The following is a 115,343-nucleotide window of genomic DNA, read 5'->3' as shown; positions in this document are numbered from 1 at the left end:
CAGCCGGGAAGGACCGTAGCGGAGCCCATCATGGTACACCTAGGAGGTATGCGCAAGGGGGCCTCTTTTTTCGCGGAGGTACTTGGCGGCGCGTGCTCGCGGCGTTCAATTATCCACCTGCCTCGGCGATCACGTTGAGTACTCGCTCATTAGTTCGCTTCCCCACCCCGGCCCCGTCGCGCGAGAGTCTGTGACTGCACAACGATCCGGCCCCGCCCCCGACCCCGCTCCCGCCCCACCGTTCTCATCGTCGGCACCGTACGCCGCCGACGCGCATGCCGTCGCACTGGTCATCCGTCCATTAGTATCGGCCGCTGACTACCACGCGTGCGTCGAGCTCCAACGCGAGATCTGGGGCACGACTTTCGATCCGGTGCCCGGGACGATCCTGCAGGTCGCGATGCACGTCGGCGGCATCGCGTTCGGTGCCTTCGATGCCCACGCTGAGCTGGATGGCTTCGTCTTCGGCCTAACGGGTATCGACGAGGAGGGAAAGATCATCCACTGGTCGCACATGCTCGGCGTGCGCGATCGGCTCCGCGACGCCCACGTCGGACGCCGACTCAAGGAATGTCAGCGGCAGGAGTTGCTTCGGCGGAACATCGCCGAGATGTACTGGACGTACGATCCGTTGATCGCGAAGAATGCGCACCTCAACCTCAACGTCCTCGGTGCGCGCGTCGTGCGCTACGTGCCGGACATGTACGGTAACACGGGAAGTCCCTTGCACCACGGTCTAGCCACCGATCGTCTCGTCGTCCGAAGCGACACCTCGCAGCCCGCGCACGTCGCGTCGTCGACGCTCGATCCTGCCGATCAGCGCACACCCATCCTCACCGCGCGGCCCCGAGCGGACGATCCGTTGATCGGCGTCGGCGGGGCCACGCCGCCGCGGCTACGGCTCGAGATTCCTTCGGAGTTCGCGCAGCTCCTCACGACGGCACCGGCCGACGCGCGCACCTGGCACGCCGCCACCCGTCAGCATTTTCAATGGGCACTCGATAGCGGCTATGTCGTCATTGGTCTCCGTCGCGACCCCGCGGCGGGGCGGTCCTTTTACTTGCTCGAGCAGGTGGTGCGATGAGAATCCTGTCGGCGTCCAGGCTGGCCTGCTTCCTCTCGATCGTCCTCACTATCAGCGTCGCGGCGCAGGCACCCGCACCGATCGAGGCTCGCTACGCAAAGACCGAAGTGAAGATCCCGATGCGCGACGGGACGCACCTCTTCACCGTCGTGTACGCGCCTCGCGACACCTCGCGGCGCTATCCGATCATGGTCACGCGGACGCCGTACAGTGTCGGACCGTACGGACCGACGGCGTACCCGCGCGCCATTGGGCCCTCGGCGAGATTCGCCGACGACGGGTTCATCTTCGTCTATCAGGACGTGCGCGGGCGTTTCATGTCCGAGGGCAACTTCGTGCACATGACCCCCTGGCGCGGCATGGCCGGCTCGATCTCGGCCGACGAGAGCACCGACGCGTACGACACGATCGATTGGCTCGTGGCGCACGTCCCGCACAACAATGGGCGTGTTGGCATCTGGGGTATCTCGTACGGCGGCTACTTCACGGCTGCGGCGTTAGTGAATGCTCATCCCGCGCTCAAGGCGGCGTCGCCGCAAGCACCCCAGGCCGATTGGTTCCTTGGTGACGACGTGCACCATCATGGTGCCTTCTGGTTGGCGAGTGCGTTCGAGTTCTTTGCCACGAGCGGTGCCGCGAGACCGGCGCCGACGACCCAGCATCCCGGCCGATTCGACTTCGGTACCGACGACGGCTACCAGTTCTTCCTCGACATGGGCCCGCTCTCGAATGCCGACCGCAAGTATCTCAAAGGACGCGCGCCATTCTGGAACGACATGATGGCGCACGGCACCGATGACGCCTTCTGGGAGGCGCGCCGTGTTGGACCACAGCTCACGAATGTCACGCCCGCAGTGCTGACGGTGAGCGGCTGGTATGACGCCAACAACCTGCGCGGCGCCTTGATCGTGCACGAGTCCATCGAGCGGCAGAGTTCCGGGACATCGAATCGGATTGCACTCGGCCCGTGGTCGCACGGTCAATGGAGTCGCGGCACCGGCGATGCGCTCGGCGATCTGCGATTCGGATCCAGCACGAGTGCGTTCTTCCGCGACAGCATCGAATACCCCTTCTTCAGGCACTATCTCGAGGGTGGCGAGGATCTCTCGTTGCCGGCGGCGACGGCCTTCGAAACGGGCACCAACCGGTGGCGGACGTTCGATGCCTGGCCCCCGAAAGAGGCCACGCCGCGCGCACTCTATCTCCATGCCGCCGGCGCGCTGTCACCCGTTGCCCCGTTAGGCAAGGAGGGCGCTGCCTTCGACCAGTACGTGAGCGACCCGGCGGCCCCCGTGCCCTTCCTCGAGCAGCACAACACCGGCATGAAGCCGGACTACATGGCATACGATCAGCGCTTCACGGCGGCTCGTCCCGACGTGCTTGTGTATGAGACCGAGCCGCTCGCCGCAGACCTGACGATCGCTGGCTCTGTGCGACCGACGCTGTTCGTCTCCACGAGTGGTACCGACGGCGACTGGATCGTGAAGCTCATCGACGTGCATCCAGTCGGCGCAGCGGACGATCCAACGACGACCGCGAAGACGGCCGGCTTTCAGGAGCTCGTGCGTGGCGACGTGATGCGTGGAAAGTTCAGGAACAGCTACTCGCGGCCGGAGGCATTCGTGCCGGGCAAGGTCGAGCGCGTGACGTTCGGCATGGACGACGTACTGCACACCTTCAAGAAGGGGCACCGGATCATGGTGCACATTCAGAGTACCTGGTTCCCGCTCGTCGATCGAAACCCGCAGCGGTTCATCGACATCTACAATGCGAAGGCCTCCGATTTCACCAAGGCGACCGAACGCGTGTATCACTCGGCGCAGCAAGCCTCGCGCGTGGAGCTGCCAGTTCTGCCATGAGTCCGGCGCACGGGGCAGCAGCGCGAATCTGTGCGGATCAGCGAACTGCGGACGCAACGGTACGGTTAGCCCTGACTGTTCTGCGGTTCCAACGCAGCAGATTCACGCGAGAAGCCCGAGGTCGGTGATCTGACCTTTCGCTCGCGCCGCGCAGGTGGGACGGCGCCCAGCTCACCGATACATCGGTATCGACCGGCAGCAGCCGGTCGGGAGGAGGCCCATGGGAGGCGCTCCGGTAGTCATCGTGCTGGTCGGGATGCTGTTCCCGATCTTCGCCATCATCCTCGCCATACTCTTCGACGTACTGGTCACGCTCTGGTTGCTTTATCAACTCTGGCATGACGAGTGGTCAGTGCAGTTGTGGCGCGGGATACGCCGTATCGCGCGCGTACCACACTGGCACCCCGTTCGAAATCACTGACGAACGCCTAACGCCGCCTTTACGGCTTCGCGTTCCGGTTGTTGACTGACCAGATGTACGAGGCGACGTTCAGCGCGTCGGTGCGAGAGATTCCGCCGGGATAGGCGACCATCACGGTCGACGGGACGCCGTGCGTCACGACCCGAAAAAGCTCGTCGAGCTGGCCGTTCTTGGCGTCGCGCCACGCGTGCGATTTGAGCGTCGGCGCGAGCTGTGTCCCTTCGAGCTGCGCGCCGTGGCACGCGAAGCACGTTCCTTTTCCGTGAAAGATCGCGCGTCCCTGATCCACGGCTTGCGGCGTGATGGCACTGGTGTCAGGCGCCGTCTGCTGTGCGAGCACTGGACGCGCCCCGATAACCGCCATAACAACGAGCAGCCGCGCGGAAACCTTGCTCGTCCTCATGGCTGCCGGCGCGCCCCCAGCATTCGATCGAGTGACATGCCCCCGGATCCGATCGCGGCGAACGTGAGACAGGCGCCGAGGAGAGTGAACTCGAACTCGAAACCGTAGGGCGCGAAGAAGCCGCCGCTCAGGCGAGCCACGGGAATCGCGACGCACATCTCGATCGCGAGCACCACGCCGGCCCAGCGGGCGAAGAATCCCGTGATGATCGCCATTCCGCCTAGGAACTCCGCGGCGATCACGATCGCGGCCGCGAGAGTCGCGAGTGGAATGCCGAGCTTTCCCATAATGTCGGCGGTACCCGCGAGTCCGAAGACGAACAACTTTTGCGCGCCATGCATCAGAAATACGACGCCGATTACGACGCGGAGCGGTACAAGTCCCCACCGCTCGAGAACAGACCCCACTTGTGCGTCCACAGAGCGCCTCGTAAGTGAGCAGTCGCCGATGAGACCTCTGCGCAAAGCACCCATCGTCGCCGCGTTTCGTCACGACGCTTGAGAGTATACTAACGGCGACCGCTGCCATGTCAGGGTTTCTCTGACAGATATCGCCCGGCTTCCTCACTGCACGACCGGAAACGGGCATCTAGCTTGGTCAGTCGGCCGGCGCGATGGCGCGGCCGCCCAGCCGGACGGGGTTCTCTTCTTTATCTCGAGGACGTCGCATGCGACTCAAGCAGATGTGTGTGAGCCGAGCTCGCGCAGTGCTGTTCTGCGTCGTTGGCGGTGCGATGGCCATCTTCCCCGCGATCGCGCGTGGGAGCAACGGCGATATTGGACATTTGCGCGTTCCCGTCGCCGAGACGGGAGACTCGACGCAGCTCGTGCCGGGCATTGGGCGCGATCGCATGGTCGCGCCGGCATCGCTCATCGCGGCGCTCGTTGCGGTCCACAGGGGCGTCCCGAGCTTCTCGCGGCAGACCAAGCTCGCGTGCAGCGCCTGTCATTATCAATTTCCTCAACTCACACCGTTCGGCCGTCTCTTCAAGCTGAACGGCTACACGCTCACGGGCCTGGAGACGATTGGACAGCCGGCCGATACCACGAGCGAAACGTTGAAGCTCTCCCCCATCCCGCCCCTGTCGGCGATGCTCGTCACGTCAACGACGCACACGTCGGAAGCGCAGCCGGCAACCCAGAACAACACGGCGTCATTTCCACAGCAGTTCAGCGTCTTCCTCGCGGGTCAATTGACGCCGAAAATGGGCGCGTTCACCCAGTTCACCTACGCCGCCCCCGATGGCAGCTTCGGCATCGACAACATCGACGTGCGGTACGCAACGCACACGTCGCTCGCCGCGCGCGACCTGCTGTTCGGCTTGACGGTCAACAACAATCCCACCGTCCAGGACCTCTGGAACACCACTCCGGCGTGGGGCTTCCCCTTCATCAGCTCGGAGGTCGCGCCATCACCGATCGGCAGCACGATCATCGACGGAGCGCTCGGTCAGCAGGTCGTCGGCCTCGGCGCGTACTCGCTCTGGGGAGATCTATTGTACGCCGAGGTCACCGCGTATCGCTCCGCGCCGCAAGGGACCGCCCAGCCACTGGATTCGAGCGCGACCAATGTGACGAAAGGCGTCGCTCCGTACTGGCGCGTCGCCCTTCAGCATCAGACGCCGTCCACGTATCTCATGCTCGGCACCTTCGGTCTCGCCTCGCAACTGTACCCTACGGGAGTCACCGGCCTGATCAACCGTTACACTGATGTCGCCATCGATGCCCAAATCGAGCAGAAAGTCGATCCCGGCACATTGATTGGACGGGTTGCCTATATCCACGAGAATCAAACCCTCAACGCCGCGCGCGCTGTGGTGCCACCGACTGCAGACTTTCTCAAGAATTCGCTCGAGACCCTCCGCGCGAGCGCATCCTATGTCCCCAGCCTTCGGTACGGCGCGAGTCTTCAGTATTTCCTAACGAGCGGTAACATGGACCCGGCGCTGTACGCACCCGCTGCCGTCGCCGGCAGCCGCACCGGAAGTCCGAACACCTCAGGGCTCCTCGGGGAGTTCACCTACAACCCATGGCAGAATACCCGCATTGGAGCGCAGTACGTGCTGTACAACAAGTTCAATGGTGCGACGACGAACTACGACGCCGCCGGACGCAACGCATCGAATAACAACACCCTCTACCTGTATCTCTGGCTGGCATTCTAGACCTCATGAGCGCGGCTTTCGAACACCAACCTCCCCGGGCCCGGTCCGAATAGCCGGTCCAACACGTAGGAACATCCGCTCGTCCGTCGTGATAGAAGGGGCTGCAGCCCGACGTAACTCTGCTCCGCACCCAAACGACGGACCGGTCGTATGCAGATTGTTGCCAGAACGCTCACCGTTGTCGTCGCGCTCGCCCTGGTTGCCGGCGCGAGCCCGTGCTCACTGGCGCAGCAGACCTCTCCCGCCGCCGTCGTACCGGGGAATCACGTTCGTCTGTATCAGAGCGCGAGCGATAGCGCGCCGATTACCGGCCGCTTGCGCTCGATCGGCAACGACTCGATTGTCGTCGAGCCTGACGAGGATGGGGCAGTTCGGATTCTCTTCGCGCGCAGCGACGTCGCGCGCCTGGAGGTTGAGCGTGACGTCGGGTCCCGAGACCAGACGGTGACCGTCCTCGCGGTAATCGGATTGCTCGCGGGAGGGACTGCCGCGGTGATCCGCTGCCTCGATGACAAGCCCCGCTGCGCGGCCGAGCGCGACTCGGCGGCGAGCGCTCAAGAGAACGACGAGCCCTACCTGGATCGCAACCTCCTTCTCGTCACCGCCGGCGGTCTCGCTGGTGCCTTCTTCGGTTATCTCATGGCACCTTCTGCTCACTGGGAGATAACCGCGTTCCCCACGCAAACCGCCCGGCTCGATGGCGCGACGCGCTGGGGCCTCGGCGTCGGCGTGCGCTACAACTTCGGCGGTCGTTAGGCAGCCGTTCTAGTTCGTGCTCGTCGCGACGGACGGCGGTGCCAACACGATCAGCTGCCCTGACATCATCGGCAGGTGCGAGGCGATGGCGCAGACGAATGGGTAGATGCCCGCGCGCTTCGCAACGTATGTCGCGCTCGTCGATTTCTGCGGGGACAATGGCACGGTGAGGTCCGGAAGCACGAACGAATGCACGTCGTCCTCGGGATTGATGAATGTGAAATGGATCGTGTCACCCTCCACGACTACGACATTCGATGGCGAGAACGCGTAAACCTCCTTTCCCTCCAGCACACCCCCCTTTGCGAAGTCTCTCGTCAGGAAGGGGAGCACGCCCTGCTGTTCCTTCACGAGGAGAGGCACAGTCGTGATCGTGATGTTGCGAGTCTGCGGTCGGTAAGGCGCCGCACGCGCTGCCTCTGTGCCTCGAGCCGGCTCCTTGGAACACCCGAGTGCGAGCGCGAGAGTCAGATAGCAGAGAGTCTGCGCAGTGATGATCGTTTTCATGGAGCCTCAGGCCGGCGCCATGGCCGGACGATTGTTTGGGACGCTTTTCGCGTATCGATTCGTATGTCGAGCGCGAGAGTTGCAACAAAGGGCGGACTGATCCCTGAAGGAAAGCTCATGCGTATCGCCGTCCGTCACATCATTGTCCTGGCAGGCATCGTCTTCCTCACTACCGCGTGCGGCCCCTTCCACCGAGGCGCCGAGCCCGAAGCAGCGATCGTCTTCCACAACCAGTCGACCGACCAGGCCGACGTCTACGCGATGGGCCAGGGTGGCGATCCGATGCGGATCGGAACCGTCTTCGCGGGAAAGACGGAAACACTCCGCGTGCCCTCGGCGATCATTGGCGGCGCGAATCGCGTGAACGTCATCGCGCGGATCTTTGCCGTCGGGCGCGTCGTCCGTAGCGGGGCGTTCTCGCTCGCGCCGGGCGACTCGATGGACGTGACGTTGTCGAGTGATGAAAAGATCCTCTCCGTGCTGCCGTCAACGGGAGCGTAGCGGCGCCATCGGGCGGGCACAGCCGACGATTACCTAACGAGTTATTCGGTGTCCATCCGCGCCAGGTCCGGCTCGACGTACTGCCGCATACAGTCGGGACATACGCCGTGGCTCACCTGCGCGTAGCGCGAGACGTACGACTCCACCGTCAGCCAATAATCCTCGTCGTCGCGGACCTTCCGGCAATATGAGCACATCGGCAGGATACCTTGCAGCATCTTGATCTCGGCGAGGGCGGAAGTCAGCTGGCTAACCAGGCGCTCGCGCTCCGCGTCGGCATTCTTGGCCGCCGTGACGTCGCGCGCCACCGCGTAAATGAGCTGTTGTCCAGGGTCCGGCGTCGCATTCCACCGCAACCAGCGGAACGAGCCGTCTTTGCAGAGGTAGCGATTCTCGAATTCCAGTGCCTGCCCGCCGCCCCTGACCCGACCGTTCTGGCCGAGCGTGCGCGCGCGGTCGTCCGGGTGGACGAACTCGATGAAGGGACGCAATCGGAGCTCCTCAACCGTAAAGCCCAACGTGCGCTCCCAGGCCCTGTTCAACCGCCGGAAGTAGCCGTTGAATCCGAGCACGCAGAGCATGTCGATCGAGAGATCGAAGAACCGCTCTTCGAGCATATGGGCTGGTTCGACGGCGCCATTGCCGTCGGCGGTCAACGTCGAATCGATTCGGTGGCTCATTCGTAATCAATGCGTTTTGGCGCAGCGCATGTCCATCAATTCTGCGTTAAGCTAGTCGAGGGAGCGCGAGTGCCTCGGATGTTCGTTCGCCGTGCTCCCTAGACGACGACGGCAACTCGTGAACGAAACCGTCGCACCGGAGAAATTGCGATGCGGAGCATCGAGTCGGACGTCAAGCAAGCCATCCGCGGCTTTCGCCGCGCACCGACATTCACGGCAACGGCCATCGGCGTACTCGCGCTCGGCATCGGACTCGCGACTGCGGTGTTCACCGTCGCGAACGCGGTGCTGCTTCGCCGGCTCCCCGTCGTCGATCAGGATCACATCGTCGTGCTCTACGGCGAGGCACCGAGGAAGGGCCTGGACAATGTCCCCCTCGATTACGACGGCGCGCAGGAGTTCTTCCGCTTCACTCGGACGCTGAGTCGCGCCGCGTACGTTCTGTACAATGGCGCGTCGCCCGTCACCGTTCGTGAGCTCGCCGGGACGTCTCGCCTCCAACGCGCGCTCGTCTCGGGCAATTATTTCGGCGTCCTCGGTATTCGGCCACTGCTGGGCAGAACGCTGCGACCCGAAGACGACGCGCCGGGCGCGGCGCCGGTGCTGGTGCTGAGTCATCGTTTCTGGCAAGAGCGCTTCAGCGGCGCCACCGATGTCCTGCAGCGACAGATCACGACGCTCGAGGATGGCCGAACTTATTCGATCGTTGGAGTGATGCCGCCAGGTCTCGATTTCCCGCGCGGCGCCGATGTGTGGGTCTCGCTCCTCACGGCGATTCCTCAACCATACACTCGTTATGCGAGTCTCGACATCGTCGGCCGCCTGGCACGTGGCTCAACTCCGTCCGACGCGCAGAACGAGATAACCACGTTCTTCCATCGAAATGGAACTGCCGCGTTCTTCGCCGACGTGCGCGGCGTTGCTCACACGCTCCCCGAGCTCGTGTTGGGCGACGTGCGTGCGCCACTCGTTGCGTTCGCTCTTGCCGCTGGTCTGCTGCTGCTCATCACGTGCGTCAACGTTGCGAATCTGTTGCTGGTCCGAGGACTGGCGCGCGTTCGCGAGATCGGCATTCGGTCGGCGCTCGGCGCCAGCCGCGGGCGACTCGTCCGTCAACTGCTGACCGAGCTCGCTGTCCTGGCTCTCGCCGGTGGCGCGCTGGGCGCCTTGATTGCCGCCGCGCTCGTGCGCGGCTTCGTCGCCATCGCGCCGAACGGGATTCCGCGCCTCGATGAGATCGGTGTGAGCGGCTCGATGCTCGGTGCGGCCGTCGCGACCACCGCGATCGCGGCCCTGCTCTCGTCGATCACGCCCACGCTGATGGCGTCCCGGACGGACCTTCAGGGCGCCTTGCGGTCCGATGGACGCCAAAGCGCGAGCCGTAGCTCACGACTACTCAGCGAGTCGTTGGTCGCAGCACAGGTGGCGCTCGCCGTGCTCGTGCTGTCGGCCGCGGGCATTCTCTCCCGCAGCCTCTGGCGCCTGCAGCGAGCCGATCTGGCCTTCATGCCCGCGCATGTCATCGTCGCCGAGTTGGTGCTTCAGCGCGATCACGACCAGTCGGCCGCGAATGGGTTGATTGAGCGACTTCTCACCTCCATCCAGGCGATGCCAGGCATCCTCGCCGCATCTCCCGTCGTGTCCGTCCCATACTCCGACACGAGGAGCTGGGAAGGGCGGCCGAGCGCCGAGGGTCAGTCCGAGGAGGAAGCGGCGCATAATCCGATGCTCGACTTCGAGGTTATCGGGCCGCAGTTCTTCGCCGCGCTCGGTCTCCCCGTCACCAAGGGACGCGCCTTTGCCGAAGCGGATCGCGCCGGCGCGCCGCAGGTGGTCATGCTGAGCGAGGGCGCGGCCCATTACTACTGGCCTAACGCGGACCCGATCGGGAAGCGCATCCAGCGCGGAGCATCCCCGGCTTCAGGATTCATGACCGTGATTGGCGTAGTGCCGGATACACGTTATCGGAATCTGCGCGAGCGTCGTGCGACGATCTATTTCCCGCTGCTGCAGTCACAGTTCCCCTTCGCACCGACGACGCTCATCGTGCGAACGACACGATCTCCCGGCGATGTCGCAGCCACGCTGAGAAACGTTGCCGCCGACGTCGCGCCCGACGTTGCGCTCGCGCGCGTCGTACCGTTCGACGATCTGCTCGCCGGCCCGCTCGCGCAGCCGCGGATGAACGCGCTCCTGCTCATTCTCTTCGGGCTGAGCGCCGTCGTCCTCGCAAGCGTTGGCTTGTTTGGCATTCTGGCCACCATGGTGCGTCAGCGCCGGCGCGAGTTGGGTATTCGCATGACCCTCGGCGCGTCACCGGCCGAGGTCGCCCGCCTCGTCGTACGCCGCGGTGTTCTACTCGCAACGTTAGGCACGGTGAGCGGCATGATCGCTGCGTTGGCGACGAATCGTCTCCTCACTTCGCTGCTCTTCGAGGTTTCGCCGAGTGACGCTGTGACGTTAGGCATCGTGGCCACGATCATCGGCGTCGTCGCACTCCTGGCGAGCGCCATTCCAGCACGGTCGAGCAGCCGTGTCGACCCCGCAATCGCGTTGCGGGCTGATTAGCGCTCGAGCGATGGGCACGGCTTGTTGCGCACTGTTGGGCTGCTCGCTTGCCTAACGCGGATCGGTGCGGCCCAGGATCACCAGCCGAGTTGCTTCCGGGCCGTACGGTGCCCCCGAATAGTCTCCGTACGCGCAAACGTCTGCGAAGCCCGCCGAGAGGAACATCTCCTTGATCTCGCGCGCCGAATAGATCCAGTGACTGAACGGGAATGTCCGCGACGCTCCGTCGCGGATGACCAGCCACTCGTTTTCCATCCGTGACCAATCCTCGACTGCTCGGCGGCGACTCACCATGAGCGCGTCCGCCATTTCGTGTGATGAAGTCGGGGTGAACACCTTCGCCAGAATCTCTTTGCCAAGCAGGTCGAGCACGAACACACCGCCGGGCCGAAGGCTCGTCGCGACATTCTCGAGAACGCGCCGATTATCCGCGTCATCGCGAAAGAATCCAAATGAGGTGAAGAGACAGACCGCCAAATCGAAGCTGCTCGACCGGCGAAAGGCCCGCATATCTGATTGCACCCACTCGATGTCGGCGTCATTCTCACGCGCGCGCACCCGTGCGTGCTCGAGCAAGAACGGGCTCCGGTCGACACCTGTCACCGCAAAGCCGCGCCGAGCGAACGCGATGCTGTGCCGCCCGGGTCCACACGCCAAGTCGAGGACGCGACCGCCGGCGCATTCGGATAGGGCGATAATCTGCTCGACTTCACCGGTTGCGGCCGCAACGCGCTTCTCCGGAAACATGAACGGGTACGTTTCGCGCCAGAACGCTTCGTTCGCAAACCACTCGCTCTCGAATTCGTTCATACGCGGAGAAGCAGATGCCTAACGATCGACCGTCGCCTGCTGGGCAGGCGCATATCTCGGGCCAGAAACTCGCTCGGGTGCCAGTGCCGCGTCGAGCGTGGACAGCTCGTCACGCGTCAGACGCACGTTGACCGCACCGAGATTCTCCTCGAGATACCGGCGTCGCTTCGTGCCGGGAATCGGTACGATGTCGTCACCCTTGTGGAGTAACCACGCGAGGGCGACCTGCGCCGGCGTTGCGCCTTTGCCTTTCGCCAGCTCGCGCACCGCCGACGCTGCCCGCATGTTCGCGTCGAAATTCTCGCCCTGATACCGCGGGTCCCCTCGCCGAAAATCACCCTCGGGGTATTCCTCCGCGCGCCTAACGGTGCCCGTCAGGAAACCGCGGCCCAGCGGCGCGAAAGGAACCAGGCCGATACCCAGCTCGCGCAGGAGCGGAACGATACGCGGCTCGAGATTGCGCTCCCACAGCGAGTATTCGCTCTGGACCACCGAGATCGGATGCACCGCGTGCGCGCGACGAATCGTCTGCTCGCCTGCCTCCGACAGACCGAGAAAGCGCACCTTTCCCACGCGCACGAGGTCCGCCATCGTACCGACGACGTCCTCGATCGGCACGGCGCGATCGACGCGATGCTGATAGAGCAAGTCGATATGATCCGTCGCCAGTCTTTGCAGCGAGCCGTCGACCGCCTCGCGAATGTGCGCCGGCCGGCTGTCCAGGCCGGCGATGACGCCCTGTTCATTGAACGTGAAACCAAATTTCGTCGCGATGATGACACGATCTCTCGCACCGCTCCCGAGCGACTTCAACGCACCCGCAAGCAGCGCTTCGTTCTTGCCCGGCCCGTACGCCTCGGCCGTATCGAGAAAGCAGCATCCGAGCTCGATGGCCCGGTGAATGGTCGCGATCGACTCGCGCTCGTCGCGTTCGTCCGGCGTGCCGTAGGCGTGGCTCATGCCCATGAGGCCGAGCCCGATCGCGGAGACGGTGAGGCCCTGATTACCGAGGTTGCGCGTGGGCAGCATGAGAGAAAGGGCTAGGGTGTGCTCGCGGCGCCGTACTGCTCGTCGGTCACCTTCTCCATCCAATTCACATTTTTGCCGTCGAGCGCTTCCTGAACGGCGATATGGGTCAGCGCGGTGGTCGGCGACGCACCGTGCCAGTGCTTCTCGTTCGGTGGAAACCACACCACGTCGCCAGGGCGGATTTCCTGGCGGGGTCCGCCCTCGCGCTGAACCAGGCCGAACCCCGCGATCACGATCAACGTTTGACCGAGCGGGTGTGTGTGCCACGCCGTGCGCGCACCGGGCTCGAAGGTGACGCCTGCGGCGACAACGCGTGCCGGCGGGGGCGCCTGAAACAACGGGTCGATTCGAACGGTTCCGGTGAACCATTCGGAACTTCCCTTCGCGGACGGCTGCGAGCCCGCTCGCTTGATATCCATGATTGTTCTCCTTCGCGACGCCTAACGACTACATGACCAGACGTCGAGCGCGCACGACGCTTCCGGTCCGTAGCAATGAAGCACAGCAGCACTGTGCAGAGCAAGCGCCTCCGCTTCGAGTCAAGCCCGGCTCAACCACAAAAAAAAGGCGCGCCGCAACGTCCGGCGCGCCTGCCGAGCAAATGGTTGAGTGAGTTTGAACTACTTCCGCTCGACGCGCACCGACACGCCGGGCGCGTCCGACTTCAGCTCGACTTTGCCTTTGCCGTCGGCTTCGCGCAGCTGGATGTGAATCTCCTCCGGTCCGGAGCCGCCGGTCGTCGCTCGGGTGAGCGTCACGTTCGCGCTCTCGGGTTCCAGTCCGTACCAAGAGCCCGTCATGCCGTCGACGAGCACACCGATGAGACCCGTAAGCAGCACGTCGGCGATCACCGTGCCTGTCCCGATGCCGTTATGCAGATTGAACGTCGCGGGATTGTACCCCGGGCTCGTGAACGTCAGCACGTAGCTGTTCTTGCGCTCCAGATTGAGCGTCGTCGGCGTCGTGAACGTCCCCGTCGCCGGCGCGGTTTCGACTCTCGCGCCAGCGGGTGACGACTGCACTTCGATGTTCTGCCGCGCTCCGTGCAGGATGGCACCGCAGCCGGTGAGGAGCATCCCGGCAACCAGCGAAACTGCCGTTCGAGTCGCGTTCATCGTTCGAGCCTCGTTTGGGGAGAGGAGTGGTTTATCGTTTGCGAATCTCGGGGCGCACCAAGGTGCACCGCCTCACGCGCGCGGGCAATACCAGTCCCGCCCCTGAGCACTCACCCATCATTCCTTAGAGCGTTGTGATCGCGCTTGACGATAATGGCCATTATCGGTCGCTCGAGGCGTTCTGAGGGCCCCCGTCGCGCCAACCGCTACGGCTTGACCGTGAAGTTGACCGTGTCACGCCGGCCCGGCATCGGCGAATGATCGCCGTAGCCGATGACCGCGATGATGCGGTGCGGACCAGCGGCGAGCCCCTTGAACGTATAAGTCGAATCGCCCGTACCGATGTGCACGATTTTCTTCGACGTCGGCGGGATCGGAACGTTGTCCGCCGTCGGGATCGTATCCAGAAAGAGATGGTAGTGACCGATGCCCTCGACCTTCTTGCCGTCTGCTTTGGCGATCGTCACTCCCTCGGCGTGCAGCGTGACCGCGACATCCTTGCCCGTCGTAGCGCCTTTCGCTGGACTCGCGATCGTGACGCCGGCGTTCGATGGTGCCGGCGTCGCTGTCGCTGCGGCGGTGGACTGGCCCGCGGCCGGCGCGGCAGCCGATGTGTCCGCGGCGGGAGTACGTTCGCTCTTGCAAGCACCGGCGGCCGCCGTGGCAATCAATGCGCCAACGAATGCGTGTCTCATAATGTTGTGGTCTCAAGGGTCGATTGTGAATTCGGTGCAACGAAGACAGTTGTGCTCTTCAGCGCGGCCACCAGCAACCAACGACCAGCTTTTACTTCGCGGCTGGCTTGAGTCGCCGGCTGTTGACGCTATACAACATCCCCGTGTACTGCATCTCCTGCCACGTCTGATCGCCCCAGTGCACCGTCGCCGAGGGATCGGGGTTGTCCTCGTTGTCCGCGGAGTTGTCGTACCAGGCGCGCGCCACGATGCGCGCGCCCGCCGGGATCTCGAGTGGCTTGGCAAAGAGATAGTAGGTCTGCCAATTGAAGTCGTACTTCGGTACGTCGAGGATCACTTCCGACGAGCCATCCGGTTTCACGAGGGTGTACTGCCACCGCTTGCCGCGAAGGTGTGTGTGAGGGAAGAGCCCATACACCCGCACCGCCTCGTTGAAGCCGACACCCGCGGGCACCTGCACGTCCTTCGCGCCGGGTAAGAGCGTAAACTGTCCGTTGAAGAAATGCGTCGCGTAGATCTGTTCCGACGGCGCCTCCTTCGCGAATCGGAAACCGACCGACGTGCGGTCCATGCGCTCGTGCCCCTTCGCCGTGTAGTGCATTTGGAACGTGAGGATCGAGCCGGCGGCGATGCGGAGCGCGGTACCCTCGGGGAAGACGAGCACGTTGGTGCCCGGCGCCGTCGTACCGATCAGATTCCCGAGGCGGCTCGGCGGCGCGTGGAGGGAGTCCTTGCGCGGCACGTCGTCCTGAAACTGCGTGGAATCGAAGACGACGACGGGTCTTGGACGCGCCGGCGAGCCGGCCGGCGTCACGGCAGGCGCCGCCGCGTTAGGCACTGACTGTTCCGGAGGGCGCGCGAAGACCAGCACGTGATGGACGACGTCGCGCGCACCCGGTTTGATCTCGATCGCCTGAACCCACCTGTCTTCCGTGAAGTTGGTCGGCACCTCGAAGTACATGTATTCGACCGTACCGCGTGCCGGCACGTGGAACTCTTCCTTCATCGTGAGCACCGCGTCGGGCGTGCCGATCTCCCACTCCGAGCTGAACGTCGGCGCCGGTGGCATCTGCGCGGCATCTCCAAACTTTGCGCCAGTCGCGATCCAGCGGAGAATCGTGCGACGCTCCGCATCGGGCAAACGACGCTCGTTGCGGAACGTTCCCGGCGGTGCGACCGCTTGCCACGGCGGCATCTTCCCCTCGCTCAGCACGTCCTTGATGTCCTTGAGGCGGCCGGTCACCGTGTCGAAGTTGAGCATCGAGAATGGGCCGATTCCGCCTGGCCGGTGACACGTCACGCAGTTCCGGTACAGAATCGGTGCGACGTCGGCGGCGAAGGTCACGCTGTCCGGCGCCATATGCGTCGCTGCGTCGAGCGGCATCGGGCCTCGCGCGCCAATCACGACGAGCAGCGTCGCCGCGGTAAGCGTCGACAGGGCCACGAACCGTGTGCGACCAACGCGGCTTCCATCGTTGCGTGAGGACGAGCGAACGCGCTGCATGCGCGATGTCTCCCTTTCTGGGTGAGCGTAACGCAACCGGGGCGGCGTATTATACGACGCTGCCGACCCGATCGCGATAGGGATCGTCTGGCGCGCGCACCAAACTTGCATCTCTTGTTTTGGATTGAGCTCGCGTGCAGCCGTGTACCACCTCCATCCCTCGGGCGTGCCGCTCCCTCCGAACAACGATTCCGTGCGGGCGCAGCCAATGGCTCGTTAGGCGCATGGCGCTGCGCGAATTCGTCGATGCGCGCGGGCGGCGCTGGACCGTGTGGGACGTGTTCCCTACGCTCGCCGAACGGCGCGTGCAGAACGCCGGTCCACCGCCAGGCCTGCGTGAACGGCGGCGCTATGTCGAGTCGCGCACCCGCGTTTCGACGCGCATGGCGAACGGATGGCTCGCTTTCGAAGCACAGGATGGCGAGCGCCGTCGGCTCGCCCCCGTTCCCGAGACGCCGGAAGGCTGGGCGACGGTCTCGGAGGATTGTCTACGCGCTTGGTGCGAGACCGCTGAAGCGGCACCGCCCGTCCGCCGGTTGATCGAATGAGAATCGTAGTGACCGAGGCACGAACCATCTGGCGAGGTCATTGACGTGGCCGACCCCTCGAAGCCCTCGATGCATCTGGCGGAAGCACACAGGAACGCGAGAAGAATCTTCCTCGACGGCGTTTCGTGGCTCGTGTACGAGCTCGCGCCGCTCCCATTCGATCGTCGCTGCACGCCGTCGCTCGTGTTCGAGAGCGAGAGAACAGTCAGGCGCGTGCGAAATTATCCAGCCGATTGGCGTTCCCTGTGCGATCGAGATCTTTTTGCATTGAGCTCATCGACGTGATCGTTACCACGCTCGTTCGACGATGAAATGCTCAAAAGCCGAGCAAGTCCGCTCGTGGCGGCGTCCACGGCGGGACGGCAGTCGGGCATCCCGCCGAATTGCGCGGCACACGCACATCGGTGAATCCGTTCCCCGAGCCGCCACCGAAGCGTGCATCGCCGAGCAGAACGGTCGAGTCCCCAAGAACGCGCCAGATCGGCGCTCGAATAAAGCGCATTGCGGCGAACGCGGGACAACTCGCTCGCCCCAGCGACGCGATATCGGCGACCGGTGCGCTCCACGCACCATCCCATTGCAGCCCCGACGTCGACCGACGCGCGGACGGTTGGAACAGCGATCCGTCTCCCCCTCCCCCTCCTCCTCCCTGGCGCGAGCCGCAGTGCGCCGCCTCGACCAGCGACGGCAGGGCGCTCACACGGGCCGTCGCGATGAGGTACTCAGGTCCCGACCGCTCGAGCGAGATCACCGAAGCGCAGACGGGATTCGCCGGCATGGGCGACACGACGACGTCCAACACCTCCGCATCTGGCGCCGCATCGTGAACCGCTCGCAGCGTCGTCGCGCGCGCTCGTGCCGATCCCGCCGCCATCACGAGCGTCGCAGCGATCCATCCAGCGATCGCGACAGCGGCACGCGCGCCAGGATGCAGTACGAATGCGACCGCAACGGATACCAGAGCGCCCACCGTCAGAGTCGCTGCCGCGCCCCGCGACACGAAATCGAGACGCCAGGCGAGGACAAGGCCGCTGAGCATAACGAGTGACAGCACTACGCGCGGCGTCGACCGCGCACTCGCCGCGATCAATGTCGGTACGGACAACACCCAGAACCACGGTTCGACGATGAACACCGCGTCACCGTAGTGCCATCGATTGTCGACTGGCCAGAACGGATGCACGCCGTAGCTGTTCGTCCAGTCGAGCACGAGGTGGCTGAGCGTGCTCACGAGAAGGAGTCCGAGAAGCCAACGCGTATCCGCTCGAGTCGGCCCTTCGCGCTCGCGCCATCGCCATATGCGTATTGCCACGCCGCAGACCAGCACGGCACCGGCGAGCGCGATCAACACTGTGTGTGAGTGACCGCGGTGGTGCAGCATGTATCGGAGTCGATTGCCACCCAGACCGCTGTAGAGCAGGTCCGCATCTGGCAAATTCGCCGCGATCATCGAGGAGATCGCGGCCACTGCACGGAATTGGCGCGACGGCTCCGACCTCGTGACGCGCGAGCGAAGGCGTATGGCCCCCTCGGCGAGCAAGAGGCCGGCGAGCGAGTGGGTGACATTGTCCATGTGGTCTGGAAAGTATCTGCGTCGCCTCAAGAGCGGACCATCACCTAACGACTTGGCCCGTGCGGATCCCCACGGCGCTAGCCTGCGAGCGGCTGCGCGATTTGCACGAGGTCACCCCAGTTCGACGTTGCTCTTCCCCTGCAACACCTCGAGCGCGGGGACCTCGTTCGCCACGAGCGCGAGGAACCGCAGTTCACCGTCCGCGCTCATGGAGCTGGCGATGAGGTTGGCCGCTCAGCACTCGGTTCAATGACAGGGTCATTGGGCGGCGGCGGCAGCGTTGCGACTCCGCCTGGGCGGGAGGTTTGAGGCCGTCTCGCATTTGCAAGATCAGTGCTGAGGTTGATCGCGCGGCTCGAATCTTCGCTCGTCGAACGCTAAACTTTGCGTGCAGACAATCGTTTGCCGGCCGTTCACCATTCTCTCGTCATCCAGCGATCGCAATGCTCACACGCAAGCTCCGCTTCGGTATGGTCGGTGGCGGTCCTGGTGCGTTCATCGGTGCCGTGCACCGACGCGCCGCCACTCTGGATGGATTGGCGACTCTCGTTGCGGGCGCCTTTTCCTCGGACCGGGAGAAGTCGCGCGCGCAGGGACGCGAGCTCCATCTCGATCCGCGACGCGTATACGACAGCTTCGACGCGATGGCCGAGCGCGAGGCAGCGCTTCCCGGAGACGAGCGAATCGATTTCGTGTCGATCGTGACGCCCAACCATCTGCACTTCCGAGCCGCCTGCGCGTTCGTCGAGCGCGGGATCCACGTGATCTGCGACAAGCCGATGACGACGACGCTCGAGGACGCGGAGTCTCTCTGCCAGCTCGTGCACGAGCACGACGTGGTGTTCGCGTTGACGCACAACTACAGCGGCTACCCGCTCGTGAAGCAGGCACGCGCGCTGGTGCGCGCCGGCGAATTGGGCCAGCTGCGCAAGGTTGTGTCTGAATACTCGCAAGGCTGGCTCTCGACACTCGTCGAGGCCACCGGTCAGAAGCAAGCGGACTGGCGCACCGATCCCGCGCGGGCAGGCGCGGGCGCGCTCGGCGACATCGGATCACACGCCGAACACCTGGCGCGCTACATTACCGGCCTCGAGATCGAGAGCCTCTGCGCCGACGTGAGCACCTTTGTCGACGGCCGTCATATCGACGATGACGCCAACATCCTTGTTCGCTACCAGGGCGGGGCGAAAGGCGTGCTCTTTTGTTCGCAGATTTCGTTAGGCGAGGAAAACCGGTTGAGCCTGCGCGTCTACGGCACCGAGGCGTCGCTCGAGTGGCATCAGGAGGAGCCGAACATGCTGCTCGTGCGGCGAGCCACCAGCCCCACGCAAGTGTACAAACCCGGTCATCCCTATCTCTCGGCGGCGGCGCAATACGCGACGCGCCTCCCCTCGGGACATCCGGAAGCGTTTCTCGAGGCCTTTGCCAATGTGTACGCGAACGCGATGCGCACCATCGCTGCGAGGCTCGCCGGCGAGCAGCCGCAGGTACTCGATCTCGACTTCCCGACGGTGGAGGACGGCCTCGCCGGCGTCCGTTTCATCCTCGGCGCCGTCGCGAGCGGCCGGCGCGCCGACTGGTACGAGTTCCACAAACACTAACCGTCGGCACTCCGATCATGACGCGATCCGTGACGTTGTTCACTGGCCAGTGGGCCGATCTGTCGTTGGAGCAACTTGCGAAGAAGGCTCGTGACTGGGGGTACGACGGACTGGAGCTCGCCTGCTGGGGCGACCATTTCGACGTCGAACGCGCGCTCGCGGAGAGCAATTACTGCGACGAGCGACGCGCGTTACTCGCGCGCCATGGCCTGAAGGTGTTCGCGATTGCTAATCACCTCGTCGGCCAGGCCGTGTGCGACCACATCGACGAGCGGCATAAGAGCATCGTACCACCGCGCGTGTGGGGGGACGGCCGCCCCGAGCGCGTACAGCACCGCGCCGCCGAGGAGATGAAGAACACCGCGCGCGCGGCGGCACGGCTCGGCGTGTCGGTCGTCAATGGCTTTACCGGCTCGTCGATCTGGCACCTGGTGTACAGCTTTCCTCCCGTGTCGCCCGGAATGATCGACGCCGGCTATCGCGATTTTGCCGACCGGTGGCGCCCGATTCTCGACACGTTTCGCGAGGCCGGTGTGCGCTTCGCGCTCGAGGTGCATCCAACGGAAATTGCCTTCGACATCTCGTCTGCCGAGCGCGCCCTCGGCGCGCTCGATGATCACGCCTCCTTCGGCTTCAACTATGACCCGAGCCACTTCGGCTACCAGGGCGTGGATTACGTCGCCTTCATCGAGCGCTTCGGCGACCGGATCTTCCACGCGCACATGAAGGACGTGTGGTGGTCGAGTACACGGCGGCACTCGGGCGTATTTGGCGGCCACCTGCCCTTCGGCCATCGCGACCGCGGCTGGGATTTCCGATCCATCGGCCGCGGTCGCATCGACTTCGAGGAGGTGATTCGCGCACTGAACCGGGTCGGCTACCGCGGGCCGCTCTCCGTCGAATGGGAAGATGTGGGAATGGATCGAGAGTTCGGAGCACGCGAGGCCTGCGCTCGCATCAGGGCGTTCGACTTCGCGGCGTCCGACGTTGCCTTCGATGCGGCCTTTGCGCGCGAGTCATAGATCGCGACTTGCACTCACTTGCCGATGCGCCGTGCCTCCATCATACCAGTGTCTGGGATCCACGTCTTGCCACCGTCACGGCTCTGATCCTGTCGCCAGAGAAAGCGCGCGGGCGTCAGCGCGAAGTAACGGAACCGAACGAGGACATTGCCGTACCACTCGATGCCGTAACGACCGCTCGCGTCCGCCCATGTACGGCCCGGGATGATGCCGCCTCCACGCGAGTTCGCGCCGACGAGGCGCCAAACCTTTTCCTCGGGGTCGAAAACACGATACGTGTATAGGCTCGAGGCCATCGGAGTCGTTGGGTTATCCGGACGCCAATGGTCTTCGATGATCCCGCCCTCGCCTTTCTTCTCGAACGTCCAATGTCCCGTAAACGGGATGCCGAACGATCCGTCGGGTTGCCGTGACTGGAACGTGAACTCCCACGTGCCGATTAGCGCGTCATAATCGCCGATCGTGCCCAGTGCGCTGAGGGAGTCTGCAACGTTGACAGCGGCGCCGAGGGTATCCGGGAGATCGATCGAGCGCGCGGCGAGTGAACCGGGCGCATCGAATTCGAGCTGCCAGAACGGATTGACCCAGCGGCCCTTCTCGCGCACGAACACTTCGGCGGCGAGTCCGGAGCTCGTGTCTGCCTTCGCGCCACGACGGAGGACATAGCGAAACCGCGACCGGACCATTGCGGAGTTGCCCCTGGTGTCGATCTGCGTGCCCAGAAATTCGATTTGCTCGAGCCGGGCGCCGGACGACGCGCTGCGACGTGCGCCATCGAAGACCGCGCGCCGATCGCTCCACTGGAACGTCTCGCGGCCTTCCGCGACCGCGGCCGCGGCCGGAATGAACCGCCGAAGGAGCACGGTGTCGTTTGCGAACCAGGCGCGCCAGACAGTGTCGCGCGCAGCGATGAGTTGTTGTGCGGTTGTCGGCGTCTGCGCGGTGAGCGGAACCGCTATGCAGACGATCGACGCAGCGATGAGTGTTTTCATACGTGCAATGGTGCACCGGCACTCAATGCACGGTCGAGCACCATGCAGCGAACGGGCTACCCGACGCAGCGGACGGCGTCACAATGTTTGCGGCGTCGGTCGCGCGCCACGTCCCGACGTAGTCAGGCAGCTGGCGAGCTGCCGTAGTATGCCTCGATGCACCAGTTGACGACAGTCTCGAGGAGGGCACGCGTCTCTTCCGCGCGTTCCGGATGCGGCACGTGCTCCACCACGGTCTCCTTCACCAGCCGCAGCGCGCGCTCCGGAGGCGTGTCGAGCGTCTTGAGCAACGATGCATAGCGTTGCACTGACTCTTGAAGCATCTCGCGAATGGCAACGATCTCGACGCGTTTTCGGCTCAACACGTCTATTCGGTGCCGCGACGTGGCCAGAATCACCGCGTAGTGTGAGACAGCTTCCGACGCGGCTGCCCGCGCCTGCGCTGTGCGTGCCCGAAGTGCCTGACGCTCGGTCTCGGTCAGGCGTCCTGCTGCGGCGCGAGAGGGAGTGCCGCTTGCTGTATTCAGCGATGGCGAGTCTAGCATGCAAGGCTCCTCGCCATAACATTCACAATCACGTGCGCCCCCGCAATACCAGCCGCATCGGCAAAACTCCGGCTGCCTCAGGATTTTCCCGTACCTCGCTCGGGCTCCTCGGTACGTTGGCGTACAATCGCGGGCCGTGGTCGCGAGGGCGCCGGCCACGGCCATAGGAACGGCGATCCGAGCTAGCGAATGACAGCGGAAAGCCGCGCCGAAGCTACCAGATAGTACGCAGTCACTCTCGTTCCGCCCGTCGTGCCGCCGCCGTCGATCAACCTGGAAGAGTAGTCTCTGAACCACTGGCCATCCGGGCCGCATACCCACTTGTTGCCATTGACGTCCGTGGCCTTCTCGCCGGGCAGGTAGAACTCGTACTGCCCGGGGCCGACCTTCGCCGCGCAGCGTACGCCAGGATCGGTGGGTCCGTTGTCTTGCTGAGCACTGGCGGTGGTCGAGGTTGCGATCAGGGCCACTGCACCGAGCGCGATTGCGACGAGGGCGGTGCGGACGTGTGAAGCGTTCATCGCGGCGCTGTGAAGACGGTCGTTGGTACGCATTGTGTCCTCCGAGATGTAGTGGCTTGCCGATCTGGGAGCCACGATAAGGACATCTCGGAAGCGCGGAAATGCTTCAAGTTCCGTTCTTCGTGTAACCAAAGTTGCATCGAGAAGAAACGCATCGCCCGGCATTGAGTAAGTTAGAAACACAACGCGCCCGGATCGCTTCCGGGCGCGTTTCGCGTTTCGCGGGCAGCCTCACGGCATTAGTAAATTATTACTTGCCACGTCAGAAGAACGTGCCGCTGCTGCGAGGCGTAACGCGGCTTTGCTCGACCTCCTCGACCGCGAAGTCGACGGTCTCCACCTCCTCTCCCGTCTGCTCGCGAATCTGCTTCTTCTGGGCTTCGGTGAGCTCGATGCGGATTGTCTTGCGGCTCTTTCTGGGCATGGCTCCCTCCTGCGACGCGTGGATCAATGATACGTGGTCACGCCACGACAGCGATGCCTCAAGGTCGCGGTGACGTGCAACTAAAGTCACAATCGGCCATCAAGCCGAACGCGTAACGTTCGGCCGTCCATCCGGATCGCCTCCTCCTCCTCGAGCAGCTCCTTGATGACGCGCGACACCACGACCCGCGTCGAACCGACGCGCTCCGCGAGCTCCTGGTGGGTAGGGCGAGGCGCGACGTACTCTTCGCCGTGCACTGCTGTCCCGTTGCTCTGAGCGAATTCAATGATCGCCGCCCGCACCCGACGCTTGACCGGAAGCAGCGTCTGCATTCCGACGCGCTCGTAGACGCTCCTCAGCATGCGCACGAGCGCCGTGGTGATCGTCTGCTGCAACAATGGGTGCTCGGTGATCCACGCTTGAAATCGTTCCCGCGGGACGACGGCAAGGCGGCAGCTCGACAGCGTGATCGCGGTTCCGTTGTTCGGGCCTCCGTCCAACGTCGCGATGAACCCGCAGACATCGCCCGGACCGAAGACTTCGAGGGCGAACTCACGTCCGTCGTCGGAGGCAACCGTAAGCTTCACGCGGCCGCTGATGACGACGTACGCCGCGAAACACGGATCGCCGTCGTGGAAGAGGATGTTGCCCTTTGGAAACGTACGGCAGATGCCGAGCTCCGCGAACGAGCGACGCGTCGCGTCGTCTTGCTCGTGCAGAAAGAAAACTCTCGGCAGAACTTCGAGAAGATCTTGCATGGCGGCGCCCCACGTTGACGCTCACGACCAGCGCTAATGTGCCGCCGACGTGTGCCGGCCGGTAGATCGAACTCTCACACGCACATCGACCTGCCCCCTTACCGACGACGCCCGGAACGACGGCGCCGCGCTCAGCCACATCATCAGCTCGCTCGGAGGCGTCATCCTGGACCGCTTCCGAATCCGGTCGCATCGTTAAGTAGATGACTCGCCAGCAACCTTGCGTCGCCGTACACAACGAGCCAGGGGTGAGATGACCAAGAACATCCTCCTTGATGCGCAAGTCGAGTCCTTGCTGGACCGGCTGTACGAAGAGCATTCAGCGCAACGCGCCGACACGGAGGCTTACTTCGCGGAACGCGCCTCCGAAGAATCGATGGACTGGAACAAATTCGACGACCGGACGAACGCATTCCTCCGAGACAAGTTGGTTGCGCTGGATCGGCCGAAGGCGGAATTCTGTTATCTCGTGTGCCGAGGTTTGCGCGCGCACCGCGTGGTGGAGGCGGGCACGTCGTTCGGTGTGTCGACGCTGTTTCTCGCCTCGGCGCTGCGTGACGACTGGACCGCCCGTGAACGGAATACGGACGCGCCCGTCGTCATCGCGACGGAATACGAACCCGAAAAGGCGAAGATCGCGCGCCGCCACTTTGCAGAAGCAGGAGTTTCGCACATTGTCGATCTCCGCGAAGGTGACTTGCGCGAGACGTTGCGCGACTTGAAGGATTCGATCGACTTCATGCTCATCGACATTTGGACGCCGATGGCGCTCCCGGCGCTCGAACTCGTTTCGCCGCACCTCAGGACCGGAGCGGTCGTCATCTGCGACAACACGCAACAGTTCAGCGACGCTTACCGAGAATACTTTGCCTTCGTCAACGATCCGCAGAATGGCCTGCGTACAATGACGCTTCCATTCGACGGTGGATTGGAATTCACAGTGAAAGTTCGCTGAGAAGAAGCATTCGGCCCCTGCCTCGCGCGCGATCTCGCCCGCCGCCATCTTTGAGATGCCAGATCACACCCGGCCATTTCGGAACCTGAAAATGATCGCCTCTGCTCACCGTTCTCGCCTGATCTGCGCCGCTGTAGGCGCACTGATCTCGCTATTATCGGCACGTAGTTCCCTCCCCGCGCAGCAGCCACCTCGCCGCCAGCCTGCACCCGCACCGCGCACGGCAACATCGGACTCGGGTCGCACGCGCGCCGTCGCAACCGACACGACGAGAAACCGCCGAGCCGCGAATCAGGACACGTCGTCCACCACAAGCGACTCGACTGGAGCACCTAACGGTGGTCGCGGCGCGGACCCATACGCCGGCCTCCGCTTCCGCTCCATCGGACCGGCGATGATCTCGGGGCGCATCGTCGATCTCGCCGTCAGTCCGCGTGACAAGAAAGTCTGGTACATCGGCGTCGCCGCGGGCGGAGTTTGGAAGACGATCAATGCAGGCACCACGTGGACGCCGGTCTTCGATAACCAGTCCACCTATTCGATCGGTGCGATCACCATCGACCCGAAGAATCCCAATACGGTCTGGGTCGGCACGGGAGAGAACAACGCTCAGCGCGCCGTCGCCTACGGAGATGGTGTGTACCGTTCGACGGACGGCGGTCGCTCCTGGCAGAACATGGGGCTGCGCGAATCGGAGCACATCGGCAAGATCCTGATCGATTCGCGCAATTCCGACATCGTGTACGTCGCAGCGCAGGGTCCGCTGAGTCGCGCCGGAGGGGACCGGGGACTGTTCAAATCCACTGACGGCGGTCGGACGTGGACGAAGGTGCTCGATCCCGGCAAGTGGGCTGGCGTGAGTGACGTCGTGCTGGATCCCCGCAATCCCGACGTGCTGATCGCTACGAGCTGGCAACGCATTCGGCGGACGTACGGGTACATTGCCGGCGGGCCGGAGTCGGGCGTCTGGCGGTCCACCGACGGCGGCACGACCTGGCGTCGCTCCCAGGCCGGCTTGCCTAACGACGCTGAGCTCGGCCGCGTCGGCCTCGCGATGTCGCCAGTCAATCCCGACGTCGTCTACGCCATTCTCGAGGCGTCGAACGATCGCGGCGGCACCTTCCGCTCGCGCGACGGCGGCGTGTCGTGGGAAAAGATGTCCAGCTACAACACCGTCGGACTGTACTACGCCGAGCTCTTTGCCGACCCGGTCGACGTCGATCGCGTCTACGCCGTCGACGTGCGGAACATGGTGAGCGAGGACGGTGGACGCACCTTTCACCCTGTGGGCGAGCGCAACAAGCACGTTGACAATCATGTCATCTGGATCGATCCAGCGGACGTCGACCATCTGCTCATCGGCTGCGACGGCGGCCTCTACGAATCCTTCGACCGGGGGCAGACCTACCAGTACTTTGCCAATCTCCCGTTAGGCCAGTTTTATCGGGTAGACGTCGATCAGAACGCGCCTTTTTACAGGGTGCATGGTGGTACGCAAGACAATGGTTCCGTGGGCGGCTACGCGCGCACGCGCTCGGCGTTGGGCATTACGAACGCGGACTGGAGTGTGACAGGTGGCGGCGACGGCTTCGTGTCCAAGGTGGATCCGAAGGACCCGTTCATCGTCTATAACGAGTCGCAGCACGGCAACCTCCAGCGGGTCGACCTTCGCACCGGCGAATCGGTGAATATCGTGCCGCAGCCGGAGCCCGGCGAAGCCGCGTTGCGGTGGTACTGGGACTCGCCGGTGATCATCTCGCCGCACTCGAACACACGGCTCTACTTCGCCGCGCAGCGCCTCTATCGCACCGACGATCGTGGCGAATCATGGAAGGCGCTCACCCCCGACCTCTCGCGGCAGATCGATCGCGACAAAATCAAGCTCATGGATCGCGTTTGGTCGATCGACGCCGTCGCGCGCAACACGTCGTCGTCGTTCTTCGGCGCGATCGTTTCCGTCGCCGAGTCGCCGGTGAAAGAGGGCCAACTCTGGATCGGGACGGACGACGGCACCATCCAAGTCTCGGAGAACGGCGGCCAATCATGGCGCAAGATCGAGCATTTCGCAGGCGTCCCGGACACGACGCAAGTCGCGCGCGTCGTTCCGTCGTCGCACGATGCCAACACGGTGTACGCCGCGTTCGACGGCCACATGTCCGGCGATTTCAAGCCGTATCTGCTCGAGAGCAAAGACCTCGGCCGCAACTGGACGTCGATCGCCGGCAATCTGCCCAACAAGGGCACCGTCTACGCAATTATCGACGATCCCGTCGATCCAACGTTGCTCTTCGCCGGCACCGAGTTCGGCCTCTACTTCACGAAGAACAACGGACAGACGTGGACGCGCCTCCGCGGCGGACTCCCGACGATTCAGGTGCGCGATCTCGTGATCCAGAAGCAGACGAACGATCTGGTCGTCGCGACGTTCGGCCGATCGTTCTACGTGCTCGACGACGTCACGCCGCTGCGCACGATGACACGCGAGACGCTCGCCGAGGAGTCAACGTTGTTTCCAGTCCGACGCACGCCGCTCTATTCTCCTTCCAACTTCGGTGTGCCAGGCGCGAACGGCTCGCAGGGCGGCGGCGCCTTCACTGCCCCGAACCCGCCGTTCGGTGCGATGTTCACCTACTATTTGAATAACACGCTCCGCAGCCGACGCGAGCAGCGTCAGCAAGCGGAGCGCTCCGCGGCGCGACAAGGGCGCGACATCTACCCGCCATCGTGGGACTCCTTGCGAACCGAAGATCGGGAAGAAGCGCCGGCGATCGAGTTGACGGTCAGTGACGCGCAGGGGCATGTCGTTAGGCGACTCACCGGCCCCGTGCAGCAGGGGGTTCAGCGCGTCGCCTGGGACTTGCGGCTGCCTGCGCCCACCGTCACCCTCGCCGCACGCCCCGCGAATCCCGACGACGAAGAAGAAGCAGGCGGCTTCGGTGGTCGCGGTGGCGTCGGACCGTACGCGCCACCCGGCACGTATCAGGTCTCGCTCGCGAAACGCATCGACGGCGCGATCACGCCGTTAGGCACGCCGCAGCGATTCGAGGTCTACCTGCTCGACGGCGAGGAGGACGCCGGCCGCTCGGCGGCCGTGATCGCGTTCCAGGAGCAGGCGTCGAAGTTGCAGCGTGCCATGATGGGCGCGAACGCGCTCGCCGGCGAGCTGTCGACCCGCGTCAGCGCGCTCCGTCGCGCCCTCGAGGAGACGCCCAGCACTCCCACGCAGCTACCTAACGATGTGCGCGCAATCGAACGGGACCTGCGCGACATCCGCGAGCAGCTGAATGGCGACCCGACGCTGAACCGCCGGCAGGAACCCACGCCACCCTCGCTCATGGGTCGCCTGCAGGTGATGACCCAGGGCGCGCGGTCGCTCGAGCCCCCGACAACGACTCAGCGACGGCAATACGAGATTCTCTCCGGCGAGTTTGCGACGGTGCTCACGAAACTACGCGCGATCGCAGATACTCGTCTCCGGACTGCGGAGACAGCTGCCGAGCAGGCAGGCGCGCCGTGGACGCCGGGCCGGATCCCCGACTGGAGGCCGTAAACGCGGCCCAGCCCGGCGCCGATCAGCGTTCTCTCATCGTCATGACGGGCATCTGGGGCGTTCCGGCCGCTGAGAGCCGGAACGCCCCCTCTCAAAAATCGCTGCTAGACACAGATACCTAAGATACAGATCAACGGCTTCTGCTTGACGTTGAACTGCGCACTCCCCGCTCCCGTTAGTCCGGGCGCGCCAACTTGCAGCGTATACCCATTCCCGGCCCGATCGATCTGGAGAGTCGAGAATGTGCCGACGCCGTTCGCCGCGGTGACGGTCTTTGTCCCCGAGAGTGTTCCGCCACTCGGGTTCTGCCCGATCGACATCGTCATCGAGCCGTTGAAGCTCGTAGCCGTGTTGCCGTAAGCATCGAACGCGGTCACTTTCACCGCGGGCGAGATCGCGGTGCTCGTCTGGGTATTGCTCGGCTGCACCGTGAAGACCAACGCGCTGGCAGCGCCCGCAGAGACGCTGAAGGACGCGCTCGTCGCACCGCTGAGACCACTCGCGGCAGCAGTCAGCGTATAGCCGCTACCAACCTTGGTCAGCGTGAGGCTCGAGAAAGTCGCCACGCCGTTCACGACGCTCGCCGTCGTCGTTCCCGATAGCGTGCCGCCACCCGGGTTCGCGCCTAACGCGATGGTGATCGTGCCGCTGTAGCTGCTGGCGACGTTGCCGCTGGCATCGCGCGCGGTCACCTGCACCGCGGGCGAGATCGCGCGACCTGCCGTCGCGTTACTCGGCTGCATTGTGAATGCGAGCTGCGTCGCGGGCGGCGCAACGCAATTCACCTGGAACGCGACCGAAACGCTCCCGCCGGCCGGCACGCTTGCCGTCCGCGAGCTGCCTCCGCTCACGGTGCAGTTCGCTGCGACGCCCGAGACTGTCACCGTATGGTTGCCTGACGAAAGGCCGGTGAACGAGTGGCTTCCGTTGTCAGCGATCGACGTGCTATTCGTTCCGTCGACGGCGATCATGTATCCATCAGGGTCGAGGTTCGCGCCTGTCGTGCTGGTCGCGACGTTCAGCGTCCCCGTTGTCTCCACGCAGCTCACCTGGAAAGCGACGGAGGTGCTGCCGCCGGCCGGCACGGTCGCGCTTTTCGAGCTGCCTCCGCTCACCGTGCAGTTCGCCGCGACGCCAGAGAGTGTCACGGTATGGCTGCCCGAGGCGAGATTCGCGAACGACTGGCTTCCGTTGTCGGCGATCGATTGGCCGTTCGATCCATCGACCGTCACCGTGTATCCGTCGGGATCGAGATTCGACCCCGTAGTGGCGGTGGTGACGTTGAGTGTTCCAGTCGTAACCACCTGCGTGCAGCTCACCTGGAAGGCGACGGTCACGCTCCCGCCGGCCGGCACATTGGCGGTCTGCGAGGTGCCTCCGCTCACGGTGCAGTTCGTCGCGACGCCCGAAATTGACACGGTATGGCTGCCCGCGGAGAGGTTGGAGAATGCCTGGCTTCCGTTGTCGGCGATCGACGCGGTGGTCGTTCCGTCGACCGTGAGCGTATATCCATCGGGGTCGAGGCTCGAACCAGTGGTTGTCGTGCTGACGTTGAGCGTTCCCGTCGTCGCGACGCTGCCACCACTCATGGTGATGTCGCCAGAGCTGAGCGTCCCCGATACGCGGTAGCTACTGCCTTGACCGTCGAGGTCCGGCACGGTGAAGGTAAACGTGTCGAAGCCGGTGCCGGGATTCGAGTTGTCGCACGCGTCGAGATAAAAGGGATACGTGCTCACGCCGTTCACGCGACCGATGCCGGCGAACCGAACGCACGTGGCTGACGTCTGCTGGTAGGAGGTCACGCCAGTGGCGGGATCGTTTGTCGGATCGACGGTGACGTACTGTCCTTGCGTAGTGGTCAATCCGTGCGCCCAGTCCGTGTAGGAAAGGCGGCCGCCGGGCGTCCCGTTCGCGCTAAAATCGAAGTCCTGTCGATTGCTGCCCACCGTCTGGGTGCCATCGCCGATGGATCCCGTACCGCCTATCTGCATGCTAGGCGTCGTCGTCGGCACCGAGCCCGATTTGACCAGGTCGCCTGACGAGAGATTGCCATTGCGATCATAATTCGCGCTGGCCATGTAGAACCGAAAGAAGTCCGCGCCGCTTCCCGATGCACCGTTGTCGCACGCGTAGAGCGTAAATGAAATCAGGACACCAGTATCCAGGCGTCCCGTGCCATCGACCTCCATACCGCGCGTGGCATCGGCACAGGCCGACGAGCCGTCGCGCATTGCCGTAAAAAAGGTTGCCTGGTCGCTCGGCGACACCGTCAGCTGGCCCACCTGCGTCCCGCTGCGCACGACACTCCAATCCGTAAAGCTGAGATGACCCGCCAGATCCGATGTGACATCGAAGTCGAAATCCTGACGCGAGGAGCCGGGGGTGGCCGTGCCGGTTCCGATGCTGCCGGTGCCTTGGATTTCGCCGCTGGCTCCCGATGTTGAGAAGTTTGGGTGAATGGAACGGAGTGTTGGGCTCACCACATCGCGGCAGCCCACGGCGAGTAAGGTCGCTGCGATGGCCGTTGACACTCGAGCGAACAACGGCGTTCGCTGGTTGGGGTACATTTGTGGCCTCGGGGTTGGAAGGTTGCGCGCAAAAAAAAACGCATGCGAGGGGGCAAAAGCTGAGCCCCTAGACCTCACGGAAACCGAGAGTCGATAGGCGAAGCGGAACGCCGAGCCGACATCGCGCGCTGCGCGACCACCAGTCGTTGTTTCGATATTGCTAACACTCGCCGGCATGATAACACCGCTCGCGAGCGCTCTCAGCTGGCGGTGTGCTGGTGGTGAGCAATTGCTATCCGACGCTATCTTCTCGACGTGATGCCACGCGCCAGGAACCGATTCATTCTCGCTCTAGTGTTCGGCGTTGCATGCGTGCGCGCTCTCGCCGCGCAACGTCCGGACACACTGCCTGAGAGGCGAACGCAGCAAGACACCGTTCGCCGAGAGCATGGCCCCGCGCTGCTCGCGCCGCTCGAGATTCGCGCGTCGATCGTCCCTACTGCCGGCATCGACGTTGGATCCGGCGTTCCAAGTCGTGTTACGCAGATCGATCAGGCTTCACTCGGTGCGTGGCATCCGCGCCTTCTCGATCAGGCGATCACCGCGGCACCAGGCGTGTCGCTCTACGACGATCTTGGCTCGCCGAGCAAGGCATCGATCACCATGCGCGGCTTTGCGGCCGGCCCTACGGTTGGCCTCCCTTCGGGAATCGCGGTGTTTCTCGACGGCGTACGAGAGAACGAGCCGGACGCACAGGAGGTCAACTTCGATCTCCTGCCGATGGCCGTCGTGAATCGCATCGAGATTCTGAATGGCCCCGCGTCGTTGCTGGGACCGAACGGTCTCGCTGGGGCAATCAATCTCATCACGAACCGCGGAAGCGGACCGGCACACGGTACGATCGACGTCGAAGGAGGCTCATGCGGCGCGCGTTCGCTCGAGGTGTCGAGTGATGCTGGCGATCGCAACGGATGGAGATACTTCACGACGTTAGGCCTCGATCGCGGTGAAGGTTGGCGCGCGGCCACTTCGCATTCGGCAGGGCACGCATTCGGGAATTTTGGTCGGGCAAACGCGGAACGCGGTATGAACCTGCAGCTCGCTGTCGCGACGTCGCGTGCGCAGACCGCGGGCTCGCTTCCCGAATCGATCTTCGATGCGGATCCGCGCGTGAACTTCACGGCTGGCGACGTCGACGCGATTCGTCTCGGTCAGGTCGCTCTCTCCGCGTTCACGCCTCTCGCCTCCGGGCGCGCGACCGTCACAGTGTACGCGCGACAATCACACGCTGATCGATTCAACGCGAACCAACCACCCGACGACAACGTTCGCGATCTCTCGGCGGCCACGAGCGAGGGTGGGACGGTGGACTGGCGTCGATCGACTCGGCTGTCTTCGGTCTCGCTCGATACTCGCCTGGGTTTGGACGCAGCCTGGGATCAGGTTCGCATACGATTGTTCGACCTTCCACCGACCGGCGCGACGGGAGCGGACAGCCTCACGACCGACGTCTCGAGCCCGCGCACGAGCCTCGCCGGTTACATGTTAGCAGATGCTCACTTTGATCGGTTCACGCTGTCGGCCGGTGCTCGTTACGACCTGATTCACTCGCCATTCGATGACCGCCTGGACACGAGCGATGTCACGACGACGCAGACATTTCGCCGGATCACGCCGCGCGGTGGCTTGAGCGTCGATCTTGGCCACGGCGCCTCCGTCTACGCGTCGACGGCCGCGAGTTTCCGCGCGCCCGCGCTGCTCGAGATCGGATGCGCCGACCCGTCGGCGACCTGCCCCCTTCCCTTTGCGCTCGGGAATGATCCGCCACTGAAGCCGGTCACCGCGACATCGATCGAGATCGGCGGGCAAGCACTCGTCGGTAATATTCTCCTGCGCGCGTCGGCGTTCCGCATGCACGTTCACGATGAGATTTTCTTCATTTCCTCGGAACGCGCATTGCTCGGCGGCTATTTCGCGAACGTGCCGCAAACGCGGCGCGCTGGCGCCGACATCGAGATTGGCCAGGCGGGACCAGGCCGTCTGTCGTGGGATGCGAGCTATGCCTGGAACAGAGCCACCTTCGACAGCTCATTGCCAATCTTTAGCATTCGCTCCAGCCCCGATTTTTCCCAGAGTCCCTATGCCGGTGACAATCACGTTGCGCCCGGGAGCTCGCTCCCGCTCGTGCCACGTGACGAGATCAAGGTCGGGGCGCTGCTTCAGTTGACCACCGGCTTCGATCTCGGGCTCGATGCGCGTCGCACCGGCCAGCAATGGCTTCGTGGCGACGAAGCCAATCAGACAAAGCCGTTGGACGCATATTCCGTCCTGAATGTCCGCGCGAACCTGACTCGCGGAGCGTGGCGAACGGGCATTGTCGTCCGCAATCTCCTGGACTCTCACGCGGCGGTTTTCGGCGGGTTCAACGAGAATCGTCAAACGAATGGCCTCGAGCGCTTTTTGATGCCGGTCGATGCGCGATCGGTCCAGCTACGAGTCGAGCGAACGATCGGACCGTCAGCGAATTGATGCCGCTGCGCTACCGATCCATCCGGATCGGTCGACCCGTTATGCGGGAGAGCGCCATGACCGCGACAGATCCGACATGCGGCAGGACGTAAGTGTTGCCGTCATGCTGGGCTCGCGCGTGCCTGACCGCGATCTCGAGCGTGGCGGCATCATGGAAGGTCGGGAGTACCGTCACGGCTCGTCCGAGCTCCACGGAAAAATGCGCGTCGGTACCCGCAGCCTCCGGGAGACTTCGCGCGCGCACGATCTCGAGCGCTCGGCGGTTCCAGGGTGCATAGAAGGCCCTGCTGTTCCAGACCTCGATGACGTCCACGAGCGGTAGCGCGCGCTCGACGCGTCGCCGGCCACCAGTGAGATACGCAAATGGGTGAGGCAGGTAGACGACGCCGCCCTGGGCACGGATTTCGTCGGTCAGCACCTCGAGCGGGAGCCGCTTCGCGATTCGCTTCGTTAGGAAGAGCCCGATCACGTGGGTGCCCTCACGGGATGTGATCTCCTCGCCGACGATCACGCGCTGCGGATCGAGATCGCGGGCTCGAAGCGCCCCTTCCAGCGTGTGATGATCGGTGACGGCGACACGATCCAGCCCCACTGCGCGGGCCCGCTCGACGAGCTCGCGCGGCGTTTGATGGCCATCATGCGAGAAGCATGTGTGCGTGTGGAAGTCCGCGCGGATCGCTGGTTGCGCGGCGGTGATTGCATCGTCGTCGGAATCCGGCATCTCGCGGTTCGCGTTAGTGCTTGTGCCCATGACGGAACATAGGTATCTCGCGTGGATGACAACCCCCATGCATTCGCACGAAGTTTCCCGGAGCTCACCAGGTGACCGATAAGTCGCCGGTCACGCGGCCTCGAAAGACGTACCGCGCGACGGTCGTTGGGTTGCTCTCCCCACACTGGGGCGCGTTGCTCCTTGCCCTCGTTGCCGTCGGCCTCGAGACGGCGGCGGCGCTCCTCGAGCCGTGGCCGATCAAGGTCGTGCTCGACACCGTGCTCCACGCCAAAGCGTTGCCTCAGTTCCTGGCGCGAGCGATCGCGATGACGGTCGGCACCGGCAGCATGGCGATACTCGAGTTCGCGGCCGCATCGGTGTTGCTCATCGCGATCGTTGGTGCAGTGGGGAGCTACATCGAGAAACAGTGCGTCACCGGACTGGGGCAGCGCGTGACGCACGAGTTACGGTGCCGGCTCTACGCCCACGCGCAGCGCCTGTCGATGTCGTATCATGACCGGAAGCGCACCGGTGACGTCATCAGCACCGTGACGGCCGATGTCGACGCGATCCAGAGCGCGATCTCGTCCGGTGTGCTCGACACGCTCTATTACACGCTGCTGCTGGTCGGCATGAGCAGTCTGATGCTCTATCTCGACTGGCGGTTCACCCTGATCGCGCTCTCGATCCTGCCGGCCCTCGTCGTCGTCGTGTTCACGCTGACGCGGCGAATCAAGAAGGCCTCGCGCGACGTGCGCCGGCGGGAGGCAGACCTCATGTCGACGATGCAGGAGGTGCTGTCGTCGATTCGACTCGTGAAGGCATTTGGGCGAGAGGATCACGAGCGGCACAAATTCGAGCGCGGAAGCGAGAAGATCGTCGCGTCGACGCTCCGTGCCCGCGACGTCAAGGCGAAGCTGGCTCCAGCAGTCGAGGTCATCGTTGCGCTTGGCAGCGCGGTGGTGCTCTGGGTCGGTGCACGCCACGTCCTCGAAGGCGTGCTGAGCGCCGGCGCGCTCGTCGTGTTTCTACTCTACCTGAGCAAGATGTACAAGCCGATCCGCGAGCTGTCGAAGCTCACGGATACGTACTCGCGTTCGCTGGTCGCGCTGGACCGCATCAACAACTTCCTCGACGTCGATCTCGACGTGCGTGATCTGCCTGGAGCGCGACGCGCGCGTCGCTTCCGCGGTGACATCGCGTTCGATCACGTGACCTTCGGGTATGGTCCGGAACGTCCCACGCTCGTCGATGTGGACCTGACGATTCCCGCGGGCTCCGTCGCCGCCATCGTCGGGCCGACGGGCGCCGGTAAGACAACGCTCATCAATCTCATCGCGCGCTTCTACGACCCGGCCTCGGGACGCGTCCTGATCGATGGCGAGGATGTGCGATCCTTCTATCAGGAGTCACTCCGCGAGCGCATCAGCTTCGTGCTCCAGGACACGCTGCTTTTCCGCGGACCCGTATGGCAGAACATCGTCTACGGAAAACCGGAAGCGACGCGCCGCGAGATCATCCGCGCCGCCGAGTTGGCGAACGCGGACGCTTTCATCCGCGAGCTGCCAGAAGGCTACAAGACGATGGTCGGCGAGCGTGGCGTCACGCTGTCGGGCGGCCAGCAGCGGCGCATCGCGATCGCGAGGGCGATCATCCGCGACGCGCCGATTCTCATTCTCGACGAGCCCCTCACCGGGCTGGACGCGGCATCGGAGTCGCTCGTGCTGGACGCGCTGCGCCTGTTGATGCGCGGCAAGACGACGGTGATGATCGCGCACAGCCTGTCGACCGTGCAGCACGCCGACGCGATCTTCGTCATCGACCATGGGCGCTTGAGCGAGCACGGCACGCACGCCACGCTCCTCGAAGCCGGCGGCGTGTACGCTCGGCTCTACGAGCTCCAGATGGCGCGGACTGGCGTGACGCCGAGCTTCGCGCTCGAACGGCCGACGAAGAATACCAACGCCTAACGGCAAACTAAATCTGCTAACCACCCGCGACTAGTCGCTCCGCCGCGGGACACTATTCGTCGCCGTTGCACCGGAAGTACCAATCGATACCTCCGGCGCCTTCACCGGCGGCGCGTTGTTCGAATCGATCCGGCGCACCTGCTGCATCAGCTCATGAATGTTCTTCCCGGTCAGGGACTCGATCAGCGCCGGCACCTGCGCGACCATCTGCGCCATGTCCGCGGTGATTTTGTTGACTCCTGCCGCCCCGTCCCCGCCCGTCGACACAACCGTAATCTTGTCGACCTTGCTCAACGGCTCGGCAAAGGCGCGCACGACCTCGGGCAAGCTGCCGAGCAGCTTGTCGATGACCGCCGCTTCGTTGTACTCCAGGTATGCGTTGGCCTTGAGCTGCATCGCCTCCGCCTCGCTCTGCCCCTTCGCGCGGATGATCTCCGCCTCAGCGGACCCCTTGAGACGAATGACCTCCGCCGCGGCGGCGCCCTCCACCTTCTGTGCGTCCGCGCGACCGCTTGCCTCGAGAGACAACCGCTGTCGCTCCGCATCCGCGAGCGTCTCGATTCGCTTTCGCTGCACTTCGACATCCTTCAACACGGTCGCTGTGAGCTCGCGCTCACGGCGCAGGATTTCCGCTTCCTGAACTTTGATTTCCCCTTCCTTGCGCACGCGATCGACGGCGACTGCTTCGGCGACGGCCTGCTGCTGCATGATATTCGTCTGGATCTCGTACGACTTGTCGGCCTGCGCCTGCTGCTTCTTCGCTTCCATCTCGAACTGCGCGCGCTTCACGGCCAGCTCCTTCTGCGCTTCCGCCTGCTTCGCCTGCGACTGCGTCTCGGCGAGCACACGCTGCTGATCGGCCTCGGCACGCGCAACGGCGGCCTCACGCGCGTACTCCGCCTGCTTCATCGCGGTGTCGCGTTCGGCCTGCGCCGCGGCGATGTCGGCGTCGCGCTTGATGCGCACGATGTCGGGACGACCCATGTTCATGATGTACTGATTCTTGTCGCGCACTTCCTTGATCGTGAACGACACGACTTCGAGGCCCATCTTCGCGACGTCTTCGGCAACGTTGCCACGCATGCGATCGGCGACCATCTCCGGCTGCTTCACGATCTGCTCGACCGTGAGCTGCCCGATGATGCCGCGCAAGTGACCTTCCATAACGAGCCGAATGAGCGACTCGCGTTGTGCGGGCTGCTTCGTGAGGAACTGCTCGGCGGCGGTGCGAATCGATTCCGGATCGTTCTTGATCTTGAGCTGCGCCACGGCTTCGACGGTCACCGCGACACCCTGATTCGTATACAGGTCCTGCTGCGGGGCGACGTCGAACGACATCAGCTCGAGCGACAACTCCTGCGCGCTGTGGATGAGCGGCAACACGAGTTGCGCACCGCCGTGCACGATGTGCGTGCCGCCCAACCCATAACGAATGAGGGCCTGGTTTGGACCGACCTTGCGCAGCATGCGCGAGAACGACACGACGAGCAACAGCACGGCGACGACCGCGAGACCAGCGATCATGACGATTGGTGCGATTTCGGAATTCACAACCTGCTCCGGTAAAGGTGAGATTATTGCGAGGACGGCTCGACCGCGTCGGGTTCAATGCCAGGTAGCTGGTGCGTGCTCGCGAACGTCGCCCACGGTTCGACGTAGGCGATTCCTTTCTCCACTCGCAGAATGACCACCTGCGTGCCGCGCTCGATGGGCTGGCCAGACTCGCTGCGGGCACCGTTCGCGTGTCGCGTGCCGCCTAACGCGTATACGATCTCACCAATACCACCGGGCTGAATACGAGTGGTCACACGCGCGACAGCGCCTTCCAGACGAAAATCGTCAGGATTCATCACCGTCAATCGCGGCACGATGAACCGTGCGATCGCGATGAAGAAGAAAGCACCACCGATGACGCCGAAAGTGAGCGCCATGAGTGTGATGGCGAGCGTGGCGAACGGCGAGTAGCGCGTCAGCAAGTAGCCGGCGCCGCCGAACCACGTCAGGAATGCACTCAGGGTGCTGAGACTGAACGGCGACACGTGATTGCCGCTGTGTCCCTGGTCGTGCGCGGAACCGTGCGATTCCGTCAGTCCGCTGATCAGACCATGCGCACCATGCGAGCCCGTCGAGCCGAACGCGCCAAGGAGAAAGGTCGCGACGGTAAACAGCAACCCGAACGCAAAACAGCCTACGAAGAATGATGTCACTGCGCTGGCTCCAGCGGCCGCTGATCGAGCCGCTATCGTAGCCTACGGACAGCTAGTCGGCAATGTGTCGCACTGGCGTGAGCGGCCCCTATGGCCTTGTCGACTCGGGAGTTGCGGGGCCTGTCTTTTCGCCGGTGGCTCAGTCGGCGCGCAACGCCTCCAGCGCGTCGACCGAGAGCGCCTGAATCACAGGGACAATGCTCGCGACCAGCCCCACGAGCAGCATCGTGCCGCTCACCGCGCCGAACACCAGTGGGTCGTTGGGCGAGACGCCGTACAAGAGTGAGGCGATGAGCCGTTCCGCGATCATCGCCGCCACAATCCCGGCGGCGACACCAATCGCGTCCACGGCGAGCGCCTGCCTAACAACCAGCCCCGCCACGGCCGTACGGCGCGCGCCAAGCGCGATGCGGACGCCGATCTCGTGAACGCGACTCGCCACATTGTACGAGATGAGACCGAAGAGACCGACCGCCGCGAGCACGAGTGCCAGCACGCCGAAGCTTCCGAACAGCATCGTCCCGAGTCGCCATTGCCGAAGCTGCATCATCACCTCCGGCATGTCCGCAATCACCTGCACGGTTGCGTAAGGCAAACCCGGCGCCGCGCTCTGCATCGCCCGGCGCACTGGCTCGATCATCCGCCTCGCCTCTCCCGACGGACGCGCGACGAGATACAGATCGCTCCGCCAGCTCGCTGGCGTCACTTGCGCTTGTGCCAACGGCAGGTACACGAAACTCGGCGCTTCGTCGAGCAGTTGCTGCCGACGGACGTCCTCCACGACACCGACGACGCGCGCGCACGGGGCCGTCTTCTCGCCGACGAAGATGCATCGGCCCAATGCCGTCGCGCCCGGCCACACGCGGCGCGCCATCGAAGCGCTCACGATCACGACGCGCGGCGCCGCCCCGTCATCATCGGCGTCGGTGAACTCGCGTCCCTCGACAATCCGCGCGCCGAGTGTCGCGAAATAGTCGCGGCCAACGAGATTGAGATATGGCCCATCACCAGGCGGTAGCGAGTCTCGGCCCGGCACACGGACGTTGGCCCCAAAGGAGGGGCCAAAGGGAATAGTCAGCGCGACAGCGGCGTGCGCGATGCCGGGAATCGCGCGGACCCGCGCCAGCTCGCCGCGCAGGAGCAACTCCACCTCGTCAGGCTTGTCGCCGATCGCGCTCAGGCTCATCGAGCCGTACAGCACACGATCCACGTCGACGCCCAACCGCAGCGACGAGACATTCCGCAGCGAGCGCAGGAACAGGCCGGCCCCGACCAGTAGCATCGTCGACAGCGCAACCTGGACGACGATGAGGATTCTTCGCGAGCGGGTGCGCTGACCGCCGCCTTCGCGCGCGCCAGCCTTGAGGGCGGTCGTGAGCTCGGACCGCGTCGATTCGAGCGCGGGGAGGAGTCCGGCGAGCGTTGCAATGACGAGGACCGCGATCGCTGAAAAGACGAGCAGGCGGTAGTCGACGACCGCCGACGTCCATGCCACGTCACCGAAGAGCAATCCACGAATCGCCTGACTGCACCAGTACGCGAGGAACACGGCCGCGACCCCGCCGCAGAGCGCCAGAAAGAGACTCTCGGTGAGCACGAGCCTGACGAGCTGCGTTCGCGAGGCTCCGAGCGCGAGCCGGACCGCGATCTCGCGACGCCGGCGCAGCGCGCGAGCGAGGAGCAGGCTGGCAACGTTGGCGATCACGATCACGAGCACGACGAGCGCCATCCCCGCCAGGAGCATCAGCAGTTCGTTCTCCGTGCCGAGATTGATGGAGCGCGACGCGCGCAGGGGCGTGAGACGCGCGCTCCGGTCGCGAACCCACCACGCATCCGGGTACACATTCGCGAGGACGCGATCGGCTTCTCTCGCGGCGTCGGCAAAGGGGACTCCTGTCCGTATGCGCGCGAACACATGCGCATACGTCGCCCGCGCGTTCTGTTGCCAATCGGGGCTGGTGTTGAGGAATGGCTGCATCGCCGCCGTGATCGGCAACCAGATATCCACGCGGCCAAACTCGGTGCCGGTAAAGCCGCGAGGCGCTACGCCGATGACTGTGACGCGCCGATTGCCGACGTCGAGTGTCTTCCCGAGCACGTCGGCGGCGCGACCAAAGTGACGCGTCCAGAAGCCGTCGCTGATAATGACGACCGGAGCGCCGTTAGGCTCGGCGTCCTCGTCGGCCGAGAAGAAGCGGCCCCGCTCCGGCTCGACGCCGAGCATCGGGAAATAGCTCGCGCTCACGGGAAGCCCCAGTACGTTCTCCGCGCCCTGGCCGCGGCCGACCGGAAGCTCCAGCGTTCCATACGCGGCGAGGGCGACGGCGTCGACGGCGTGCCAGTCCGTGCGGAGCGTGCGAAAGACAGGAAAGTTGAGCGTTTGCTGTCCGACGCGATCAGCGGGTACGGCCATCGAGAGCAGGACGACCCGGTCGGGCTCCTTCACGTGCGCCGGTGGACGAAAGAGCAGCTCGTCGATGACCCCGAAGATCGTCGCGTTCGCGCCGATGCCGAGCGCGATGATCAGAATGACGGTGACGAGGAAGCCCGGTGAGCGGCGCAGGCTGCGCCACGTATAGCGAAGCTCGCGCTGGCTCGAGGCGAGGACGTCGCCGGCCCAGACATCGCGGGTACTCTCCTTCACCTGGCCGACCCCGCCGATCTCGACGGCGGCGGCGCGACGCGCCTCGTCAGGTGCATAGCCGCGCCGCTCGTACTCGACGGTGAGGAGCTCGAGGTACGCCCGCAACTCGTCGTCGAGCGACTCCTCGACGTGATCGCGGTGGACGAGATTTGCCCAAAGGCTCCGGAGCCAATGCAGGACGGCCATGGCTCTCCTATCGAGTGTCGATACGGGAGCTTGGGGCTCCCCATATCGGATGTCAATAGGAGGACGGCGTGGGTGCCTACTCCCCTCGCATCGCGATGATGGGATCGATCTGCGTGGCTCGTCGTGCGGGAATGAACGCCGCAGCCAGCGCCACCGCCGCCAGGAAAACCGGCACCGCGGCGAATGTCGCCACGTCGTGCGTTCCGACACCATACAGCAGCGTATCGAGAATACGCACCGAGACATACGCGACAACAACGCCCACGACGATGCCGGCAAACATGAGACGTCCACTCTGAGCGATCACCAGCCAGAGCACATCGCGGCGCGTCGCGCCGAGCGCCATGCGCACACCAAGCTCGCGTGTGCGTTCCGCAACGGCGCACGAGATGACCCCATAGAGCCCGATGCAGGCCAGTACCAGTGACAGCGCAGCAAAGATCGCCACGACGTTCTCCTGCAATCGTGGACGCCAGAGCGACCGCGTGACCGCCTCGTCGAAGGTTTGTACCTCGTAGAGAGCGAGCCGAGGGTCCAGCGCTCGCACCGCCGTACGCAGATCGGGGATTAGTGAATGCGGATCGCTGCGCGTCGTGCGAATCACGATCGTCTGTGTGCGCGCCGGATAGGCCGCGAAGGAGAAATAAACGGCGGGCCCCATCGGGCGGGGGAGTCGATAATGACGGAAGTCGCGGACGACACCCACGACCGTAGCAAAGGGCAGGCGGTCGCCCCCGATGTGGAGGCGCTTGCCGATTGGATCGCGTCCGCCAAAGCCCTTCTCGACCAGCCGCTCGTTCACCAGAACGACGGGATTCAGCGTATCGCGGTCCGCATCGGCGAGCCACCGACCGCGCACGAGACCGACACCGATTGCCTTGAAATATTCTGGCGCGACGAACTGATAGTGCGCCATCAGTTCTTCACCGCGCCGCGGTGGTGGGGTCCCCTCGACGGTGGCCGCGGCCTGGACGTTCCAGCCGCTGAAGGGAATTCCTTGCGCCGATCCGACAACGGTAACGCCGGGTAGCTGTCGCAGTCGGCCGAAGAGCTGGTCATAGAACGCCTTCGCCTGCGAGGGCTCGGGATATTCGGCAGTCGGCAGCGTGAGGTGTGCGGACAGGATGCCCCTCTCGTCGAAGCCTAACGACGTACCGGCGAGCTGGCGATAGCTGCGGACGAGCAGCATCGCGCCGACGAGCAGCACGACCGATACCGCGATCTCGGCCATGACGAGGGCCCCACGCAAACGCGACCGGCGCGTCGAGCCGCCTTCGCCGCGCGAGCCTTCGCGGAGCGTCGCGTTGGGATCGGCTCGGGCGGCGCGAAGCGCGGGAAGCGTTCCGAACATGATCCCCGTGAGAATTGTCAGGGCGGCAACGATGGCGAGGGCGGGCGCATCCAGCGTCAGCGAGATGAAGAAGGGCGGCGATTGATCCGGAAAACCGAATCGCAAGAGACGAACACCCCACCAGGCGATCCCAACACCGACCACGCCACCGAGGCAGGCGATGAGCAGACTTTCGGTGATCAACTGCAGCGTTAGGCGGCGGCGCGACGCGCCGAGCGCGCTACGGATGGCAATCTCGCGTGACCGCAAGGTTCCGCGCGCGAGCATCAGATTGGCGAGATTGGCACACACCAGCAGGAGCACGAGCGCGACGGCGCCAACGAAGACCTTGAGCGGCTGTTCGAGATCACCGACGAGATCCTTGCGCAAAGGAGTCAACTCGGCGCGCCAACCGTAATTCTCGTTAGGGAACTCCCGCACCAGTTCGGCGTCGATGGCGTGCAAGTCGGAGCGCGCCTGCTCGAGCGTGACTCCCGGCTTCAAACGACCGATCGCACCGGCATATCCCCGATTCCCGTGCTCTTCCTCCGACGGCGTCACCGTGAACGGCAGCCAGATGTCGCCGTTGTCCGGGAAGTTGAACGACGGCGGCATCACGCCGACGACGGCGTAGAGTCGGCCGTCGATCGTTATGCGTCTCCCGAAGATCGCGCTGTCCGCCGCGAAGCGGCGCTGCCAGAGCCGATAGCTCAGCAGCGCGACCAACGGTCCACCTTCCTTCTCCTCGTCGGTCGTGAAAGCTCGACCAATCATCGGTCGAACGCCGAGCGTTGGAAACAGATTCGCCGTGACGAACGCGCCGTATACGCGCTCGGCTTCGGTCGCGTCGTCCGCCAAGGTCTTTGTCGTCCACGTCCACATGCCGAGCGATGCGAACGTGCGCGTTCCATCCCGCCAGGAAACGAAGTCCGGCCAGGAGATGTTCACGCCGTGATAGCCGCGGATGGTGTTCTCGCTATACACGGCGACGAGCCGCTCGGCGTTGGGATAGGGGAGCGGCCGAATCAGAATCGAGTAGGTCGCCGACAGGATGGCGGCGGTGACGCCGATGCCTAGCGCGGCGCACAGTATCGTCGAAAGTGCAAAGGTTGGCGTGCGCCAGAGCGAACGCAGGCCGACCCGCGCATCGCGCATGGCGTCGAGCCACCATTCGGCGCGACGGCCGCGGCGGATGATGCGTTGATCGATGGCCACCGTCTCGTCTCGCACGACCCGCGCGTCGCCGAACTCCGCTTCCGCGCGGCGTCGCGCCTCGTCCGGTGAAAGACCTCTCCCCACCAGATCCGCAATGCGTGCTTCGAGGTGAAAGCGGATCTCGTCCTCGACGTCGCGGCGCGGATCGCGCCGCCAGAACTCGAAATAGCGCAATCGGCGCTCACTCATGCGGGCTGCTCCTCCGCCTTGAGCACTTTATAAACGGCATCGACGAACTGCATCCACGCGCTCGCCTCGGCGCGGAGCTGCTGTCGGCCCTTGGTCGTGAGCTTGTAGACTTTGGTGCGGCGATTCGTGCTCGAGAGCTGCCAGCTCGACGCCACCCATTCGCGCTCCTCCAGCCGGTGGAGCGCGGGATAGAGGGAGCCCTCGCCGATGCGCAGCACTTCGCCGGTGAGCTGCTCGATCCAACGCGCAACAGCGTATCCATGGGCCGGTCCCCAGGAGAGCGTCTTGAGAATGAGGAGGTCAAGCGTGCCTTGGAGCAGATCGGTCGGCCGCGTCATATACCCATCAGTCGTCGAGGTATCGACGAACTATGGTGCACGTACCCATCGACCGTCAATGGGTGGGGTCAAGGACCGGAGCGGACATCGATTCCCGCCGATGGCCGCATACCTTTCCTTTCGGCGTTTAACTACGAGTCAATCGCCGAGCTTCTACGACGTCAACTCGCGAGGAGGATCCCGTGCAGAAACTGTCGCCGACTTCGATCCGACGTGTTCTGGTCGTTGGCGCCTCCGGTGGTATCGGCGGAGCCGTCGTCACACGCCTCCTCGACGACGGCGTTGCGGTTCGTGCATTGACGCGAAATCCGGAGCGCGCTGCCATGCCAGCGCGGGTTGACGTTGCCGTTGGCGACCTAACGATTGCGGAGTCGCTCGATGCGGCTCTCCGGGACGTGGACGCGGTCTTCGTCGTCTGGACCGCGCCCCCAGAGAGTATCCCAGCCGTCATTGGCCGAATTGCCGAGTCCACGCAGCGTTTGGTGTTTCTCTCGTCGCCGCATCAAACGCCGCACCCGTTCTTCTTGCAGCCAAATCCGATGGCCCGGCTCCACGCTGCGATCGAAAGCGCGATCGTCGGCTCCGGCGTGCCGGCGACGATCTTGCGGCCGGGGATGTTCGCGTCCAATACACTGGTGTGGTGGGCCGCGCAAATCCGTTCGGGCGACGTCGTGCGTTGGCCATACGCGGCGGCGGTGTCCGCCCCGATCGACGAGCGCGACATCGCCGCCGTCGCCGCGCACGCCCTCGCCGATGAGAGCCGGACAAGCAACGACTATGTACTGACTGGCCGCGCCGCGCTCACGCACGCTGAGCAGGTGAGTGTCATCGGCGACGTGCTGGGACGGCGACTCACATTCGAGGAGCTCACACCTAACGACTTTCGAGAATCAGTAACTGCCAGCGGTGTGCCGCTGGCGGTCGCGGACATGCTGCTGAATGCGTGGGCGGCATCCGTCGGCATTCCGGCGTATATGACTTCCACCGTTCTCTCACTCACAGGTCGGCCAGCGCGCAGCTTCCGGGAGTGGGTGACGGACCACGCCGACCAATTCAGATGACCGCGTCCTCGTTGCTATCCAGCCCGCGCGAGTTATCTTTCGTTCAGCAATATCGTGCGCTCGTCGCACGGACAAATCCGAAGGATTCGGGGGCCTGCCAATGCGGGCCCCTTTTTTATTCGGACAACGACTCTCGACTCCGAGGTATTCATGTATTCCAACACGATTCTCCTCGTACAACCGCAAACCGATTCCAGTCCATATCTGCGCACACGGCTCGAGGACAAAGGCTACACCGTCGTCGAAGCCGCCGATGCTACGTCAGCGATGAACATCGTCAATGGCTCCGAGATCGCGCTCGTCATCACGGAACTGTATCTCCGGATCGGAAAGTCCCGCTGCCTCGCGCGCGTGATTGGCAAATCACCGGCGTTGCGACGGACCAAGGTCCTCGCGTACACGAGCCATGGCAAACGCGCGGACCGCGACTGGGCACTCCGCATCGGTGCCGACGGATACGTACTGACGCGGTCCGGCGAAGACCGATTCCTGTCCGTCGTCGACCACCTCATGGAGGCGCCATCGGTTCCGCGGCGGGCCGGCGGCCGACCGCGCCGAGTGTCCTAGCAGCCTTAATTAGTAGCTCCTCCCTTCCCTTCGGCCACGCCGGCGCCCGCGTCGCGCACGCCAGCGAATCGCACGAGCCGGCCTGCATCTTCATCCCAGAGTGCAAGACGGAGCGCCGAGAAACTCTGTCGGAGAGTCACGACGGTCGCACGATGGAACATGGGGTTCTCGTCGTGACACTGCTGGAGACTGTAGTTCGGGATCCGCGGACCGAGATGGTGCACGTGATGGAATCCGATGCTACCGGTGATCCACTGCAGGACGGCAGGGAGCCGGAAGAAGGAGCTTCCCGCAATCGCCGCCGTGGCGTAGTCCCACTGCTCGTGGTTCTCCCAGTAAGTATTCTCGAACTGATGTTGCACGAAAAAGAGCCACAGCCCCGCAGCGACGGCGACGTAGTATGCGGGCAGATAGATCAGAAAAACGCGCGCGCCGGCGAACGCCGCGAGTAAGCCGCCGACGATCGCGATAGAGGCATTGGTCGTCCAGACGCTCATGATCTGGCGCCTCCCCGCGCTCGGTCCGCGAGGCGGTATTCGCTTGTCGAGCACGAAGAACGCGGGTCCGAGCACGAGAAAGACAACCGGATGTCGGATGATGCGGTAGCGGAGCCTCCCCCACCGCGAACGCGCGAGGTATTCGCGCACCGTCAGCGTATCCACGTCGCCGTGACCGCGGCGATCGAGGTCACCCGCCGATGCATGGTGCAGGCCGTGCTCGTGCCGCCAGTGCTCGAACGGAATGAGCGTCAACAAACCCGTAATCGCGCCGATGATTTGATTCGCCCGGCGCGACGCGAGGAAGGAGCCGTGCGCGCAGTCGTGCATGAGCACGAAGGTTCGCACGAGCAGCGCCGCGGCCGGGAGCGCGAGCAGCAGCGTCCACCAGAAGGAGACGGCGAGCAAGCGATACATCGCGGCGAAGACGAGGGCGAGCGGAATCATCGTCGTCACGAGTTGTAGTACGGCGCGACCAGTCCGCGGGCGTTGATACTGGGCCACGAGCGGACGCCAACTCTGGATATCGGGGACTGCGAGGGGAAGAACGTCCGTCATCAAGGCTCCGCGGGCAACAGGTGGGTGGATGGTATGCGACGATTTCCTCGTCGATCGGTGACACGGCGTCGGCGAGACAGGCTGCTCACGGCCGCCCGGCGCGCAACTGCTTGAGCACCTTGCCGAGCTGCTCGATCTCCCGCCCGTAAGCTGCCCAATCCCCGGCGCGCTGCGCAGTGATCGCGCCGTCGTAATGCTGCTGCGCTTCCTGCAATAGCCCTGCGGGAGGGCTCACTCCCACGTTAGGCGAGCGCACCGCGGCTGCCGTATCGGTCGCGGCGATTGTCGTGCGCGCCGGCGCCGCCCCGCCGAACAGCGCGGCGAGGCCGGCCTCCAGCGTCTCCGCCATCGCAACGCGATTCTCGTGCGCGACGACGACGCGCTTCAACTCGGGGATCGTCCCGCCTTCGGCGCGCAGATACAACGGCTGCACGTAGATCAGCGATTCCTCGATCGGAATGACGAGCAGCTCGCCGCGGATCACGCTCGACCCCTTCTGGTCCCAGAGCGTGAGCTGCTGCGAGATGTCCGTCTCCTGGTTGATGCGATTCGCGATCTGCTTGGGACCGTAGACGAGACTCTGCTTCGGGAAGCGGTACGCGACGAGCTTTCCGTAGTTCGCGCCATCCATCCGCGCGGCCATCCACGCCGCCAGATTGTCCTTTCCGCGCGGTGTGAACGGCGTCATGTAAATGAACTCCGGAGTCGTCTCACCCGGCAGGCGCAAAATGATGTGGCGCATGAAGGGATTCTCGTTAGGCGTTCCCTTCTCTACGCCGGGATACTGCCACTGATCCTCGCGATGGTAGAACGCGTCGGGGTCCACCATGTGATAGGTGGCGTAGAGCGTGGTCTGCTGCCGGAAGAGGTCTCCCGGGTATCGCAGATGCGCGCGGATGTCGCCGGGCATGGCGCTCTGCGGTTTGAAGATCGCGCCGAAGATCGCCGCATAGGTTCGCACGATCGGATCACCCGGGTCCACGAGATACGCGTCCACGGTCCCGTCGTACGCGTCGATCACGACTTTGACGCTGTTGCGCTGATAGTTGACTCCATCCGACGACGGCTCGGAGTAAGGCCAGTTCGAGCTCGAGGTATATGCATCGAGAATCCATTTCAGCGTGCCAGAGTCGGTCACGACCAGATACGGCTCGGAATCGAAGTCGAGGAAGGGCAACGCCGCTTGCGCCCGCTCCACGATGTTGCGGCGATACAGAATGCGGGCGTTGCTGGAGAGATAGGACGACAGAAGGATGTCCGTCGACCCGAGCTGCCAGGCATAGAGCGCGCGCCGCAGAAACGAGCCGATAGGCACGCCACCGCGGCCGGTGTAGTTCGTGTAGACGTTCCGGTCACCTTCCGGATAGTCGAACTCCTTCTGACCCGTTCCGACGAAGACGTAGCTGTTCGTGAGCTGGCCGTAATAGATCTGCGGACGCGTGACCTTGATCGAGATCGTCGACACCGGCGGCAGATCCTTGATGAACAACACCGGCAGACCCTCGGCCGTGACCTCGTTCACGGGCGCCATCGCCACGCCCATCCCATGTGTGAACGTCAACCGCTCGTTGATGAAGTTACGCGTCGGGAGCGACGCGGGATTCAGCTCGCGCGCCGAGAGGTGGACTTGCCGGTAGTGGCCGTCGATCACGTATCGATCGTCGTTCACCGTCGCAAAGTCATAGTACGTCCGGATCTCCTGGAGCTGACCGAACGTCTGCTTGAGCAGGTCGCGCTCCCAGAGGCGCACGTTGTCGATTGTGGGCGCGTTGGCTCGAATGTCCGCCATGGAGAGCTGGACGTCGCCCTCGAGATCGCGAGTCGCGACGCTGTCGAGACGCCACGCGCGGCGCGTTGCCGCGATATGCTGTTGCAGATACGGTCGCTCGCGGGCTAGCTCGTTAGGTGCGATCACGAACTTCTGCTCGAGCGCCGGTGCCACTCCGCGGAAGACGACGCCGACGGCCACGTAACCCACCAGTGCCAGGAACGCGAACCAGACGAGCTGCCGGCGCAACACGCCGTAGATCACGAGCGCGGCGGCGAGGAGGGCGACGACAGCGGAAAGCCGAATGCCACCGAGCAGCACGTGCACGTCCGCGTAGCTCGCGCCCACGAGCGGACCCGTCGTCGAGTAGAGCAGTGCCGACGAATCGACGAACCAGAGCTGCACGCTGAACAGCACGAACAGCAGCGCGATCAGCACGCCGAGATGTCGCGCCGGCCGCGGCTCGATCGTGACGCGTCGCGGCAGAAGTGCGATTGCGCCGCGCGTCGCGTAGAGTGCCGTCGCGGCCACGAGGGCCACGAGCGTGAGCGCGACGAGCGCGGCAAGCGCACCGGAGATCGCTGGAAGTTGGAAGAGATAAAACCCAATGTCTCGCCCAAAGAGCGGATCGGCCTGGCCGACCGGCACACCGTGCAGGAACATGAGCGCGGGCATCCACTGAGCCGAGACTACCAGCGCCGCGACGAGCGAAACGAGCGCCGCACCGACAAGCAGCAGCCTGGGGATGAAGCGCGACACGTCCACCCGGACACCGCCCCCGCGATCCATGAACAAGGCCGGGAAGTCGGCGACCCCGCGCCGCGCCCATCGAATGTTGGCGTAGATGAAGACGAAGGCGACGACACCCGTGACGACAAAGAGCAGCGCGCGCGCAACGAGCGATGTGAGAAAGACCGACTCGAAATGAATCTCGTTGAACCACAGCCAGTCGGTCGCGAAGCTCGCGAGCCACGGGAATACGAAGACTCCGAGGAACACGGCGGCGGCGACGCCGAGGAGGATTCGGCCCGGGCGGGGGTTGCGCGGGGGTGGGATGCTACGGCGGAAGGCCGTTGGCGGGGAGGGCATGGACAATCAAGATCGCGCCGAGAGAGCCATCTGACTAGCCCAGAACGAAAGCCAATCCTTCCTCAAGCTCGCGAATGTTGCGTCGCCAAGTCGTACGCCTGAAGCGACGTTTCGAGGTATCCCCTGCCGGCCGCCGTCGCGCGGCAGTCGGTGATCAGACTCGATGCGATGAGTACACACTCAACGTCATAGGCCCCAACCGAGCCGGATCTTCGTTGGCGCCGACACCTTGCAACTCACGGCCGTCGGCGTCCAGCGCCTCGACACAGCCCGCGCGGTTTTGGTGCGGTGGCGAGGTTCATGCATGCCGTACGGGCCCCTTTGAGAGGTCAGCAATGACCCCCGCGGCCGTTCCGAACTTCGTCATCGGCAACGAGACGTGGACCGTGCGAGAGGAGCAGAAAGACGGACCCCTGCGCCCAGGTCCGGTGCTCATTTTCGAAAGCGACCGGGTCGCGCGACGCGTCCGAACCTATCCCACACACTGACGAGAGTTGTCCGACAAAGAACTCTATGCCCTGAGCTGGTTGCGATAGCCCGGCCCAACGCTACTTCTTCTTTTTTCTCTTCACGCGGCCGGCTGAACGACGCCCCGCTTCGAGCAGCGTCTCGGCACGCTTTGGCCCATGTCGGCCTTGCGGCTCGAAGCGTTTGCCGTCTTGCTCGTTGTAGTTGATGAAGAAGTGCTCAATCTGGTCGGAAACGGCATCGGGAACCTCGGACAACTTCGTGACATCGGAGAAAATCTCGTGGGAGGCGGCGACGGCGATGAGGCGATCATTCCTCTCGCTTGTCCCGTCCTTTTCGGTCTGAACGGCTTCGATCACTCCGATCAGGCGCGCTGGTACGATCGTTCCGGCAGGCACCGGCTCGTCCATCAGCACGAGCACGTCGAGGGGGTCGCCGTCCGCCCCTTTGGTCGAGGGAATGAAGCCGAAATCGAATGGGAACGTCATTCCCTGCGGCAAGACGTATCTGACGACAAAGGCATCGCGGTCTGGATCGTACGCAAGCTTTGTTCGGGAATCTCTCGATGTCTCGATGATCACATTGAGACATTTGGACTCGCTATCGACTGGTGCGAGCTCTGATAACCTGGCAGCGCGACGGGTCATTGTGACAACGCGTGACATGTGTGGTTCGAGGCATCGGCGGCCTATCGCGACTCGGTTCCGGCGCGCCTAACGCCATTCGTCGCGCGACCGTGAAGACGCGTCGGCGCGAGGTCAAGCTCTTTCCCTTCCCCGGTGCAACGATTGGACCGCCCGCGCCGCGCTGCCCCGCCATCGCGGAACGCGGTACACGGCTTGCCGTCTCTAACCTGCCCGCTACGCATGCAGACAGCTGCCGATCGGCGGATAGCCATGACACATTTCTCGGAGCATCAGAGGTCAAAGGCGGATGACGCCGGCCCGACCGCCGCGAGTACGCCATCGCATCCGCCGGCGAGCGATCGCCGGCTGGCCTTGACGCGAAAGCAGTGGGTTGGGCTACCGCTGATCGCAGCGGTCCCGATTCTCACTCTGCTGGGTCTCTTTGGCGAACGGCGCGGCGAGCTTCACACTACATCGGCCAGTGTCGCCGTCGATGTCGTGTATCCCGAGCGATTTCGATATCGTCAGGTCGAGGCGCTCGACATCACGGTCCGGAATCGCACCTCACATGTAATCGATACGCTTCACGTCTGGATCGACACCGCCTACGTCACGCGATTCTCCACCGTGCAGATCGAGCCGGAGCCGGACATCGCGTACGACGTTGCGCTGACTCGGCTCCGGCCGGGGGAAGCTCGTCTCGTGGTCGCCGAGCTCTGGGGCGAACGTTACGGGCGGCATCAGGGGCGTATCGTCGTGTCGACGAGAAGCGATAGCGCGGTTGCTGCGATCTCGACGTTCGTGTTTCCATAACTACAAACCGGAAGCGGAGGAACGATGGAGACGGTCCTTCGGGTTGCATTCGTGTACCTGCTTGTCTGGGCTTGTTTCCGCGTGCTCGGCAAACGGGAACTGACGCAGATGTCTCCGTTCGAGCTCGTGACGTTGCTGTTCATTCCACAGCTCTTTTCTCGAGCGCTCACACGGCAAGACTACTCGATGACGAATGCGGTGATTGGCGCGACGACGCTCGTTACTCTCGTCTTTCTGACGAGCGCAGGCAGCTACCGGTTCCGATGGCTCTCGCGTGTCGTTCAGGCGCGGCCCACTGTCCTGGTTCGCCGTGGCGTCCTGATCGAGCAGCATCTGAATCGGGAGCGCATTGCGCCCGAGGACATTTTCTCGGCGATGCACAAAGTCGGACTGGAGCAACTTGACCAGGTCGAATGGGCCATTCTCGAAGGCGATGGCAAGATCGCGCTCATTCCAAAGACCAGTGCGCCCGAGTAGCTCGTTGGCGTGAAGCCTACGGCAGTGATGCCGGCGGTCTCAACGGGACCAACTCAGCGCGTACAATTGCTCGTCAGGCAGCTCGCGCCAATTCGCGGGATAGGTTCGCACGCGCCGCGCGCTTCCGGCCGTCTGGAAGACGAGCGCCGGTCCAAAGTGCGGCGCCTCCAGGCGCGCGTCTTCATACACAGACCACTCCTCATCTCCGATGACGAAACGGCGCCGGTTCACGAGCGGAACGTATCACGCGAAACTGACGCCACGATGACAACGCCTGGAGTGATGGTGCCGACTTTCAGCCCTATCGGAGTCGCACCGGCACCTGGACCCGAGCAAGTGACACGGGCATTGTAGGGCAACCGGTCGCGCTTACCCGCGTCGAACACTCTCATGTTCCCGATTCCACAAGCACTCAATTGGATGGAAGCATCCGTCGACGGTCGCGTGTGGCTGAGAGAGCTGCCATCGCGCGTGACGGCGTGCGTCGAGAACTGGCGATTGCGATTGGAAGCGCCCTACGAGCATTCCTATGTCTCGCTCGTCCTTCGCGTTTCTCGTCCCGACGGATCGCCCGCGGTGTTGAAGATTCAATATCCACATCGTGAATCGGACCACGAGCAGGACGCGTTACGGCTGTGGAGCGGGAATGGCGCCGTTCAACTCTTCGATTACGACGCCGAGCACCATGCGCTTCTCATCGAGCGCTGCGAACCGGGTGAGCATCTCTCCACCGTGCGTGCCGACGAAGCGCTCGACGTGCTCTCGCATCTACTGCCAAGGCTCTGGATTCCTGCCGGCGCGCCGTTCACATCGCTGTCGGATGAGGCGGAGACGTGGATTCGCTCGCTGCCCGCGGAGTGGGGGCAAGCCGGCCGTCCATTCGAGGTGGCGTTGCTCGACGACGCGCTCGATTCCCTCGAGCGACTCCGTGGCACACAGGGCGAACCCGTCTTGCTGCATCAGGATCTGCACGCCGACAACATCCTGCGCGCTGCGCGCGAGCCATGGCTGGCGATCGACCCGAAGCCGCTCGTGGGAGAGCGCGAGTTCTCGCTCGCGCCGATCATTCGCAGTTATGAACTTGGTCACAGCCGAGCGTTGGTCGTCAGGCGATTGGACAACCTCGCGGCGCAGCTTCACCTCGATCGGGAGCGCGCTCGGCTCTGGGCACTGGCGCAAACGCTCGCATGGTCGTTCGGCGGCGAGTCCGTCACGCGACACGTCGAGACGGCCCGTTGGCTCTGGCATGCCTAACGCGTCCGATGGAGAGGTTATACCTAGTCGTATCGAGGCGAGCTCCAGAAGCGAGACGTGAGTAAAGAGATCCGGCCTTTTCATCGAAGTCGCATTCAGGCATCTCACCCACCATCAGCGAGCCCAGCTCATCGGTAGGCGGCCGCTTGAATGCCATAGAGCTCCGCATACGGCCCGCCGCGCGCCATCAGCTCCTCATGCGAGCCGATCTCCGCGAGCCGCGCGCCCTGGAGAACGACGATCAGATCGGCCATGCCCACGGTGGAGAAACGATGCGAGACGAGAATCGTTATGCATCCATCCGTCGAGCGCGCCGCGGCGGCGTAGCGCTCGAAGAGCGCATGCTCCGTCTCGGAATCGAGCGCCGCCGTCGGTTCGTCGAGTACGAGCACAAGTGGCTTGTCGCGCATGAATCCGCGCGCGAGCGCCAGCTTCTGCCATTGCCCGAAGCTCACGTCGACTCCGCCCGGCCACGTTGGGCCAAGTTGGGTGTCGAGCCCCGCGTGGAACCGCGCGATCACGTCGTCGGCGCCGGCGCGTGTCACGGCGATTGCAACCGCGGGACTCTCGTCGACGCGCGGCACATCGCCGAGACCGACGCTCTGACGCGCGCGCAGCTCGAAGCGAAAGAAATCCTGAAACGCGCCCGCCATCTTCGTGCGCCATGAGTCCGCCGTGATACGGGACAGCGGCGTGTCGTCGACGAGGATCCGGCCCGACGTCGGCTCGTACATCTTGGCGAGCAGCTTCACGAGCGTGCTCTTCCCCGCTCCGTTTTCGCCGACGACGGCGACGACGGCGCCGGCGGGCAGCTCCATCGTGATGTCGTCGAGTACGAGCCGGGTCGTGCCCGGATACGCAAAGGACACATGCTCGAAGCGAATGCCGTGCTCGAGACGCGACGGCGCCGTCAAGTCCGTCGCGGACGCGACCGACGCAGCGTAATCCTCGAGCCAGGCAAGGCGTCGCGCGCCGTACGCCCAGAATCCCCGCAGGAAGCCCAGTTCACCGACCGTTGCGCCGACGTACGCCGAGAGCCGCGCGCCGGCAGCGAGGACGAGGAGCACCGAGCCCGCGGTTGCATGCAGCACGGCAGACACGAAGACGATCGACGCGACGTATGCGGCGCCGAAGATTGCCCATGCAAACGCGTGCCACGTCATCGACGACCAGCGCACGGCCGCGATCGGGCGGTGACCCGACTCCCACGAAGCCCGACGCTCGCGCACAATACGAGGGCCGATCCCCGTTAGGCGAATCTCCTTCGCTGGCGACGCCGTTGTCGCGATCGTGAAGAGGTGGCGCGCGAGCCGATTGAACGGTGCGGCGCGTTCCTGCGCCGCACGCTCGACGCCCGGACGCCACATCGACGTGAATACTGTCGGGAGTGCGAATACGCCGACCAGTGCGAGCGCGGGATGCACCGACATGAGGAGGGCGATCGTGACCGCCAACTGCAGAATCCATCCCGCGGTAGAGAAGAGCGCGAGATACATGTGGTCGAGGACGAAGACCTGGTCGCGCAGCATCGCGATACGGTCCAGGTACTCGGGAATTTCCTGATGCGCGATCGACGCGATGCTCGCCTGCAGTCGCGCCACGTGTGACTCGAGCGCGATCGTCACCTTGTCGCGGAAGCGCCGCTGCACACGCGCGCTGACGGTGCGGAGAAACCACGTGCCCGCGGCAGAGACACCCAGAGCGATCGCCGTTAGGCCGAGTTTGAACGTGTTGCCGGCAACGACGGCGTCCGCCATCAGCTTGAACCACAGGGCAAGGAGCGCGTCAGGTATCGAGGAGACAAGCGCCAGCACGAATGCCGTCGTCATCAAGCCTGGCTCGAAGCGCAGTCCCAGACGGCATAACCGCCAGATCGAGGACAGCGTCGGCGGCAGATCGTCTTGCTTAGGTGAGGACGTCATGCGTCACGCCCTCCTCGTCCAGTGTCTCGCCGAAACGTTTGGCCTGCAATTCGAACATCGTGCGATAGCGTCCGCCGCTCGCCATGAGCTCGTCGTGTGATCCAAGCTCGACGACCCGGCCGTGCTCGAGGACGCAGATGCGGTCCGCGAGGCGCACCGTCGAGAAGCGGTGCGAGATGAGAATTGTCGTACAGTGCGCCGTCTCGGCGAGGATGCGCTCGAAGATCTCGGCTTCGCCGCGGACGTCGAGCTGTGCCGTCGGTTCGTCGAGAAGGACGACCCGCGCGCCGCCGGCCACGGCACATAAGGCGCGCGCGAGCGCGACGCGTTGCCATTGTCCGCCGGACAAATCGGTGCCGCCCGCGTATCCTCGCGACAGGACCGTGTCGAGACGCGCGAGCGGCGTCGCGCCCGCGGACGCCAACGCCTCGTTGATTCTGTCATCCGGCGCGCCGTTCGGCGCCACGTTGTCGCGCAGCGGCAGCTCGAAGCGTATGAAGTCTTGAAACACCGCCGAGATCATGTGACGCCAGCCCGCGAGATCCAGCTCGCGAATGTCGACGCCGTCGACTTCGATCATCCCGGCCTGCGGGTCATACAAGCGACAGAGCAACTTCGCGATGGTCGTCTTGCCCGCGCCATTCTGACCAACGATGGCGAGTGACGAGCCAGCGGGAATCGTCAGGTCGAAGCCGTCGAGGATCGGTCCGCTCGCCTCCGGGCCGGGATAAGCAAAGCGCACGTTCCGGAAGCGGATCTCGCGCGCGGGCAGCTCGCGTGCGTCGCCGTTGCCGGAGCCCAGCGCGCCTTTGGGCGCCATCGCCGTCTCGAGACGCAGCACGGCGGCGATGGGTGCCGACGCGCCGTCGAGCGCCCAACTGAACCCCCCAAACGCGATGAGCGAGACCCCCACGGCGCATTGCGCGTAGACGACGAGCGCACCAGTCGTTAGGTGGCCGATCGCCGTCGCGTGCGCCAGCGCCCAGAACACCGCTATGTTGCCGGCGATGACGATGAGCAGACTCCAAACAACGGACCGTTCGCGGAGGCGCGTCGCCTCGTATTGCAACCGGTGGAGCGTCGTGCGGCGAGCAATGAAGCGTTCGAGCGTCCAACCCGCGAGCCCGAAGAGCCGCAGTTCCTTGCTCGCCGGTGGATCGACCGCGAGCCGGTAGGCGTACTCCGCGTCGCGCTGCGCGGCACGCACTTCGGGCGTGTTACGGTCGTGCCAGACCGCGCTCTCGCGCAGGAGCCAGTGCGTGGCGAGCCACGCGCCGACGAGCACTGGAGGCGCCCACCAGGCAAATCCAAAGAGAATGACCGCTGATGCGACACCACCGATCATCTCCGTCATACCGCTGGCGATGAAATCCATCGAGATGCTGAGCGGCGGCCCGGTCATGCCGAGGTCGAAGTCGCGCGCCACGGTCAGATCGCTGGTGAGTTCCGGATCCTCCAGGTGCGCGATGCCGGGTGGGCGGACACACGCTTCCGTGAGCCGATCGTACAGCCACGCAGCGGTGCGATCGCCGAGATTCCAACCAACCGCCGTATGGACGGGGGGAAGAATTTGCAGCAGGACGAATACGAGCCCGGCGATTGTCAGCGGTGCGCCGAGCGGAGCCCTGCCCTGCACGGCGGAGACGAGCACTCCCATAACGATTGCGAAAACCGCCGGCAGAATGCCGCGCACCAGGAGCACCGTCCACCAGACCGTCGCCAGTGGAGCATCAGCCTTGGGCAGGATGCTGAAGAATTTCCACTCTTTGCGTTCAGTGATCGATCGCAGCATTGCTGATCGGACGTTGGGCCTGACATGTGTGCTCGTAGGTAGAATCGATCTGGGCGCGAACAGGTGAAGAGTAGTCCAGATCGGTTCTCAGCCCCGGATCAAGTGCGCCGATCGTCCTCGCGTCGCTCGGGAGCAGGGGGGATGCGGTCCGCCGATCCGCACCACTGCTCGAGCTGTATGGCGCTGGCATTCTCATCCCACCCGTCGGGAACGGGCGACAGACGTCGTCTGTCGTTAGGCGACTCGAAGAGCAGCCACGCCTGACGCCGTTCGCTCAGGTCCGACGACAGACTGCTGCGAAGCCGCTCCAGCGCTTCTGACACCCGTTGCGGCTCGACCCGGTATGCCTTCCACCGGACGCCAGCGGAGTCCGTAAACTCACAATAATTCCTGTGCTCGGACATGGAGGATTCCCTTGTACTCGATGTGCCGCTCAATGCGGTGTGATGACTCTGGCGCGAGAGGCGTCGCCCGGTCCCTGGTGACCTCTCTCGACCAGTAGCTTCGTCGTGAATCGCTGCGCTTCGCTGATCCGCTCGACTTCGATCGCCGTCGCATCCATCGCCTGCTCCATCCGGGCAAGTCGCTGGCCAATCTCCTCGATGGTCGCGACGCTGCTCTCCGGCAAGGGCGATTTGCGGCGATTGAGCCTGATGAGGAGGAGCTTCATCGCGCACCCGAGCGTCGCCATCAGTCCACCAAAAACCAGAAGGTCAACAAGCATCTCTTCATTCATCGTTCACTCCAGTATGGGGCGCGAGCCCGGCAGTCCCGCTATTGAGTTACATACGGTTAGTCCGGCCGCAAGCTTCACTCGCCATTTCGATAGGTACAGGCATCGCCACAGAGCGATCGGCGACGCCACATTCTCGAGGTCGAGCTTCAGAAGCGAGACGTGAGTAATGAGATCCCGCTTTTTCGATGTGGCACGCCGGCATCTCACCCGCCATCCGCGAGCCCAGCTGCGAGCCACGAGAAGGCAGCAACGAGGTGCGAGATTGAGCTCGAGCCGCGAGCCATCTCGCATCTGGAGCTCGATCTCGAAACTCGTCGCTGCCGTCTCGTCGCTCGGAGCTGGGCTCGACGTCGTGGGTGAGATGCCGGCAGCGCCTCACGGAGTAGGCCGGATCTCACCGCTCATTTCTCGAGCCTCGAGCTCGCGCGCTTCGGCAAAAGTGGTGCTTGACATCCCTGCACCGCCAGCGCTACATACGGGGCACCTATAGACAGAGTGTCTATAATGTCCCTGAATAGCACCTCGTCGCCGCGGAGCGCCGAGCAGTTCCTCCCGCTCAAGCCCGATGTGTTCTACGTGCTGTTCGTCCTGTTGCACGGTGAGCGCCACGGCTACGCCATCATGCGCGAGGCCGCCGACCGCTCGAGCGGTCGCGTCGAGCTCCAGGCCGGCGCGCTCTATCGCCTCCTCGCGCGCCTGCTCGAAGATGGATTCGTCGTCGAATCGCAGCGGCGCCCCGCGGCCGACGCCGACGACGAACGGCGCCGCTATTATAGAATCACGTCACTCGGCCGTCGAGCGATCGCGGCAGAAGCCGACCGCATGGCGACGCTCGCCGCGGCCGCACACGCCGCGCTCCGCGGTGGTCCCGCGCTCGCCTGATGGCCGACTTCAGGATGCCGCCCCTCAACGGCGGCGAGCGATTCTATCGCGCCCTGCTCCATCTCTATCCGGCGCGATTTCGACGCGCATTCAAGCAGGATCTGATCGAGACCTTTCGCGACGAACGTCGGAGCGCCGCGCAGTTGGGTGTGTCGGCAACGGCATTCTGGCTCGCGGCGGTCAACGACGTCATAACCCAAGGCGCGGCCGAGCGTATGGCGAGCGTTGCTCGCCTGGTACGCCGCGGTGATCATGATGAGGATACTCTAATGTCCGCACTCTCCGGATCGCTGCGGCTTGCCGAGCTCCGTGTCGCGTTTCGCCGGCTGCGGCGTGCGCCGAGCTTCGCCCTCACAACGGTTGTCGTCCTGGCACTTGGCGTCGGTGCAACGACGGCGGTCTTCAGCGTCGTGAACGGGGTCCTGCTGCGGCCCCTGCCCTACCGCCAGCCGGATCGACTCGTCGAGATCACGCACACCGTTCAAGTGGCTGGATTGACAACCGTCGATCAGTCCGACGCCGGGCTGCTCTACTATCAGCGTCACGCAACCGCATTTGAAGGAAGCGCGGGATGGCGCGACCGCGACGTCAACGTCTCACCGCCGGCCGACGACCCGGGACCGGCGTCGCGCGTCTCGGCGGCGATGGTCACGGCCAACCTCTTCGACGTCTTCGGCATTGCGCCGGAGTTGGGCCGCGACTTTCACGCCGGCGAAGATCGGATCAATGCGCCGCCTGTGGCGATGCTCTCGCATCGACTGTGGACGCGGCTCTTCCGCGGTGATCCATCGGTAGTGGGAAAGCGCATTCTTATCGACGGCGTGTCGCGCGAGATCGTTGGCGTGATGCCGCGCGATTTTGTTTTCATCCATTCCGCACCGGAGATATGGTACCCCGTACCACTCGACGCGGCGACGGCGGCCGTGACGAGCTTCAATTACTCGAGTGTCGCAAGACTGCGCGCTGGCGAAACACCGGTCACAGCGCGCGCCGATCTCGTACGCATTCTGCCGCACATCCTCGAGGAGTTCGCCAGCGGCATTCCGCCGGCGATGTGGGCAGCTGCGCGCGTCGAACCCGTCGTCACGCCGCTGCGCGATTACCTCGTCGGTGATGCGTCGCGACTGCTCTGGATCCTCCTGGGAAGCGTTTCGCTCGTGTTGGTCATCGCCTGCGCCAACGTGGCGAGCCTCTTCCTGGTGCGTGGCGAGAGCCGGCAGCACGAGCTGGCCGTGCGCGGCGCGCTCGGTTCCGGCACCGCGGGTATGATGACTCAACCCTTGAGCGAGTCGATCGTCCTCGCCTTCGCCGGCGGCGCGTTAGGCGTTTTGTTGGCGGAGATCGGTGTCCGCTTTGCGAGAGTCTCGGGTGGCGAGCTGGGGTTGCCGCGTCTCGAGGAAGTGAGCGTCGACGCGCGCGTGTTGTTGTTCGCTCTTGGCGTGAGTTTCTTCTGCGCGGTCGTCGTGAGTCTCGTGCCCGTCCTTCGGGCGCGACGAATTCCCGTCGCGATCGTGTTGCGTGAAGCGGGACGCGGCGGCATGGCCGGTGCCGCGCGCCAACGCCTTCGCAGCGCACTCGTGGTCGCGCAGGTCGCGCTCGCACTGATCCTCGTCGCGGCGTCCGGTCTCCTCGCGCGAAGTTTTGCGCGGCTCCGCGACGTGCGCCCCGGCTTCGACCCCAATGGGGTGATCATGGCGCGGATCGTCCTTCCGCAGGCGAGCTACAAAAGCTATGCGTCGGTGATCCTGTTCGAGAACCAACTGCTCGAGCGCCTGCGCGCGCTGCCCGGCGTCCGTTCCGCCTCTCTCAGTGACCTCGTGCCATTGACGCCGGACGCGAACACGAATGTCGTGAGTGTCGAGGATCATCCTGTGCCCCTGAACGCGGTGCCACGAGTACACACGACGCTCGTGATCGACGGAGGCTACTTCAGGACGATGAAGATTCCGCTGCTTGCGGGGCGAACCTTCAGCCAGGCCGATCCGGCGCGCCCATCGAGTGAGGCGATCGTCAGCCACGCGTTCGCCGAGCGGTATTGGCCGAACGGCAGTCCGCTTGGCAAACGATTGCGGCCCGCGATCTCGGGCGCGTGGCTCACCATCGTCGGCGAAGTAGGCGATGTGCATTACGATGCGCTCGACAAGCCGGCTTCCGAGGCGGCGTACTATCCGCTCGCTTTGCCCGATTCAGGCATGGCCGGCACGCCGCGCTATGTCGCCCTCTTCGTGGATGCGCGAGGTCACGAGGCCACGGTCGCGTCTACGGTGAGGACGCTCGTCCATTCACTCGACCGGTCGCTCCCGACGTATGATGAGCATCCACTAACGGAGATCGTCGCGGCGGCGACGGCGCGTGCGCGTATTACACTCTCGTTACTGGCGCTCGCGAGTGCGCTCGCCTTGTTGCTCGGTGCTTTGGGCGTCTATGGCGTCATGGCTTACACGGTGAGTCTCCGTCAGCGTGAGATCGGCGTGCGGATGGCGCTCGGCGCCGAGCCACGCGAGGTGAGCGGGATGATCTCGAGACAGGGATTGCGCCTTGGGTTGTTGGGCGTAGGCATCGGGCTGGCCGGCGCGCTCGCGACCACGCACCTCCTGCGCGGGCTTCTCTATGACGTGAGTCCGACGGATCCGCTGGCGCTCGGTGGCACCTGCCTGACACTTCTGGCGATTGCGGCGCTCGCGAGCTGGATCCCGGCGCGGCGCGCCGCGTCGATCGATCCCCTGGAGGCACTTCGTCGCGACTAGCGGCTCATAGACAGCGCTGCTGATCGTTCGACCATTCGAGCTGCACCGTGTAGGCGCCGAGTTTCCGCGTCTGCCAGGCGCAGATATCGCCGATCTCGCCGTTTGTGTCGTCGTACCAACCGGTGCCGGGAACAGGATCGGTGATCGCCTCGCACAGCTCGTGGGAGCTTGTCGACGTCAGTGCATCGAGCGCCGACAGATTGCCGAGGCAGCCGGCACAGTTCGGATACGGCATCGCGGCATAACACGTCGACGTACCGATGCTGTCATGGTACCCGCAGAACGCCTGGCACGAGCGCGCACCGCCCTGCACGAGCGTGATGCCCGGTGGAAGATAGAGGAAGTACAGGATGTTGGGCCCAGGTTGTGGAACCGGCGCTCCCGCGCCGATCGCTTGCTGCAGTGTTTCCTGAAGCCACGCGTCCGTGACGCTCGCGGGCGGCGCGATCGACGAGAGTGTCGTACTGCCGAGAAACTTGCCGTGCTCGATCGTGACATTCGGGACGTCATACTCGCCGAGTTGGTCGATCAGTTGGCTCGTAAGGATGAACGTGAAGAATGCGTCGAGCTTCGCGGCGAGCGCTTTTTGTTGAGGACTCGACCAGGCGTTGCCGACGTACAACGTGAAGACCTGGACGGCTGCGAGGAGCGGACCACCACGATACGTGAGCGATGGTGGCGGCGCGGCAGGAACGCTGGCGACGTGGGGAAAGAGCTCCTTCGGCGCCGCAATGGGCACGATGCGAATTGCATCGCGGATACGCTCTCGAGTACTACGGCTCGCGGCCACCTTCGATCGGCGCCTTGTCTTCGCTGCGGCTGCCGAGCGAGCCGTCGCCGGCCTCTTTTTTTTCTTGCGCCCTTTCCTCGTCGCCATAACTCGCGTTCCTCCACAATGGCCTCGGGTGTTCAAGTTAGCTGCATCAATCGTGCGTCGTGTACTTATCACAGCCTGAGCAGCGTGCGATGAAGCATGCTCGGCGGCTGCCGCTCTCTTGTCGCAGGCGCGCATTGAGCTCCACTCGGGACGCATAAACCGCCATTCGTAACATTCCTGCGTTGTTGGCGATTGGGCGCGGATCCTTTGCCAGTCGCCGGCGTCTCACTTCATGCGGCCACGATGATTGAAGAGATTCGGCCGCACGGACTATTCGGAGGAGATATGAGAAAGCTCATGATTGTTGCGGGCGCGCTGGCCACGATTGCATCGCTTGGAGCGATGCGCACCGCGAGCGCCGCAACGATTGATCCGCCCAGTGTTTCGACGACACTGTCGACGGTGAAACACCTCGCGAAGTCGGCGGATAATGGCTGGACGCATCGAGTTTATCCGGCGCCGACGCGCGCGAACGACCATCAACAGGCACCGTCGCGCGTTGCAAGGCACGATGTGAAGACGCCGGTGCATCGGCCTTCACATACCTCGCACGGATCGCACGACAAGAACGGACGAAGTCGCGAGTCGGCGCGCGGCGACCGCCGCTAGACCGCTGCACGTCGCGGCGGCGCCGGTGCCGCCGCGATGTTCCGGCGCGGTTGGGCTCAATAGCCTCAACACTTGATTCAATCAAACGTTGAGGGTATGATGGATCATGCCGTCCAACGCACTGGAACTTCTGCAGGGTACCCTCGACGTCCTCGTACTCCGGGCGCTGGCTGGCAAACCACAGCATGGATACGCGGTCGCTCGATTCATCCGCGATTCATCCGACGGAAGCCTCAGCGTGATCGACGGTGCGCTGTACACGGCGTTGCATCGAATGGAAGAGCGTGGCTGGGTCGAGAGCGAGTGGGGACTCTCCGAGAAAGGCAAACGCGCGAAGTTCTATCGCCTAACGGCAGCTGGGCGCCGTGCATTGCGCAGCGAGGCGGCCAACTGGCAGGAATACGTAGCCGCCGTGGCGAAAGTCTTACGCGCAGAACCGGCTTGACCGATGGCCGAAGCAACGTGGCGGCGATATCTCCGCTTCTGGCGTTCGAACATCGATGCAGATCTCGATGACGAGCTGCGCTTTCACTTCGAGGAGCGTATCGAGTCACTCGTCGCAACAGGTCTCACTGAGGACGATGCTCGGCGCGCCGCCGACCGTGAGTTCGGCGACATAAACGCCGTGCGGGAAGGACTCCGCGAAATTGACCGACGTGTGCACGCGGGACGGTCACGCGCACGCCGGCTCGAGCAGTGGCGACAGGACTTTGCGTACGCGGTGCGGGGCCTGCGTCGCACGCCCGGTCTCGCCGCGACCATCATCGTCACACTCGCGTTAGGCATCGGCGTCAACGCCACACTCTTCTCGCTTCTGGATCGGGTGTTCGTTCAGATGCCGACTGGCATCAGTCATCCGGAGGAGGTCAGGAGGCTGTACTGGCAGGGCGGCGAAGGAGGCGGCCGATCGTTTCCAAACGCGCCCTTTTCCATCCCGGTCGTGAAGGCAATGCGTGATGGTCTGAATGGTGTCGCCGCGATCACCACGTATCAGCAAGAAGGACAACGTTTCGGCGCTGACCCGGAGCCGTCGACAGTCGTGACGATGGCGGGTGCGCAGTACTTCTCCGTGTTAGGTGTCCATCCCGCCTTTGGGCGTTTCTTCTCTCCAGACGAGGACCGCATCGACGTACCGTCGCCAGTTGCGGTGGTGAGCGATGCGTTCTGGCGTCGCCGCTTCGACGGATCGCCAGCGGATGCGATTGGCCAGAAGATCGTCGTCAACAAGCATCAGCTCACGGTGATCGGCGTGGCGCCGCGCGATTTCAACGGCACGGACCTCGACGCGACTGACGTCTGGGTGCCGTTGGGCATGCTCGCCGAGCTGTCTCCAATGGGGCAGCAGGAGAACGGGCCGCCGTGGTACCAGTTGCGCTGGCTATACGGCTTTCAAGTTCTGGCACGCCCGTCGCTCACGAGCGGGGCGCGGCTCGAGGCGGCAGCAAGCGTGGCGGCGCAGCACGGATTTGCTGACGCTCGCGAAGGCCGCAACGCGCGCGTGCACGCGGGACCACTCGTTGCGGCGCGCGGTCCCGGTGAACCTGAGCAGGAAGCCTCCATTGCGATCAGGCTGGGTGGCGTTGCCGTGATCGTCCTGCTCATCGCCTGCGCGAACGTGGCTAACCTGTTGTTGGCCCGATCGATTCAACGGCGGCGGGAGATCGCCATTCGCTCCGCGTTAGGCATCGGGCGAGCCGGTATCGTGAAGTTGTTTCTCGCGGAGAGCATTCTGGTGGCGATGACCGCGGGTGCGGCGGCATTGCTCATTGCAGGGTGGGCCGGGGCATTGCTGCGTCGGCTCCTGTTCCCGTCGATCCACTGGGCATCCGGTGTTCTGGATTGGCGCGTCGCCGCGTTCACGGTGCTGGTCACTCTCGTCACCGGCATCGCCGCTGGGATCGGCGCGGCACTCCGCGCGAGCCGCACCGATATTACCCAAACACTCAAGTCCGGCGGGCGCGAAGGGAGTGTACGGAGCTCGCGGTTGCGCACGATGCTTGTCGTGACGCAGGCGGCTCTTTCTACAGTCCTGCTTGTCGGTGCCGTGTTGTTCGTGAAGAGCCTCTATGCCGTCCGTGCGCTCGATCTCGGATATGATGTGCAACGGCTCGTCTCGGTGTCGGTGCACTTCGATGGCGGTGATCGCAAAGCCAACGACGCTGCCCGCGAGGCGGGCATTCTGGAGTTGGCTGCCCGGCTCGCACGAGTCCCCGGAGTCGAGCGTGTCGCTCTTGCAAATATGTCACCGATGTACGGCTTTGCATTCAACACCGTTTTCTACGCGAGCGGTGACACGTTGCCCAAGTGGAGTGACGGCGTGCCAAACGTTACGGCCGTGTCACCGGAGTACTTCGCAACGGTTGGACTCGGTCTAGTCCGCGGGCGCGGCCTAACGGCGAGCGACGTTCAGAACGGCGGAGTCGCGATCGTCAACCGCACACTCGCGCGCTCGTCCTGGCCGCACGAGGACGCAATCGGCCAGTGCTTGCGTATTGGCGAACCGTCGGCACCTTGCGTCACCGTTATCGGCGTGGTGGACGACGCACGCCGTGCGGGGCTCCTCGAGCAGCCGGTGCGCCAGATCTACGTTTCGGCGCCTCGCACTGGCGACGCCTTGCCGGCTTACGTGATCGTCCGCGTTGCGCCCGAGCAGGCGGCGCGCGTGGAACTTGTCGCGCGGAATGAAGTCACGCGGATTTTCCCGGGTGGCGAAGCACGCGTGCTCCGAATGGCCAACGTCCTCGCGCCTCAGTATCGGCCGTGGGAGCTCGGCGCGACGTTGTTCAGCATCTTCGGGTTGCTGGCGCTCATCGTCGCGGCCGTCGGGATCTTTAGCACTCTTTCACATGACGTCAGTCAACGCCGGCACGAAATGGGTGTGCGCGCGGCTCTTGGAGCGAGTCTCGGCGACATCGTTCGCCTGGTCGTTGGGCACGGCCTTCGCGTGACCATCGTGGGTGTAGTCTCTGGAGTCGCCCTGGCGATTGCCGGGGGACGTCTCGTCGCGTCGCTCTTGTACGGTGTTGCGCCGCGCGACCCCACCGTGCTCGTTCTGGTAACGCTCTTGGTGATGGTCGTCGCGGGAGTGGCCAGCGCATTGCCGGCGTGGCGAGCGAGTCGTGTCGACCCGCTCGAGGCTCTGCGGGCGGAGTAAGGTGGCACCAAGGTGTCGCTGTACCACAGGACCAATCCTAACCCTACACGGGGCGATGGGCTCGGCGTTATGCGCCGAGCCCATCGCGTTAGGCAACGACAGCGGCTAGTGCATTGGGTTGCTGTAGAATCCGAAATTCTGATCAGAAACCACTGCGTCCCCCGCAAGAGCAGGAACGGCGAAGGTGTAGCCCCAGCTGCTTCCGACGCTGCTCGTGCACGATGCGCCACCCATCGGTGCCGTTTGCGTCCAACCCGGCGCGGGCTGCACGCACAACGTGTACGTGGCATTCGAGGGCAGGCCGGCAAAACTGAAGAAGCCGGGGTTGTTCGGGTCCGTCGCCGTACTGTACGTCAACTGACCCGTCGGACCGATAAGCACGACCGTCCAGCCGGCGATCCCGTTCTCATTGTCTGGATCGAAGATGCCGTCATAAGGCGCCAGGTCGAAGAAGACCATACCGGTGATCGTCACCTTGCCCGTGGCGGGAGGCGGCGGGGGTGGGCACTTCTTGGTGCGGTTCGCCTCGCCATTTGCCGACGGATTGCCGGGATCCCACTGACACATCGGCCTCGAGCTGCTGCTCGTCGACGCCGGGGCTTGTGCCTTCGACACCGTGGTAACGAACGGCGACATCGCCATCGCAAGCACGAATAATGAGCCGCGCATGGATGCCCTCCTGATTGATGAGATGCGAGTGTTACTACTAGACTCGACAACTCATGACGTCGGAGCGTAACCGCCGTCTCCCATGACTCGCATCACACGAGGATGACCAGAAAGACAATTCGACTCGATTGTGTTGTCACAAAGTCTCTAATGGCTGACCGAGCACATGGTGATTCTAGCTCCGTCGATTCGTGGCGCCGGGAACGGTTGACGTCAGCGCGCGCGCCTAACGTCTACAGTCCCGGCGGCCGCCAGTGCCATGGCCAGAGCTCGCGCACGACCGACGTGAGCGCTGCCGACGCGACACCGCCCGCTGCACCCTCCAAACCACGCGACAGCGAAAAGCCGCCAGGATGCACGGACGTCACCGCAAGCGCGCCGACGACGACACCGAAGGGCGCAATCGCCGAGAGTCGTGGACCGTTAGGCGTCTCGACGCGGAGCGGCGTGAGGAGCGCATGCAACGTGCGCGGCTCGAGGCCCTCGCACTGGCACGCGTGAAACTTCTCCGGCTGCTCGTGGGCCGCACGTTCGAACGCGAATTGAATAGAGTGACCGAGCACCTCGCCGCCAAGCCGACTGTCCAGCCGGTCGCGGAATCCACGACTCGTCTGCGTCCAGTGAACCGGCTGCCGACGCCACTGATCGAAGCCCGCGAACGCCGTCGCGCGCAGAAGCGGCATCGGTCCAAAGGTGTGCTTCGCGAAGCTCGCGAAGGATTCGTATCGATAGCGAGTGCTCGGCGTCGAATCGCTGCGTTGCACGGTATCTGCGGCCGTCGCAGTTGTGGTCTGTGCGTCGGCTCGCGCGGCGACGAGCACCACAAGACCAGCGAAAGCAAACGCGAGGGGAAACCTCATTACTACACCTTCAGTGGCCGCGTACGGCCGGGCCGGAGTCTTTGAACGCGTCGATCCCGTGTGGGTCAAGATACGTCACGGGGTCGTCGCGCAGGAAGACCGGGTTTGTTCGAACACAACCGTTGGGACCCTTGGGAGCGCCAGATGCGCGTCGCTCCCTCGCTTCTGGCCATCAGCATACTCGGCTCCGCGGCGTTGCTTCGCGCTGCCTAACGACCAAACATTTGATCGGCACCCGGCGTCGCGGCTCATCTACCTCCATTGGCTGCGAATCACCGGCAGATGCTGTCCAGACGATCTACCCGATTCGCAGTGAGGACACGCGTTGAGTCCTCACCTGTGGCGAGCCTGGCGTTGATTATTTTCGTGAGACCCAACGACCCGGCGAGTCTGAATGAGCGGTACTCAGCGTGCCATCCCGAGACGGAGCTTCATTCCCGAAGTTGTCGTCCGGGCGCACGTCGCTTCACGACGCGCTGCCGACGGAACCCACTCGGTAACGTAACCACAAGACGTTCCCGCCCGCTGCGCCGATTACCGGACCGCTCGATCGAGCGTCCTTGAGGCAAATGTCCCTGCCTGTATTACTGTCGCCTCGTTCATCGGCCTTTGATATGAGAGTTCGGCATACCCGCTACCTCATTCTTCTCGCTGCCCTCGTTTCCGCAGCGTGTCAGCATCCTTTGACGCAAGAGGATGCACTTACGGCAATTCAACGCCACGAGACGATTCACCGCTTGCTCGTGCCGGACAGTGAACGCGTAGCCCATGAAACTCTAGCGGATTGCCGAGCGATCTACAGCGACGATCCTGCCACCGCGGAAATGGCTGGCGATTCCGCGTGGATTCTGTTGTCGAGTGCCGGCTGGATGGACCTTGCCGATGTAGATGCACCATCCGACCCGCGGCAGAAGAAACACTGCCGCGCCGTCCTCACGCGGAAAGCAGACAAGGCGGCGTTCCACGAAGCCGAGGATGCGAGCAAGAGTCCGTGGACGAGTTACTGGATGGTGGAGACTGCTCACACAAAGGCCGACGTCGTCGGGATTCCTGAAGACTCGAATGGCAAGGATTCAGCCGTTGCCGACTTCGAGATCACACAGGAACGCACCGCGCTCGGCGAGCTTCTTCATCGGCCGAAGTGGTCCGACGCAACGGAGCGCCTCTTCACGACGACCCTGACCGGACACTTTCGACGCGATGACAACGGTTGGCGACTCGAAAGCTTTGATGAGAAGAAGTAGAACTATTGCCGGGTGTCCAGCGGGTGCTTGCTGCGCTCGAAGAACTCGTTCTGAAGCCGCAGACTTTCCTGGTCCGCCTTGACGGCGCGGATCGACTGCACAATCGCATTGATCCACGTCTTCATCTCGAACTCGCCGAGCTCGCGCGACGCGGCCGCGCCTTCACCGGCGTAGTGGTTCGGGAAGCGCGCGTACCACCAGATGCCGGTGTACAGGCCGTCCGGTAGCCTCACGCGCCCCTGATCGGCACCCGATTCCTGCGCCGCGCGATCGAGGTGCACGAGATCGGGCCGCGCGATCATGCTCATCGATGTCTCGCTCTCACCGGCGTGCATGTCCGTCGCCGGATTCGACCGGTGCTTCGGTTCACCCGGTCCGCTGCGCGCGAGCCCCTGCACGTACACGACGTAATCGTGCGGCGCCTCGAGTTGCGTCTGCGCGAAATAAGGCAGCAGGCTGTTGTTGCCACCATGGCCATTCACGATGATGATCTTCTTGCAGCCATTGCGGGCCATCTCGTCCGTCGTCTCCTGGAGCAGCTGCAGCTGCAGTCCGCGGCTGTACGCGATGGTTCCGGGCTCATGCTTCGCCTCGAAGATCTGGCCGAAGTAGTACTCGGGAAACACCACGGCGTATTCCTGCTGGGCGGCGTTGAGCGCTGCGTAACGCACGTTGAGCAGGTCGTTCCCGAGCGGGAGGTGTGGCCCATGCTTCTCCAGGATGCCGAACGGGAGCAAGCACGTGCCCTGCGCACGCCCGATGGCATCACGGAAGTCGGCTGCAGTCAGCTCCTCCCAGTGGACCGACGGCCGGCCTGGCGCTACGGGTGACTGCGCCCCTGCGGTCGACGCGAAGAGTAGCGCTATGGAAAGCGATGACGATCTGCGCACGTGTTCCCCGCTGCTGGTGTGCGGCTGATTGTAGCAAATAATCGCGCGCCTGCCAGGGCAGAGTTAGCTGCTGCTGTCATCGATTGTGAAGCCGATGTCCCGAAGGACTTGATCGACCGGTTTGCCACAGAGAGCAGCGACTTCCTCGAGACTCCGTGCCGGATTTCTCCACTCGCAGGGATTGGTTGCGAGCCAGGCGTTGAGACGCCGATACAGTGCTCGCTTCGGCATCTGCTTTGGTAAGGACTCTCGCATGGCGGTCCACGCGACAGCGATCAGTCGGGCCGCTTCCTCCGCGTACAACTTGCTCGATTCGAGAAAATGCGCCGACTCAGCGGTGGGCATGAACGACTGCGGCCCTTCCGAGAAGGCAATCGCATTGTGGCGAAGGAGGCAGATCTCGGCGAGCGTGTCGAAGAACCCCGACGGTGCAGACTGCGGCTCTCCCGTGAACAGGCGCAACTTCGAGAGCGTTATCTGCAGCAGGCTTGCGAGGCCCACTTCGCTTCGCCCTTGCCCGATCAGCGCGAGATCGCCGCGGCAGCGTTCGTGGAGCGCCGTCATGGATGTCGCCCAAATCTTTCTGGTGGATCACGACTACGGCAGTTAGCAGGTCCGACGACATCAAACTAGGTGGGCACCGACGCAAATTCTGTCAGGTATTCGGCGGAAATGCTGTGGGGCGTATGACGGTCACGGAAGGGGAAACGCCGACAAGGGTGCTGAGGCGAACGATGCCTAACGCGCGTGATCGAGCGCCCGGCTCATGCGAATCTCCTGCGCTCCTTCCCAGAGCACTCGGCGACCGAGCGCGCTCAGCTGCTCCTGACCGCGAATGATGGTGAGAAAGTGACTGCCGGCGAGTTGACCGACTTTGCTCGCGAACGTCGTTGGTCCATACGGGACGAGCAGCTCTGGCTCACTCAGTCCACCGGGGTACAATAAGAGCTGACCGGGTGCCGGATGACTGGTCGGATTCTCGAACCAGGTCACGGCGCCGTCGAGCGCACTTCCTCTCAGTGGCACCCAAGCCGCTTCGCCGCTCCATCGCGCCTGGATGAGCCGCGCGGTGAACGGTAGAGCGTTCACGAACATGTCGCACGTGCGCGGACAATGCTCATCCTCCGTGCAGGCGATGAATTGCAGGTCGTCGCCGACCGAGATCACGATGTCTGCGCGCATTCTATTTGTCCGCAGCCTCTGCCGCGGGCTGTCGCTGCCTTTGTTGCTCACGCACGACGTCGATGATACGGAACGCCGATTTCACCGCTGCCTGGACGTAAGAATCCGAGCCCGTCGAGCCAGGTGAGGCGGCAAGTAACGTCGCCGCGATCTGGCTCGCGAGCGCTGTCTCATCGTACATGACGATGCCTCTACAGAAGAAGATGAAGGCAAGTGCTCTTGGCTGACCTGACGATGAGCACGTTCGTACAGGCTGGAGCAGCCCGCTACGTCACTCTGACGCTCCCCTGCTTTGCGCGGGTCCCGGTAGCGAGACGGTGCTTCCGCGGAGCCACCAGTGCCAGAGAAGCACACCGGCCGCGATAAGTTCGACGAGGCCAGTCACCCAACGGTGCTTCGTGAAGGCGAGCACGGCGTGAGCGATGAGAACGAAGCCGACGACGAGGGCGACAAGCCCTGGCACGCGAGGGTTCATGGTTGTCTGTGCCCAGCTGTGACTCGTTAGGCCTTCATCGTTGAATGAGGGCGGTTGAGTGCTGATGCTCAGCCAAATAATGTGTCCCACGGGAGCTTCTCACAATGGCCAGACCTGGCCTCATTGGAAGCGCATCGCTACATAGTATCGATGAATTATTCCCGATTGATGCTCCCGCTCCTGGCGGCAACCGGCGTCGCGTCTCTCCTCCATGCACAGTCGCCGCTCACGCCATATCAGACGCTCGGCCGAAGCCTGCTCCGCGAGCTCGTCGAGACGAATACGACATATTCCGTCGGGAGCACCACGAAAGCCGCTGAGCTGCTCGCCGCACGCTTTCGCGCGGCCGGGCTTCCAGCGAGCGACGTTCAGATCGTCGGCCCTGACACCGGGCGCGACGCGAAGGATCGCAATCTCGTCGTTCGCTTCCGTGGTCGCGGCGCGCGACGTCCGGTTCTCCTCATCGGCCATCTCGATGTCGTCGAGGCAAGGCGCGCCGATTGGGTGCTCGATCCGTTCCAGCTCGTCGAGCGCGACGGTCACTTCTATGGTCGCGGCACGCTCGACATGAAGAACGGCGACGCGTCATGGGTCGCGGCGTTGTTGCGGATGAAGCAGGAAGGATACGTTCCAAGCGGTGACTACATCCTCGCGCTCACCGCCGGCGAGGAGGGTGGCGGTGGGTACAACGGAATACAGTGGCTCCTCGCCCATCGGCGTGATCTGCTCGGCGATCCTGTCTATGTCCTCAATGCCGACGCTGGTGGCGGAGAGCTCCGAGGCGAGACACCCGTCGCCATGGATGTGCAGGCAGCCGAGAAGGTGTTTCAGACGTACCGCCTAACGGTTCGCAATCCCGGTGGCCATAGTTCGTTGCCGGAGAAAGACAACGCCATCTATCGCCTCGCGCACGCGCTCGATCGACTCGGCGCCTACGACTTTCCACCACAGACCGATGCGATCACGCGTGCCTATTTTGCGCGCACGGCCGCGCTCCAGACTGGCGCGCTCTCAGCCGAGCTCCGCGCCGTGAGCACTGGTGCAGCTCCCGATAGCGCCGCCGCAGCTCACCTCTCCGGCCGTTCGCCATTCTACAATGCGCAGCTTCGCACGACGTGCGTCGCAACGATGCTCGAGGGTGGGCATGCCGTCAACGCGCTTCCCCAGCGCGCAAGCGCAACCGTGAACTGCCGGATCTTCCCGGGAGTGGACGCCTCTAATGTTGAGCGTACACTCAACACCGTCGTCGCCGACACCGCGGTGGCGATTGCGCGCGCGGACACCGCCGTACCGAGTCCTCCATCACCGATGCCGCCGGCGGTGGAAGAGGTGATTCGTTCGGTGACGGCGTCGATCTGGGGGCCGCTCCCGGTCATTCCCGAGATGGAGACTGGTGCGACCGACGGCCTCTTCCTGCGCAATGCGGGCTTTCCAGTGTTCGGCGTGTCAGGATATTTCGTCGATCCGAACATCCCGGCCGACACGCGAGCTCACGGGCTCAATGAACGCATCAGCGTAAAAGGATTCTACGATCAGCTGGAGTTCACCTATCGATTGCTCAAGGCACTCTGACGCTCGCGGCGTAACTGGTTAGAGGCTTAGCCTCCGTTTCCCCTTCCCTTCTTGACATTCCAGGGGCGAGCCACCTAGTCTTCCCGGAAATGTTCCGGGGAAGACAATCATGGTCGGTGATCTCGCGCTCCTCCAGGGCACACTCGACGTACTTGTCCTCAAGGCCCTCTCGTGGGGTCCGCGCCACGGTTACGCGGTCGCGAGTTGGATCAAGCACACGAGCGACGATGCGCTCACCGTCGAGGACAGAGCGCTCTATGTCTCCCTCCACCGACTCGAGCAGCGCGCGTGGGTCGAGAGCGAGTGGGGACTCTCCGACAACAATCGCAAGGCCAAGTACTATCAGCTCACGTCGGCCGGACGGCGACAGCTTCGCGCGCAAACCGGCACGTGGACGGAGTACGCGACGGCGGTGTTCAAAGTCCTGCAAGCGTCGCACGCATAACGCGAGGCCACCATGTCGATGATTCCAGGTCTGCGCCGGCTCTTCCGCATCGAAACGAATCGGTCTCGGATCGCGGCCGTCGACGACGAGCTCACCTTTCACATCGAGTCGCGCATCGAGGAGCTGCTGCGCTCGGGCGTGTGCGCGACGCGCGGCGAGGCAGCACGTATTGCCGAGCGAGAATTCGGTAATGTCGCCGAGGCGCGCCACGAGCTTGCCGCGATCGACGCGCGACGCGAGCGCCAGGCGCGCCGGCGGGACTGGCTCTCGCAGTTAGGCGGTGACATGCGATTTGCCGCGCGGGGGTTGCTGCGATCGCCTGGCTTTGCGGTGACGGCAATCATCACGATCGCGCTTGGCATTGGCGCCACGACGGCCGTCTTCAGCGTCGTCGATGGAGTGATCCTCAAAGCACTTCCCTTCACCGCGCCGGACCAGCTGATCGAGATCACGAGTGCGCGCAATGGGGAGGAAGACCAGGACGCGATCTCGCCGCTCGGCTTCATCGATCTGCAACGCGAGAATCGCAGCTTTGTCGGTATGGCGCCGATCCAGAGCGGCCGCGCGTATCGGCTCGAGCGCGCCGATGGCACGGCGATCCGCCTGCGCGGTGCGCGCGTCGGAAGCAATTTCTTTGGTCTCCTCGGCACCGTTCCACTGCGCGGGCGCTTCTTTGGCGCACCGGACACCACGAAGGACGGCGTCCGCGGAATCGTCCTCGCCGAGCGCACGTGGGTCAACGAGTTCGGTGGCGATCCAGGCATCATCGGTCGTACGGTCACGCTCGACGATGCACCAGCGCGCGTGATTGGAGTGGCGCCGGCGGCATTAGAGTATCCTAACAAGCCGAGCCTGTGGGTGCCGACGGTCTGGGAGCCGTGGGAGATCGACGCTGGAAATCGCGGCGCGAGGATGCTGCACGCACTGGCGCGAATTCGAAACGCCGTCTCGATGGCCAGCGCCATGGCTGAGCTGCGCGGACTCTACGCACGATCGGCCGAGACATATCCCGATGCGGACCGCGGCTACACGCCGCGCGCGTCGCCGCTGCGTGACAATCTCCTTGGCGGCGTCACGACGCCGTTATGGGCCATCCTTGGCGCGGTCGCCCTCGTTCTGTTGATCGCGTGCGCCAACATTGCGAATCTCCTGCTCGTGCGGATCGATGCACGCGCCTCCGAGATCGCGGTACGCAGCGCGCTCGGCGCGGACCGCATGCGGCTCGTTAGGCTGATCATGGTTGAGAGCCTACTCATTGCCTTCATCGGCGCGACGCTCGGTGTCGCCCTCGCCGACGGCGCCGTGCACCTGTTCGTTCGATTCGCGCCGGCCGAGCTGCCGCGGATCACGCAGGTCCACGTCGATGCCACGGTCCTGGCGTTCACCTCGGCCGTCACGTTCCTCGCCTCGCTCCTCTTTGCCGCGACACCCGCGATTCGCGTCGCTCGGCACGACGCGGCGACCGCGCTGCGCAGTGGCGTCGGCGTGCGGAGCACGACGGAGGGCGATCGCACACGGCGCGCGATTGTCGTGGCCGAGACCGCGTTGGCGCTGGTGATGGTGATCGGGGCGGGCCTGCTCGCGCGCAGCTTCTGGCGGCTACTGATGGTCGATCCCGGCTTCAGCGCGGAGCAGGTGGTGGCCTTCGATGCGCGTCTTGGCAAGAAATACGAGACGGACCAGGCGAGCCGCGCGTTCGCGGCGACGGTGCTGGAGCGGCTCAACGCCTTGCCGGGCGTGCAGTCGGTTGCGGTGGCGGCGTCACGGCCGCTCGATGCGGATTACGACTTCGACCTGGGGACGACGCTGGTCGTGCGTGGTCGACCGCCCGTTCCGCACGATCGACGGCCCGAAGCGCGACTGATTCCCGTGTCCGCGGACTACTTTCGAACGCTGGGGATTCCGCTCCGCGCGGGACGGCTGCTGCTGCCTAGCGAGGTCAATCCGATTCCACGGCCTGCGATCGTCGTCGACGAGGAGTTCGCGCGGGCGAACTTTCCCAACGAGAATCCGATCGGCCACTGGGTCACCTTCGGCGTGAGCCACGACACGAGCAAGGCGCCGAGCAGCGAATTGAAGGAGGAAGGTGAGATCGTCGGCGTCGTCGCCAACGCCACTGCGTTCTCGCTGCGCGAGCGACACCTGCCGACCGCGTACATTGGCTACGGGCGTATGCCAATGGCGACTGCCTTTCTCGTTCGGACGACCGCAACGCCATCGATGACAGAGGCCGCGATTCGCCGTCTCCTCCACGCCCTCGACCCCACGGTGGCGGTTTATAGCATGCAAACACTGCCCCAGGCGCTCGATCGGGCTGTGGCCGAACCGCGGCTGTACGCGGTGGTGTTGTCGGCGTTTGCGGCAATCGCGCTTCTCCTGGCGGCGATCGGGAGTTACGGTGTCACGGCCTACGCGGTGCGCCTGCGGCGGCGCGAGCTGGGGATCCGTCTCGCGTTAGGTGCCGCACCATCGCGCCTTCGTAGGGAGGCGTTGCGGCGTGGTATTGCTCCATGCGCGGTGGGCGTGATCATCGGACTTGTCGCCGCAAGTGGCGTGACGCAGGTGCTCCGCGCGCTGTTGTTCGGCGTGTCGCCAATCGATTGGCCGACTTTCCTTGTGGCGGGGATCGTGCTCATTGGCGCAAGCGCCGTCGCCTCGTGGTTACCTGCGCGACGAGCGGGAAGCGTGGATCCCACGCTGAGCATGCGCGGCGAATAGTCGCAGCGCCCTCTACCCTCTACCCTCAACCCACAACAGTACCTCTTGACAATCGAGAGAAGCGTGACGATCGTTCCTCTCGACAGCAGAGAGGAAGCCCTTCGTGTCATCAAAGGACGCACGCGGCGACATGCTCCAAGGCACCTTGGACATGCTCATCCTGAAAGCACTCCAGCTCGAGCCCATGCACGGGTGGGGCATGACGGAGCGCATTCACCACTGGTCCAAGGATGCGCTCCAGGTGAACCAGGGTTCGCTCTATCCCGCTCTTTATCGGCTCAAGCGGCAAGGTTGGATCACGTCGGCTTGGCAAACGACCGAGAACAATCGTCGGGCCCGCATCTATGCCATCACGGCGGCGGGACGTCGCCAACTCGGCGTGGAGCACGCAACCTGGCAACGACTCTCGGGCGCGATCGATCTCATCATGAATCTCTCGCAGAGCTGATCGGATGTTCGGGTTTCTGCGCTGGGCGCGCGAGCGACGGGAGATTCGTGAGGAATTGCAATTCCACGTCGACATGGCCACCGCCAAGAACGTTGCCGCGGGCATGTCGGCCGACGATGCTCGCCGCGCCGCGCTCGTCTCGTTAGGCGGCATGGATAGCTGGCAGGAGGCCGGCAGCGACGAGATCCCCGGCGCTCGCCTCGAGCATCTCTGGCGCGACCTGCGCTTCGGCGTGCGTTCACTTCGCACGCGCCCACTCTTCGCGGCGTCCGCCATCCTGACGCTCGGTTTCGCGATTGCCGCGTCGGTCACCGCCTTCGCCTTTGCCAACGCGCTCTTTCTCCGGCCGCTGCACGCGCCGTCGGCCGACCGTCTCGCGCACATCTATATAGACGGCAACAACGGGCGGCACCTCAGCGTCGGCGCAGCAAGTGTCGCACTCCTCCGGCAACATCGCGAGCTGTTCGACGACGTCGCCGCCGAGGCATGTTGCTGGGTGAAGTTCGTCCGCGAGCGTGGCGCCTTGCAGCAGCGCTACACCTCGTACGCATCGGCCGAGCTCTTCCCGATGCTGGGGCTTGCGCCCCACCTCGGCCGTTTCTTCGCTCCCGACGAGACAACGTCGCCCGGGCGCGAACCGGTCGCCGTGATCAGCTACGCCCTGTGGCGCTCCGCGTTCGGCATGGATCCGCGCGTCATCGGCGAACGCATCGAGATCGCGGGCCAACCGTTCAGCATCATCGGTGTCGGGCCTGAGGGCTTCGACGGAAGTGGCCTCGGTTATCCGCCGACTCAAGTGTGGCTGCCGACGACGATGATGAGCGCGATCGGCATGGGTTGCAGAACACCAGTTCCGTGCGACGACGCCGATGCGTTCGTCCGACTGGCACCCGGCGTGAGCGTCGATCGCGTTCGGGCGGCGATGGCCACTCTCAGCGCGACGTTGTCGCATCTTTCGATCGGCGATGACAGCGTTCGCCACATCACCGTCGCTCGTGCAGCGGGCGCGCCCGTCGCTCGTCAGCGACAGTACGCGCCGCTCGCCCGTCTCCTCGGCGCGATCGCCGGCGTTCTTCTCCTGATTGCGTTCGCGAACCTGAGCGGTCTGCTGCTGGCCCGCGGCGTCTCCCGCGAGCGCGAGATCGCGCTCCGGCTTTCGCTCGGCGCCGGCCGCTGGCGGATCGTTAGGCAGCTGCTGTGTGAGAGCGCGTTGATCGCTGTCGCCGGCGGAATCGTGGGGTCGATCCTCTCGCTCTGGACGGCGCGCGTCCTCGCCGGCGTCTTCACGACGGACTCCGAAGGATTCGAGAACCTGTTCCCGATCGCGTTCGACTCACGCACCTTCGCATTCGCCGTCGGAATCTCGGCGTTGGCGACAATCGCGTTCGGGCTGTTCCCCGCCCTGACGACCGCGCGGTCCAATGCAGCCGACGTATTGAAGAACTCGAGCGGCGGATCGCCCCGTGCGCGCGCCCGCTACGGCTTGATCGGCTTACAGATCGCGCTCACGTCGACCTTGTTGTGCGGCGCCGCGCTGCTGACGCGAAGCTTCGCGCATCTCCTGCACGCGCAAGAGTTCGACTCGAGCAACGTTGTCCTGGTTCGCGTTCGGCCCGAAGCCGCGCGCTACGAGCCCGGCCGCGCCCAACGGTACGTTCGCGCCGTGAGCGATCGGCTGGCGGCAGTGCCCGGAGTCAAGGCCGTGGCGTTCGCGCGTGGTATTGGCTTCGTGTGGAGCGAGTCGCCCGTCGAAGCAGGCGTCGGCGTCGCCGCCGGCGACACGTCACTCCACGTCGAAGCGCATTTCACGTCGCCGGCTTTCTTCGCGACGCTGCGCATCCCGGTTCTCGCCGGCCGCGAATTCGACAACTCCGATGTCGTCGGCGCCCCGCCGGTCGCGGTCGTCAGTCAATCGCTCGCGCAGCGTCTCTGGCACGGTCATCCGTCACTGGGACGCACTGTGTACGCGCGGGGCAAGCCGTTCCGTGTGGTCGGCGTCGTCCCCGACTATCAGGTGCACATGGGCAGCGACGCGACACCGCTCATGCTTTTCTTTCCCTTCTGGCAGAATGCACTCGGTGAGGAGCGTGACGCACGCTTCGCGGTCCGCGTCGACGCACGCGCAGGCGACATGCTCTCGACACTCCGCCGCGCCGCCGTCGAAGTCGACCGTGGTGTCCCGGTCGCCGAGGTGATGACGATGTCGTCGCAGATCGACGCGAGCTATGTGGAGATTCACCTCGGTGAGAAGATTCTCATCGCGGCCGGCGTGCTCGCGCTCCTGCTCTGCGCGATCGGGTTGTACGGGACGATCGCGTTCGTAGTCGCACGCCGAACGCGGGAGATCGGGATCCGTCTCGCACTCGGCGCAGGCCCGAGACGGGTCGTGTTCGCGCTGCTCGACCAGGGAGCTCGCACGACGGCCGTCGGCGTCGCCGGCGGTTTGGTCGGAGCGTTTGCGACGAGTCGCTTCCTGAGCAGTTGGCTCGTTGGCGTCCCGACGCACGACGTCGTCGCGTTCGCGCTGGCCGCGCTCGCGGTGTCGGCCGTGTCGTTCATCGCTTGTCTGGTCCCGGCTCGCCGCGCGTCGCGCATCGATCCCGCGCGCGCCCTGCGCGTCGAGTAGTCGCGCACGCAAAGCCGGCAGGACCGCACTCAAGCCACACCCGAAGCGCTGATCGCGAGGCCGTCCCTGGCGACTTCCGTGTCGAGCAGTCGCCGTTAGGCCGAGGAATCCGGAGGAAGAACGTTGCTGCCGTCGCGCGCATCACTCGGTGGTGGAGATGATCGATCCCAGGCCTCGTCATCCGACTGCGCGACCAGGAAGCGGTTGGCCTCAGTAATCATCGCACTCAGCCCGGTGAGCGGAAGGACGACCACGGCCGTGAGAATGCTCCGCTGCCATCCGTGCTTCTCGGGGTGGGCGGCGATATCCAGACTCCGTAGAAGCGACGCACTGTGGACACGCGCTGATTCTTCGAGAGTCTCCAGCAGCTTGGCTTTCTTCGGATTCATTGGCTCCTCGGATCGCTGCATGTCCCGAAAATACGCTAATGCCGCCGGCGAGGGCGAGCAACGCGCCGCGCTCTTCCCTGCTGGTCGCGCCATGACGATGTATGATACGACGTGATGATGAGGGAAGAACCTCATTGTTGTCTTCGTCATGGACAACTACTGGAGACCCAACATGAAAACCGTCGCGCGTGTCTTCGCGAACGCCATCCCGCTGCTGCTCGCCGCGGCGGCAACGCTGGACGCCCAGGCACTCGCGCGTCGTGTCGAGCCCGCGCTTCCAGGCATCGACTCGCTCGTCGCGGCGGAGTTCGCGAAGGACAGCGTCGGCAGCATCACCGTCGGCGTCGTCGCCGGTGGTGACCTCGTGTGGACGAGGAGTTACGGCTTCGCGAATCGTGCCACGCGCAGGCTCGCCGACCGCAACACGGTCTACCGCATCGGATCGATCACGAAGCCCTTCACGGCGGTCATGCTGATGCAGCTCGAACAGGCGGGGAAGGTCCGCCTCGCCGATCCGGTCGAGAAGTTCTTCCCTGAGATTCGCACGGTCGGCGGGATGCCCGTCGGCGCTTCGCCTCCAACGCTGCTCCAACTCGCGACGATGACCGCGGGGCTCTCGCGCGAGCCACGCGAAGAAGGACCGTTCTGGAGTGGTCCCGTCGCGAAGTGGGAGGAAACGCTCATCTCGGCGCTCCCGCACACCAGCTACGCGTACATGCCAGGGACGCGCTTCCTCTATTCGAACATTGGCTACGCCATTCTCGGCGCCGCGCTGGGCCGCGCCGCCGGCGTGCCGTATACCACGTGGGAGCGGACGCACGTACTCGAGCCGCTCGGGATGACGCGTACGCGCTTCGAGATCGATCCGAGCATCGCCGCCGACGTTGCGACAGGCTATGACGTGAGCCGCGGCGGCGCGATCGACAGCCTGACGGCGGCGAAGGAGGGACGCGAGGGGCGCGGATACAAGGTGCCTAACGGCGCCATCTTCACTACGGTCGACGACCTGAGTCGATTCGTGGAGTTCGAGCTCGGTCACGGCCCCGCGAGCGTGCTACCGTCAGCCCGCCTCGACTCGGCGTTCGGCGGCGTGGTGGCGTCGTCGTCGGAGTTGGGATCGGGCTACGGACTCGGGTTCATGGCCATGCGTCGCCAGGCCTTCGCCTTCACCGGCCATAACGGCGGCGTGGCCGGCTACGGCGCATCGATGTACTTCAGCCGGCCGGCGGAAGTCGGCGTCGTGCTGTTCAGGAACGTGACGGGCGGGAAGGTGAACGGCGACCGACTCGCCGTTGACATTCTCTCACGGCTGGTTGAATCCTCGAAGGAGCATCGGGCAGTGGCGATCGATCCGAAGATCTTTGACGCGTACGTCGGTCGCTACCAGCTGCCGGGCGGCGCAGTCATGACCGTCACGCGCGAGAATGAGCGTTTCCTCACGCAGGTCGCCGGTCAGCCGCCGTTCGAGATCCTGCCGGAGGGCGACCACGATTTCTTTGTGAAAGCGTTCGACGCGCGGGTGTCGTTCGTGACGGATGGCCGCGGCAAGGCGATAGAGCTGATCGTGCACCAGGGCGGCGAGAGCGCCCACGCGAAACGAATCGACTAGTCGTGCCCGACTCGGACAGGGCGGTTCAGATCAGCATTGCCTTGCGATGCGGCATCAAGCCGGTGAGCGCCGAGAGAAGGGCGTCTCGCCGCTGCGGCCTCGGCAGCCGACGCACTTCTTTGAGCGGAACCCACTTCAGAGAGAGATCGAGCTGAAAGATTCTCGCGAGCTGCCGCGCCTCCGAGAACGAGACTCTCGCGCCAAGATTCACGTTTGCATACAGCCATGCGGCGAGCGTCGACAAACCCTGTCGATAGAGCGGAATCCAGATCGCCATCAGTAACACGACCACAACGAAGGTCGCCGTGCTCGAGGAGACGCCCATGCTCTCGAGGCGGTCTTCAATGTGCAGCGTCATGAGCAGCATTACCACGGCGAAGAGCGAGGCGAGTTTCAGCACGCCATCCCAGATATGAGAGAAGAAGATCATGCGTCCTCCTTCGTGCTCGAGTTTGCGCGACGCTCAGGGAACCCGGGCATCATGAGCTCCGCCGACGAGCGCGTGCCCAGGAGAATCCTCCACCGCCGATGAGTAGGAGAGCCGCAGCTCCTCCCACGATCCACGCCGCGCCGCTCGAATGGGATGACACTCCACCCGCGGACGTTCCGGCCTGTGTCGCGGCCGCTTCAGTGTGGTCGGGAACGCGCCGCGCCACGGCGGCCATCGCCATGGCATACGCGCCATCGAGCTCGGGCAGCTCGGGTGGCCGGGGCCACTTGCCTGACGCAGACAGAGCGTTCGCGACGAGAAAATCCGCGGCGATCTGTCGAGCTGAGCGACCGAGACTGGCATCGATCTGGTCCGGCCTGGTGCTCTTCATGTCATCGATGACGTGAGCGACGTCGCTCGACGTCAGACCGGCGCTTTCCAGCTCCTGCTCCAGACTGGGCGCGATAGAAGGGCGAAAGTGCTTGCGAGCTCCACTCGGCAAGGACGCCTCCGGCGCCAGCACCGCCTCGAGCGCCTTTGCCGTTAGCGAGAATCGGGCGGTGGACTCGTTGGCGGAATTGATCGCGTCCTTCATCAACTCGATCGTCGCGTTGGCTTGGTCCGTGGCCGCCGCCGTGTTGCGCGCGTCGAGCGCGCCAAGGTAGCGGCCATAGTCCACTCGGTAGTCCTGCAGATCTGCGACTTCACGCTCGAGGAAACCGACGGCCTCGAGCCCTGTGCGAAGAATGGGTGACGCGTCGGCCGGCGCCGGGTTGGGTTGCAGCGTTCGCGAACTCACGACGCCGACGCTGTCGCGCAAGAGCGCGGGATGATCGATGCTGTCGAGCGCGAGTCGAAGGCTCTTTCGTGCGGCGATGTGGCGGCCGAGGAGCACGCCGAATCCTTGGCGGCGGTTCGCGGCGCCGTTAGGCGGCGGAATGACGAGCCACTCGTACTCCAGCGTCCCGGAAGTCTCGCCAGTGTTCCCGCCCCCGGCCGATCCGGTGTTGCTGCCGGACGAGCCGCTACCCGCGCCACCACCTCCACCGCCCGATGCCCCACGGCCGCCTCCTCCGGAGCCGCCGCTCGGACTCGAGCCCGAGGACTGTGCGGGACTCGCACCCGGATCCTGATTGCCGATGTCGCTGGGAAGGCCGCACGACCCCCGAATGTTGCTCCATTCGCGTCGCAGTTGCGCGATGAGGCTGCGGAGCTCGTCCATCTCATCCTGCGCCGCGTCCGCCGCTGCCGTTGCCTGGTCGGCCTTTTCGATATCGTGGTGTGCCGCAGCATCCGCGCTCGCTCTCACGGCGGCGGCGTGCCTCTCTTCCGCGGCGGCGTATTCGCGCATAGCCGCGTCGTATTGACTGCGGATGTCGGCCGCCGTTCGCGAACACCAGCCGCCGTGATAAAAGCCCATGTTCGGGGGATTACTGCCCGATTGGGAATTTCCTCCTTGGGCACGCGTGAGACGCCTGGCGGCGACGACGAGTGCCACCACAACCATAGGGAGGCGTAGCCATCGTTGACGTCTAGTGGAAGTGGCCATGGGTATGTGCGGTAGCGATGCGGGTCAGGGTGCTAATCGGGCGCATCACGCAACACACATCATCGCGCGAGCAGATCAGATGGCAATCAGTTGAGCGTCAGTGGAGGCTCCGACAGTCGTTCGGCGACACCGCCTCGCGGTGCGCGAGTCCGAGTGCTGGCCACGATGACGCTCATTAATACGCGCCAACTGATCGTGATCTGATCGGCGGCTGACTCCGGATGCCTATGCTCGTGTCGCAGGATTCAGCTCGGCCGCGGGTCGCTCGTGGCGAGCTGCGCGTTGGATCACACGAGTGGAGATGCGCATGCGAAGGCAGTCAGCACGCGCGCGTTGTCCCATTGGCCTGTTCGCCATTGGACTGCTGGCGGTTGGAGGTTGTGGAGGCTCGGGGGGCGATCACGGCACCGCGCCCGACACGACACCGGCGACGGTCGTCATCACACCGTCCACGTCGCAAACCATCGCCTCGGGGAGCTCGGTGTCGTTTTCGGCAGACGTCCGCAACCGCGACGGAAACTCGATTCCTGGGCTGACCGTGACGTGGATGTCGTCGGATCCGACCGTCGGAATCATCGAGCAATCGGGAAGGGTCACTGGTGCGCGGACTGGAACGTCCGGGATTGCCGCATCCGCCGGTAGCGTTTCCTCCTCTTCCGTTACGGTCACCGTGACGCCCGGCGCGGCGACGCAGCTCGCGATCCGAACGCAGCCCGCCGGCGCGGTGTCGAAAGCAGCTCTCACGACACAACCCGTGGTCGAGGTGAGAGACCAGGCGGGCAACCTCGTCACGTCGTCGACGACAAGTGTGACTGCTGCCGTGAGCAGCGGCAGTGCGAGTCTTTCCGGATCGCTCTCAGTGACCGCGGTTGCGGGCGTCGCGACTTTCGTCGACCTGAGCCTCACGGGATCGGGCCCGGTGACGTTGACGTTCACGGCGACGGCCGTCGCCGCGGCGACGTCGGCGGCGCTGAACGTGGCTCCGCCGCTCGCCATTCCAGCGTCAATCTCCTACGAGTCGCCGGCGGGAAAGGTCTATCTCCTCTCGCCTAACGCGACAGTCGCTCCGACAACGGCGGTGCGAGACAGCACGGGCGCGGCGCTGAGTGGCGTGGCGATTACGTACGCGACCCGTGCGCCAAGTGTAGCGAGCGTCGACGCACACGGAACGGTCACCGGCGTCGCGGAGGGCGCGGCCTGGGTCGTCGCGACCGCCACTGCGGGCGTCGCCGATTCGATCTGGGTGCAAGTCACGAAGCCTAACGGGCCGGTGCTCTACACTACCCTGTCGCGCACCAACTGGCATGCGGGCGATACCATCTCCGTCACCGTGGTGATGGACAGCCGCACTTCGACCGTGGGCGCGGCGAGCATTCTCGTCAGCTGGTCGGGCGACCTGACCCCGAAATCCACGGGTGTTGCGACCTTCCTCGATGCCATCTCCGTGGGGTCCGGCGTCACGGCCAGCGGCGCGGAGGTCTACACGAGCTCAATCGTTAGGCTCACGGCCGCATACGCCAATGGCCTGAGCGGGAGCGAGGAGCTCATCACATTCCGTCTCGTCGCGCGCACCGACCTCGGCCCGGCTGGCGGCGCCGGTGGGTTGTTCGTTGTCCCTCTCGACGTCGTCGCGCTCGATGAATCGTCGCTCCTCTCGCAAACGACATCCACTCATTATCCACTGGTCATCAAATGATGCCTCGTCACCGCCTCGCGCGGCCGATGCGACTGGGCGCCGTACTCTTGGCCGTTCTCGCTCTGTCCTGCCTCGAGCCCGAGCGACGCGCCCTCCCGGAATCGACGTTGTCGGGACGAGACGTCGGTGTGGTTCTCATGCTCTCGGACAGCGCGCCTCGCATGGGTTCGGTCGTCAGCGTCACAGCGCGGCTGGTTGGCGCGCCTAACGGCACCCCACGGGTCGCGAGCTACACGGCTCGCGTGACCTACGACACGCTCGCGCTTCGCTTTGCCGGCGAGCTCCCGCTCGACGACAAGGCCACGCGCGTCAGCAATGCCGTCGGTCCAAGCGTGCGCGTCGCCGGCTTTGCCGTCGGCGGACTCGCGAGCGCCGATCTCTTTCGCCTGTCGTGGCAGGTACGCACCGCGCGCGGCGCGGCGGCGCTCGATGGGCTGCAGCTGTCGTTCAGTGAGCTTCACTCCGCGCAACACGAGGATCTCCGCTCGCGACTGCGATCGGCTGGTGCGAGCACCGGGTTCACGGTGCGATGACGGCGAGGATAACAGTGAAGATTCAGCGATCGCTCACACGTCAATTCATGCTCGCGATGATGCTCGGCGTCGTCAGCCACGCCGTTGCGGCGCAACGCCGCGAGGAAGACGTCGCTGCCCGCCGGCGCTATCATCGCCTGCAGCGCGCCTATCCGCATCAACAAATCCCAAGCAGCGGCTTGCGGGAGATCATGCGACTCCGGCGCAGCTCATCACGGACGCTCGCACCGCGCATTTCGGCGGACGTGCTGGCCACGGGCGCCCAGTGGACCTCGGAAGGACCGTGGTCCATCCTCCAGCGGACGAACTACTACCTCTCCGCTCCGCAGCTCGACGCCGGCCGCGTCGCCGACGTGGCGATCGATCCCTCGAATCGCAACACGGTCTACGCGGGCTCTGCCGGCGGTGGCGTCTGGAAGACCGGCGACGGCGGAAGCACCTGGGCACCACTCACGGATGATCAGTGTTCACTCAACATCGGCGGCATCGCCGTCGATCCCAGGAATCCCGACATCGTGTACGCGGGAACGGGCGAGTTGAATGACGAATCGTTCGGCTGCGGCATGCTGCGATCCGTCGATGGCGGGAGAAGCTGGCAGCTCTTCGGGGCGGCTGAACTCGGACCGGATGCCGGCGTCTACTATTCCGCCACGGGCGCCGTGTACGTCGACCCCACAACCGCGGGCACCACGAGCAGCACCGTCCTGTTGGTGGCGACAACGACCGGCATCTTTCGCTCGACGGATAGCGGCCAGAGCTGGTCACTGAGCAACACCGGTTGGACAGTCAGCCTCGTGGCAAGCGCCCGCGACCCCAACATCCTCTTCGCCGGAGCGAGCACGAGCACCGTGTCACAGGGTGGGTTGCTTCGCTCGGCGGACAAGGGCGCCACGTGGACGCTGCTCCCGCTGCCATCCGGCCTAACGAGCGACCGCATCGAGCGCGTGCAGTTGGCGACGTCGGCGGCCGCTCCCGACCAGGTGTGGGTCGCCGTCGGCAATTACGACGGCAGCATCGGCGAGTTCGAGGGGCTGTGGAGGTGGAACGATGCAAACGGACAGTGGACGAAGCTCGTCGCAGCGGGGTTGCGCACGGATGATCCGCGCGGCGACATCGGAAAACAGACTGGCTACGACCTGCTGATAACCGTCGACCCGACGGATGCAAATCGAATCTACCTTGGCGGTGAGCGGCTGTTTCGCTCGACCGATGGCGGCGCGAGCTTCAGCCGAATCGGAGCCGAGGTGCACGTCGATTGGCACGCCGTCAGGATCGATCCCACGGACCACTCGCGCCTGGTCGGCGCATCCGATGGAGGCGTGTTCATTTCGACTGATGGCGGCGACAGCTGGGTGAGTCGGAGCGCCGGACTGGAGATCACGATGTTCTATCCCGGCGTATCGATCAGTCCGAATCTGAATGCATATCTGGTTGGTGGGACGCAGGACAACGGCGTCATCGAATCCAACGGCCTGCCGAACTGGGACGGGCTGTGGTCAGGCGATGGAGGGTACACGGCGTTCAGCGCCGCAGGGGATGTGCTCTGGTTGGAGGCACAATGGAATGGTTTCGCTCCCGGTCCGGGCATTGCTCGCTTCGGGAACGGTGTCATTCGTTCCGTGAACGATGGTGTCGACCCGAGCGACCGTGCCCTGTATCTTCCACCGCTCGTTATGCACCCTCTCATTTCCAGTACACTCTACTTCGGCACGCAGCGTCTGTATCGAACGACCGATGAGTACACCTGGCAGCAGGTGTCAGCGAGCTCGGATCTCACCAAGGGAGCGGGCGCCATCACCCGCATCGCGATCGCGCGCACGGACCCGGATACCATATATGTCGGCACGAGCGATGGACTCGTACGCTTGAGCGTCGATGGCGGCGTCACGTTCGCGGCGGGCGGATCCGGACTTCCAGATCGTTTCGTCAACGGCCTCGCGCTGGATCCTGCAGATGCAGCGCATCTGGTGGCGGCCGTCGGCGGATTTGGCACGCCTCACCTGTGGGAATCCCACGATGCGGGCATGACGTGGTCGGCGATCAGTGGGACCGGCGGGAGCGCGCTGCCAGATGTGCCGGCGAACGCGATCACCTTCGTGGGCTCCGCAAGCGCGATTGCGGTGGGCACGGATGTCGGTGTCTGGTTGAGCAGCGATGCTGGAACGTCCTGGCAGACGGCTGCGGGCGGCTTGCCTAACGTGGAAGTAAACGATCTCGTCTACGATAAGATGAACCAGCGACTCGTTGCGGCGACGTATGGCCGCGGGATCTGGGTCGCGCCCGTCGTCGCACCGGTCGCGGTGCTGCGCGGTGACCTGAATCTCGATGGCGTCGTCGATGCGAACGATGCGCTCCTCGTCGCCGAAGCCCTGGCGAACCTCGATGTCGGCAAAACCGTCCTCGGCACGCTGGTGCAGGTGCTTCCGGCCGGCGACGCGAACTGCAACGGCGGTCTCGATGCAGGCGACGCACTCGTCGTACTGCGACAGGCCGTTGGTCTTTCGACGCAGGGAAGCTGCGCCGGCGCGATGCACAGCGTACGGCCGTCACGTTAGGCGTCCCTGAGTACGGTCCAGCTGAGCTCTGAACGACCTGCGGCACATCCGCTCCGCCCCGAGAGAGAGTTGCGGGACAGACAACGGCGCGTATGATTGTGCTCAGGCGATCAGTTGTGTCTCAGTTAGGAGTCAGGGGCGAAGATGATCCGGCTCCGGACGTTCGGTGCCGTCACGCTCGAGCGGGACGGCATTCCGTTGAAAGGCCGCAATACGCAGCGCCGTCGTCTCGCGCTGCTCGTGCTCCTCGCATCTGCGCGGCGGAAGCCCGTCAGTCGCGACCGGCTCTTGGGGCTGCTCTGGCCCGAACGCGACCAGGACCGCGGCCGCCATGCGCTCGCCCAATTGGTTTACGAGCTTCGCCGTGACCTCGGGGCGTCGGTGATCACCGGTGGAGCAGATGATCTTGTGTTCGACGATGATCTAACGAGTGACGTTGGCGACTTCGAGGACGCGTTGCAGGTGGGATCGATGGAGCGCGCCGTCGCCGTTTACGCCGGGCCATTTCTCGACGGTTTTTTCGTTTCGGGCGCGGCCGAGTTCGAGCGTTGGGCGGAGGCTCGTCGTCGCGAGCTCGCGACAAAACACGTGCACGCAGTAGAAATGCTGGCGGTCGCGGCGACGAATCGCGGCGATTTCTCGGCTGCGGCCGAGCTTCGCCTCCGCGTCGCGGCGCTCGATCCGCTGAGCGCGCGTCACGCCTTGGCCGCGATGAATGCGCTCGCGCGTGCCGGCGATCGGCCGGCCGCAATCCATCACGCGCAGCTCTACGCGCAGGTCGTCCGCGGAGAGTTGGACGTCGACGCCGAGCCGTCAGTCACGCAACTCGCGGCGGAGCTGGCGCGCCCGGCCAACCCTGAGAGAGCACTCCCGGCAGCCAAGAAACCAGCGGTGGTCGAAGACGAATCCGCGCCGCCGAACGAGCCGCCGGACCGCGAAAGGCGCTGGCGGCGGAGTCTTCGTGCCAGCCTGCCGCTCGTCGCCGCTTCCCTGCTTTTGTTTGGCGGCGGCATGGTGCTCCGCGCGTTACGCGTCGAAAGTCGCGCGACAGCGCGACTCGTCGTGTTGGGTGAGATCGCGAGTCCCGATACGCTGCTCTCGCTCGCCGCGCGCGAGGTGGTGCGCGCGGAGCTCGAGCGAACGCCCGACGTAATCGTGCTGGATGACGGTGTCGTCGCCAGCACGCTTCGTCTCATGAAGCTGCCGCCCACGGTGCCACTCACGGAAGCGGTGGCCGACGATGTGGCACTGCGAAATGGTGCCTCGTTGGTGATCGTCGGTCGAATCGCGACGCTCGGTAGCAGCATCGAGATCGTCGCGCGCTTGCTGGATCCGACTCGGACGACTCCCATGGCGGTGCTCTCGACGAGGCCGCGCACGAACGACGATGTCGTTCGTGCGCTCGCCGAGATCGGATCGGAGCTTCGCGGCCGAGCGACTCGCGCGCGCGTGGACAATGGCGTGCCATTACCGGCCATCACCACCAGCTCGCTCGAGGCGCTGCGTGCGTACACGCTCGCCCGTGCCGCGCTCGCGCGGCTCGACCGGCCGGCGGCGATCGCGTACGGCGAAGCGGCCGTGGCGCACGACAGTGATTTCGCGCTCGCGCATTATCTCGTTGGTGATCTGCTCTGGTACGTCGATCAGGAGCATCGTGCCGAGGAGCACCTCGGCCGAGCGTACCGTCTGAGCGCGCGGCTTCCGGTGCGCGAGCGCCTTCTCGTTCGTGCGCGCTATGCCCAGGTCGTCCTCGATCGGCCCGACAGCGCGCTCGGGTACTGGCGGGCGCTGCGCGCGGCCTATCCGCGAGAGTCGTTAGGCTACGAGGGCGCGGTCTGGACGGACTTGGCGACCGGTGCATTCGAGGACGCGGCAGCGGCAGCCGACAGCGCGCTGGGTATCGACTCGACCGCCGCGCCTCAAATACGGAACCGCATGATCGCGCTGTTGGCACTGCGAGATACGGCGCGTGCGCTGGCGCTCGCGCGCGGCGCCGGCGCGCGGTGGCCCTATCTCGAGCAGCAGGTGCGCATCGCGGAGTACCTCCTGCGGGCCGACTTGCCCGGCTTGCAACGCCTCATCGACAGCATCGCACCCCCAGTCGTGCGCGGTCGGCCCAACATGGAGCTCGCACCAACGCGTCAGGCGCTGCTGCTCTCGCTCGGCCGCGTTCGCGAGGCGGCGAATTACGGCGCGGTGGTCATAGCGACGTTACACGCGCAATTCGCGATTCGCGCCGAGTTGTTTCAGGCGCGCAACGAGCTCTCGTCAGTCAACGGATCGCCCGAACGTGGCCGCGCGCTCCTCCGCGCGGCGATCACGCGCCTCGACAGTACCGATCTGTCGCCGCCGGCGACGGCACGGCTCGCGGAGCTCGCGGCATTCGTGGCCGCGGCCGCCGGTGATCAGGAGAGCCTCGCCACTCTCCGCGCCATCGTCGCCGAACGGGATGCCGGGCGGAATCTGCGCAGTCACGTACTGGCACAGATTACTATCGATGCTGCGGACGCGTTCGTACACGGCGACTACGCTTCGGCGATCCGTCAACTGGATCGGACGCGAGCGCAATCGTTCTATGGCCGCTCCGAGTGCGCCCTGGCGCTCCTCCAGGCCGATGCACTACGGCTCGCCGGGGCGCGCACTCGGGCTGATTCGCTCTATTCCCAGGTCAGTACGCCGGGACGGCTTCGTGACGACGGCGACGCCTGGCTCTCGCTGCGTCCGATTGCCATTGCGAACCTCGCCTCCGCTGCGCTGCCACGGAGAGGCGATGTCGCAGCGATGGTGAGCGACGGCTCGCGCTAGATCTGTAACATTAGTTGCACGCCGACTGTTGCAAAGATCATCAACAACCTGCTACATGCGTCATCGCGCTTTGCACCATCGCAACGCAAATTGACTGCAGTTGCTCGACGCGCGCGCAATCGGCGAAGGCGGACGCAGATGTGACCGCATCTTACCGACGGGTGACGATCTCCTGATCGACTCTCAACCTGCAGCCTTTTTGTGGAGGTTTCCCATGTCACGCCCATTCCTGTCACCCGCCCTCGTGCTGTTCAGTGTCGTCGGCCTCGCCGTCAGCGGCTGCAGTGGCACGAACGTAACCGGTCCGCAGCGGTCCTCCGCTCTGGCGTCGCGGGCGTACTCGCTCAGCGTCAGCGAAGTCAGCGAAAGTGGCTGCTCCTGCGGCTCCAACGTCGGACGGAACGACAAAACCAATCCCACGCCTTCGCCGTCTCCTTCGCCGTCGCCCTCCCCTTCGCCGAGCCCGTCGCCCACTCCAACTCCGTAAAAGACCTCTCTCTGCTACTCCCACCATGAGTCGTATGCAGGAATGGCCGGATCGGCATAGCCGGTGCGGCCATTCACTGGATAAGCGTCGACAGCATGGCGCTCTGCTTGGTACGAACGAGCGAACGTCGTACCATCCAGTAAATCTCGATGGCATACTCAAATAACGGTAACCGACTCTTGCCGAGGAACATCATCATCTGTTGCGATGGCACGAACAACCAGTTCGGCATCTGCAACACAAATGTCGTGCGGATCGCGGAACTGGTAGCGCGAGATCCGGCGCAGCAGCTGTGCTACTACGACCCAGGCGTTGGCACGTTGCCCGAACAAGGCGTGCTCACGCGCGTCGGTCGAACGGTGTCACGCTGGATGGCCCTCGCCTTCGCGACGGACATCAAAGACAAGGTCAGCACGGCGTACGCGCATCTCATGGAGGTGTGGGAGCCTGGCGATCGCGTTTTTCTCTTCGGATTCAGCCGCGGCGCATACACGGCGCGCATGCTCGCCGCCGCGCTCTACGCCCTCGGCCTCTTGCCGAAGGGCAACACCCAGCTCCTGCCTTACGTGACGCGGTTGTTCGGCTCACTGCGACAGAGCTCATCCGACGAGTACTGGCACGTGCTGAACTCGTTCCGGCAGTCGTTCGCGCGGCAGATTCCTGGCCGCGAGGACGCACGCTTCCCGATTCACTTTCTCGGTGTCTGGGACACGGTCTCTTCGGTCGGTTGGGTGTGGAATGCACCCGCGTATCCCTTCACGGCCAAGTTGCCTAACGTCAGCGTCGTCCGGCACGCGGTCTCGATCGACGAGCGGCGCTGGTTCTTTCGTCAGAACCGGATCGCGCCACAACCCGGGCAGGATGCGAAGGAGATCTGGTTTGCGGGCGTCCACAGCGACGTCGGAGGAGGATATCCCGAAGACCAGGGCGGTCTCTGGAGGGTCACCTTTGAGTGGATGCTCAACGAGGCTCGCGCTGCCGGTTTGCTCGTTGACGAGGATCGCCTTGCGCACGTGCGCGGACGATCGCCGTTACCCGCTGAGCCATGGGCCGAGCCGCAACACGAATCGCTCGAGGGAGCGTGGTGGATCGCCGAGTTCGTCCCGAAGCTCGTCTACAATCCGACGACGAAGCGCCGTCGGCCAGCGATCGGCCTGGGCCGACGTCGCACATTGCAAACGGGCGCGCTCATTGACGTCTCAGTTCTCAAACGCTTGCGCCGAGGCGACTATCATCCGCCGAATCTCAGCGAGTTGTTCACGACGAGTGTGACAAACCTGGCGAGCCTGCCCGCTGCTGATCCGTACCCGGGCTGACTGCGTGAGTGGGGGAGCGATCTGAATGAGCGCGTTGCGCAGCGCCGGCCGACGCTGCCCGATGAACGACGTTGGCGACGACCCGCTCGGTCACCGCGCGCGTCGTCGCGGCGCGCGTGGCATCGGTGGTCAGGTCGCGGGTGAGAACGCCTTCCTCGACCGTTAGGCGCACCGCCGCCTCGACTGCACGTGCCTCCTCTTCGAGGCCGAGCGAGTAGCGAAGAAGCAGCGCCGCGCTCAAGATCGCCCCGATCGGGTTCGCGATGCCGCGACCCGCGATGTCCGGCGCCGAGCCATGTATTGGTTCATAAAGCCCTGCGCGACGAGCATTACCGTCGGGCGCGCCGAGTGATGCCGATGGCAGGAGACCGATCGATCCGGACAGGACCGCCGCCTCGTCGGTGAGGATGTCGCCAAACATGTTCTCCGTCACGATGACGTCGAAGTCCGACGGGCGCTGAACGAGACGCATCGCGCAGGTGTCGACGAGCATATGCTCGACCGCAACGTCGGGGAACTCGTCCGCGATGACGCGAGTGACGGTCCTCCGCCAGAGACGCGACGTCTCGAGCACGTTGGCTTTGTCGACCGAGGTGAGACGTCGTCGCCGCGCGCGGGCCATCTCGGCGGCGATGCGAACGATCCGCTCGATCTCGCCAGTCGTATACGTGCAGACGTCAGTCGCGATCTCGCCATCACCGGTGGGCGTGCGCTCGAGCCGCTTCTCGCCGAAATAGATACCGCCGGTGAGCTCGCGGACGACGAGAATGTCGACGCTCGTCAGGTGCTCCGGACGAAACGGAGACATTCCCGCGAGCGACGCATACGGCACGACGGGTCGCAGGTTGGCATAGAGTCCGAGCGCGCGTCGGATGGCCAACAATCCCTGCTCGGGTCGCACGCGTGCCCCGGCCGCGTCCCAGCGCGGGCCACCGACAGCGCCGAGGAGAACGGCGTCAGCCGCACGACAGAAGTCGAGCGTTTCGCTCGGCAACGGTTCGCCTACCGTATCGATCGCGACGCCGCCGATCAACGCCTCGCGGACAATGAAGGTGTGCGTGTAGCACGACGCCACCGCGTCGAGGACCATCTGCGCGGCGGCGACAACCTCGGGACCGACGCCGTCGCCGGGCAGCGTGACGATCGTCGCCGTGATCGACTCTCGCGCGGCGCTCATACGCCCACGTCCGCATCGATGGGCGCTCTCGCGCCCACGTCCCGATCCTTGGTCGAGACACGGGGAGAATGACAAGATTCAAACACGCTCACATCCTCCGTGGCGTCGAGCAGAACATCGAGCTCGTCGATGCCATGCAGCACGCAATGCCTCGCGAAGGACGCGATCGGGAATTGTACCGCCTCGCCGTCCGGCATGATGAGCGTTTGCGACTCGAGATCGACGCGCACCTTCGGCGAGCCTTCGCGTGCAGCGGTGGCGAGTCGCTCGATGACGGATGCGTGGACCTGGATCGGCAACAGCCCGTTCGCGAGCGCATTGCCGCGAAAGATGTCGGCGAACTCGGTGCTCACGACGGCACGGAAGCCAACGCCGAGGAGCGCCCACACGGCGTGCTCGCGCGAAGAGCCGCAACCGAAGTTGCGGCCGGCGACGAGCACTCGCGCCTCCGCGGCCCCCGGCTGGTTCAGGGGAAATGCCGCGTTAGGCGTCCCGTCGGCGTGACGGCGCCAGTCGTAGAACGCGGCGTCACCGAGGCCGGTGCGCTCGATCGTCTTGAGAAAGCGCGCGGGAATGATCTGATCGGTGTCGACGTTGTCGACCGGCAACACGACATATGTCGACGTGAATGCTTCGAACGGGCGTGTTGGCATCAGCGAAGGCTCTCCAAGAACAGCGGACGTGGATCGGCAACCGCGCCGGCGACCGCCGATGCGGCCGCGGTCAATGGACTCGCGAGCAGCGTGCGACCTCCGGTGCCTTGGCGTCCTTCGAAGTTGCGATTGCTCGTCGAGACGGCGAGCTGGCCGGGGCGCAGAGAGTCACCATTCATGGCAATGCACATCGAGCAACCGGCCTCGCGCCACTCAGCGCCCGCCTCGATGAAGATGCGGTCGAGGCGCTCCGTTTCCGCCGCGCGCTTCACCGCTTCCGAGCCGGGCACGACGAGCACGCGGACACCCGGTGCGACGCGGCGTCCGCGGAGAATCGACGCCGCCGCGCGCAGATCGGAGAGTCGTGAGTTCGTGCAGCTTCCAATGAAGACGACGTCGACAGGCGTCCCGATGAGCGGTTGGCCGGGTGTGAGTCGCATGTAGTCGAGGGCATGACGCACGCTCTCGCGGTCGTCACCGGCGGATAGTCGATCGGGATCGGGGACAAGTTGGGTGATTGGGACGCCGGTGCCGGGATTCGTCCCGTACGTGATCATCGGCGCGAGCGAGGATGCGTCGATCGTTAGGCTTGCGTCAAAGGTTGCGTCGTCGTCGCTGCGGAGCGCGCGCCATACCGCGAGCGCACGATCCCAGGCCGCGCCCTGCGGTGCCCGGGGTCGACCCACCAGATACTCGAAGGTCGTGTCGTCCGGCGCGATCATGCCGGCGCGCGCGCCCGCCTCGATCGACATGTTGCAGATCGTCATCCGCTCTTCCATCGAGAGCGCGCCGATCGTATCGCCCCGGTATTCGATGACATGACCCGTCCCGCCACCGACACCGAGTCGCGCGATGATGGCGAGAATGACGTCTTTCGCCGTCACGCCGGGCGCGAGTCGCCCGTCGAGCCGCACCTCGAGTCGTTTCGGCTTTGTCTGCAGGAGGCACTGGGTCGCGAGGACATGCGCCACCTGCGACGTGCCGATGCCAAAGGCGAGCGCGCCAAACGCGCCGTGCGTACTCGTGTGACTGTCGCCGCACACGACCGTCATTCCGGGCTGTGTGAGGCCGAGCTCCGGGCCAATGACGTGGACGATTCCCCGTCGTGCGTCGCCTAACGCGTACAGTGGAATGCCGAATTCGGTGCAGTTCTGCTCGAGCTGCTCGAGCTGAGTCCGCGCTTGCCCATCGAGTCCCGTGAGGACGGCGAGCGTGCGCGCTCCGGGGGGGCCGAACGCCGTGGGCGTGGAATGGTCCATCGTCGCCACGGTGTTGCCGGGACGACGCACACGCAGTCGGCGTTGACGAAGCTCGGTGAATGCTTGCGCCGACGTCACCTCGTGGACGAGATGAAGGTCGACGTAGAGGATCGCCGGCGTGGACGCCGCGGGGACGCGCACGACGTGCGCATCCCAGACCTTGTCGAGGAGCGTTCGCGGCGCGCTCACGCGACCTCCGTCGGCTGGGCCATCGTCGCGAACGACGTCGCGAGGGCGATGAGATCGCGATCGGTGATGCGCTTCTGTCGATCGGCAAGTGATTTGAGCCGTTCGAAGATGCCAATGAAACGAGCCTCGTCGACGGACACGCCAAGCTCCTCGAGCCGTTTGCGAACAGCGCTGCGACCGCAGTGCTTGCCGAGGATGAGCGCGCTGCCCTCCTGGCCGACAGAGTGCGCCGTCATGATCTCATATGTCTGACGATCCTTGAGCACGCCGTCCTGATGGATCCCCGCCTCGTGTGCAAACGCGTTGGCGCCGACGATCGCTTTGTTCAAGGGCACGTGGACGCCCGTGCATTCGGAAACAAGCCGCGAGGCGCGCGCGATCTCCCGCGTGTCCACGGCCGTGTGCGTTTCGTAAAATGCCGCGCGCGTGTGCAGCGCCATCACCACTTCCTCGAGCGCGGCGTTGCCAGCCCGCTCGCCGATGCCGTTGACGGTGCACTCGACCTGTCGCGCTCCAGCGCGTATGCCGGCGAGCGAATTCGCAACGGCGAGCCCGAGGTCGTCGTGACAGTGCGTCGAGACGACGACGGCCGGCTCTCTGGCAGCGAGCGCGCAGACATCGCGGATCAGGTCACGGTACTCGTCAGGCGTGGCGTAGCCCACGGTGTCGGGAATGTTGAGCGTCGTCGCGCCGGCCGCGATCGCGACCTCGAGCACCTCGCCGAGGAACTCGGGGTCGGAGCGCGACGCGTCTTCGGGCGAGAACTCGATGTCGTCGACGAAGGATCGCGCGTACGCTACCGCATCGCCAACCTGGTCAAGCACCTCGCGTCGAGTCATGTGCAGCTTGCGCGCGAGGTGCAAATCGGACGTCGCGAGGAACGTGTGGATTCGGCGGCGCGGCGCCGCGCCGATGGCGCGTGCGCACGTCTCGATGTCGGCAGGTTTCGCGCGCGCGAGGCCGCAGACGATCGGCGACGTTTCTGCACTCGCGATCCGCTCCGCGACGGCGGCGACGGCATCTTCCTCGCCTGGTGAGGCAGCCGGGAATCCGGCCTCGATGATGTCGACGCCGAGTCGAACGAGCTGCTCGGCAACGGCCACCTTCTCCGCCAACGACATGCTGCAACCCGGCGCTTGTTCGCCGTCTCGCAACGTCGTGTCGAAGATGAGAACGCGCGTCGGGTCACGTGCTACTGTCACGTAATCGTTACCGGAGGCTGGTCGAGACATGGTTGCACAGGCGACGGTGAGAGTGGTGGCGAAAGTCCGCGTCGCGTGCGCGCTCGTGAACGATTGGCTCCTCGATGGCCACCGATGGCAGGGCGCAAACGGAAGCGGCCCCTCCCATCGCGTGGATGGGAGGGGCCGCTCATCGCGTCAGCGCGCCGCTACTCGGTGCGCTCCTTCCCTCCCATGCACAGAAGCCCCCGACCAAGAAGGCCGAGAGCGCTGCTAAGGAGGAGAAGGTTGGCGCGATGCATGAACGCGAACCTAAAGCGCACTCGCCGCGGCTGTCAAGGCGCGTGTTGACAAATGTCAGAATCGGCATAGGTTGCGTTTCGACACCATCACCGATCGCGAATTCAGCATCTAATCATGTCGCCTCGCTCGCTCCGACTCGGTCTGCTTCAGGTACTCGCGCTTATTAGCGCGGGACCATAGCGGCTGGGAGGATCGGGCAACACGGTAGAACGACACGCCCCTCCCGCATCGGGAGGGGCGTTTGACTGAAGGCCCCTTCGCACTGAAGGGGCCTTTTCGCGCATGGAGGTTTTGTATGCGGTCTGACACGATCAAGCGCGGCTTCGAGCGCGCGCCCCACCGCAGCCTCCTGCGCGCAACCGGTCAGATCCGGTCGCCTAACGATTTCGACAAGCCGTTCGTCGCCGTCTGCAACTCCTACCTGGACATCGTTCCCGGTCATGTCCACTTGCAGGAGTTCGGGCGCGTCGTCAAGGAGGCGATCCGCGCGGCTGGCGGTGTGCCGTTCGAGTTCAACACGATCGGCGTCGACGACGGCATCATCATGGGACACGAGGGCATGCGCTACTCGTTGCCCTCGCGCGAGCTCATCGCCGACGCCGTCGAGACCATGGCGCGGGCGCATTGCTTCGACGCGATGATCTGCATTCCGAACTGCGACAAGATCGTTCCAGGAATGCTCATGGGCGCCGCGCGCGTGAATCTCCCAACCATCTTCGTCTCCGGCGGACCGATGCAGGCCGGCATCGATCGCAGCGGCGGCAAGATCGATCTCATCACGGTGTTCGAGGGCGTCGGCGCGCGCCTCGCCGGAACGATCGACGACGCGCGGCTCACCGAGCTCGAGACCGCGGGGTGCCCGACGTGCGGCAGCTGCAGCGGCATGTTCACCGCCAACTCGATGAACTGTCTCTGTGAGGCACTCGGTATCGCGCTGCCGGGGAATGGGACGATCCTCGCGACGTCGCCGGAACGTCACGCACTCGCGCAGCGCGCCGCCGTTGCCTTGATGGACCTGTTCGCGAGAGGTGTCACCTTCGGCGATATCGTGACCGCGAGATCGATCGACAACGCCATCGCCCTCGACGTCGCGATGGGCGGCTCGACGAACACCGTGCTGCACGTGCTCGCGCTCGCACGCGAGTCCGGCCTCGTCTATCCGCTCTCACGCTTCAACGAGGTGGCGGAGCGGGTGCCCCATCTCGCGAAGATCTCGCCCGCGTGGGACGGCGACCGGCAATGGCACATGCAGGACGTTCACGCGGCCGGCGGCGTTCCCGCCATCCTCAAGGAGCTCTCCGCTCTTCCCGGCGCGCTCGATCTCGACGTACCGACCGTCACCGGCGGTTCGTTAGGCGAGAACCTCGCTGACGTCACCAATGACAACCCCGAATGCATTCGGCCGCTGGCGCACCCACACTCGGCGCGTGGGGCGCTCTCGGTGCTCTTCGGCAATCTCGCGCCGCACGGTGCCGTGATCAAAGTGGGCGCCGTCGAGCAGCACGAGATGACATTCCGGGGACCGGCGCGCGTGTTCGATTGCGAGGAGGATGCGATCGATGCGCTTCGCGAAGGCCGCATTCAACCGGGCGAGGCCGTCGTCGTGCGCTACGAGGGGCCGCGCGGCGGGCCCGGCATGCGCGAGATGCTCTCGCTCACGAGCATGCTCAAGGGGATGCCGCTCGGCGCGCGCGTCGCGCTCATCACCGACGGCCGCTTCTCCGGCGGCTCGCGCGGGTTGAGCATCGGGCATGTAGCGCCCGAGGCGGCGGAAGGCGGCCCGATTGCACTGCTCCGTGATGGCGACACGATCGCGATCGATCTCGCCGGCCGAACGCTCGAAGTCGAGCTGGCGCCTAACGAGCTCGCCTGGCGGCACAGCGAATGGACGCCGCCGGCCCCGAAGTACCTGCGGGGTTGGCTCGCGCGCTATGCCGCCCTCGTTTCCAATGCGAGCGCCGGCGCGGTTCTCGAGATGCCGGCTTTGGCACCGCTGCCGCACTCGGCGAGCCTCACGCCCGTCGCAGCCGGCCGATGAGCACATCAGTAACCGGCGCTCAAGTGATGTGCGAGGCGCTCATCCGCGAGCGGGTGGACGTCATCTTCGGCATTCCCGGCGGAGCGATCATGCCGTTCTATCACGCCCTCGCCGGTTGTCGGGATCGACTGCATCATGTGCTCTGCCGCCACGAGCAGGGCGCCGGCCACGCCGCCGAAGGTTACGCGCGTTCGACCGGTCGCGTTGGTGTGTGCGTCGCGACGAGCGGCCCGGGGGCCACGAATCTCGTCACGCCACTCGCCGACGCCTGGATGGATTCGACGCCGCTCGTCGCCATCACCGGACAGGTGCCGCGATCGTTACTGGGCAAGGATGCATTTCAGGAAGTCGACATCACCGGCATCACCGTCCCGATCACCAAGCACAACTACCTCGTCACTCACGCCGAGGAGTTGCCCTACGTGTTCCGCGAGGCGTTCTTCCTCGCCGCGAGCGGGCGCCCCGGCCCCGTACTCATCGATGTCACGAAGGACGCGCAGCAGGCCCGCCTAACGCCTAACTGGGACGTCGAGCTGGATCTGCCCGGTTATCGGCCGACCTACACCGGAAACTCACGTCAGATCCGCGCCGCGGCGGCACTGCTGAAGGATGCCGAGCGACCGCTCGTCATGGCCGGCAACGGTGTCATTCAATCCGGCGCGACGGCGGAGCTCCTCGCGCTCGCCGAGCGCACCGGCATTCCTGTGATCACAACGCTCCACGGCATGGGCGCGTTCCCCGAGACTCACCCGTTGAGCCTCGGCATGCCGGGGATGCACGGCTGGGTCCACGTGAATCGCGCGCTCCAGGAGTGCGACGTACTCCTCAACGTCGGTGGGCGATTCGACGATCGCGTGACCGGAAAGGCGTCGACGTTCGCGCCGCGCGCAACCGTCATTCACATCGACATCGATCCGTCGGAGATCGGCAAGAACGTGCCCGTTGCCGTGCCCATCGTCGGTGATGCCCGGAACGTGCTGCAGGCGCTCCTCCGGGAGCTGCAGCCGCGACGGTGTGACGAATGGCTGGCGCACATTCGCCTCGAGCAACTGCAGTGTCAGCAGCGACACCGCGAGCTCGTGCGGCCGTCGGGCGCGGCACTCATGCCGCACGACGTCTACGCGGAGTTGAACCGGACGCTCAACGACCGCGGCGATTACCGCGTCGTCACCGACGTCGGACAGCATCAGATGTGGGCCGCCCAACTGATCGACTGGCACCGGCCACGGACGCACATAACGAGTGGGGGCGCCGGGACGATGGGCTTCGCGCTGCCGGCGGCGCTCGGCGTGGCGCTCGCCTGGCCTAACGAGACCGTGTGGGCGATCGTCGGCGATGGCGGCTTTCAGATGACGAACCAGGAGCTCTCGACGCTCGTGCAAGAGAATGTTCGTAACGTGAAGGTTGCCATCGTGAACAATGGGTACCTCGGCATGGTGCGGCAGTGGCAACAACTCTTCGAGAACAAGGTGTACAGCGCCACGCCGCTCATCAGCCCCGACTTCGCCAAGCTCGCCGAGGCGCATGGTCTGCTCGGCCTCACGGTCGAGCGCATGGAGGATGTCGAAGACGCGGTGCGTCGGGCGTGGCAGCATGACGGCTCGGTCGTGATCGACTTCCGCGTCGAGCGCGAGGTGAACGTGTTCCCGATCGTGCCGCAGGGGAAGAGCATCGGCGAAATGCTGACTCATGAATGACGGAGGCCGTGACCGATGAAACACACGCTAGTTGCTCTGATGCAGGACCGGCCGGCGGTGCTTCACCGCGTCGTGAGCCTCTTCCGGCGCCGCGGCTACAACATCGATAGCCTCGCGGTGGGGCAGAGCGAGACGTCGGGCGTGAGCCGGATGTCGCTCGTCGTCGACGCGGAGAATGTCGAGCAAGTCATCAAGCAGCTCTATCGCCTCGTCGAGGTGCTCAAGGTCACGGACGTGACCGATGAACGCACCGTGGACCGCGAGACGGTTCTCGTGAAGGTGGGCGCGCCCGCCGGCACGCGGCGTGACGTCGTCGCGACCGCGAGCGCGTGCGGAGCGAAGATCCTCGACGTCGCGTCGTCGTCGGTGGTCATCGAGATCACCGGAGACCCGGACGAGGTCGAGCGTTTCATCGAGGCGGTTAGGCCCTTCGGTCTCAAGGAAATGATGCGTACCGGGCGCATCGCCATGACCCGTGGCACGCCGCACCGCTCTCACTCCTCTTTCGCCCCTCTCTCGCCCCTAGTCCCTAGCCCCTAGCCCCCTAGCCCCTCGACACATGACTCAATTGTTCTATGACCGGGATGCCGCGCTCGAGCGCCTCCACGGACGACGGATCGCCATCATCGGCTTCGGTAGCCAGGGGCATGCCCACGCACTGAACCTTCGCGACAGCGGCCTGGACGTGACCGTCGGGCTGTACGAGGGGTCGAAAAGTTGGGAGAAGGCCCAGCGCGCAGGCCTAACGGTGCTGCCCGTCGCGGAGGCAGCCGAAGCGGCCGCGCTAATAATGATCCTCACTCCCGATACCGCGCAGGCAAAAATTTACGAGGAGGAGATCGCGCCCTCGTTGGGCACAGGAAAGACGCTCATGTTCGCACACGGCTTCAATGTGCGCTTCTGCCAGATCATTCCTCCGCCTAACGTGGACGTGAGCATGGTCGCGCCAAAATCCCCCGGTCACCGTGTCCGCGAAGTCTTCCTCCAGGGCGGAGGCGTCCCGGCGCTCGTCGGGGTGCATCAAGACGCGTCCGGCGGCGCTCTCGCCGATGCGCTCGCCTATGCGAAGGGAATCGGCTGCACGCGGGCCGGCGTCCTTCAGACAACATTCGCCGAGGAGACCGAGACGGATCTCTTCGGTGAACAGGCGGTCCTCTGTGGCGGCGTCTCCGCGCTCGTCAAAGCCGGATTCGAAACGCTCGTCGAAGCAGGCTATCAGCCCGAAGTCGCATACTTCGAGTGCATGCACGAGTTGAAGTTGATCGTCGACCTCTTCTACCAGGGGGGCCTGAACTACATGCGCTACTCCGTCTCGGACACCGCCGAGTATGGCGACTATGTCGCCGGACCGCGGATCGTCACCGACGACACTCGCGCCGCGATGCGACAGCTCCTCGAGGAGGTGCGCAACGGCTCCTTCGCCTCGGCGTGGATCGACGAGAACCGTAAAGGCCGGCCGCAATTCAATCGCCGGCGACGGGAAGACGCGGCTCACCCAATCGAGAGCGTCGGTCGCGAGCTGCGGCGGATGATGACTTTCGTAAATCCAAAGGAGGTCGTCCCCGGCGCCGGGGGCGCATGACGACGAGCTCCGTCCAGACCGCGGGCGCGATGCGCCGCGAAGGCCTGTACGATCCGTTTTATGAGCACGATGGCTGCGGGATTGGATTTCTCGCCCATGTGAAGGGTGAGCGCTCTCCGGAAATCGTTCGCGGCGCGCTCGAGTTGCTTGGGAACCTCGCCCACCGAAGCGCGGTCGCCGCCGACTCGGAGACGGGCGACGGCGCGGGGATACTGGTTCAGATTCCGCACGCGTTCCTCTGGCGCGTATGCCGAGACATCGGCATCAGCCTTCCAGAGGCGGGCAGCTACGGCGTCGGCATGATGTTCTTGCCGCCTAACGAGACTCACCGTGCCGAAGCCGAGTCCCTCATCGAGCGCGTCGTGGCCGATCGCGGGTGCCGTGTCCTCGGCTGGCGCGACGTGCCGGTCGACGAGCAGTACTGCGGAGCCTCGGCGCGCGCGACGCGGCCGGCGATCCGTCAACTCTTCGTCGCGCCGCTCGGCGTGAATCTGAGCGTGGACGACGCGTCCACATTCGAGCGCGCACTCTACGTGATCCGCCGGCACATCGAGCGCGTGAGTCGTGAGGCGGCGCCCGAAGGCCAGCCGTCGACCTACGTCGCCAGTCTCTCGTCACGCACGCTCGTGTACAAGGGCATGCTGCGCCCGACGCAGTTGCGTCATTTCTATCCCGATCTCGTCGAGACCGACTTTGCGTCTGCGCTCGCGCTCGTCCACTCGCGTTTCTCGACGAACACATTCCCATCGTGGCCGCTTGCGCATCCCTATCGCTACGTCTGCCACAATGGCGAGATCAACACGCTGCGCGGCAATCTCACGTGGATGCGCGTCCGCGAAGCCGGCATGTCGTCCGAGCAGTTCGGCGACTGCATGGGCGAAATAATCCCGGTCGTATCCGAAGGACAGAGCGACTCGGCGTGCTTCGATAACGTGCTCGAGCTGCTCGTACAGGCGGGGCGTCCGCTCGCGCACGCGATGATGATGCTCATTCCCGAGGCATGGGAAGGCGACGAGACGATGTCTCCGGAGCGACGCGCGTTCTACGAGTATCATTCCTCGATCGTCGAGCCGTGGGACGGACCAGCCGCGATGGCGTTTACCGATGGACGTCAGATCGGCGCGGTGTTGGATCGCAACGGACTGCGTCCGGCACGCTACGTCGTCACCAACGACGACGTGGTCGTACTCGCCTCGGAGGCGGGAGCACTTCCCTTCCCGCCCGAGAAGATCCGCGCGAAGGGTCGGCTCGAGCCCGGGCGAATGCTGCTTGTCAACACAACGCAGGGACGCGTCCTCGATGACGTCGAGCTGAAGGAGGAGTTGGCATCGCGGCGGCCGTATCGACGTTGGCTGGCGGAAGAGCGGGTCACACTGCCGGAACTCCACGCCGACGCTCGCGCGCCCGCTGATACCCATCCCGATGTCCTCGTTAGGCTCCAGCGACTCTTCGGATACAGCGCTGAGGAGCTGCGGATGGTCCTCGCGCCGATGGCGACCACAGGCGAGGAGGCGCTTGGCTCGATGGGGAATGACACGCCGCTCGCTGTGCTCTCCGACCGGCCGCAGCTCCTGTTCGCGTACTTTCGGCAGCTCTTCGCGCAGGTCACGAACCCCGCGATCGATCCGATTCGCGAGCGGCTCGTGATGTCGTTGCGAATGAATCTCGGGCCGCAGAAGAACGTGCTCGACGAGACGCCGGAGCACGCCAGGCAGCTCCGCCTCGACGACCCGGTGCTGACGCGCGCGTCGATGAGCAGACTGCGCGCGTTGACGGCGCCCGGCCATCGCCTAACGACTCTCGCCGCCATCTTTCCCACCGGCGACGGGCCGCACGCGCTCGAGCGCGCGGTCGACGCGCTCTGCCGTGCCGCCGCGCACGCAGTCCGCGCAGGATGCGGCATCATCCTGCTCAGCGACCGCGACGTCGACGAACAACACGCGCCGATTCCGTCGCTGCTAGCCGTCGCGGCGATTCATCATCATCTCATTCGCGAGCGGCTGCGAGCCCGCGTCAGTATCGTCGTCGAGACCGCGGAAGCGCGAGAGACCGCGCATTTCGCGCTGCTCGTTGGATACGGCGCCAGCGCTGTCTATCCATACCTCGCCCTCGAGACGATCGCAGACATGGCGCGTCGCGGCGATCTGGTGACCGTCTCCGATCCGGCGACCGCCGACTTCCATTACGTGAAAGCCGTCGACAAGGGGATGCTCAAGATCCTCGCGAAGATGGGCATCTCCACCCTGCAAAGCTTCTGCGGCGCGCAGATCTGCGAAGCTATCGGGCTGGATCGCGCGCTCGTCGAGCGCCACTTCACCGGTACGTCCTCGCCAGTTGGTGGCATCTCACTCGAGACGATTGCTGCCGAAACGCTCGAGCGTCACTCGGCGGCGTTCGGCGCACTTTCCGACGCACTGCTCCTCGACTTCGGTGGAGAATACCACTACCGCAGCCAGGGCGAACATCACGAGTGGAATCCCGCGACGATCGCGAAGCTGCAGCACGCGACCCGGGGCAATGCCTACGCGACCTACCGCGAGTTCAGCCAGCTCGCGAACGAGGAAGCCGTTAGGCAGCGTACCCTCCGCGGCCTGCTCGACTTCGACGGACGAGACCCGGTGCCGCTCGACGACGTGGAACCGGCGTCGGCGATCGTGAAGCGCTTCGTGACGGGCGCCATGTCTTTCGGCTCGATCAGTCGCGAGACGCACGAGACGCTCGCCGTCGCGATGAATCGGCTCGGCGGTCGCAGCAACACTGGCGAGGGTGGAGAGGAGCGAACGCGCTTCGGCACGGAGCGCAACAGCGCGATCAAGCAGGTGGCGTCGGCGCGGTTTGGCGTGACGACCGAGTACCTCGTGAATGCCGCCGAGCTACAGATCAAGATCGCGCAAGGCGCGAAGCCCGGCGAAGGTGGTCAGCTGCCCGGCCACAAGGTGGACGACGTCATCGCGAAAACGCGCCACTCGACACCTGGTGTGACACTGATCTCACCGCCGCCGCACCACGACATCTATTCGATCGAGGACCTCGCACAGCTGATTTATGATCTCAAGAGCGTGAATCCGCGCGCGACCGTCTCGGTAAAGCTCGTCGCCGAGTCGGGCGTTGGGACGATCGCGGCGGGGGTCGCAAAGGCGCGCGCGGACTTGATCACCATCTCCGGTGACTCGGGCGGAACGGGAGCCTCCCCGCTCTCCTCGATCAAACGCGCCGGAATCCCGTGGGAGATCGGCCTCGCCGAAGCGCAGCAGACGCTCGTGCTCAAGGGTCTGCGCGCACGCGTGCGTCTTCAGACCGACGGTCAACTCAAGACCGGCCGCGACGTCGTCATCGCCGCTTTGCTTGGCGCGGACGAATATGGGTTCGCGACCGCGCCGCTCGTCGTTGCCGGCTGCGTGATGATGCGCAAGTGCCATCTCAACACGTGTCCCGTTGGGATCGCGACGCAAGACCCGGAGCTCCGCGCCAACTTCACCGGTCGGCCGGAGGATGTGATCAACTATTTCTTCTTCGTCGCCGAAGAAGTGCGTGAGCTGATCGCGAAGCTCGGCTTCCGCACGATGGTCGAGATAATTGGCCGGTCCGATCTCCTCCGACCACGCCTAACGCTCGCGGCCGGCAAAGCGCGCACGCTCGACCTCACGGCCCTGCTGCACGTGCCGGCGCCAGGTGAGCGAGCCGGTACGAGCGCACGACACCACGTGCGACAGCAGCAACACGATCTGGATGACGTGCTCGATCACACGCTCATCGAGCAGGCGCGGCCGGCGCTCGAGCGTCGGGAACGCGTGGCGATCGATCTTCCGATTCGCACCGCCGACCGTGCCGTCGGCGCGATGCTCTCGGGGGAGATTGCGAGACGTTACGGGGAAGCCGGCTTGCCTGACGAGAGCATCGTCATTCGTTTCGTCGGTTCGGCGGGACAGAGTTTTGGCGCCTTTGCCGCGCGCGGACTCTCGCTCGAGCTCGAGGGTGAAGCAAACGATTATGTCGGAAAGGGCCTGTCCGGAGGACGTCTCGTCGTGCGCGCGCCCCGAGGTGCGCTCTTCCTGCCTGACGAGACGGTCATCGCCGGTAATACCGTGTTGTATGGTGCGACGTCGGGCGAAGCATACTTTGGTGGCGTCGCCGGCGAGCGATTCGCCGTACGCAACAGCGGCGCTGCTGCCGTCGTGGAAGGTGTTGGCAATCATGGTTGCGAATACATGACGGGCGGCGTGGTCGTCGTGCTCGGTCGCTCGGGACGAAACTTCGCCGCGGGAATGAGCGGCGGCATCGCGTTCGTCCTCGACGAAAGCAGTTCGTTCGAACGCAACTGTAATCGAGAGATGGTGGAGCTCGGGCCCGTGATCGACGCCAGCCACCGGGATGTTCTTCGCCGGCTCGTAGAGCAGCACGCCCGGTACACCGGCAGTCCGCGCGCGCGGCATATGCTCTCACGATGGGAACAAACGCTGCGCCATTTCGTTCTCGTTATGCCGGTGGAGTACCGCAAGGCACTTGCCCGCACTCGTGAGGCGGAGGCAGGTCGGGCCGAGGAGGCGCTGCGGCATGGGTGATCTGCGGGGATTTCTCAGCCTCCGACGCGCAACGCCCACGCGCGAGCCTGCGGAGACGCGCGTGCAGCACTGGCGGGAGTTCTATGCGCCGATGCCGGAGCGTGAGCTCCGCGACCAGGGCGCGCGATGCATGGATTGCGGCGTGCCGTTCTGTCAGGGCGACACCGGTTGTCCCGTTCGGAATGTCATCCCTGATTGGAATGACCTGGTCTACCGTGACAAGTGGCGCGAGGCCCTCGATGCCCTGCACGCGACGAACAATTTCCCCGAATTCACTGGGCGGCTCTGTCCCGCGCCGTGCGAGTCAGCCTGCGTGCTCACACTCATCGAGCAGCCAGTGGCGATTCGCACCATCGAGCAAGCAATCGCGGATCGTGGCTTCGCCGAGGATTGGGTGACGCCGGCAATGCCGCGGGAAGAGACTGGGCGTCGCGTCGCCGTGATCGGGTCGGGCCCGACCGGTCTCGCCGCCGCGCAACAGCTCCGCCGACTCGGCCACGCCGTCGTTGTGTTCGAGAAAGCTGATCGTGTCGGCGGCTTGTTGCGCTATGGCGTTCCCGACTTCAAGCTCGAGAAAACCGTGCTCGACCGCCGCCTCGCGCAGCTGACGGCGGAAGGAATCGTTTTTCGCACCGGAGTAAACGTCGGCGAAGACGTCGCGGTCGGCGAGCTCCGTCGCGACTTCGATGCGATCTGTCTGGCGCTCGGCGCGCAGGCGGCCCGGGAGCTCGACGTTGGCGGCCGCGAGCTGCACGGCATCCATCTCGCCATGGAGTACCTCACGCAGCAGAACCGCCGTCTCGCCGACGACGCCATCGATGAACAAACGCTCATCGACGCGCGCGGCAAGCGCGTCGTGATCATCGGGGGCGGAGACACCGGTGCCGACTGTGCCGGTACGGCGATCCGGCAAGGCGCGCGGAGCGTGCAGCAGTTTGTGCTCATCGCGCAGCCGTCCACGAGCCGCGACGAATCGACCCCGTGGCCGCTCTGGCCGATGCAGCTCCGCACGTCCCACGCACACGAAGAGGGCTGCTCACGAGAGTGGAGCGTCTCGGCGACGGGATTTGCCGGAAGGCATGGACGTGTACAGCGGCTCAACGCCATTCGCGTCGAAACGCGCTCGATGGCGGATGGGGCGCCACGAGTAGTGCCCCTCCCCGGCACCGAATTTTCGCTACGCGCGGATCTCGTGCTGCTCGCAATCGGATTCACTGGCGCCGGAGACAGCGACCTGCTTCGGGAGCTTGGCGTCGTGTGTGGAGACGACGGTTTGGTGTCGACGGACGCGACGCACCGAACGAACGTCCCCGGTGTGTTCGCCGCCGGCGACGTGCGGCGCGGCGCGTCACTTGTCGTGTGGGCAATCCGTGAGGGACGCGACGCGGCGCACTGGATCGACCGGGAGCTGACTACCCACGCCGAGCGGTGAGATCCCCGCCGCCAAGCCGACGACGTCGCTTTCGCGGGCGGACCGATGGCATCGGTCCAACGATCCTTCACTCGCGGATGTCTGAATTCGCATGACACTCACCGACACTTTCGCGCAGGACATCCGCTTCGGCATCCGGTCCGTCCGGCGTGACATGGGCGCCGCGATCTTCGCCATCGCCATCGTGGCGGTCGGCATCGGCGCGAGCACCACCGTGTTCAGTCTCTGCCGCGCGCTACTGCTTCGTCCACTTCCATTTGATAGGCCGGAGCGGCTGGCGTGGATCGCCAACGGCACGTCGGAAAATCTTTCTGGCCAGACGGTGCAGGTGCACAACCTGCTCGCGCTCCGCGAGGAGAATCGCTCGTGGAGCGCCATCGCCGGTGTGTTTCCCTTCTATGCCCCGGGTGACGTCCGCTTCACGGGCGCGGGCGAGCCGGAGCGGCTCACCGGCGTTCCGGTGACGCAGAACTTCTTCGACGTACTCGGTGTGAAGCCACTGGCCGGTCGCTTCTTCGACGATGCGGAGAGCCGCTGGCACGCGCCGAAGACCGTCGTCCTCGGGCAGCAATTCTTCGAGCGCCGCTTCGCGGGAAACCGTGCGATCGTCGGCCGCTCCATCATACTCGACGACAGCGCTGTCACCGTCATCGGCGTACTGCCGGCGTCGTTTGACTTTTCGGCGACGTTCACGCCCGGACGCCGCGCCGACATCTTCTTTCCATTTCCCCTCAGCGCGGAGACCAACAAGCAAGGAAATACGCTCGCTCTGATCGGACGGCTCCGGGACGGTGTGTCGCTCGATGCCGCGCAAGCCGAGGCGACGCTGATCGCAACGCGGCATAACGCCGACGTCGTGGATGGCCGGTCGATCAATCGGTTCCGTCCGAATGTGAGCACGTTGCGGCAGCACGTGAGCGGACGATTCCAGTCCGCATTGTTCGTTCTGGCGGCCGCGGTGGTATTCCTGATGTTGCTCGTCTGTGCCAACCTCTCCAACCTGCTCCTGGTGCGCGCGTCGGCGCGTCGCCGGGAGATGGCGGTGCGCACTGCCCTCGGCGCGCCAAGGTCGCGTCTCGTCAGGCAGCTGCTGGCGGAGAGCGTCGTGCTCTGTGGCAGCGGCGCCGCGTTAGGCGCAGCGTTCGCGGTGGCCGGCACCTTCGCGGTGTCGCGTCTCCAGGGAACCACGATTCCACTGCTCAACGGCGTGCGCGTGGACATCGTCGTCCTCGGCTTCACGGGTCTCGTTTCTATGCTCGCGGGCGTCGCGTCCGGAGTGCTCCCCGCGCTGCACGCGTCGGCGTTCGTGCCCGGCTCGCTCGCCGAGGGAGCGCGGGGCTCGACTGAAGGGCGCAGCGGGCGGGCGCGACGCGTGCTCGTGGTCAGCGAGGTCGCACTCGTGTGCGTGCTCCTCACCGGTGCGGGGCTGCTGGCGCGCAGCCTTTCGCGTGTGCTCGACGTCCAGCCGGGTTTTGCGTCGAACGATGTCGTCGCTGTCCGCGTCGATCCCCGGGCCAGCGGACGCGACGCGGCCGCCAGGAACGCGGTGTATTTCGATGCCATGGTTCACGAGCTGTCGGGCGTGCCGGGAGTACAGGCGCTCGGCCTCACCGACGCATTGCCGTTAGGCGACAATTTCGGATGGCGGCGATGGAGCGTGGATGTTCCGGGAGACACTACGCGCGTCTTTCCGCTGGTGCGGATGATCGACGAGGGCTACCTCCGCGCGATGAGGATCCCGCTGCTTGCGGGGCGCGCATTCGCCGCGACCGACAATGCCGGGAGCGAGCCGGTGATCATCATCAACGAGCGACTCGCGCAGACGCTGCTTCCGGGCGAGAACGCCATCGGGCATTACGTGCGCACGTCGGGCGTCAATCGCCGTGTCGTCGGGATCGTCGGCGACGTCCGCTACTTCGGCCTGGATCACGCCACAGACCCTGAGATGTACATGCCGCTGCGCACCGGCGACTATCAGTCCGTGGATCTCGTGGTGCGCGCGGCGGTTCCGGCGTCAACGGTCGAGTCGGGAATCCGCAACGCGCTGCATCGCGTGGATCCGACGCTGCCCGTCGCCGAATTCCGCACGATGCAGCAGCTCGTGGATCGGTCGACGTTCACGCGACGTTTCGTGGTACTGCTCGTTGCCGCGTTCGCCGCGTTCGGGTTGATCCTCGCGTCGCTCGGCATCTACGCGGTGATCTCGTACTCCGTGACCCAGCGGACGCAGGAGATCGGCATCCGCATGGCGCTCGGCGCAACAGCGGGCATCTTGCGCGCGAACATTCTGGGCCAGACGGCGAGGATGGTGCTCTTCGGCGTCGCGATCGGACTGCCGGCGTCGTTTGTGACAGCACGCGCCATTCGGGGACTGTTGTTCGACGTCGGCGCGTCGGATCCAGCGACGTTCAGCGCGGTGCTCGTGCTGCTCGGATTGGTCGCGCTGCTCGCGGGCTACCTGCCGGCGCGGCGTGCGACGCAGGTGGATCCGGCGATCGCGCTCCGTCCGCGCTGACGGAGCAGGGCTCGCCGTTGGCTCCTTCTGGAGCGTGCGCACTGGGAGCAATCCATTCCGTCGTACCTAACGACACGGCGAAGCGATCACAGGACGCGGTTCTGCGCGTCCAGGAGCGCGAGGCATCGTGCGGCGAGCGACGCGGTGTCATATCGAGTGCCGTCATTCGCTTGCCACACGCAGTCGTCCGCGGGAGGCTCGATCGGACGCAGAATGAGATCGGCGACCATTGTTGCTCCCTTTGCGGGCCGCGCATGCCCTCGTCGTGTGACTTTGCCGCGCCAGACCAAGACGTGCAGCTCCCCGAGGACCGCCTCCTCGGTCGCGTCGGCGAACCACGAGACGCTGACGGCGCAATCCGCCGCCTGAAGCACACACCCGGTCGGCGTGCGATGCTGCTCGACCGGACCCTTGAGTTCCCCGACACGCTTCAGCACGCGTTCGGGCGCCAGCTCATCAAGTAGCTGCGTGACGGAACGTTGAACAGCGTTTTTCGCTTTTGCGCTCGCCGACGAGCTCCATTGAAGCGTTCGGGGGTTCGCTGGGTCGGTCATGTCTCGGGCTTCAGTCGAAGGCGCTCTCGTGATGATCACGTCCCGGATCGGACGCATTTCCCGATCTCCGTTCGGTGAACGCTACAATCATTCATTGAGCGTGTGAAGCGAGCCATTCGACGCTGCTCGCCATTGCGTCCGAATCGAGCGTTGCGTCCGGGCCGTTGTAGCTTGTCACCACCTGCGCCGCACTCAACTCGGCGCGCGGTGGGACAGATCATGCATCACTCTCTCCATCTGGGCGCGGAGGCGGCACTCGTGTTGGATCTGGATGGCATTCTCGGCGTGCTGCCGCACCGTTACCCCTTTCTCTTCGTCGATACGGTCCTCGAGCTGGAGCGCGGAAGACGCATCGTCGCGGTCAAGAACGTTTCCGCCAACGAGCCGTTCTTCGCGAATCCCGGCCCGGGGCACTGGACTATGCCGGGCCTTCTCATTGTGGAGGCGCTGGCGCAGGCGGGTGCGATTCTCCTCCTCGCCGACCAAGCGCCGGGGACGAATCGCGTCGCATATTTCGCTTCGCTCGACAATGTGCATTGGCCTGCAGCCGTGTGTCCTGGCGATCAAATACGCCTGGAGCTCAGTGTCGCGCGGCAACGGGGCCGACTGCACAAGGTTCACGGCCGCGCGCTGGTCGGCGACACACTCGTCTGTGAGGCCGATTTGGGTGCGGTTGTGGTCGACCGATGATGCACGCACATGTGCCAGGCCGTTTCCGTTGGATGAAGAAGGTCGCTCCCCTCCGTATTCCCCTCTACGAGCGTGCGGCCGGGTCAGGGTTACGCATGGTCAATGTCCAACGCCTGCTCCTGTGCCTTTGCGAAATCGACTCGCAGGTCCGACTTGGCGCCGTCCAGGTTCACGGGCGCGAACTGCTGCCCTCGAAGCCACGCGCGATTCGCCCGCTCGGCGACCGTCGTGAATCCTTGCTCGCGCAGCCGTTTCAGGACGCTACGCTGGAGGAGGGTGAGCCCTTGGTGCATACCGTAAGGTAAAAATGGCCCGGATTGATGCCCGGGCGGTGATCGTCAGTCGGAGCGCCACCGGCGTAAGATGAGCAAACCTTAATAGTCGCTCATTACGCGATTCTCAGAATTCACTGGCGCTCGCGCGTTGGGTAGAGCCGCACGGCACTAGTGCGGGGAGTCTGTGTTCTCCGGCGTCGGCGCCTCATCGACTCGTCGCTCATCACGGCGCTGCTGCCGCTCGGCGCGCTTGAGATCCTTCTTGGTCTTGCGGTCCTGTTCTTTACGACGCTTCTCGAAATCGTAGTTGCGCTTGGGCGGCACGGCTTCTTGGTGGTTGGGGTGAAGGCGCGCGGAGGGAACCGCGGCCTATCAAAGCTATCAGCCGCGACCCCTTATTATGAAGCGCGGCTAGCACCGGTGCGACGCGTGTCGGGTTTGTGCCGACATGGATATGTCGTCCACCTCGAGAACGACGTCCAGAAGGTGAATCCGGGCGCCTAACGAGCATGTCGATGGAGACCAAAAACCCCGTCCACGTCTGGTATTGGTCAGGGCGAGAGGACCGCAACCTCGCGCACGGCGCGGCAGCAAGTCCACGAATAGCGATCTCGACGCCCGCTGGGTCCTCAACCCGCCGGGGTGCTTTATCCGTCGGTCACTCGAGGCGAGGTTGCGCGAACTCGGCTCGCCGTTCGACGTGGCCTCCGAGATCAACAATATCGACATGCAATTGTCTCTCGTGGCGAGCGGGATCGGCCTCGGGCTCATCCCCGCGCGATTTCTCGCCTCCCATCCGAAGCGGCGGCGGCTGGAGCGAATCACGCGGTCCGGCATCAGCATCGAGGCATCGATCGTGTTCATGCAAGCCAACCATCTAGGCCGACTCGAGGCGGCGGCGACCTTTCTCAACGAGGAGTTTCGAACCCACTTCGCGGATCGCGGCGTCCATTGATCGCGCCGCACTCAACTGGATGGCGGCAGCGGATCAGCGCCCGCGGGACGCTCCCGTCAGAGGTGCAGCTCCATGAATACGGCGCTGGAACGATACCTGTCCATCGTGTCGCGCGGCTGATACTCCGTCATGCTGTTGTCGGCATACGGAGTGATCTCAGCGAAACCGACGGACTTGTAGAGCGCGTGAGCCGAGGACAGGAACTTCAGACTTTCCAATCGCACAGCGTCGTAGCCGATCGCTCGCGCGTCTGACAGGAGTTGCTGGAGCAGGAGGCGACCCGCGCCGACTCCTCGGACGTGCGGCTGCAGATACATCCTCTGGATTTCAGCGACACCCGGCGTGAGGCGTTTGAGACATCCGACTCCGACGTTCGCGCCCTCGCGGCGGATCAGGTAGAACCGGCCGCTGGGGGGGTAGAACTTCGCCCGATCCTCGATATCCGACGTGGCCATCGTTTCGATATCGAAAGACAGGCCGTAGCTCGCGGCAGCAGAGCTCGCGATCCATCGCAAGTATTCGGCAATCAGGTGCCGCGCGGCTTCTCGCGTTGCCGTATCCTCGACGGCGACCAGCTCGATCATCGATGGTTTCGCGGCAACGGTCATTTTATCGGGTCACGATGGGCAAGTACGCACGGTACGGCCCCACCGCCTCGCGGTACTGCTTCGCCATCACCCGAGCGGCCTGCGCGATGTGTCCCAAGTCGTGGGCGACCCATGTCGCGAGTAACTGCCGGAGCGTGACCGCTCCCAACTCAGGGTGCTCCCCTTCCAGAGCGAGTTCCCTGTCGGTCAGTCGCCACCCAACGAGCGTCGTCAGGTTCGCTGCACGCAACGACGCAAACTCATCGAGGAGGCCGTCGAGCGAATCGCTCCGACTCCCCCGCAATGGCGGGACGCGGTCGAAAGGCGTGAAACGGCGGTTCGGTCCCTGGGCGAGGATGAGTTGCGCGCGCGCAACCCAGTTGGCGCGCTCGCCAAGGATCAGGTGCCCCACGATGACATATGGGCTCCAGGTCTCCGGGCCCTCCGTCGCGTCGGCCCACGCGGGGGCGAGCCCACGCAGCAGCGCGCGAAGTGTCGGCGGGGTACGCTCGAGGACCGCGGTACCCAGCATCAGGTCAAACTCCATCGCTCACCTCGGGTCAGGAAGGACTGTGCGCCGTCTCAATGATGGTGTGAACGAACGGGTAAGGGTGGGCATTGTGTGCGTCAACTGCAATCATTTCACGATCATATTGCTCGCTTCGCAATCTGACCCGCGAGATGCGCGCGGCTCTCACAACCCATGAGGGCCGCTCACCAATTGCATGATGACAGTTCACTGGACTTGACATCGCCTGACTAACATAGATAGCCTATGTCATGCCTGCCATGCGCGACACCATCCCGCCGGGAACGCTCGACATGCTGATCCTGAAGACGCTGCTCCTCCGCGGCGAGCTTCATGGCTTCGAGATCGCCGAGAACAT

General features: G+C 64.6%; 98 protein-coding genes. 47 read left to right on the top strand and 51 right to left on the bottom strand.

Annotated features, from left to right (window positions below):
- Positions 1 to 190: 190 nt before the first annotated feature.
- From VGH98_15515 to VGH98_15505, 3 genes are all read left to right on the top strand, one after another.
- Positions 191 to 1,084 (top strand): hypothetical protein, encoded by an 894-nt coding sequence (locus VGH98_15515; protein ID HEY2377385.1) that lies wholly within the window; start codon positions 191 to 193, stop codon positions 1,082 to 1,084.
- Entirely contained in the window at positions 1,081 to 2,943 is a 1,863-nt protein-coding gene (locus tag VGH98_15510) for a CocE/NonD family hydrolase (protein ID HEY2377384.1), read from the top strand. The genes VGH98_15515 and VGH98_15510 overlap by 4 nt, the downstream gene beginning before the upstream one ends.
- A 220-nt stretch (positions 2,944 to 3,163) precedes the next feature.
- Entirely contained in the window at positions 3,164 to 3,364 is a 201-nt protein-coding gene (locus VGH98_15505; GenBank protein HEY2377383.1) for a hypothetical protein, read from the top strand.
- Between the two features lie 19 nt (positions 3,365 to 3,383).
- On the opposite strand, the gene VGH98_15500 is transcribed toward VGH98_15505, so the two are convergent.
- Together VGH98_15500 and VGH98_15495 are read right to left on the bottom strand one after the other, a co-directional pair.
- Positions 3,384 to 3,767 carry a cytochrome c gene (locus VGH98_15500; GenBank protein ID HEY2377382.1) on the bottom strand — a complete coding sequence of 128 codons (384 nt, stop codon included), beginning with the start codon at positions 3,765 to 3,767 and terminating at the stop codon, positions 3,384 to 3,386.
- A complete protein-coding gene (locus tag VGH98_15495; GenBank protein ID HEY2377381.1) occupies positions 3,764 to 4,174 on the bottom strand; it encodes a DoxX family protein in 411 nt (136 codons plus the stop codon). The genes VGH98_15500 and VGH98_15495 overlap by 4 nt, the downstream gene beginning before the upstream one ends.
- Before the next feature lie 260 nt (positions 4,175 to 4,434).
- On the opposite strand from VGH98_15495, the gene VGH98_15490 reads away from it, so the two are divergent.
- Together VGH98_15490 and VGH98_15485 are read left to right on the top strand one after the other, a co-directional pair.
- Positions 4,435 to 5,931 (top strand): hypothetical protein, encoded by a 1,497-nt coding sequence (locus VGH98_15490; protein ID HEY2377380.1) that lies wholly within the window; start codon positions 4,435 to 4,437, stop codon positions 5,929 to 5,931.
- A gap of 150 nt (positions 5,932 to 6,081) precedes the next feature.
- Entirely contained in the window at positions 6,082 to 6,687 is a 606-nt protein-coding gene (locus tag VGH98_15485) for a hypothetical protein (GenBank protein ID HEY2377379.1), read from the top strand.
- A 9-nt stretch (positions 6,688 to 6,696) separates the two neighbouring features.
- On the opposite strand, the gene VGH98_15480 is transcribed toward VGH98_15485, so the two are convergent.
- Complete coding sequence (locus VGH98_15480; protein HEY2377378.1) at positions 6,697 to 7,194, bottom strand: cupredoxin domain-containing protein; 498 nt, start codon at positions 7,192 to 7,194, stop codon at positions 6,697 to 6,699.
- A 63-nt stretch (positions 7,195 to 7,257) separates the two neighbouring features.
- Between VGH98_15480 and VGH98_15475 the strand changes: the two genes are divergently transcribed.
- Entirely contained in the window at positions 7,258 to 7,695 is a 438-nt protein-coding gene (locus VGH98_15475; GenBank protein HEY2377377.1) for a hypothetical protein, read from the top strand.
- 41 nt (positions 7,696 to 7,736) lie between these two features.
- Here VGH98_15475 and VGH98_15470 read toward each other — a convergent pair whose 3' ends face one another.
- On the bottom strand, positions 7,737 to 8,375 hold the full coding sequence (locus tag VGH98_15470) for a PAS domain S-box protein (GenBank protein ID HEY2377376.1): 639 nt from the start codon (positions 8,373 to 8,375) through the stop codon (positions 7,737 to 7,739).
- A 150-nt stretch (positions 8,376 to 8,525) separates the two neighbouring features.
- On the opposite strand from VGH98_15470, the gene VGH98_15465 reads away from it, so the two are divergent.
- Positions 8,526 to 10,943 carry an ABC transporter permease gene (locus tag VGH98_15465; protein ID HEY2377375.1) on the top strand — a complete coding sequence of 806 codons (2,418 nt, stop codon included), beginning with the start codon at positions 8,526 to 8,528 and terminating at the stop codon, positions 10,941 to 10,943.
- Positions 10,944 to 10,994: 51 nt separating this feature from the next.
- Here the strand turns inward: VGH98_15465 and VGH98_15460 are convergent, their stop codons facing one another.
- From VGH98_15460 to VGH98_15435, 6 genes are all read right to left on the bottom strand, one after another.
- A complete protein-coding gene (locus tag VGH98_15460) occupies positions 10,995 to 11,753 on the bottom strand; it encodes a class I SAM-dependent methyltransferase (GenBank protein ID HEY2377374.1) in 759 nt (252 codons plus the stop codon).
- An 18-nt stretch (positions 11,754 to 11,771) separates the two neighbouring features.
- On the bottom strand, positions 11,772 to 12,782 hold the full coding sequence (locus VGH98_15455) for an aldo/keto reductase (GenBank protein ID HEY2377373.1): 1,011 nt from the start codon (positions 12,780 to 12,782) through the stop codon (positions 11,772 to 11,774).
- 11 nt (positions 12,783 to 12,793) lie between these two features.
- Positions 12,794 to 13,201, bottom strand: coding sequence for a cupin domain-containing protein (locus tag VGH98_15450; protein HEY2377372.1), 408 nt, complete (start codon positions 13,199 to 13,201; stop codon positions 12,794 to 12,796).
- A 201-nt stretch (positions 13,202 to 13,402) separates the two neighbouring features.
- On the bottom strand, positions 13,403 to 13,897 hold the full coding sequence (locus tag VGH98_15445; protein ID HEY2377371.1) for a hypothetical protein: 495 nt from the start codon (positions 13,895 to 13,897) through the stop codon (positions 13,403 to 13,405).
- A 206-nt stretch (positions 13,898 to 14,103) separates the two neighbouring features.
- Positions 14,104 to 14,592: a DUF4399 domain-containing protein gene (locus tag VGH98_15440; protein HEY2377370.1), complete on the bottom strand. Its 489-nt coding sequence runs from the start codon at positions 14,590 to 14,592 to the stop codon at positions 14,104 to 14,106.
- Positions 14,593 to 14,683: 91 nt separating this feature from the next.
- Positions 14,684 to 16,096 (bottom strand): hypothetical protein, encoded by a 1,413-nt coding sequence (locus VGH98_15435; protein HEY2377369.1) that lies wholly within the window; start codon positions 16,094 to 16,096, stop codon positions 14,684 to 14,686.
- 224 nt (positions 16,097 to 16,320) lie between these two features.
- Between VGH98_15435 and VGH98_15430 the strand changes: the two genes are divergently transcribed.
- Positions 16,321 to 16,644, top strand: a complete 324-nt coding sequence (locus VGH98_15430) for a hypothetical protein (protein HEY2377368.1) — start codon at positions 16,321 to 16,323, stop codon at positions 16,642 to 16,644.
- 316 nt (positions 16,645 to 16,960) lie between these two features.
- Here VGH98_15430 and VGH98_15425 read toward each other — a convergent pair whose 3' ends face one another.
- Complete coding sequence (locus VGH98_15425) at positions 16,961 to 18,217, bottom strand: metal-dependent hydrolase (protein ID HEY2377367.1); 1,257 nt, start codon at positions 18,215 to 18,217, stop codon at positions 16,961 to 16,963.
- Between the two features lie 443 nt (positions 18,218 to 18,660).
- Between VGH98_15425 and VGH98_15420 the strand changes: the two genes are divergently transcribed.
- Both VGH98_15420 and VGH98_15415 read left to right on the top strand, forming a co-directional pair.
- Positions 18,661 to 19,818, top strand: a complete 1,158-nt coding sequence (locus tag VGH98_15420; protein HEY2377366.1) for a Gfo/Idh/MocA family oxidoreductase — start codon at positions 18,661 to 18,663, stop codon at positions 19,816 to 19,818.
- Positions 19,819 to 19,835: 17 nt separating this feature from the next.
- The gene (locus VGH98_15415) at positions 19,836 to 20,840 is read left to right on the top strand and encodes a sugar phosphate isomerase/epimerase family protein (protein HEY2377365.1); all 1,005 of its coding nucleotides are present in this window, start codon (positions 19,836 to 19,838) and stop codon (positions 20,838 to 20,840) included.
- A gap of 14 nt (positions 20,841 to 20,854) precedes the next feature.
- On the opposite strand, the gene VGH98_15410 is transcribed toward VGH98_15415, so the two are convergent.
- The 5 genes from VGH98_15410 to VGH98_15390 all read right to left on the bottom strand — a co-directional run bounded on the left by VGH98_15410 (position 20,855) and on the right by VGH98_15390 (position 24,080).
- Positions 20,855 to 21,832 (bottom strand): nuclear transport factor 2 family protein, encoded by a 978-nt coding sequence (locus VGH98_15410; protein ID HEY2377364.1) that lies wholly within the window; start codon positions 21,830 to 21,832, stop codon positions 20,855 to 20,857.
- A 122-nt stretch (positions 21,833 to 21,954) separates the two neighbouring features.
- Positions 21,955 to 22,377: a hypothetical protein gene (locus VGH98_15405; GenBank protein ID HEY2377363.1), complete on the bottom strand. Its 423-nt coding sequence runs from the start codon at positions 22,375 to 22,377 to the stop codon at positions 21,955 to 21,957.
- Positions 22,378 to 22,559: 182 nt separating this feature from the next.
- Positions 22,560 to 22,931, bottom strand: a complete 372-nt coding sequence (locus VGH98_15400) for a hypothetical protein (protein ID HEY2377362.1) — start codon at positions 22,929 to 22,931, stop codon at positions 22,560 to 22,562.
- A gap of 229 nt (positions 22,932 to 23,160) precedes the next feature.
- On the bottom strand, positions 23,161 to 23,322 hold the full coding sequence (locus VGH98_15395) for a hypothetical protein (protein HEY2377361.1): 162 nt from the start codon (positions 23,320 to 23,322) through the stop codon (positions 23,161 to 23,163).
- An 86-nt stretch (positions 23,323 to 23,408) separates the two neighbouring features.
- The gene (locus tag VGH98_15390) at positions 23,409 to 24,080 is read right to left on the bottom strand and encodes a Crp/Fnr family transcriptional regulator (GenBank protein ID HEY2377360.1); all 672 of its coding nucleotides are present in this window, start codon (positions 24,078 to 24,080) and stop codon (positions 23,409 to 23,411) included.
- Between the two features lie 253 nt (positions 24,081 to 24,333).
- Between VGH98_15390 and VGH98_15385 the strand changes: the two genes are divergently transcribed.
- Entirely contained in the window at positions 24,334 to 25,035 is a 702-nt protein-coding gene (locus VGH98_15385; GenBank protein ID HEY2377359.1) for a class I SAM-dependent methyltransferase, read from the top strand.
- 91 nt (positions 25,036 to 25,126) lie between these two features.
- Positions 25,127 to 28,585, top strand: coding sequence for a hypothetical protein (locus VGH98_15380; GenBank protein ID HEY2377358.1), 3,459 nt, complete (start codon positions 25,127 to 25,129; stop codon positions 28,583 to 28,585).
- 104 nt (positions 28,586 to 28,689) lie between these two features.
- Here VGH98_15380 and VGH98_15375 read toward each other — a convergent pair whose 3' ends face one another.
- Complete coding sequence (locus VGH98_15375; protein HEY2377357.1) at positions 28,690 to 31,116, bottom strand: post-COAP-1 domain-containing protein; 2,427 nt, start codon at positions 31,114 to 31,116, stop codon at positions 28,690 to 28,692.
- 294 nt (positions 31,117 to 31,410) lie between these two features.
- On the opposite strand from VGH98_15375, the gene VGH98_15370 reads away from it, so the two are divergent.
- Entirely contained in the window at positions 31,411 to 33,621 is a 2,211-nt protein-coding gene (locus tag VGH98_15370) for a TonB-dependent receptor (protein ID HEY2377356.1), read from the top strand.
- A gap of 10 nt (positions 33,622 to 33,631) precedes the next feature.
- On the opposite strand, the gene VGH98_15365 is transcribed toward VGH98_15370, so the two are convergent.
- Positions 33,632 to 34,372 (bottom strand): PHP domain-containing protein, encoded by a 741-nt coding sequence (locus VGH98_15365; GenBank protein ID HEY2377355.1) that lies wholly within the window; start codon positions 34,370 to 34,372, stop codon positions 33,632 to 33,634.
- 71 nt (positions 34,373 to 34,443) lie between these two features.
- On the opposite strand from VGH98_15365, the gene VGH98_15360 reads away from it, so the two are divergent.
- Positions 34,444 to 36,303: an ABC transporter ATP-binding protein gene (locus tag VGH98_15360; GenBank protein ID HEY2377354.1), complete on the top strand. Its 1,860-nt coding sequence runs from the start codon at positions 34,444 to 34,446 to the stop codon at positions 36,301 to 36,303.
- Positions 36,304 to 36,333: 30 nt separating this feature from the next.
- Here the strand turns inward: VGH98_15360 and VGH98_15355 are convergent, their stop codons facing one another.
- The 5 genes from VGH98_15355 to VGH98_15335 all read right to left on the bottom strand — a co-directional run bounded on the left by VGH98_15355 (position 36,334) and on the right by VGH98_15335 (position 44,412).
- On the bottom strand, positions 36,334 to 37,854 hold the full coding sequence (locus tag VGH98_15355) for an SPFH domain-containing protein (protein HEY2377353.1): 1,521 nt from the start codon (positions 37,852 to 37,854) through the stop codon (positions 36,334 to 36,336).
- 23 nt (positions 37,855 to 37,877) lie between these two features.
- Positions 37,878 to 38,510: an NfeD family protein gene (locus VGH98_15350; GenBank protein HEY2377352.1), complete on the bottom strand. Its 633-nt coding sequence runs from the start codon at positions 38,508 to 38,510 to the stop codon at positions 37,878 to 37,880.
- Between the two features lie 139 nt (positions 38,511 to 38,649).
- The gene (locus tag VGH98_15345; protein ID HEY2377351.1) at positions 38,650 to 41,340 is read right to left on the bottom strand and encodes an ABC transporter permease; all 2,691 of its coding nucleotides are present in this window, start codon (positions 41,338 to 41,340) and stop codon (positions 38,650 to 38,652) included.
- 76 nt (positions 41,341 to 41,416) lie between these two features.
- Entirely contained in the window at positions 41,417 to 44,074 is a 2,658-nt protein-coding gene (locus VGH98_15340; GenBank protein HEY2377350.1) for an ABC transporter permease, read from the bottom strand.
- A complete protein-coding gene (locus tag VGH98_15335; protein HEY2377349.1) occupies positions 44,071 to 44,412 on the bottom strand; it encodes a PadR family transcriptional regulator in 342 nt (113 codons plus the stop codon). The genes VGH98_15340 and VGH98_15335 overlap by 4 nt, the downstream gene beginning before the upstream one ends.
- Before the next feature lie 182 nt (positions 44,413 to 44,594).
- Between VGH98_15335 and VGH98_15330 the strand changes: the two genes are divergently transcribed.
- A complete protein-coding gene (locus tag VGH98_15330) occupies positions 44,595 to 45,473 on the top strand; it encodes an NAD(P)H-binding protein (GenBank protein HEY2377348.1) in 879 nt (292 codons plus the stop codon).
- Positions 45,474 to 45,623: 150 nt separating this feature from the next.
- Positions 45,624 to 46,040 carry a response regulator gene (locus VGH98_15325; GenBank protein ID HEY2377347.1) on the top strand — a complete coding sequence of 139 codons (417 nt, stop codon included), beginning with the start codon at positions 45,624 to 45,626 and terminating at the stop codon, positions 46,038 to 46,040.
- A gap of 5 nt (positions 46,041 to 46,045) precedes the next feature.
- Here the strand turns inward: VGH98_15325 and VGH98_15320 are convergent, their stop codons facing one another.
- Together VGH98_15320 and VGH98_15315 are read right to left on the bottom strand one after the other, a co-directional pair.
- The gene (locus VGH98_15320; GenBank protein HEY2377346.1) at positions 46,046 to 47,095 is read right to left on the bottom strand and encodes a fatty acid desaturase; all 1,050 of its coding nucleotides are present in this window, start codon (positions 47,093 to 47,095) and stop codon (positions 46,046 to 46,048) included.
- Positions 47,096 to 47,180: 85 nt separating this feature from the next.
- Positions 47,181 to 49,952, bottom strand: a complete 2,772-nt coding sequence (locus VGH98_15315; GenBank protein HEY2377345.1) for a UPF0182 family protein — start codon at positions 49,950 to 49,952, stop codon at positions 47,181 to 47,183.
- A 335-nt stretch (positions 49,953 to 50,287) separates the two neighbouring features.
- Here VGH98_15315 and VGH98_15310 point away from each other — a divergent pair, with 335 nt between their 5' ends.
- Entirely contained in the window at positions 50,288 to 50,440 is a 153-nt protein-coding gene (locus tag VGH98_15310) for a hypothetical protein (GenBank protein ID HEY2377344.1), read from the top strand.
- 60 nt (positions 50,441 to 50,500) lie between these two features.
- Here VGH98_15310 and VGH98_15305 read toward each other — a convergent pair whose 3' ends face one another.
- The gene (locus tag VGH98_15305; GenBank protein HEY2377343.1) at positions 50,501 to 51,067 is read right to left on the bottom strand and encodes an inorganic diphosphatase; all 567 of its coding nucleotides are present in this window, start codon (positions 51,065 to 51,067) and stop codon (positions 50,501 to 50,503) included.
- Between the two features lie 249 nt (positions 51,068 to 51,316).
- On the opposite strand from VGH98_15305, the gene VGH98_15300 reads away from it, so the two are divergent.
- Both VGH98_15300 and VGH98_15295 read left to right on the top strand, forming a co-directional pair.
- Entirely contained in the window at positions 51,317 to 51,859 is a 543-nt protein-coding gene (locus VGH98_15300; protein HEY2377342.1) for a hypothetical protein, read from the top strand.
- Positions 51,860 to 51,883: 24 nt separating this feature from the next.
- Positions 51,884 to 52,336: a YetF domain-containing protein gene (locus VGH98_15295; protein HEY2377341.1), complete on the top strand. Its 453-nt coding sequence runs from the start codon at positions 51,884 to 51,886 to the stop codon at positions 52,334 to 52,336.
- A gap of 39 nt (positions 52,337 to 52,375) precedes the next feature.
- On the opposite strand, the gene VGH98_15290 is transcribed toward VGH98_15295, so the two are convergent.
- Positions 52,376 to 52,567, bottom strand: coding sequence for a hypothetical protein (locus VGH98_15290; GenBank protein ID HEY2377340.1), 192 nt, complete (start codon positions 52,565 to 52,567; stop codon positions 52,376 to 52,378).
- A gap of 159 nt (positions 52,568 to 52,726) precedes the next feature.
- Here VGH98_15290 and VGH98_15285 point away from each other — a divergent pair, with 159 nt between their 5' ends.
- Positions 52,727 to 53,590 carry an aminoglycoside phosphotransferase family protein gene (locus VGH98_15285; GenBank protein HEY2377339.1) on the top strand — a complete coding sequence of 288 codons (864 nt, stop codon included), beginning with the start codon at positions 52,727 to 52,729 and terminating at the stop codon, positions 53,588 to 53,590.
- 128 nt (positions 53,591 to 53,718) lie between these two features.
- On the opposite strand, the gene VGH98_15280 is transcribed toward VGH98_15285, so the two are convergent.
- The 4 genes from VGH98_15280 to VGH98_15265 all read right to left on the bottom strand — a co-directional run bounded on the left by VGH98_15280 (position 53,719) and on the right by VGH98_15265 (position 58,040).
- A complete protein-coding gene (locus tag VGH98_15280) occupies positions 53,719 to 55,512 on the bottom strand; it encodes an ABC transporter ATP-binding protein (GenBank protein ID HEY2377338.1) in 1,794 nt (597 codons plus the stop codon).
- Positions 55,496 to 57,304 carry an ABC transporter ATP-binding protein gene (locus VGH98_15275; protein HEY2377337.1) on the bottom strand — a complete coding sequence of 603 codons (1,809 nt, stop codon included), beginning with the start codon at positions 57,302 to 57,304 and terminating at the stop codon, positions 55,496 to 55,498. Before VGH98_15275 ends, VGH98_15280 begins: the two co-directional genes overlap by 17 nt.
- A 98-nt stretch (positions 57,305 to 57,402) precedes the next feature.
- Positions 57,403 to 57,708: a hypothetical protein gene (locus VGH98_15270; protein HEY2377336.1), complete on the bottom strand. Its 306-nt coding sequence runs from the start codon at positions 57,706 to 57,708 to the stop codon at positions 57,403 to 57,405.
- Between the two features lie 29 nt (positions 57,709 to 57,737).
- Entirely contained in the window at positions 57,738 to 58,040 is a 303-nt protein-coding gene (locus tag VGH98_15265; GenBank protein HEY2377335.1) for a hypothetical protein, read from the bottom strand.
- Positions 58,041 to 58,544: 504 nt separating this feature from the next.
- Here VGH98_15265 and VGH98_15260 point away from each other — a divergent pair.
- Together VGH98_15260 and VGH98_15255 are read left to right on the top strand one after the other, a co-directional pair.
- A complete protein-coding gene (locus tag VGH98_15260) occupies positions 58,545 to 58,922 on the top strand; it encodes a helix-turn-helix transcriptional regulator (GenBank protein ID HEY2377334.1) in 378 nt (125 codons plus the stop codon).
- Positions 58,922 to 61,669 (top strand): ABC transporter permease, encoded by a 2,748-nt coding sequence (locus VGH98_15255; protein ID HEY2377333.1) that lies wholly within the window; start codon positions 58,922 to 58,924, stop codon positions 61,667 to 61,669. Before VGH98_15260 ends, VGH98_15255 begins: the two co-directional genes overlap by 1 nt.
- A gap of 4 nt (positions 61,670 to 61,673) precedes the next feature.
- Here VGH98_15255 and VGH98_15250 read toward each other — a convergent pair whose 3' ends face one another.
- Positions 61,674 to 62,408, bottom strand: a complete 735-nt coding sequence (locus tag VGH98_15250) for a hypothetical protein (protein ID HEY2377332.1) — start codon at positions 62,406 to 62,408, stop codon at positions 61,674 to 61,676.
- 423 nt (positions 62,409 to 62,831) lie between these two features.
- On the opposite strand from VGH98_15250, the gene VGH98_15245 reads away from it, so the two are divergent.
- The 3 genes from VGH98_15245 to VGH98_15235 all read left to right on the top strand — a co-directional run bounded on the left by VGH98_15245 (position 62,832) and on the right by VGH98_15235 (position 66,309).
- Positions 62,832 to 63,155: a hypothetical protein gene (locus tag VGH98_15245; protein ID HEY2377331.1), complete on the top strand. Its 324-nt coding sequence runs from the start codon at positions 62,832 to 62,834 to the stop codon at positions 63,153 to 63,155.
- A 106-nt stretch (positions 63,156 to 63,261) separates the two neighbouring features.
- Entirely contained in the window at positions 63,262 to 63,600 is a 339-nt protein-coding gene (locus VGH98_15240) for a PadR family transcriptional regulator (protein HEY2377330.1), read from the top strand.
- A gap of 3 nt (positions 63,601 to 63,603) precedes the next feature.
- The gene (locus VGH98_15235) at positions 63,604 to 66,309 is read left to right on the top strand and encodes an ADOP family duplicated permease (protein HEY2377329.1); all 2,706 of its coding nucleotides are present in this window, start codon (positions 63,604 to 63,606) and stop codon (positions 66,307 to 66,309) included.
- 105 nt (positions 66,310 to 66,414) lie between these two features.
- Here VGH98_15235 and VGH98_15230 read toward each other — a convergent pair whose 3' ends face one another.
- Both VGH98_15230 and VGH98_15225 read right to left on the bottom strand, forming a co-directional pair.
- Positions 66,415 to 66,978: a carboxypeptidase-like regulatory domain-containing protein gene (locus tag VGH98_15230; protein HEY2377328.1), complete on the bottom strand. Its 564-nt coding sequence runs from the start codon at positions 66,976 to 66,978 to the stop codon at positions 66,415 to 66,417.
- 233 nt (positions 66,979 to 67,211) lie between these two features.
- Entirely contained in the window at positions 67,212 to 67,838 is a 627-nt protein-coding gene (locus VGH98_15225) for a hypothetical protein (protein HEY2377327.1), read from the bottom strand.
- Positions 67,839 to 68,662: 824 nt separating this feature from the next.
- Between VGH98_15225 and VGH98_15220 the strand changes: the two genes are divergently transcribed.
- Positions 68,663 to 69,082 carry a hypothetical protein gene (locus VGH98_15220; protein HEY2377326.1) on the top strand — a complete coding sequence of 140 codons (420 nt, stop codon included), beginning with the start codon at positions 68,663 to 68,665 and terminating at the stop codon, positions 69,080 to 69,082.
- A 2-nt stretch (positions 69,083 to 69,084) separates the two neighbouring features.
- On the opposite strand, the gene VGH98_15215 is transcribed toward VGH98_15220, so the two are convergent.
- The 5 genes from VGH98_15215 to VGH98_15195 all read right to left on the bottom strand — a co-directional run bounded on the left by VGH98_15215 (position 69,085) and on the right by VGH98_15195 (position 71,719).
- Positions 69,085 to 69,972 carry a creatininase family protein gene (locus VGH98_15215; GenBank protein HEY2377325.1) on the bottom strand — a complete coding sequence of 296 codons (888 nt, stop codon included), beginning with the start codon at positions 69,970 to 69,972 and terminating at the stop codon, positions 69,085 to 69,087.
- 63 nt (positions 69,973 to 70,035) lie between these two features.
- On the bottom strand, positions 70,036 to 70,536 hold the full coding sequence (locus VGH98_15210) for a hypothetical protein (GenBank protein HEY2377324.1): 501 nt from the start codon (positions 70,534 to 70,536) through the stop codon (positions 70,036 to 70,038).
- A 174-nt stretch (positions 70,537 to 70,710) separates the two neighbouring features.
- A complete protein-coding gene (locus VGH98_15205; protein HEY2377323.1) occupies positions 70,711 to 71,154 on the bottom strand; it encodes a DUF3830 family protein in 444 nt (147 codons plus the stop codon).
- 1 nt (position 71,155) lies between these two features.
- Positions 71,156 to 71,335, bottom strand: a complete 180-nt coding sequence (locus VGH98_15200; protein HEY2377322.1) for a hypothetical protein — start codon at positions 71,333 to 71,335, stop codon at positions 71,156 to 71,158.
- A 90-nt stretch (positions 71,336 to 71,425) separates the two neighbouring features.
- Positions 71,426 to 71,719, bottom strand: coding sequence for a hypothetical protein (locus VGH98_15195; GenBank protein HEY2377321.1), 294 nt, complete (start codon positions 71,717 to 71,719; stop codon positions 71,426 to 71,428).
- 60 nt (positions 71,720 to 71,779) lie between these two features.
- Here VGH98_15195 and VGH98_15190 point away from each other — a divergent pair, with 60 nt between their 5' ends.
- From VGH98_15190 to VGH98_15170, 5 genes are all read left to right on the top strand, one after another.
- Complete coding sequence (locus VGH98_15190; GenBank protein ID HEY2377320.1) at positions 71,780 to 73,201, top strand: M20/M25/M40 family metallo-hydrolase; 1,422 nt, start codon at positions 71,780 to 71,782, stop codon at positions 73,199 to 73,201.
- Between the two features lie 109 nt (positions 73,202 to 73,310).
- Entirely contained in the window at positions 73,311 to 73,646 is a 336-nt protein-coding gene (locus tag VGH98_15185) for a PadR family transcriptional regulator (GenBank protein HEY2377319.1), read from the top strand.
- A 12-nt stretch (positions 73,647 to 73,658) separates the two neighbouring features.
- The gene (locus VGH98_15180; GenBank protein HEY2377318.1) at positions 73,659 to 76,364 is read left to right on the top strand and encodes an ABC transporter permease; all 2,706 of its coding nucleotides are present in this window, start codon (positions 73,659 to 73,661) and stop codon (positions 76,362 to 76,364) included.
- Positions 76,365 to 76,467: 103 nt separating this feature from the next.
- Positions 76,468 to 76,812, top strand: coding sequence for a PadR family transcriptional regulator (locus tag VGH98_15175; protein ID HEY2377317.1), 345 nt, complete (start codon positions 76,468 to 76,470; stop codon positions 76,810 to 76,812).
- Between the two features lie 4 nt (positions 76,813 to 76,816).
- A complete protein-coding gene (locus VGH98_15170; GenBank protein HEY2377316.1) occupies positions 76,817 to 79,438 on the top strand; it encodes an ADOP family duplicated permease in 2,622 nt (873 codons plus the stop codon).
- A gap of 95 nt (positions 79,439 to 79,533) precedes the next feature.
- On the opposite strand, the gene VGH98_15165 is transcribed toward VGH98_15170, so the two are convergent.
- Positions 79,534 to 79,827, bottom strand: coding sequence for a hypothetical protein (locus tag VGH98_15165; GenBank protein HEY2377315.1), 294 nt, complete (start codon positions 79,825 to 79,827; stop codon positions 79,534 to 79,536).
- A gap of 172 nt (positions 79,828 to 79,999) precedes the next feature.
- Here VGH98_15165 and VGH98_15160 point away from each other — a divergent pair, with 172 nt between their 5' ends.
- Positions 80,000 to 81,436: a serine hydrolase gene (locus VGH98_15160; protein ID HEY2377314.1), complete on the top strand. Its 1,437-nt coding sequence runs from the start codon at positions 80,000 to 80,002 to the stop codon at positions 81,434 to 81,436.
- 25 nt (positions 81,437 to 81,461) lie between these two features.
- Here the strand turns inward: VGH98_15160 and VGH98_15155 are convergent, their stop codons facing one another.
- Both VGH98_15155 and VGH98_15150 read right to left on the bottom strand, forming a co-directional pair.
- Positions 81,462 to 81,866: a hypothetical protein gene (locus tag VGH98_15155; GenBank protein HEY2377313.1), complete on the bottom strand. Its 405-nt coding sequence runs from the start codon at positions 81,864 to 81,866 to the stop codon at positions 81,462 to 81,464.
- A 49-nt stretch (positions 81,867 to 81,915) separates the two neighbouring features.
- Complete coding sequence (locus VGH98_15150) at positions 81,916 to 83,217, bottom strand: hypothetical protein (GenBank protein HEY2377312.1); 1,302 nt, start codon at positions 83,215 to 83,217, stop codon at positions 81,916 to 81,918.
- 505 nt (positions 83,218 to 83,722) lie between these two features.
- On the opposite strand from VGH98_15150, the gene VGH98_15145 reads away from it, so the two are divergent.
- The 6 genes from VGH98_15145 to VGH98_15120 all read left to right on the top strand — a co-directional run bounded on the left by VGH98_15145 (position 83,723) and on the right by VGH98_15120 (position 92,807).
- A complete protein-coding gene (locus tag VGH98_15145; GenBank protein ID HEY2377311.1) occupies positions 83,723 to 85,111 on the top strand; it encodes an Ig-like domain-containing protein in 1,389 nt (462 codons plus the stop codon).
- Positions 85,108 to 85,644 (top strand): hypothetical protein, encoded by a 537-nt coding sequence (locus VGH98_15140; GenBank protein HEY2377310.1) that lies wholly within the window; start codon positions 85,108 to 85,110, stop codon positions 85,642 to 85,644. Before VGH98_15145 ends, VGH98_15140 begins: the two co-directional genes overlap by 4 nt.
- Before the next feature lie 14 nt (positions 85,645 to 85,658).
- Positions 85,659 to 88,199 carry a hypothetical protein gene (locus VGH98_15135; protein HEY2377309.1) on the top strand — a complete coding sequence of 847 codons (2,541 nt, stop codon included), beginning with the start codon at positions 85,659 to 85,661 and terminating at the stop codon, positions 88,197 to 88,199.
- A gap of 144 nt (positions 88,200 to 88,343) precedes the next feature.
- Entirely contained in the window at positions 88,344 to 91,004 is a 2,661-nt protein-coding gene (locus VGH98_15130) for a BTAD domain-containing putative transcriptional regulator (GenBank protein ID HEY2377308.1), read from the top strand.
- Between the two features lie 214 nt (positions 91,005 to 91,218).
- The gene (locus VGH98_15125) at positions 91,219 to 91,491 is read left to right on the top strand and encodes a hypothetical protein (GenBank protein HEY2377307.1); all 273 of its coding nucleotides are present in this window, start codon (positions 91,219 to 91,221) and stop codon (positions 91,489 to 91,491) included.
- A 149-nt stretch (positions 91,492 to 91,640) separates the two neighbouring features.
- Positions 91,641 to 92,807, top strand: a complete 1,167-nt coding sequence (locus tag VGH98_15120; protein HEY2377306.1) for a DUF2235 domain-containing protein — start codon at positions 91,641 to 91,643, stop codon at positions 92,805 to 92,807.
- Here VGH98_15120 and leuB read toward each other — a convergent pair.
- From leuB to VGH98_15100, 4 genes are read right to left on the bottom strand one after another with little or no spacing between them, the layout of a single operon-like run.
- A complete protein-coding gene (gene leuB, locus VGH98_15115) occupies positions 92,749 to 93,984 on the bottom strand; it encodes a 3-isopropylmalate dehydrogenase (GenBank protein HEY2377305.1) in 1,236 nt (411 codons plus the stop codon). The genes VGH98_15120 and leuB overlap by 59 nt on opposite strands.
- The gene (gene leuD / locus VGH98_15110; GenBank protein HEY2377304.1) at positions 93,981 to 94,637 is read right to left on the bottom strand and encodes a 3-isopropylmalate dehydratase small subunit; all 657 of its coding nucleotides are present in this window, start codon (positions 94,635 to 94,637) and stop codon (positions 93,981 to 93,983) included. Before leuD ends, leuB begins: the two co-directional genes overlap by 4 nt.
- A complete protein-coding gene (leuC, locus tag VGH98_15105) occupies positions 94,637 to 96,085 on the bottom strand; it encodes a 3-isopropylmalate dehydratase large subunit (GenBank protein ID HEY2377303.1) in 1,449 nt (482 codons plus the stop codon). Before leuC ends, leuD begins: the two co-directional genes overlap by 1 nt.
- Positions 96,082 to 97,287, bottom strand: coding sequence for a 2-isopropylmalate synthase (locus VGH98_15100; protein HEY2377302.1), 1,206 nt, complete (start codon positions 97,285 to 97,287; stop codon positions 96,082 to 96,084). The genes leuC and VGH98_15100 overlap by 4 nt, the downstream gene beginning before the upstream one ends.
- Before the next feature lie 577 nt (positions 97,288 to 97,864).
- Between VGH98_15100 and ilvD the strand changes: the two genes are divergently transcribed.
- From ilvD to VGH98_15065, 7 genes are all read left to right on the top strand, one after another.
- Entirely contained in the window at positions 97,865 to 99,607 is a 1,743-nt protein-coding gene (gene ilvD / locus VGH98_15095) for a dihydroxy-acid dehydratase (GenBank protein HEY2377301.1), read from the top strand.
- Positions 99,604 to 101,304 carry a biosynthetic-type acetolactate synthase large subunit gene (gene ilvB, locus VGH98_15090; protein ID HEY2377300.1) on the top strand — a complete coding sequence of 567 codons (1,701 nt, stop codon included), beginning with the start codon at positions 99,604 to 99,606 and terminating at the stop codon, positions 101,302 to 101,304. The genes ilvD and ilvB overlap by 4 nt, the downstream gene beginning before the upstream one ends.
- Before the next feature lie 15 nt (positions 101,305 to 101,319).
- Positions 101,320 to 101,844: an acetolactate synthase small subunit gene (gene ilvN / locus VGH98_15085; protein ID HEY2377299.1), complete on the top strand. Its 525-nt coding sequence runs from the start codon at positions 101,320 to 101,322 to the stop codon at positions 101,842 to 101,844.
- Positions 101,845 to 101,863: 19 nt separating this feature from the next.
- A complete protein-coding gene (ilvC, locus tag VGH98_15080; GenBank protein HEY2377298.1) occupies positions 101,864 to 102,886 on the top strand; it encodes a ketol-acid reductoisomerase in 1,023 nt (340 codons plus the stop codon).
- Positions 102,883 to 107,448, top strand: a complete 4,566-nt coding sequence (gene gltB, locus VGH98_15075) for a glutamate synthase large subunit (GenBank protein HEY2377297.1) — start codon at positions 102,883 to 102,885, stop codon at positions 107,446 to 107,448. The genes ilvC and gltB overlap by 4 nt, the downstream gene beginning before the upstream one ends.
- Positions 107,441 to 108,880: a glutamate synthase subunit beta gene (locus tag VGH98_15070; protein ID HEY2377296.1), complete on the top strand. Its 1,440-nt coding sequence runs from the start codon at positions 107,441 to 107,443 to the stop codon at positions 108,878 to 108,880. Before gltB ends, VGH98_15070 begins: the two co-directional genes overlap by 8 nt.
- A gap of 91 nt (positions 108,881 to 108,971) precedes the next feature.
- Positions 108,972 to 111,395, top strand: coding sequence for an ABC transporter permease (locus VGH98_15065; GenBank protein HEY2377295.1), 2,424 nt, complete (start codon positions 108,972 to 108,974; stop codon positions 111,393 to 111,395).
- Positions 111,396 to 111,481: 86 nt separating this feature from the next.
- Here the strand turns inward: VGH98_15065 and VGH98_15060 are convergent, their stop codons facing one another.
- Complete coding sequence (locus VGH98_15060; GenBank protein ID HEY2377294.1) at positions 111,482 to 112,006, bottom strand: hypothetical protein; 525 nt, start codon at positions 112,004 to 112,006, stop codon at positions 111,482 to 111,484.
- Positions 112,007 to 112,168: 162 nt separating this feature from the next.
- On the opposite strand from VGH98_15060, the gene fabZ reads away from it, so the two are divergent.
- Complete coding sequence (fabZ, locus tag VGH98_15055; protein ID HEY2377293.1) at positions 112,169 to 112,639, top strand: 3-hydroxyacyl-ACP dehydratase FabZ; 471 nt, start codon at positions 112,169 to 112,171, stop codon at positions 112,637 to 112,639.
- An 89-nt stretch (positions 112,640 to 112,728) separates the two neighbouring features.
- On the opposite strand, the gene VGH98_15050 is transcribed toward fabZ, so the two are convergent.
- Positions 112,729 to 112,932, bottom strand: coding sequence for a hypothetical protein (locus VGH98_15050; protein HEY2377292.1), 204 nt, complete (start codon positions 112,930 to 112,932; stop codon positions 112,729 to 112,731).
- A gap of 150 nt (positions 112,933 to 113,082) precedes the next feature.
- A complete protein-coding gene (locus VGH98_15045; GenBank protein ID HEY2377291.1) occupies positions 113,083 to 113,238 on the bottom strand; it encodes a hypothetical protein in 156 nt (51 codons plus the stop codon).
- Positions 113,239 to 113,461: 223 nt separating this feature from the next.
- On the opposite strand from VGH98_15045, the gene VGH98_15040 reads away from it, so the two are divergent.
- Positions 113,462 to 113,869 carry a LysR family transcriptional regulator substrate-binding protein gene (locus VGH98_15040; GenBank protein HEY2377290.1) on the top strand — a complete coding sequence of 136 codons (408 nt, stop codon included), beginning with the start codon at positions 113,462 to 113,464 and terminating at the stop codon, positions 113,867 to 113,869.
- A 56-nt stretch (positions 113,870 to 113,925) separates the two neighbouring features.
- Here VGH98_15040 and VGH98_15035 read toward each other — a convergent pair whose 3' ends face one another.
- Complete coding sequence (locus tag VGH98_15035) at positions 113,926 to 114,477, bottom strand: GNAT family N-acetyltransferase (protein HEY2377289.1); 552 nt, start codon at positions 114,475 to 114,477, stop codon at positions 113,926 to 113,928.
- Position 114,478: 1 nt separating this feature from the next.
- Entirely contained in the window at positions 114,479 to 115,003 is a 525-nt protein-coding gene (locus VGH98_15030) for a DinB family protein (protein HEY2377288.1), read from the bottom strand.
- Between the last annotated feature and the right edge of the window lie 340 nt (positions 115,004 to 115,343).

It is taken from the genome of Gemmatimonadaceae bacterium (genome assembly GCA_036496605.1).
GTDB lineage: Bacteria > Gemmatimonadota > Gemmatimonadetes > Gemmatimonadales > Gemmatimonadaceae > AG2.
This window is presented reverse-complemented; position numbering and strand designations above follow the sequence as displayed.

What these genes read in the sequence shown, in the direction of transcription:
- leuB (HEY2377305.1), bottom strand. Translation starts at nt 93,984, where the DNA reads ATGAGCGCCGCGCGAGAGTCGATCACGGCGACGATCGTCACGCTGCCC.
- VGH98_15325 (HEY2377347.1), top strand. Translation starts at nt 45,624, where the DNA reads ATGTATTCCAACACGATTCTCCTCGTACAACCGCAAACCGATTCCAGT.
- VGH98_15145 (HEY2377311.1), top strand. Translation starts at nt 83,723, where the DNA reads ATGCGAAGGCAGTCAGCACGCGCGCGTTGTCCCATTGGCCTGTTCGCC.
- VGH98_15320 (HEY2377346.1), bottom strand. Translation starts at nt 47,095, where the DNA reads ATGACGGACGTTCTTCCCCTCGCAGTCCCCGATATCCAGAGTTGGCGT.
- VGH98_15070 (HEY2377296.1), top strand. Translation starts at nt 107,441, where the DNA reads ATGGGTGATCTGCGGGGATTTCTCAGCCTCCGACGCGCAACGCCCACG.
- ilvC (HEY2377298.1), top strand. Translation starts at nt 101,864, where the DNA reads ATGACTCAATTGTTCTATGACCGGGATGCCGCGCTCGAGCGCCTCCAC.
- VGH98_15500 (HEY2377382.1), bottom strand. Translation starts at nt 3,767, where the DNA reads ATGAGGACGAGCAAGGTTTCCGCGCGGCTGCTCGTTGTTATGGCGGTT.
- VGH98_15390 (HEY2377360.1), bottom strand. Translation starts at nt 24,080, where the DNA reads ATGCAAGATCTTCTCGAAGTTCTGCCGAGAGTTTTCTTTCTGCACGAG.
- VGH98_15505 (HEY2377383.1), top strand. Translation starts at nt 3,164, where the DNA reads ATGGGAGGCGCTCCGGTAGTCATCGTGCTGGTCGGGATGCTGTTCCCG.
- ilvN (HEY2377299.1), top strand. Translation starts at nt 101,320, where the DNA reads ATGAAACACACGCTAGTTGCTCTGATGCAGGACCGGCCGGCGGTGCTT.
- leuD (HEY2377304.1), bottom strand. Translation starts at nt 94,637, where the DNA reads ATGCCAACACGCCCGTTCGAAGCATTCACGTCGACATATGTCGTGTTG.
- VGH98_15485 (HEY2377379.1), top strand. Translation starts at nt 6,082, where the DNA reads ATGCAGATTGTTGCCAGAACGCTCACCGTTGTCGTCGCGCTCGCCCTG.
- VGH98_15180 (HEY2377318.1), top strand. Translation starts at nt 73,659, where the DNA reads ATGTCGATGATTCCAGGTCTGCGCCGGCTCTTCCGCATCGAAACGAAT.
- VGH98_15240 (HEY2377330.1), top strand. Translation starts at nt 63,262, where the DNA reads ATGCCGTCCAACGCACTGGAACTTCTGCAGGGTACCCTCGACGTCCTC.
- VGH98_15385 (HEY2377359.1), top strand. Translation starts at nt 24,334, where the DNA reads ATGACCAAGAACATCCTCCTTGATGCGCAAGTCGAGTCCTTGCTGGAC.
- fabZ (HEY2377293.1), top strand. Translation starts at nt 112,169, where the DNA reads ATGCATCACTCTCTCCATCTGGGCGCGGAGGCGGCACTCGTGTTGGAT.
- VGH98_15420 (HEY2377366.1), top strand. Translation starts at nt 18,661, where the DNA reads ATGCTCACACGCAAGCTCCGCTTCGGTATGGTCGGTGGCGGTCCTGGT.
- VGH98_15435 (HEY2377369.1), bottom strand. Translation starts at nt 16,096, where the DNA reads ATGCAGCGCGTTCGCTCGTCCTCACGCAACGATGGAAGCCGCGTTGGT.
- VGH98_15285 (HEY2377339.1), top strand. Translation starts at nt 52,727, where the DNA reads ATGTTCCCGATTCCACAAGCACTCAATTGGATGGAAGCATCCGTCGAC.
- VGH98_15450 (HEY2377372.1), bottom strand. Translation starts at nt 13,201, where the DNA reads ATGGATATCAAGCGAGCGGGCTCGCAGCCGTCCGCGAAGGGAAGTTCC.
- VGH98_15400 (HEY2377362.1), bottom strand. Translation starts at nt 22,931, where the DNA reads ATGCGTACCAACGACCGTCTTCACAGCGCCGCGATGAACGCTTCACAC.
- VGH98_15210 (HEY2377324.1), bottom strand. Translation starts at nt 70,536, where the DNA reads ATGACGGCGCTCCACGAACGCTGCCGCGGCGATCTCGCGCTGATCGGG.
- VGH98_15370 (HEY2377356.1), top strand. Translation starts at nt 31,411, where the DNA reads ATGCCACGCGCCAGGAACCGATTCATTCTCGCTCTAGTGTTCGGCGTT.
- VGH98_15405 (HEY2377363.1), bottom strand. Translation starts at nt 22,377, where the DNA reads ATGCTAGACTCGCCATCGCTGAATACAGCAAGCGGCACTCCCTCTCGC.
- VGH98_15425 (HEY2377367.1), bottom strand. Translation starts at nt 18,217, where the DNA reads ATGGACAATGTCACCCACTCGCTCGCCGGCCTCTTGCTCGCCGAGGGG.
- VGH98_15280 (HEY2377338.1), bottom strand. Translation starts at nt 55,512, where the DNA reads ATGACGTCCTCACCTAAGCAAGACGATCTGCCGCCGACGCTGTCCTCG.
- VGH98_15300 (HEY2377342.1), top strand. Translation starts at nt 51,317, where the DNA reads ATGACACATTTCTCGGAGCATCAGAGGTCAAAGGCGGATGACGCCGGC.
- VGH98_15315 (HEY2377345.1), bottom strand. Translation starts at nt 49,952, where the DNA reads ATGCCCTCCCCGCCAACGGCCTTCCGCCGTAGCATCCCACCCCCGCGC.
- VGH98_15220 (HEY2377326.1), top strand. Translation starts at nt 68,663, where the DNA reads ATGGCTGGCGATTCCGCGTGGATTCTGTTGTCGAGTGCCGGCTGGATG.
- VGH98_15050 (HEY2377292.1), bottom strand. Translation starts at nt 112,932, where the DNA reads ATGCACCAAGGGCTCACCCTCCTCCAGCGTAGCGTCCTGAAACGGCTG.
- VGH98_15225 (HEY2377327.1), bottom strand. Translation starts at nt 67,838, where the DNA reads ATGAGGTTTCCCCTCGCGTTTGCTTTCGCTGGTCTTGTGGTGCTCGTC.
- VGH98_15200 (HEY2377322.1), bottom strand. Translation starts at nt 71,335, where the DNA reads ATGTACGATGAGACAGCGCTCGCGAGCCAGATCGCGGCGACGTTACTT.
- VGH98_15230 (HEY2377328.1), bottom strand. Translation starts at nt 66,978, where the DNA reads ATGCGCGGCTCATTATTCGTGCTTGCGATGGCGATGTCGCCGTTCGTT.
- VGH98_15160 (HEY2377314.1), top strand. Translation starts at nt 80,000, where the DNA reads ATGAAAACCGTCGCGCGTGTCTTCGCGAACGCCATCCCGCTGCTGCTC.
- VGH98_15270 (HEY2377336.1), bottom strand. Translation starts at nt 57,708, where the DNA reads ATGTCCGAGCACAGGAATTATTGTGAGTTTACGGACTCCGCTGGCGTC.
- VGH98_15490 (HEY2377380.1), top strand. Translation starts at nt 4,435, where the DNA reads ATGCGACTCAAGCAGATGTGTGTGAGCCGAGCTCGCGCAGTGCTGTTC.
- VGH98_15165 (HEY2377315.1), bottom strand. Translation starts at nt 79,827, where the DNA reads ATGAATCCGAAGAAAGCCAAGCTGCTGGAGACTCTCGAAGAATCAGCG.
- VGH98_15150 (HEY2377312.1), bottom strand. Translation starts at nt 83,217, where the DNA reads ATGCGCGAATACGCCGCCGCGGAAGAGAGGCACGCCGCCGCCGTGAGA.
- VGH98_15305 (HEY2377343.1), bottom strand. Translation starts at nt 51,067, where the DNA reads ATGACCCGTCGCGCTGCCAGGTTATCAGAGCTCGCACCAGTCGATAGC.
- ilvD (HEY2377301.1), top strand. Translation starts at nt 97,865, where the DNA reads ATGCGGTCTGACACGATCAAGCGCGGCTTCGAGCGCGCGCCCCACCGC.
- VGH98_15255 (HEY2377333.1), top strand. Translation starts at nt 58,922, where the DNA reads ATGGCCGACTTCAGGATGCCGCCCCTCAACGGCGGCGAGCGATTCTAT.
- VGH98_15415 (HEY2377365.1), top strand. Translation starts at nt 19,836, where the DNA reads ATGACGCGATCCGTGACGTTGTTCACTGGCCAGTGGGCCGATCTGTCG.
- VGH98_15190 (HEY2377320.1), top strand. Translation starts at nt 71,780, where the DNA reads ATGAATTATTCCCGATTGATGCTCCCGCTCCTGGCGGCAACCGGCGTC.
- VGH98_15380 (HEY2377358.1), top strand. Translation starts at nt 25,127, where the DNA reads ATGATCGCCTCTGCTCACCGTTCTCGCCTGATCTGCGCCGCTGTAGGC.
- VGH98_15035 (HEY2377289.1), bottom strand. Translation starts at nt 114,477, where the DNA reads ATGACCGTTGCCGCGAAACCATCGATGATCGAGCTGGTCGCCGTCGAG.
- VGH98_15275 (HEY2377337.1), bottom strand. Translation starts at nt 57,304, where the DNA reads ATGCTGCGATCGATCACTGAACGCAAAGAGTGGAAATTCTTCAGCATC.
- VGH98_15260 (HEY2377334.1), top strand. Translation starts at nt 58,545, where the DNA reads ATGTCCCTGAATAGCACCTCGTCGCCGCGGAGCGCCGAGCAGTTCCTC.
- VGH98_15030 (HEY2377288.1), bottom strand. Translation starts at nt 115,003, where the DNA reads ATGGAGTTTGACCTGATGCTGGGTACCGCGGTCCTCGAGCGTACCCCG.
- VGH98_15130 (HEY2377308.1), top strand. Translation starts at nt 88,344, where the DNA reads ATGATCCGGCTCCGGACGTTCGGTGCCGTCACGCTCGAGCGGGACGGC.
- VGH98_15155 (HEY2377313.1), bottom strand. Translation starts at nt 81,866, where the DNA reads ATGATCTTCTTCTCTCATATCTGGGATGGCGTGCTGAAACTCGCCTCG.
- VGH98_15245 (HEY2377331.1), top strand. Translation starts at nt 62,832, where the DNA reads ATGAGAAAGCTCATGATTGTTGCGGGCGCGCTGGCCACGATTGCATCG.
- VGH98_15395 (HEY2377361.1), bottom strand. Translation starts at nt 23,322, where the DNA reads ATGCCCAGAAAGAGCCGCAAGACAATCCGCATCGAGCTCACCGAAGCC.
- VGH98_15470 (HEY2377376.1), bottom strand. Translation starts at nt 8,375, where the DNA reads ATGAGCCACCGAATCGATTCGACGTTGACCGCCGACGGCAATGGCGCC.
- VGH98_15340 (HEY2377350.1), bottom strand. Translation starts at nt 44,074, where the DNA reads ATGAGTGAGCGCCGATTGCGCTATTTCGAGTTCTGGCGGCGCGATCCG.
- VGH98_15265 (HEY2377335.1), bottom strand. Translation starts at nt 58,040, where the DNA reads ATGAATGAAGAGATGCTTGTTGACCTTCTGGTTTTTGGTGGACTGATG.
- VGH98_15120 (HEY2377306.1), top strand. Translation starts at nt 91,641, where the DNA reads ATGGCATACTCAAATAACGGTAACCGACTCTTGCCGAGGAACATCATC.
- VGH98_15170 (HEY2377316.1), top strand. Translation starts at nt 76,817, where the DNA reads ATGTTCGGGTTTCTGCGCTGGGCGCGCGAGCGACGGGAGATTCGTGAG.
- VGH98_15235 (HEY2377329.1), top strand. Translation starts at nt 63,604, where the DNA reads ATGGCCGAAGCAACGTGGCGGCGATATCTCCGCTTCTGGCGTTCGAAC.
- VGH98_15295 (HEY2377341.1), top strand. Translation starts at nt 51,884, where the DNA reads ATGGAGACGGTCCTTCGGGTTGCATTCGTGTACCTGCTTGTCTGGGCT.
- VGH98_15365 (HEY2377355.1), bottom strand. Translation starts at nt 34,372, where the DNA reads ATGGGCACAAGCACTAACGCGAACCGCGAGATGCCGGATTCCGACGAC.
- ilvB (HEY2377300.1), top strand. Translation starts at nt 99,604, where the DNA reads ATGAGCACATCAGTAACCGGCGCTCAAGTGATGTGCGAGGCGCTCATC.
- VGH98_15060 (HEY2377294.1), bottom strand. Translation starts at nt 112,006, where the DNA reads ATGCGTCCGATCCGGGACGTGATCATCACGAGAGCGCCTTCGACTGAA.
- VGH98_15065 (HEY2377295.1), top strand. Translation starts at nt 108,972, where the DNA reads ATGACACTCACCGACACTTTCGCGCAGGACATCCGCTTCGGCATCCGG.
- VGH98_15205 (HEY2377323.1), bottom strand. Translation starts at nt 71,154, where the DNA reads ATGCGCGCAGACATCGTGATCTCGGTCGGCGACGACCTGCAATTCATC.
- VGH98_15445 (HEY2377371.1), bottom strand. Translation starts at nt 13,897, where the DNA reads ATGAACGCGACTCGAACGGCAGTTTCGCTGGTTGCCGGGATGCTCCTC.
- VGH98_15455 (HEY2377373.1), bottom strand. Translation starts at nt 12,782, where the DNA reads ATGCTGCCCACGCGCAACCTCGGTAATCAGGGCCTCACCGTCTCCGCG.
- VGH98_15125 (HEY2377307.1), top strand. Translation starts at nt 91,219, where the DNA reads ATGTCACGCCCATTCCTGTCACCCGCCCTCGTGCTGTTCAGTGTCGTC.
- VGH98_15345 (HEY2377351.1), bottom strand. Translation starts at nt 41,340, where the DNA reads ATGGCCGTCCTGCATTGGCTCCGGAGCCTTTGGGCAAATCTCGTCCAC.
- VGH98_15510 (HEY2377384.1), top strand. Translation starts at nt 1,081, where the DNA reads ATGAGAATCCTGTCGGCGTCCAGGCTGGCCTGCTTCCTCTCGATCGTC.
- VGH98_15460 (HEY2377374.1), bottom strand. Translation starts at nt 11,753, where the DNA reads ATGAACGAATTCGAGAGCGAGTGGTTTGCGAACGAAGCGTTCTGGCGC.
- VGH98_15335 (HEY2377349.1), bottom strand. Translation starts at nt 44,412, where the DNA reads ATGACGCGGCCGACCGATCTGCTCCAAGGCACGCTTGACCTCCTCATT.
- VGH98_15310 (HEY2377344.1), top strand. Translation starts at nt 50,288, where the DNA reads ATGACCCCCGCGGCCGTTCCGAACTTCGTCATCGGCAACGAGACGTGG.
- VGH98_15480 (HEY2377378.1), bottom strand. Translation starts at nt 7,194, where the DNA reads ATGAAAACGATCATCACTGCGCAGACTCTCTGCTATCTGACTCTCGCG.
- VGH98_15440 (HEY2377370.1), bottom strand. Translation starts at nt 14,592, where the DNA reads ATGAGACACGCATTCGTTGGCGCATTGATTGCCACGGCGGCCGCCGGT.
- VGH98_15430 (HEY2377368.1), top strand. Translation starts at nt 16,321, where the DNA reads ATGGCGCTGCGCGAATTCGTCGATGCGCGCGGGCGGCGCTGGACCGTG.
- VGH98_15185 (HEY2377319.1), top strand. Translation starts at nt 73,311, where the DNA reads ATGGTCGGTGATCTCGCGCTCCTCCAGGGCACACTCGACGTACTTGTC.
- gltB (HEY2377297.1), top strand. Translation starts at nt 102,883, where the DNA reads ATGACGACGAGCTCCGTCCAGACCGCGGGCGCGATGCGCCGCGAAGGC.
- VGH98_15140 (HEY2377310.1), top strand. Translation starts at nt 85,108, where the DNA reads ATGATGCCTCGTCACCGCCTCGCGCGGCCGATGCGACTGGGCGCCGTA.
- VGH98_15465 (HEY2377375.1), top strand. Translation starts at nt 8,526, where the DNA reads ATGCGGAGCATCGAGTCGGACGTCAAGCAAGCCATCCGCGGCTTTCGC.
- VGH98_15410 (HEY2377364.1), bottom strand. Translation starts at nt 21,832, where the DNA reads ATGAAAACACTCATCGCTGCGTCGATCGTCTGCATAGCGGTTCCGCTC.
- VGH98_15475 (HEY2377377.1), top strand. Translation starts at nt 7,258, where the DNA reads ATGTCGAGCGCGAGAGTTGCAACAAAGGGCGGACTGATCCCTGAAGGA.